Origin of the sequence: Bacillus cereus group sp. MYBK216-1 (assembly GCF_051916495.1) — a bacterium.
GTDB classification, from domain to species: Bacteria; Bacillota; Bacilli; order Bacillales; family Bacillaceae_G; genus Bacillus_A; species Bacillus_A thuringiensis_K.
Genome location: NZ_JBQAGT010000004.1, coordinates 457577 through 572919, shown reverse-complemented (window position 1 = coordinate 572919; position 115343 = coordinate 457577). Strand labels below are relative to the sequence as shown.

Here is a 115343-nt window from a genome sequence, read left to right as displayed (position 1 = left end):
AACTTGTTTTGCAGTTTGTGCTGCAATACGACCAAAGTCTTTTGGTGTTACTTCAATTTCTAGTACGTCACCATCTTGGTAGTTTGGATTAATTTGTCTTGCTTCCTCTACAGAAATTTCAAGACGTGGATCAAACACATTGTCTACTACGTCTTTACGTGCTAAAACTTGAATTGTTCCCACTTCTGGGTTAAAGCTCACACGAACGTTTTGTGCTTGATTAAAATTGCGCTTATAAGCAGAGATTAAAGCTGCTTCAATCGCATCAATAATAATGTCTTTGCTAATGCCTTTTTCAGATTCTAATACGAGCAAAGCATCTAATAACTCAGTGCTCATGAAGATCCCCCTTCTAACTAAAACGTAACAGCAAGTCGCGCATTTGCGACTTTATCCATCGAAATTTGGATTTCTTTTTTACGTGTTTTAATTGTTAATAATAATGTTATTGTTGTACCATCGTAAGAAAGCAGTTTTCCTTCAAACATCTTTTCACCATCAATCGGCTCATATGTTTTAATTGCCACTTGTTTTCCTACCGCTTGCTGGAAGTCTTTTTCTTTCTTTAATGGGCGTTCCGCTCCAGGAGATGATACATCCAAAAAGTAAAGATGAGGAATTGGATCCTCTTTATCTAAAGCTTCGCTTAAACGTTCACTTACCGCACCGCATTCTTCAATGTCGACTCCCTTTTCAGAATCGATGAATACGCGTAAGAACCAGTCTTGTCCTTCTTTCACATACTCTACATCTACAAGTTCAAGATTTAACTCTTCAACGATCGGCTGCGCAAATGCTTCTACAACTTCTGTGACTTTCTTATCCATAAACAGCCTCCTTCCTGCCGTCATGTACCATTTAAAAGAAGAAGACCCCGCCACTTTAAAAACGGTCTATCTTATTCTTTCTCGTTAGCTAACAAAAGCCCCTGCTGTTCAGCAGGGATTATCTGTCTTAGTATTACCAAATTTAAGAAGTAAAACTTGTAACAAAATATGTATATACGACAGAAATCTTTTACCTATCTACGTAGAGAAAACATAGATAGTAACACGAAAGAGTGGGTTTCCCCACTCTTTTCTTTACACAATATACATGACATGGTTATCTCGGTTAATAGTATATCATAGGAAATGTTGATTTGCAAAGACTTTTCCTACCTACTAGAACAGTGATAACTGGTTTTGATCCGGTAAATCTCCTAAACAACCTTGACTATCTAAATACTCAATAATTGTTTTCGAAACCTTACTACGCTGCTGCAAGTCCTCTTTTGATAAGAAGTCTCCATTTTTGCGTGCTTCTACAATACTTAAAGCTGCGTTTGTACCAAGACCAGGTACCGCATTAAATGGAGGGATTAATGAGTCTCCATCAATAATAAAGTCTGTTGCATGCGAACGATACAAATCAACCTTTTGGAATGAGTATCCACGCTCACACATTTCAAGTGTCATTTCTAATACCGTTAATAAACTCTTCTCTTTCGGCGCTGCATCTAAACCTTTTTGCGCAATTTCATCAATTCTTGCACGTATAGATGCTGAACCTTTCGCCATTGCTTCTACGTCAAAGTCATCTGCTCGAACTGTAAAATATGCCGCATAGAATAACAGTGCAAAATGTACTTTAAAGTATGCGATACGTACAGCCATAAGCACGTAAGCAGCCGCATGGGCTTTAGGGAACATATACTTGATTTTCTTACATGAATCAATATACCAACCTGGTACATTATTACTTTTCATGTCGTCTTCCCATTCTTCCGGTACACCTTTACCTTTACGTACCGACTCCATGATTTTGAAGGCTAATGATGGATCTAGACCTTGATAGATTAAATATACCATGATGTCATCACGACAACCGATAACTTCGCTCAGCGTACATGTACCGTTATAAATTAACTCGTTTGCATTACCAAGCCATACGTCCGTACCATGTGATAGTCCAGAAATTTGGACTAACTCTGAGAATGTCGTTGGTTTTGTCTCTTCTAACATCTGTCTTACGAATTTCGTACCGAATTCTGGTATACCAAGTGTACCTGTTTTACAGTTAATTTGTTCTTCCGTTACGCCTAGCGATTCTGGACCTGAGAAAATTTTCATTACTTCTGGATCATCCGTTGGGATTGTTTTCGGATCAATACCACTTAAATCTTGTAACATACGAATAACGGTCGGATCATCGTGTCCGAGTATATCAAGTTTCAATAAATTATCATGAATCGAGTGGAAATCAAAATGCGTTGTTCTCCATTCAGCACCAATTGAATCTGCTGGATACTGTATTGGTGAGAAATCAAAGATATCCATGTAATCTGGCACAACGATAATACCGCCTGGATGCTGTCCAGTTGTACGTTTTACACCGGTACATCCTGCTACTAAGCGATCAATCTCTGCATTTCGAATCGTTAAGTTATGATCATTTGCATAACCTTTTACATATCCGTAAGCAGTTTTTTCCGCAACTGTACCAATCGTTCCTGCACGATATACATAGTCTTCACCGAACAGTACTTTCGTATAGTTATGGGCACGTGGTTGGTACTCCCCGGAGAAGTTCAAATCGATATCGGGTACCTTATCTCCTTTAAATCCAAGGAACGTTTCGAACGGAATGTCATGTCCATCTTTTACATACGGAATATTACAAGCAGGACATTCTTTATCTGGTAAGTCAAAACCAGAACCTACAGAACCATCATTAAAGAATTCTGATTGCTTACACTTCGGACATACATAGTGTGGTGGTAATGGGTTTACTTCTGTAATTTCCATCATCGTTGCAACAAATGATGACCCTACCGATCCACGCGAACCTACTAGATATCCGTCTACTAACGATTTTTTCACAAGCTTATGTGAAATTAAATAAATTACGGCGAATCCATGCCCAATAATACTTTTTAATTCTTTTTCTAAACGTGCTTCTACAATTTCCGGTAGCTCTTCACCATAAATGCTACGCGCCATTTTATAACTCATATCACGCGTTTCATCATCAGCACCTTCAATTTTCGGTGTATATAGATCGTCTTTTACTGGATGCACATCACCAATTAATGACGCAATCTTTTGTGTATTTGTTACAACAACTTCTTTCGCTTTGTCTTCACCTAAGAATGAAAAACATTCTAACATTTCATCAGTTGTACGGAAATGTACTGGCGGTAATGAATGTCGATTTAACGGATTGGCTCCGCCCTGCGAACTGACTAAAATTTTACGATACATTGCATCCTCAGGGTCTAAATAATGCACGTTTCCTGTAGCAACAACTGGTTTATCTAACGTCTCACCTAGTTTTACTAAGTTAGAAATGATTGTTTTTAATTGACCTTCGTCTCGAACAAGCTCACGTTCTACTAAATGACGTAACACCTCTGGAGGCATTACTTCAATGTAGTCATAGAACTGGGCAATTTCTTCTACCTCTTCAGGTGCCTTTTGCATCATTGCCTCGAACACTTCACCTTTATCACAAGCCGTTCCTACTAAAATTCCTTCACGGTATTTTTTTAATAGTGACCTCGGCACACGTGGTACACGGTAAAAGTAATTAAGGTGAGAATATGAAACAAGTTTATATAAATTTTTCAATCCAACATCTGATGTGGCAAGTAACGTCATATGACTTGGACGGCCACGCTTATACGCATCCCCTTGTCCCATGCTATCATTTAATTGATCGTGATATTCAAATCCCTTTTCAATTACGTCTTTCAACATTTTCACAAGTAAATATCCCGTCGCTTCTGTATCATAAATCGCACGGTGATGTTGTGTTAATTCAATATCAAGTTTTTTACACATCGTATTTAATCGATGATTTTTCATTTCTGGGAATAAGAATCGTGCAAGTTCTAACGTATCAATAACGGGGTTATTCGTTTTTTCTAACCCAGCCTTTTTAAAACCTACGTTAATAAAGCCCATATCGAAGCTCGCGTTATGGGCAACAAGTGTATGATCGCCCATCCATTCCTCAAACTTTTTAAACACTTCGTCCACTTCAGGTGCATCAGTTAACATATCATCTGTAATACCTGTCAATTCAATAATCGTCGCTGATAATGGTTGATGTGGATTTGCGAAAGATTCAAAGCGATCAATAATTTCGCCACCCTTTACTTTTACGGCAGCCAACTCAATGACTGTATCGTATACAGCTGATAAACCTGTCGTCTCAACGTCGAAAACAACATACGTTTCCTCTGCAAGTAAACGATGCGCTTCATTATACGCTATCGGTACACCATCATTAACTAGATTTGCTTCTACACCATATATAACTTTAACTCCAGCCTTTTTCCCCGCAGAATACGCCTCTGGGAAAGACTGAGCCACGGCATGGTCTGTCACCGCAATAGCCTCATGTCCCCATTTACCAGCTTGAGCAACAAGCTTAGAAACTGGAGTAACAGCGTCCATTTGACTCATCGGAGTATGGAGATGCAGCTCTACTCGTTTTTCGCCTTCTGGCGCTTTATCTTTACGAGACGGTCCTGTTATTTCATTAATATCATTTGCAATCATTACTAAATCTCGAACAAATGTATCGTTTTGAACAGAACCACGCGCTTTCACCCACATTCCTTTTTTCAAGGATTGCAGCATTGGAATATCTTCTTTGTCACGCGAGAACATTTTGATCATAATAGAATCCGTATAATCCGTTATTTTTAAAGTTAATAACGTACGTCCACTACGAAGCTCTTTTGTTTCTACATGGAAGACATATCCTTGAACCGTTTTTCTTCTTTCTTCATCTTGAATTTCTCGCATTGGTGTAATCTCTTCATCTGGCTTAATAAGATACCCGAGTGTAATCGGTCCTTCATACACAACGCTGCTTTCTTCAGCTTGCTTCTTCGCCATTTCTTCCATAGCTTGTATAACACGCTCGCGGTCTTCTTGCTGCGTTTGTTCACGAAACTTTTGCATTTCTTCTGTATTTTGCTGTATATGTGTGTCTAACTGAAAACGCGGGAATCCAAAAACTTCGTATTGATCCCCTACTGGTTTCGCAACGTTTTTCTTTAAAGCAGTAGACTCCAGCTCGTTATTCACATTTATTAGCAACTTCACTCCATTCACCTGTGGAAGCTGCTTCTTTAAGTATGCGAACATAGGTGAAAATGTAATTCGTTCCGTACAAAGCGGCCAATACGCCCTCACTTCTTCTTCTGTAAATTGTTTATTCTCTGTTTCTAATGCAAATGTTGTTCTTGCAATATGAGAAAATGATTGCTTAAGCTTTGTTTCTAGCAATTCATATAATTCTGTAGGCAAAATACGTGGCACTTGTAAATCAAAATGCCAACTCTTATTCGCTTTATCAATAACGAGCCTTTCAATACCACCGCCTTGTAAATATTGATTTATAAGGTCGTCTGGTATTTGCAACTGCTGGAGCAAAATTTGAAATCGCTCTTGTTGTTCATTTGTTAAAGACATAAGCACTCTCCTTCCATTTGCTATTATAAATTGAAACGTACCACAAAGAAAGATTTCTCACTTCTTCTTTTACAAAATACGTTTACAAAGAAAGAGAAGGTACCCCATTACGAGGTACCTCTTCTTATTTTAAAATATTTGCAATATATGTTTGAAGTTCTTCTACTTTTACTTCTTCAGACTCACCTGTAGCACGTACTTTCACTTCTACAATACCTTCGTCTGCTTTTTTACCGACTGTAACACGAACTGGAAGACCGAATAAATCTGCATCTGCAAATTTAACACCTGCACGTTCTGCACGATCGTCTAATAACACTTCATAGCCTTGTTCTTGTAATGAGTTGTAGATATTTTCACCCATTTCACGTTGTGCATCAGATTTCATATTTACTGGAATTACATGCACATGGAACGGTGCTACAGCTTTTGGCCAAACTAAGCCGTTCTCATCGTTAAACTGCTCTGCAATTGCTGCAACTGTACGAGATACACCGATACCGTAACAACCCATAATAAGTGGTTGTGTTTTTCCGTTTTCATCTAGGAATGTTGCGTTCATTGCTTCACTATAACGAGTTCCTAATTTGAATACATGACCAACTTCAATTCCGCGTGCGAAAAGAATTGTTCCGTTTCCATCTGGAGATTGGTCTCCTTCTTGAATGAAGCGTAAATCTGTATATTGATTTACTTTAAAGTCACGTTCTGGATTTACATTTACATAATGGAATCCTTCTTCATTCGCTCCTGAACATCCGTTAACAATTGATGCTACAGCATGATCAGCAATAATTTCGATATCACCTGTTACATTAATCGGTCCTAATGAACCAACTTCACAATTTAATAATGCTTTTACTTCTTCATGAGAAGCAAGCTCAACAACTGAAGCGCCGTATACATTTTTCACTTTCACATCGTTTACTTCGTGATCACCACGAACAAGTACAACTACTAATTTCTCATCTACTTTAAATACCATAGACTTAATGCACTTGTCAGCTGCAATGTTTAAGAATGCAGATACTTCTTCAATTGCTTTTTGGTCTGGTGTTGCTACTTTTTTAAGTGCTTTTTCGGCTTCGTCACTCTTCGTATACGTAGCTACAACAGGAGCCATTTCGATGTTTGCTGCATAATCAGATGTGTCAGAGTATGCAATTGTATCTTCACCAACTTCAGATAATACCATAAATTCATGTGTATCTTTTCCGCCCATTGCTCCAGAATCAGCAATAACTGCACGGAAATTCAAGCCACAGCGAGCAAAAATGTTAGAGTATGCTTTATATAAGCGATCGTATACTTCATCTAAGCTCTCTTGTGTAGCATGGAAAGAGTATGCATCTTTCATTAGAAACTCTCTTCCACGTAATAAGCCGAAACGAGGTCTTTGCTCATCACGGAATTTTGTTTGAATTTGGTATAAGGTTAACGGTAATTTTTTATATGATTTCACTTCATCACGCACAAGGTCCGTAATTACTTCCTCATGTGTCGCTCCTAATGCGAATTCACGAGCGTTACGATCTTTCATACGCATTAATTCAGATCCGTAAGAATACCAGCGACCTGATTCTTGCCATAATTCTGCAGCTTGCATAGCTGGCATTAATAATTCTACAGCTCCTGCGCGCTCCATTTCTTCTCGAACGATACGTTCTACTTTGTGTAATACTTTTAATCCAAATGGTAGAAAGCTATAAATACCAGAAGCATTTTGACGCATAAAACCTGCACGAAGTAATAGCTGATGACTCTTAATTTCAGCATCAGCTGGAACTTCACGTAATGTAGGACTGAATATCATACTTTGTTTCATTTATTTGCACCTCTTCATTTTACTCTTACACGCAGTAAAACCCCTCACCTCGAGTTAGGTGAGGGATTTTATTCTACGAGCTCTATTTCATTATAAGTTTCACTTTATTTTACAAGAAAAACTTACGAATGTCATTCCAAGTTACAACTAACATAAGTAACATTAATAATGCAAAACCAATAAAGTGAACCATTCCTTCTTTTTGGCGGTCAATTGGTTTCCCTCGTAACGCTTCAATTAAGAAGAAGAATAAACGGCCACCATCTAAAGCAGGAACTGGTAATAAATTAAATAAACCAAGATTAATGCTTAGAACTGCAGCTAAGCTTAGTACACGCGTAAACCCATAATCTACAACTTGATCTGTTAGATTATAAATTCCTACTGGACCTGACAACTCATTAATAGAAAATTGACCAGTTACTAATTTAACAAGAGATTCAAAAATTAGTTTCGTCCATTGGTACGTTTGTTCAAATCCTGATTTAATAGAACCCATTACTGTTTTCTCTACAGGAGAATAAACACCGATTCTACCAACTTCGTCTTTTCCTTCTTTATCGAGTGTTGGCGTTACTTTCACATTAAACTGTTCATTATCACGCTTTACTTGTAACGTAATTTCTTTATTTGGGTTTTCACGTACAATAGTAACAACATCTTTCCATGTACTTGTGTTTTTCCCATCAATAGCTTGAATTGTATCATTCTCTTTCAATCCAGCTTGCTGTGCTGCACTGTTATCCATCACTTTTCCGACCATTGGTTTGTCAATAGGAACCCCTTGTACAAATCCAAGAATCACAAAAATAACAAATGCTAAAATGAAGTTCATTGCAGGACCCGCAAAGATTGTTAAAGCGCGTTGCCCTAGTTTTTTCGAGCCAAATTGTCTATTATACGGAGCAATTTGAATTTCTTCCCCCGCAGTAATAATACGAGCCTTTTCATTCACTCGGAACGTTTGAAGCTCTTCCTCGTACTCTTCATAGCCCGAAATTGTTAAATTATGCTCCAAATCAGCTTGTTCGACTTCAATAACACGAACATTTGGATACTTTTCATATCCATCAAAAACCAATTTCACAACTTCGTCTTTTTCATTTAATACAAGGCCAACCTTTTTCCCAGGCTTTAACTCAACTGTGTCCGCATCCTCGCCAGCCATTCTTACATAGCCACCAAGGGGCAGTAATCGAATCGTATACACCGTTTCATTCTTTTCAAATGAGAATATTTTCGGACCAAAACCAATCGCAAACTCGCGGCATAAAATACCTGCTCTTTTTGCGAAATATAGATGCCCTAGCTCATGGAAAAATACGAGTGCACCGAAAATTAATATAAAGGCAATCGCTGTATTCAATTCCATAACCACCTTTGCTAAATTTGTTCCATCACAAACCGTCTTGTGGCCGCATCAATTTCCAAAATTTCCTCTAAGCTCGGTCGTGCAATGACATTGTGATGGTTCATTGCTTTTTCAATGAGGTCTTCCACTGTTAAGAAACCAATTCTCTTTTGTAAAAAGGCTTCAACAGCTACTTCATTCGCTGCGTTCATTACAGCTGGCATACTTCCACCTGCTTTTCCAGCTTCATACGCAAAACGTAAACAACGGAATCGTTCTTGGTCCATTTTCTCAAAATGCAACGTCCCTATTTCCCATAAGTTTAACTGTTTTGTGTCTGAAAGAGGCAATCTATCAGGATATGTAAGTGCGTATTGAATTGGTACTCGCATATCAGGTGAACCAAGCTGCGCCATTACACTACGATCTTCAAATTCAACCATAGAATGGATAATACTTTCTTTATGTAAAACAACATCGATTTGCTCATAAGGGATACCAAAAAGCCAATGTGCTTCAATTACTTCTAGTCCCTTATTCATCATTGTAGCAGAATCAATTGTAATTTTCGAACCCATTGACCAGTTTGGATGTCGAAGCGCATCTTCTACGGTCACATGATGCAATTCATCCCTCGTTTTATCACGGAAACTTCCACCAGAAGCCGTTATAATAAGACGAGAAATTCTTTTTTCATTTTCACCATTCAAGCATTGAAAAATAGCCGAATGTTCACTATCTACTGGAAGTAACGAAACATTATGTTTTCGTGCTGCTTCCATTACAAGATGTCCTGCAGTTACTAACGTTTCTTTATTTGCAATTCCAATTGTTTTTTTCGCCTCGATTGCACGAAGTGTTGGTAACAACCCTACGCTACCTACAACAGCATTTACTACAATCTCCGCATCTGGATGTAATGCTACTTCTAAAAGTCCTTCACTACCATATACAATTTTTGTATTACCAGAAACAGATTGTAATTTTAAAACATCTTCCTCTCTTTGCACAGAGACGATTTGCGGAGAAAATTCTTGAATTACCTTTACTGCGTAGTCAATATTTTTCCCTACAGAAAAAGCAACGAGACGGAATTGGTCTGGGTGCGAGCGTAATACATCTAAAGTTTGTGTACCAATTGATCCGCTTGCACCTAATAAACTAATGTTTTTCATGACTCCAACCCCTCGTTCATTTATTAATTGTATTGTAATAAGAAGTAGAGAATTGGTAAAACGAATAACCAACTATCTGTTCGGTCTAATATACCACCATGCCCAGGTAAAATTGTACCTGAATCTTTTACGCCATAATGACGTTTAAATGCAGATTGTACCAAATCACCAATTTGTCCAAAAATAGAAATGATAATTGTCAGCACAATTAAAATTACTACATTCGATTCGACTGGGAAGAACACATTGTAAACAAGTGCCACAATAATTCCACAAACGATGCCACCTAATGAACCTTCAATCGTTTTATTTGGACTAATTTCTGGCCACAATTTTCTCTTGCCCAATGCTTTTCCTACGAAATATGCGCCTGAATCAGTAGCCCATATAACAAATAATGCGCAAAATACATATTTAATTCCTAATATTCTCGTTTCATTTAAATATAAGAATCCCATTGCCACATATGTCGTTGCCATCAGTAAAAATGAAGCATTATCAAAAGTAAATGTATTCTTAGAAAGGACTGTATATGATAAAAGTAATAAAACAATCACAAATGTGATTTCCAATTTACCTAATCCAATCCATGTAAACAGTTCTGATGCACTACTTGGAATTAAAAGAATCCACAATAATACTGCAGCTAAAACTGTCGGTACTGAAATAAGCGTAAGCTTATTCATACGAATTAATTCATATAAACCTATAGAAGCAAGTGCATACACTAAAACCGTAAAAGGCACGCCACCGTATATTACGATGGGAATGAATAGCGCGGCAGCAACCACTCCAGTAATAATTCTCTGTTTCACTACCAAACCCTCTCTTTCTACACGCCTCCGAATCTGCGCCCTCTATGTTGAAAGTCAGTAATCGCATTTAGCAAATGTTCTTCTTTGAAGTCTGGCCAATACACGTCTGTAAACCAAAACTCCGAATATGCAATTTGCCACAACATGAAATTACTAATACGTAGCTCTCCGCTTGTTCGGATTAACAACTCTGGATCAGGTAAAGAACTCGTCATTAAGTAGGAGGAAAGCATTTCTTCACTTACCTCTTCAGAACGAATTTTTCCTTCCTCATTATCTTTCATCATATGTTGCACAGCAGAAACGATTTCATCTCGACTCCCATAGTTTAACGCGAAATTAAGAATTAATCCCGTATTCTCTTTCGTATCTTCCATGGCTTTCTCCATCGCTCTGCGTGTATGCGTAGGAAGACGATCTTTTTGCCCTATTACTCGGACTTGTACGTTTTCTTCAATCAATTCTGGTAAAAATGTACCTAGAAATTCTTCTGGAAGCTTCATTAAATAATCAACTTCCTTTTTCGGTCTTTTCCAGTTCTCAGTTGAAAAAGCATAGAGAGTTAACACTTTCACATTAAGTTTACTTGCAAATTTTGTAATTTTCTTTACAACTTGCATACCTTCATGATGTCCCGCAATACGAGGCATTGCTCTCCTCTTTGCCCATCTTCCATTCCCATCCATAATGATGGCAATATGTTCTGGGATATATCCTTTTTTCACTTCTTCAACGAGATGATCAAACGATGTGTCCTTTTTACCTTTAAAAAAAGGAAAGTTTTTAAACATCATTCATACCCTCCAGCAAGCAGACGTATGCCTAAAAGTGTAAAAAGACCCCCTTAAGAAGAGGGTCATATTTGCGAAGTTATCGCTATTACACTTCCATGATTTCTTTTTCTTTGTTTTTTGCGATTTCGTCAACTTTTGCAATATATTTATCTGTTTCTTTTTGGATATCTTCAGTATATCCTCTTAAATCATCTTCTGTAATCTCGCCAGCTTTTTCAAGCTTCTTAAGATCATCATTTCCGTCACGACGTACGTTACGAACAGCAACTTTTGCTTCTTCAGCATATTTTTTCACAACTTTTACAAGATCACGACGACGCTCTTCTGTTAATGCAGGGAATGCAATACGAATTACAGTTCCATCATTAGAAGGGTTTAAGCCTAAATCTGCTTTTAAAATTGCTTTTTCAATATCACCGATAGAAGTTTTATCATAAGGTTGAATTACTAGTAAACGCGCTTCTGGAACTGTAATGTTCGCTAATTGCACAACTGGTGTTGGTGCACCATAGTAATCAACTTGTACCTTATCTAATACAGACGCGTTTGCACGGCCAGCACGAACTGTTGCTAATTCACGAGAATAAGCAGCAACTGCTTTTTCCATTTTTTCATTTGAAGACTTCAATACTTGTTGTCCCATATTTATTTCCCCCTTACCACTGTTCCGATATTTTCGCCTAAAACGGCACGTTTAATATTACCTTTTTCCATAACTGAGAATACAATTAATGGAATATCATTATCCATACATAGAGAAGAAGCTGTAGAATCCATTACACCTAAACCTTCTTTTAATACGTCTAAGTAAGTAAGCGTTTCGTATTTCGTAGCTGTTGGATCAATAGATGGATCCGCATTATATACACCATCCACATTGTTTTTCGCCATTAAAATTACATCTGCTTCAATTTCTGCCGCACGTAATGCTGCTGTTGTATCTGTAGAGAAGTATGGGTTACCTGTACCTGCTGCAAAGATAACAACACGTTTTTTCTCTAAGTGACGAACTGCTTTACGACGAATGTAAGGTTCTGCAACTTGACGCATCTCAATTGAAGTTTGTACACGAGTTTGAATTCCGATATTCTCCAAGCTATCTTGAAGAGCTAATGAATTCATAACTGTCGCTAACATGCCCATGTAATCTGCCCCTGCACGATCCATGCCCATTTCACTTCCAATTTTCCCACGCCAAATGTTACCGCCACCAACAACAACAGCAACCTCTACATCAAGTTCTGCAATTTCTTTTACTTGTTCCGCAACTGACTTAATAACAGTTGGGTTAATTCCAAATCCTTGCTCTCCAGCTAAAGCTTCTCCACTTAGCTTTAAAACGACACGATTATATTTCGGTTTACTCATAATGAACCTCCAATTGCTTACATCTTTATTTTAAAAAAGGGAACACAATGTGTTCCCTAATCTGTATTAGTTACTACCTTTTACTTGGTTCATTACTTCTTCAGCAAAGTTGTCTTCGCGTTTTTCGATACCTTCACCAACAGCGTAGCGAACGAATCCTTTTAATGTTCCGCCTTTAGACTCAACGAACTGACGAACTTTCATATCAGGGTTTTTAACGAATGCTTGGTCAAGTAAGCAAATCTCTTCGAAGAATTTGCCTAAACGGCCTTCAACCATTTTCGCAACGATTTTCTCAGGCTTGCCTTCGTTTAATGCTTGTTGTGTTAATACTTGACGCTCATGCTCAACTTCTTCAGCTGTTACAGCATCGCGGTCGATGTATTTAGGGTTAACTGCAGCGATGTGCATTGCAACATCTTTAGCAGCAGCTTCATCAGTAGAACCTTCAAGAACTGTTAATACACCAATACGTCCACCCATGTGTAGGTAAGCGCCGAATGCATCTGCATCAGTTTTTGATACGATTTCGAAACGACGTAGTGTAAGTTTTTCACCAATTTTAGCGATTGCTTCGTTGATGTGCTCTTCAACTTTTTTACCGTTTTCCATTGTTTGAGCCATAGCTTCTTCAACGTTAGCTGGTTTGTTAGTTAATAAGTGAGCAGCTAATTCTTTAATTAGTGTTTGGAAACCTTCGTTTTTCGCAACGAAATCAGTTTCAGAGTTTAATTCTAAGATTAAAGCGTCATTACCGTTTGTTTCGATGAAAGTTAAACCTTCAGCAGCAATGCGGTCTGCTTTTTTAGCAGCTTTCGCAATACCTTTTTCACGTAAGAAGTCAATTGCCTTCTCCATGTCGCCGTTAGTTTCTGTTAAAGCTTTTTTGCAGTCCATCATACCTGCGCCAGTTTTTTCACGTAATTCTTTTACCATTTGAGCAGTGATTGCCATACTTTTCATCCTCCTAAAATATGTATTTATACCTTTTATAAAGGTGTTTATACCTTAAAAAAGGTGATAAAAGGCCGAACCCCTTATCACCTTTCCAACTTTGTTACGCAGTAACAGTTTCTTCACCTTGTTTTGCTTCAAGGATCGCGTCTGCCATTTTAGATGTAAGAAGTTTTACAGCACGAATTGCATCATCGTTTGCTGGGATAACGTGATCGATTTCGTCTGGATCACAGTTTGTATCAACGATACCGATGATTGGAATGTGTAATTTGCGTGCTTCAGCAACTGCAATACGCTCTTTACGAGGGTCTACTACGAATAATGCACTTGGAAGACCTTTCATATCTTTAATACCGCCTAAGAATTTCTCAAGACGCTCTAACTCTTTTTTAAGTTGAACAACTTCTTTCTTAGGAAGTACTTCGAAAGTACCATCTTCTTGCATTCTTTCGATGTCTTTAAGACGCTTGATACGCTTTTGGATTGTTTGGAAGTTTGTTAAAGTTCCGCCTAACCAACGTTGGTTAACGAAGTACATACCAGCACGAGTTGCTTCTTCTTTAATAGCTTCTTGTGCTTGTTTTTTAGTACCTACGAATAAGATGTCTCCGCCTTCAGCAGCGATGTCGCGCATCGTTCTGTAAGCTTCCTCAACTTTTTTCACAGTTTTTTGTAAGTCGATGATGTAGATACCGTTACGCTCTGTGAAAATGTAACGCTTCATTTTTGGGTTCCAACGACGAGTTTGATGTCCGAAATGAACACCAGCTTCAAGCAATTGCTTCATAGAAATTACTGACATAATATAGTTCCTCCTAAATGGTTTTTGATATCCTCCGTTTACTTCATCTCTAAGCGAAACTACAAACGTAGCACCAACACTTAAATCAGTAAACGTGTGTACTTTGTACTGACACCACTGCTTACTATATCATACTGAAATATTTCAATCAAGTCGAAAATGCGAACAATGTAAAACTTTCTTTGTTCATACTCGAATTCTAGTATTACCAACCTTCATTTCTTTTAAGCAAAAAAGTAAATACAATTAATAGTTTTCCCAGAAAACACGCTTATGACACTTTTCACAAGCACCATCTATACATTGCACAAAAAAACTCTCCTCAATCGAGGAGAGTTTTTTATAAATTAGTTTGTTTTTAATTTAGCAAGTTCCTGTAGAAACTTGTCGTTTAGCACTTTAATGTATGTTCCTTTCATACCTAAAGAACGAGACTCAATAACACCAGCACTTTCTAATTTACGTAGTGCATTTACGATTACAGAACGAGTAATTCCTACGCGATCAGCAATTTTACTTGCAACAAGTAAACCTTCTGTTCCATTTAATTCTTCGAAGATGTGCTCAATTGCTTCTAACTCACTGTAAGATAATGAGCTGATCGCCATTTGAACAACAGCTTTACTACGTGCTTCCTCTTCAATTTCTTCTGCTTTTTCACGCAAGATTTCCATACCTACAACAGTTGAGCTGTACTCAGCAAGGATTAAATCATCATCTAAGAACTCTTGACCAAGACGAGCTAATACTAATGTACCTAGACGCTCACCGCCACCAACGATTGGTACGATTGTAGTTAAACCTTGACCAAATAATTCTCTGTTTTCTACTGGGAATGCTGTGTAAGCACTGTTCACATCTAAGTTTGAAGATGTTTCTGTAATGTTGAATAAGCTTTGTGTATATTCTTCTGGGAATTGACGTTCTGCAAGCATTTGCTTCATGCGTTCGTTTTCGATTTGTTGGTGAATTGCATAACCTAGTAATTTACCACGACGGCTAACTACGAATACGTTTGCTTCGATTACTTCACACATTGTGTCAGACATTTCTCTAAAGTTTACAGGCTTCCCTGCTGCGCTCTGTAATAACGCATTTAATTTTCTCGTTTTTGCTAATAATTCCATTTCAAAAGTTCCTCCTACATGTTACTCACATATTTTTTCATCACTTGGAAACTAGGGCGAGTCACCTGATGACACTATTACAAAATAAACTGGCTCACATCTTTATTTTTAGCAATTGTTGCTAATTTCTCCTCAACGTATTGAGGTGTTATCGTTATTTTCTCTAACGTAATTTCAGATGCTTCAAACGATAAATCTTCAAGGAGCTTCTCCATAATCGTATGAAGTCTTCTTGCTCCAATATTATCTGTATCCTGATTAACTTGATAAGCAATCTCAGCAATCTTACGAATAGCTTCGTCTGAAAATTCAATTTCTATACCTTCAGTCGCTAATAATGCCATATATTGTTTAATTAACGCATTGTCAGGCTCGATTAATATTTTAACAAAATCGTCTGTCGATAATTTTGTTAATTCTACTCGAATCGGAAATCTCCCTTGCAATTCCGGAATTAAATCCGACGGTTTAGACATATGGAACGCTCCAGCTGCAACGAATAAAATATAATCCGTTTTTACTGATCCGTATTTTGTCGCAACATTCGATCCTTCTACAATTGGCAAAATGTCACGTTGCACACCTTCACGTGATACATCTACGCTATTCGACTGCTTACCAGCAATTTTGTCAATTTCATCAATAAAAATAATCCCGAGCTGTTCAGCACGATAAACAGCCTCTTGTGTAACTTCATCCATATCAATTAAGCGCTGTGCCTCTTCATTTGTCAAGAGTTTTCTTGCTTCTTTTACAGAAAGTTTACGTTTTTTCGTTTTTTTCGGCATAAAACTTCCTAGCGCATCTTGGAAATTCATTCCCATTTGTTCCATGCCAGTTCCTTGTAACATATCAAACATGGAAGACTGTTGTTCAGTCACTTCAATCGATACAATTTCTTCTTCAAGAAGCCCTGCAGCAAGCTTTCTCTCCACATCTTGACGTTTCTTTTCGATTTCAACATCTTCTTGTGTATCAGACGTTTGATTCGAATTTTGAGCGCCTCCAAAAAGCATCTCTAATGGATTTTTAAATCCAGATTGCTTCTCCGGACTCGGCACTAAAATTTCAACAAGACGTTGATTCGCTTGCTCTTCTGCTTTATCTTGAACTTTCACTACCATTTCTTCTTTTACAATACGAACCGATGTTTCCACCAGGTCACGTACCATCGACTCTACATCTCTACCCACATATCCAACTTCTGTGAATTTTGTAGCCTCAACCTTAATAAAAGGTGCTCCAACGAGTTTCGCCATTCGTCGTGCTACCTCTGTTTTCCCAACACCTGTCGGTCCAATCATTAAGATGTTTTTAGGTGCAATTTCGTCACGTAAATTTTCAGCTAATTTACTGCGACGATATCGATTTCTCAACGCTACAGCAACCGCTTTCTTTGCGTCTTTTTGACCGATGATGTATTGATCTAATTTTTCCACAATTTGGCGCGGAGTAAAATGTAAATGCATATAAAATGCCTCCCTTACGATTCTACAATTCTTCAACAATTATGTTGTGATTCGTATAAACACAAATATCGCCAGCAATCTCTAAACTCGCTTTCGCAATTTGCTTCGCTGTTAAGTGTTCACTTGCATATTGCTTTAAAGCACGACCTGCAGAAAGTGCATAATTCCCACCAGATCCAATTGCTAAAATACCATCATCCGGTTCAATCACTTCTCCTGTACCTGAAACAAGGAGCATAGTTGTTTTATCCATGACAATGAGCATCGCTTCTAGCTGACGTAACATTTTATCGCCACGCCATTGTTTTGCCATTTCAACAGCAGCACGTTGCAAGTTGCCATTATACTCTTCTAATTTCCCTTCAAACATTTCAAAAAGAGTAAATGCGTCAGCAACTGATCCTGCGAAACCAGCTAAAACTTTACCTTGGAAAAGCTTACGAACTTTACGAGCTGTATGTTTCATTACAACAGCATTTCCCATCGTCACTTGGCCATCTCCAGCCATTGCACATTCTCCATTATGATGAACTGCAAATATCGTTGTAGCGTGGAAATTTCCCATAGAAAAAACTCCTTTATTTGTTTTTATAGCTTTTAAAGCAATTTATGCCCGCGGGTGATGCTTCATGTAAACAGAACGCAATCTTTCTTTAGAGACATGCGTATAAATTTGTGTCGTCGACAAATTCTCATGGCCTAATAGCTCCTGTACAGTACGTAAATCTGCCCCTTCATCTAGCATATGTGTAGCAAATGTATGCCTTAACATATGGGGACTTATCCGCATTGTCAGTGAAGCCTTTTTAATGATTTCATTTAAAACATAACGAACTCCACGACTTGTTAGCGGTGTACCTTTCGCATTTAAAAATACCATATGAGAGTCTTCGTCAGTCTTATTAACTAACTGTTTTCTCCCATTCTCTATATAAGTAATTAAAGAATCTTGCGCATAGCTTCCAAATGGAATATACCTTTGTTTTTTTCCTTTTCCCATTACTAAAATTGTTCCCACCGCAAAGTCAATATCGGTAAGTTGTAAATTGACACATTCACTCACACGGATCCCAGTCGCATACATCAACTCTAATAAAGCTTGATTCCTTTGACCTAATGGCGTTTCCGTGTCAGAAACTTCGAATAATTCCTCTAACTCTTCAGCATATAAAAACTTTGGGATTGACAATTCTTTTTTGGGGAGTGACGCAAGTGCAAACGGATTATCCTTTCGATAACCTTCACGTATCAAAAAACGATATAAACTTCGTAAGCTTGATACTTTTCTTGCGACAGATTTACGGGCTAACTTTTCATCGTGCAACGTCGTTAAGTACAAACGAACATCCGCGTATGTAACGTCTAAAAAAGAGGATATGCCTTCTCGTTCCATAAATTGCACAAAATGTTCTAAATCATTTTGATAACTTGCAATTGTATATTTTGAATAATTTCTTTCAATTTGTAAATATCCAACGAATAATTGTAACAATTTCTTCACATTCACACAACTCACCTCAATAAAGGCTACTAAATCGTATCACAACTTAGTAGCCTTTGCAAGAAATTTAACTAAATATTTACAAAATTTCGAATCGTTTCTAAAGCGCGTGCTGCGTACGCTTCATTTCGTTCTGCTTTCTTTTTAATCTTCTTCTCTAACGGTGCAAATAGACCGAAGTTCGCATTCATCGGTTGGAAGTTTTTAGCGTTCGTTGCCGTAATGTAATTTGCCATGCTACCCATTGCAGTTACTGGTGGTAATACAACTGGTTCTTCACCTTGCACAAGACGCGCAGCATTAATCCCTGCTAATAATCCTGATGCTGCTGATTCAACATATCCCTCTACTCCAGTCATTTGACCAGCGAAGAATAAATCATCACGTTGTTTATATTGATATGTTGGACGAAGCAAATTGGGTGAATTAATAAACGTATTACGATGCATTACACCATAACGTACAATCTCTGCATTTTCCAATCCCGGAATTAACTGTAGCACTTCTTTTTGTGGTCCCCACTTTAAATGTGTTTGGAAACCTACGATATTGTATAAAGTTCCCGCTGCATCATCTTGACGTAACTGAACAACAGCATATGGCGTTTTCCCTGTTTTTGGATCTTCCAATCCAACAGGTTTCATAGGTCCAAATACTAACGTCTGTCTCCCTCTACTTGCCATAACTTCTACTGGCATACAACCTTCAAAGAAAATTTCTTTTTCAAACTCCTTTAAAGGCACTGTCTCAGCAGCAATCAGAGCCTCATAAAAACGATCAAACTCTTCTTCTGTCATTGGGCAATTTAAATATGCAGCTTCCCCTTTGTCATAGCGCGATTTTAAATATACTTTATTCATGTCAATGCTGTCTTTTTCTACGATTGGGGCTGCAGCATCATAGAAGTAGAAATAATCTTCTCCTGTTAATTCTTTCAATTTTGCAGAAAGATCAGGAGATGTTAATGGACCTGTAGCAATAATTGTCGGTCCCTCTGGAATATCTGTAATTTCTTCATTCATTACAGTTACATTTGGATGGTTCTTTACGTATTCCGTTACTTTAGCTGCGAACTCATGACGGTCTACAGCTAAAGCACCTCCAGCTGGTACAGAGCACTCATCCGCCGCACGAATAATTACAGAATCCATTAAGCGCATTTCCTCTTTAATAACTCCAACTGCATTTGTTAAAGTGTTTGCACGAAGTGAGTTACTACATACTAATTCAGCGAATTTATCTGTGTGATGAGCTGGCGTTTGCCTTACCGGTCTCATTTCATATAATCTAACTTGGACACCACGTTTTGCAATTTGGTAAGCTGCTTCACTTCCTGCAAGACCTGCGCCAATGACGTTTACTACTTGTGTTGTCATTTATATCACCTTTCCTTTTCTTCCCGAAAAAAATGTGAGCAGTTACGCTCACATTTGTTGTTCTTCTTCATAATCGCACGAAATACATTGTACTTGCACGCCTTTTTTCAACTTTTTCTCTACAAGCATGCCTTCGCACTTCGGACACTTACGACCAATTGGCTTATCCCAAGATACAAAGTCGCATTCCGGATAAGTACCGCACCCATAGAAAAGACGTTTCTTTTTATTACTACGGCGTTCAATAATTTGACCCTTATCACACTTTGGACAAGTAACACCGATTTCTTTCACAATCGGCTTTGTATTACGACAATCTGGGAAATTCGAGCAAGCCATAAATTTCCCGTATTTACCCATTTTAAAGACCATTGGGTGATTACATAATTCACAATCTTCCCCAGCTGGTTCATCTTTAATTTCCACTTCACGCATTTCTTTTTCCGCTTTTTCTAAACGCGGTTCAAAACCTACGTAGAAATCATCAACAATTTTTACCCAATTCGCATTTCCTTCTTCTACTTCATCAAGGCTTTGCTCCATATTGGCAGTAAATTCAATGTTAATAATTTCTGGGAAAAACTCTAAAATAAGTTCAATTACTATTTCACCAAGTTCAGTCGGAACGAAGCGTTTATTATCTAAGCCTACATACCCACGCTTTTGAATCGTTTCAAGTGTAGGTACATATGTCGACGGTCTTCCAATTCCAAGTTCTTCAAGTGTTCTTACTAGACGAGCCTCTGTATAGCGCGGAGGAGGTTGTGTAAAATGTTGCTTTGGTTCTAAATCCTTTGAAAATACAGTTTCCCCTACTTCTAAAGGCGGCAACATCTTATCCTTTTCTTCAGCACCATCATCTTTTGACTCTACATACACTTTCATAAATCCTGGGAACTTTACAACCGATCCACTTGCACGGAACTGAACATTGTTATTAATGAGTCTCGCTGTCACAGTATCCATTATAGCAGACGCCATTTGACTTGCAACAAATCGCTCCCAAATCAATTTATATAATCGAAGTTGATCACGACCTAAGAAACTTTTTAGTTCCTCTGGCTTTCTCATTACCGAAGTAGGACGAATTGCCTCATGCGCATCTTGTGCATTTGACTTTTTCGTTTCTTTCTTCTTTTCTGTTCCTATGTATTCCGTACCATACGCTTCAGTGATATAAGTACGAGCCTCTGTTTGAGCTGTTTCTGAGATACGTGTTGAATCAGTTCTCATATACGTAATAAGACCTACAGTTCCTTGTTTTCCAAGATCTATCCCTTCATACAATTGCTGTGCAAGCATCATCGTTTTCTTTGCTCGCATGTTTAACTTACGTGCTGCTTCTTGTTGCAAGGAAGATGTTGTAAACGGTAATGCAGGATTACGTTTTCGCTCTTTGCGCGTTACATTTTCAACTGAAAACGCATTGTCTTTCATCTGTTCAATTATTTCATTCACTTGCGTTTCATTTGTTAATTGAACTTTTTCACCATCTACACCGTAAAAGCTTGCTTCAAATGTGTCTTTTCCTTTTACAAATTCTGTTTTAATTGTCCAGAATTCTTCAGGTTCAAAGTTTTGAATTTCCCTTTCACGCTCGATGATTAAACGAACTGCTACAGATTGTACACGTCCTGCACTTAATCCTTTTTTTACTTTCTTCCATAATAAAGGACTAATATTGTAACCAACAAGACGATCAAGTATACGTCTTGCTTGTTGTGCATCCACTAAATCCATATTAATTGCACGAGGATGTTTAAATGATTCTTTGATTGCATCTTTCGTAATCTCATTAAACACAACTCGACAATCTGATTCAACGTCCACATTTAACGTATTCGCTAAATGCCAAGCAATTGCTTCCCCTTCGCGGTCTGGATCGGCCGCGAGATAGACTTTCTTTGCTTTTTTGGCCGCTGATTTTAAATCTTTTAAGACGGGACCTTTACCACGAATGGTAATATACTTCGGGGTGAAGTTGTTCTTTACTTCTATCCCCATTTGACTTTTTGGCAAATCGCGAACATGTCCCATAGACGCGACAACTTTGTATTTTTTCCCTAAATATTTCTCAATGGTCTTCGCCTTAGAAGGCGACTCCACGATTACGAGGTAATCTGACATGCTAGTGCCTCCTTAAGAGGTGGATTCAAGTCTTCATTAATCTTATTGATTTCTCTTGTTTTTGTCAATCAAGAATGAATATACCATACAGTGCCAATCTACCATTTGTCAATAATTGTTTAATAAAAACATAAAAATATAAGGTTAATTTAAAATCTCTTCCAAGATATCTTCTGCATTTCTTACTAGTTTTGCTCCTTGTTGAATAAGATGATTCGTTCCCGATGCCCCCTCTATAAATATAGGTCCAGGAAGCGCAAACACCTCCCTATTTTGCTCTAACGCAAGGTCTGCAGTAATAAGTGTTCCACTTCTTGATTTCGCTTCTACAACTAAAACACCTTTACTTATGCCACTAATAATCCGGTTCCTTTTTGGAAAATACCATTTTTTCGGTGCATAGTGCGGCGGATACTCTGTCAATAACAATATATATTCCTTCCACATTTCATATAAATGTCTATTTTCTTTCGGATACATAAAAGACAATCCGTGCCCTAATACCGCAATAGTCGGGCAATGATGCCTTACTGTAATCTCATGAGACATTGTATCTATCCCTTTTGCAAACCCACTGACAATAAGCCACTCTCTTTCTAATAAAGGGTGTAAAATAAACTTCAAACTCTCATGACCATATAATGATGGTTCTCTCGTTCCAACAACCGCTAATTTATTTACTTTATTCAGGAGATTTTCCTCTCCTTTTCCATATAAAACGAAGGGGGGGTCTTGTATTTCATGTAATAATTGTGGATAATTTTCATCCCATATCGTTATATAAAAAATACGATTTTTCTCTAAATACGATATATATTGCGGAAGACTTGAACTTTGAAGAAATTTTACTAGTTCTGCAGATTTTTTCGAGGATATTCCAGTGTAGTATTCCATTTGTTTTTCGTTAAAATTATATATGTTCTCTAATTCTGGATCGACATATAGTAGCCTCTCCATCGCTTTCCAATAATCTGCTAGCAAGTAATGAAGATGTAATAATCTCTCTCTTTTCATCTTGATTCTCCTTACCCATAATTTTTATTATGTAAACAGAAAAAGTCTAAAAAGACACCCTCAAGTAAGAAGGTGTCTTTCAACAGATTAATAGTTTTTACAAGTCTCAAATAAACCTTTTTCTTTTAAAACAGAGATTAGCGTTTCTCCCATAACTGCTGGAGTTTCAGCTACTTTAATGCCACAAGCTTCCATTGTTTTAATCTTTTCAGCAGCAGTCCCTTTACCGCCAGAAATGATTGCACCAGCATGGCCCATACGTTTGCCAGCAGGCGCTGTTTGACCACCAATGAAGCCTACAACAGGTTTTGTCATATTAGCTTTTACCCATTCAGCTGCCTCTTCTTCTGCTGTACCGCCGATTTCACCAATCATAATTACAGCATGTGTTTCTTCATCTTCATTAAATGCTTTTAAAGCATCAATAAAGTCTGTACCGTTAACAGGGTCTCCGCCGATACCTACAGCAGTAGATTGGCCAATACCTTCTTGTGTTAACTGATGTACAGCTTCATACGTTAATGTACCAGAGCGAGATACGATACCAACATGACCTTTTTTATGAATATATCCTGGCATAATACCAATCTTACATTCATCCGGTGTGATTACACCTGGGCAGTTTGGTCCAAGTAAACGTGTATGTTTACCCGCCATATACCTCTTTACGTTTACCATATCTAATACAGGAATCCCTTCAGTAATACATACTACTAAATCAATTTCTGCATCAACAGCTTCCATAATTGCATCTGCCGCAAAAGCGGGTGGAACGTATACAACTGAAGCGTTTGCGCCTGTTGCTTTCACTGCATCTTCTACTGTATCAAATACTGGTACACCTTCAATATCAGTGCCGCCCTTACCTGGTGTTACACCACCGACAATTTTCGTACCGTATTCAATCATTTGTTTTGTATGGAATAAACCTTGAGAACCTGTAATACCTTGAACAATAACTTTTGTATCTTTATTAACTAATACGCTCATTTTTCTCCCCCGCTTTCTATTAGCCCACTAGTGAAACAATTTTTTGTGCACCGTCTGCCATAGATTCTGCTGCAACAATATTTAAGCCAGACTCATTTAAAATTTTCTTACCTAGTTCTACGTTTGTACCTTCAAGACGTACAACTAAAGGTAACTCAAGACCTACTTGTTTCGTTGCTTCAATAACACCTTCTGCAATAACATCACACTTCATAATGCCACCAAAAATGTTAACGAAGATACCTTTTACATTTTTGTCAGAAAGGATAATTTTGAATGCTTCTGTAACTTTTTCTGCAGTTGCACCGCCACCAACATCTAAGAAGTTAGCTGGGTCACCGTGGTAATGTTTAATGATATCCATTGTAGCCATCGCTAAACCTGCACCATTAACCATACAACCGATATTTCCATCTAAAGGAATGTAGTTTAAGTCGTATTTTGAAGCTTCAATTTCTTTTGAATCCTCTTCATCAAGATCACGAAGCTCTAAAATGTCTTTATGGCGATATAATGCATTAGAATCAAAGTTTAATTTTGCATCTAATGCCATAACTTTACCTTCACCTGTTGTAACAAGTGGGTTAATCTCAGCGATAGAGCAATCTTTTTCGATAAACGCACGATATAAGCCCATCATAAACTTCACAGCTTGTCCTACAAGCTCTTTTGGAATATTGATGTTAAATGCAATTCGGCGCGCTTGGAAACCTTGTAAGCCTACTGCTGGATCAATATATTCTTTAAAGATTTTTTCAGGTGTTTTTTCTGCTACTTCTTCAATTTCTGTTCCGCCTTCTTCAGACGCCATTAAAACAACTTGAGAAGTTGCACGATCTAAAACTAGACCTACATAATATTCTTTTTTAATATCGCAACCTTCTTCGATAAGTAAGCGTTTTACTTCCTTACCTTCAGGACCTGTTTGATGTGTCACAAGTGTAGTTCCTAAAATGCTTTCTGCATATGTACGAACTTCATCTAAATTTTTTGCAACTTTTACTCCGCCAGCTTTGCCGCGTCCACCAGCGTGAATTTGTGCTTTCACTACACATACATCTGTTCCTAATTCTTTCGCTGCTTCTACAGCTTCTTCTACTGTAAATGCAACCTTCCCGTTCGGAACGCTAACCCCATAGCTTCTAAGGACTGCCTTACCTTGGTACTCATGGATATTCATGGTCCCATCCTCCCCTGTTTTCCTGTTTTACTCGAAAAGTTTTTTAATGTTTAAAAAACATTACATTGCCATTGTATAAGATGATTGGCACGCTGTCTACAATAAAGTGTCAGAAAACTGAAATCGCTTTATTCTTTTTCGAAAATAGTAATGTTTATATGCCAAAATAAAAAAATAAGCTGTATATTTACAGCTTATTTTTGAATCATATCTTTAATTGGTGCGAATGACTTGCGGTGTTCATCTAGTACTCCATGCACTTCAATTGCCTCTAAATGTTGCTTTGTGCCATATCCCATATGTTGCTCAAATCCATATTCAGGATACTTCTCTCCCAGTTCTTTCATCATACGATCTCTCGTTACTTTTGCGATAATGGATGCTGCTGAAATCGAAACACTTTTCGCATCACCTTTAATAATTGATGTTTGCGGAATTGGTGTAGGAAGCTTCATCGCATCAATTAATAAATGTTGGGGTGTACAAGATAAATTTGCAACTGCATCTAACATCGCTTGTTTCGTTGCTTGGTAAATATTAATGTCATCAATAACTTGCGGTGATACAATTCCTACTCCAATTGCAATTGCTTGTACTTTTATTTCATCATAAAAACGCTCACGTTTCGCTTCACTCAACTTTTTCGAGTCATTTAACCCTGGAATATAAAAATCCTCAGGAAGAATGACAGCTGCCGTCACAACAGGCCCAGCCAATGGCCCGCGCCCTACTTCATCAATACCCGCAATATATGTGACCCCTTTTTCACGCAAAGCATTTTCATACTTGGACATTTCAAAAAACTTCTCTTTTTCTTTCTGTTCTAACTCTTTTTGTTTATACCACTTCAAAACGAGCTTTTGAACACCTTTTCGATCATCTTTCATTAACAGTTGAAAGCGATCATCTTCTTCATTCATAATTTCTTTCAATACATTTTCCGCTTCTTTTATCGTCATAGTTTGCATTTATACAAGCTCCTTTTTAAACATATCCAAAAAGAAAAGACGCACAAACGCACGTCTTATACTTCTTCTATTTTTTCCACACCTTCTACTTGCTCTGCAAACTCTTCCGGTGTTTCAAACGTCATTTTTCCAAGTTTGCCACCACGAAGCTCACGAAGCACAAGCTCAGATGTCTTATCATAATCAATCATTCCGCCGCCCATTAAGCAGCCTCTATTTTTTCCAATTGCATCGAATAATTCCACGATATCTTCTGGAATCTCATTTAAATTATAGCGTTCTTTCAAGCGTTCTGGATAATGTTTCTCCATAAAACGTAATGCGTAAACAGCTACATCTTGTAAATTTAAAATTGAATCTTTAATTGCACCCGTTGTCGCTAAACGAAGACCCACTAATTGATCTTCAAATTTAGGCCACAGAATACCTGGTGTATCTAACAATTCCATTTCCTTCCCAACTTTAATCCATTGTTGAGCTGTTGTCACACCTGGACGATCTCCTGTTTTAGCAATATTTTTCTTTGCCAATTTATTAATCAATGTAGATTTACCAACATTTGGTATACCTACAATTAATGCACGAATCGCTCTCGGTCTAATACCTTTTGCAACCATTTTATCAAATTTTTCTTTAACAAGCACTTTACAAGCTGCTGCAATTTCCTTCATACCTTGTCCAGCTTGCGCGTTAATCGAAATTGCCATATGGCCTTTTTCTTTAAAATATGCGATCCATTGTTTTGTTAAACGATCATCCGCCATATCCGCTTTATTTAAAACAACAAGCCTTGGCTTATGTGTAATGATTTCATCAATCATTGGGTTTCGAGATGATAATGGTAATCGAGCATCTACAAGTTCAATTACAACATCAATTAATTTTAATTTCTCCGTTACTTGGCGTCTAGCCTTCGCCATATGCCCTGGAAACCATTGAATTACCATGTTGCCACCTTCTTTTTCATTTATTTCACAATACGTGCGTCTTCTAACGGCCAATATAACATATTAGCTTTACCAATTACTTGATCCATTGAAATCGTACCGATTGAACGGCTATCTTTACTAAAACGACGATTATCACCTAAAACAAATAATTGATCTTTTGGAACGGTTTTCTTGCCTGTCATTTCTTCAAGATTAAAATCATATGTAAGCGGTCCGTCAGCAATTTGCTTTTTCTGCTTGTCTAAATACGGCTCCTCATAAGCCTTTCCGTTAACATACAGTTTATCATTACGATACTCTATTTCATCGCCTGGCAGGCCTATAATACGCTTAATGTAATCTTTATCTTCTGTTGCTCGAAATACGATAATATCAAAGCGTTTTGGATCTCCAATGTGATAACCAATTTTATTAACAATCATTCGATCACGATCATGTAAAGTAGGTGCCATCGATACCCCGTCTACGAGAATTGGCGCAAAGAAAAACTGTCTAATAACACCAGCTAATACAACAGCAATCAAAATTGCTTTAATCCATTCCCAAAGTGAACTCTTCTCTTTTTTCATGCATTTCCCCTCCACGGTTATGTAAACTGCTCGTATTATACCAAAATTTCATATAGATTGGAAAAAGGGAGCTTGTGCATTTACAAGCTCCCATACATGTCTTATCGAATTTCTTTAATACGTGCTTTTTTACCGCGAAGGTTACGTAAGTAGTATAACTTAGCACGACGTACTTTACCACGGCGAAGTACTTCGATTTTCGCGATTCTTGGCGTGTGAACTGGGAATGTACGCTCAACACCTACACCGTAAGAAATCTTACGAACTGTGAATGTTTCACTGATTCCGCCACCACGACGTTTAATTACAACACCTTCGAAAAGCTGAATTCTTTCACGAGTTCCCTCAACAACTTTTACGTGTACACGTAAAGTGTCACCAGGACGGAATGAAGGAAGGTCAGTTTTTAATTGGCCTTTTGTAATTTCTGCGATTAATTGTTGCATATTAAATTCTCTCCTTTAAACAGATGCTCTTATAAAGTCTTAATAAATTACAGCGGAACATCGTTAATACGGCTACTGATTTCAGTAGCACAAATGTTATAATAGCATATTACTAAGCCTGTTGCAATAGCAAATATATGAAGTTATTACTGCTCTCGCTTTATTTCCTCAAGCCATTTTTTCTCTTGTTTAGATAACTCTCTCTCATCTAATAAATCAGGTCTACGCGTATACGTTCGGCGCAAAGATTCCTTATGTCGCCATTCATCAATGTTTTTATGATTCCCTGACATTAATACATCCGGTACCTTCATACCACGAAAATCAGCTGGACGTGTATAATGAGGATGCTCTAATAAACCTGTACTAAACGAATCCTCTACTTGTGAAGCATGATTTCCTAGCACACCCGGCAAGAGACGTACCACACTATCAGTAATAACCATAGAGGCTAATTCTCCGCCCGTTAATACATAGTCACCAATAGAAATCTCATCCGTTACAAGATGCTCACGAATTCGTTCGTCATATCCTTCATAATGCCCACATACGAAGATTAAATGTTCTTCCCCTGCAAGCTCTTCCGCTTTCTTCTGCGTAAATCTTTCGCCCTGCGGACACATTAAGACAACTCTCGGCTTACGCTCTGTCTCTTTCGTCAAATCTTCTACAGCATCAAAAATAGGCTGAGGAGTAAGCACCATACCAGCTCCTCCGCCGTAAGGATAATCGTCTACGCTATTATGCTTACTTGTTGTATAATCACGAAAGTTAACAACACGAAGGTTTACCGCTTCTTTTTCTTGCGCCTTCTTTAATATAGAAGATCCAAATACACCGGTAAACATGTCTGGGAACAACGTTAAAATATCAATTTTCATTATAGCAGCCCTTCCATTACATGAATGGTTACTAATTTATTTTCAATATTAACTTGAAGTACAACGTCATCGATATAAGGAATTAAAAGATCTTGACCCTTCGGGCGTTTAATTACCCAAACATCATTTGCACCAGGAGATAGAATCTCTTTGATTGTCCCTAGCGCTTCTCCTTCTTCCGTTACAACACTGCAACCAATAATTTCATGATAGTAGTATTCACCTTCAGCAAGTTCGCCTAACTGCTCTTCTGGTACTTTTATTAAAGAACCTTTAAACTTCTCTACTTCATCTACATTGTTATATCCTTCAAATGTTAATAAATCGAACGTCTTATGTTGGCGATGAGAAGTTACCTTCACCGGAAGATAGTCTGTGCCTTTCTCATTCGATATGTATAGCGTATTTCCTACTTTATATCGCTCTTCTGGAAAATCAGTACGAGAAATAACACGGATTTCTCCTCTTACGCCATGAGTATTTACAATTTTCCCTACGTTAAACCATTTTGTCATAAATAGTATGTCACCCCTGGTTTCTATATAAATTAAGCATCTCCATTTCACAGATGGAACATGCAATCTCTATTTAAATGTTAAAAAAGGGAGAGGAATAACTCCTCGCCCTTTTTACGTTTATTGAATTTCCAGTGTTACTTTTTCATCATTATGATGTCCCACTGAATACAAGAGCATTCGAATCGCCTTCGCAACTCTCCCTTGCTTTCCAATGACTTTTCCAACATCCTCAGGATGTACAGTTAATCGATACTTTATCTCTCCGTTGCAAAGTTCCTGTGTAACTTTTACATCTTCAGGATAATCGACAAGAGGCTTGACAATCGTCTCGACTAACTTCTTCATAGTCATTGCCTCAATTACTTACCTTGTTTAGATAAGTGGAATTTCTCCATGATACCTTGGTTAGAGAATAAGTTACGAACTGTATCAGATGGTTTAGCACCATTTCCTAACCATTTTAATGCTGCTTCTTCGTTGATCTTAACTTCAGCTGGTTGAGCAACTGGATTGTAAGTTCCGATTTCCTCAATGAAACGTCCGTCACGAGGAGAACGAGAATCTGCAACAACTACACGATAGAAAGGAGTTTTTTTAGCTCCCATACGTTTTAAACGAATTTTAACTGCCATTTATAAAGCACCTCCGAATTTATTTCACACAGATAATTATATTAGCAAAAAGACTATTGCTTTGTAAAGTATTTTTTCTTAACAGAGCCATCTTTTTTTCCTTACATGAATGGAAACTTCAATCCACCTAGTCCTTTTTTCTTACCTTTTTGCATTCCCGTCATCGTCTTCATCATTTTTTTCATGTCATCGAATTGCTTAATTAGACGATTGATTTCTTGTACAGTTGTACCGCTACCTTTGGCAATGCGCTTTTTGCGACTAGCATTGATTATTTCCGGTTGTTCTCGTTCTAATTTAGTCATAGAACGAATAATTGCCTCAATATGCCCAATTTGTTTTTCATCAACTTGCGCATTTTTCAGCCCTTTAATTTTATTTGCACCAGGAAGCATTCCTAACAATTCATCAAGCGGCCCAAGTTGGCGCACTTGTCCAAGTTGTTCTAGGAAATCGTCAAGCGTAAACGAAAGCGTACGCATTTTTTGCTCAAGTTCTTTTGCTTTCTCTTCATCAACTGTAGCTTGCGCTTTTTCAATTAACGTTAAGACATCGCCCATCCCTAAAATACGGGATGCCATACGCTCTGGATGGAACGCTTCAATTGCATCTAGTTTTTCACCCATACCAGCAAATTTAATCGGCGTGTTTGTTACAGCCTTAATAGATAATGCAGCACCACCGCGCGTATCACCATCTAATTTCGTTAATACAACACCTGTTAAACCTAACTGTTCATGGAAACTTTGTGCAACATTTACCGCGTCTTGCCCGGTCATCGCATCGACAACAAGGAAAATTTCATCCGGTTTCGCAACTTCTTTCACTTTCGCTAATTCATCCATTAATTCTTCATCAATATGCAGGCGACCCGCTGTATCGATTAAAACATAATCGTGATGATCTTCTTTTGCTTTTGCAATCGCTTGTTTCGCAATTTCAACAGGACTTACTTGATCTCCTAAAGAAAATACAGGCATGTCCAATTGCTTCCCTAATGTTTCAAGCTGTTTAATCGCTGCTGGACGGTAAATATCCGCTGCAACAAGCATCGGTTTACGATTATGCTTTTTACGAAGCAAATTCGCAAGCTTACCTGTCGTCGTTGTTTTACCCGCACCTTGCAGACCAACCATCATAATAACAGTCGGTGGCTTATTAGCAACAGCAATTTTGCTTTGCTCTCCGCCCATAAGTTCTGTAAGTTCTTCCTGTACAACTTTAATTACTTGTTGTCCAGGTGTCAAACTTTTCATTACATCTTGTCCGACAGCACGTTCAGACACACGCTTCACAAAATCTTTTACTACTTTAAAGTTAACATCCGCTTCTAAAAGAGCTAGACGAACTTCTCTCATCATTTCTTTCACATCGGCTTCAGAAACTTTTCCTTTGCCGCGGATTTTTTGCATTGTCTGTTGAAGTCGGTCGGCTAATCCTTCAAATGCCATATTGCCGCCCTCCTAATCTAATTTTTCGATAGCTTCAACAACTTGTTTCATTTCTTCATTCACATGCTCTTCTTCGCTGATTAGCTGTTTTAGCTTTGCAACAAGTCGCTGTCGCTCTTGAAACTTTTGAAGTAATACTAATTTTTCTTCATATTCTTCAAGCATCGCTTCAGTCCGTTTAATGTTATCATACACGGCTTGGCGACTTACATCAAATTCTTCCGCAATTTCACCAAGAGATAAATCATCTAGATAATAAAGCGACATATAACTTCTTTGTTTTTGCGTTAACAACGATTGATAAAAATCAAATAAATAGTTCATTCTCGTTGTTTTTTCGAGCATGTTGGATCATCCTTTGTTAAGTGATTTCCCTTTACATGAATTAGTTTACATGTAGTCCAAAAGAGTGTCAAGTTTTTTTCTTAACATCATATATTTTTTGTAGAAAAAGAAGCGGAAATACCGCTTCTTTCGCTTATACTTCTTCTGTTTCTACTAAGTTCGCAAATAAACCATACACATATTGTTCTGGATCAAACTGCTGCAAGTCATCCATCTGCTCTCCTAATCCAACAAACTTCACCGGTACATCCATTTCGTTACGAATCGCTAATACAATACCACCTTTAGCAGTTCCATCTAACTTCGTTAAAACAATACCAGTTACATTCGTTGCTTCACGAAATGTTTTCGCTTGGCTTAAACCGTTTTGTCCTGTTGTTGCATCAATAACAAGCAATACTTCATGAGGAGCACCTGGTACTTCACGCTCAATTACACGCTTTACCTTCTCTAACTCTTTCATTAAGTTCACTTTATTTTGCAAGCGTCCTGCTGTGTCACATAGTAATACATCTACCTTACGTGCTTTCGCTGCTTGTACAGCGTCATACATAACCGCCGCTGGATCAGATCCAGATCCTTGTTTAATCACTTCTACACCAACGCGATCGCCCCATACTTCTAATTGTTCAATCGCTCCAGCACGGAATGTGTCTCCTGCCGCCAATAGGACTGACTTACCTTCTGATTTAAACTTATGCGCCAGTTTACCAATTGTCGTCGTTTTTCCTACACCATTAACACCAACAAATAAAACAACCGTTAATTGGTCCTCTTGCATATTAATTTCGTTACTAAAATCGCTGTCACCTTTGTAAATTCCTACTAGTTTTTCTGAAATAACAGCTTGTACTTCTTTTGGATCTTGAATGTTACGACGTTGTACTTCTTCTTTCAATTGGTCAATTAATTCCATTACCGTCGCAACGCCAACGTCTGCACCGATTAAGATTTCTTCTAACTCTTCGAAGAAATCTTCGTCCACTTTACGGTAACGATACACTAAATCATTCACTTTATCCGCAAATGAATTTCTCGTTTTTTCTAATCCTTGTTTAAATTTCTCTGTAACTGTATCCGTTTGTTTTGAAATTTTTTCTTTTAGTTTTTTAAAAAAACTCATACTTTCCCATCCTTCCTATTCACTTGCAATAAGTTCTTCTCCGGCGTCTAAACGAACCGAAACAAGTTTAGATACCCCCGATTCTTGCATTGTTACACCGTACAACACATCAGACTCTTCCATTGTACCTTTTCTATGTGTAATTACAATAAACTGCGTCTCATCACTGAATTTCTTTAAATACTGTGCAAAACGAGCTACATTCGCCTCATCAAGGGCTGCCTCTACCTCATCTAGTACACAGAACGGTACTGGGCGTACTTTTAAAATACCAAATAAAAGCGCAATTGCTGTTAAAGCACGCTCTCCACCTGAAAGTAAACCTAAGTTCTGCAGTTTCTTCCCTGGCGGTTGTGCTACAATATCAATACCCGTATTTAGTAAATCCTCTGGATTAGTCATTACTAAATCCGCTCTACCGCCTCCAAATAATTCAGAGAATACCGATTGAAACTCCATTCTAATGCCTTCAAACGTAGTAGAAAAGCGTTTTTTCATTTCTTCATCCATTTCGGTAATAAGCTGGTGCAATGTCGCTTTCGCTTCTTCTAGGTCGTCTCTCTGCTCTAGTAAGAATGTATGACGCTCCGCTACACGTTCATATTCATCAATTGCCCCTAGGTTCACTGTACCTAACTCTTCTATGGATAATTTGATTAATTTTACTTTCTTACGCGCATCTTCTGCAGGCATTGTCATTGTATATTTTAGTTTTGCCGCTTCAAATGAAATTGTATATGTTTCACGTAAATGTTGTAATCTATTTTCTAACTCTACATCAAGTCGGTTAATTTTCACCTCTTGATCTTTCAACATCTCAAGAATGTATTTATGTTTACCTGTGGTCTCTTTCAGATTACGCTCTAACTGTTCTACTCTCTCTTGTAACGATACACGTTGTTCACGACGAGAGCGAATTAACTCTGAAGTTTGATTACGATCGTATGCTTTCTTCTCAATCATATTCGTAATTTGCTCTTCACCACTTGAGTTCGATGTCATTTCTTGTTTTAAGAATGCTAAGTCCTCTTTCGTTTTAACAAGCGTTGCATCTGTTTCTTCTTTTTCCTTCGTCAATCGTTCAACTTTTTCTTTTTGGTTAGATAAGCGTTGTTGCTTTTCAGCTGCTAACACTTTTAACTCTGTCATTTCTTTTTGAACTTTTTCTTTCGAAGAATGCTGCTCACTTTTTTGTTTCGTTAAAGCTGCAATGTTACTATCTAATTCCGTAATCTCCACTTGAAGGGTCGCTAAAATCTTTTCTAGCTCTTCTTTACGCCCTTGCATTTTCACTTGATCTTGTAAGAACCCTTCAATCTCTAAATCATAAATTGATAAACGATCATTAATACGATGTTCTTCTAATTCTAAGCGACTAATTTCTTCTCTTAATTTCTGTTCTTCTACACGCTCTACCTCTACACTTTGTCTCAGTTCGCGTATTTGTACTTCTTTTTCTTGAATTTCTTGCTTTACTGCTTTAACAAAGTTTTCTAACTTCGTCGTTTTTTCTTCCATATCAGTTAACTTGTTCGTCCACTCTTCTAGCTCACGTTGACGTCCTAATAAAGAAGATTTCGCCTGTTTTACCGCTCCACCTGTCATAGAACCGCCAGGGTTCACTACATCACCTTCGATTGTTACAATGCGATAACGGTATTGTAGTTGTTTCGCCAACTCATTCGCCCCGCGTAAATCTTTTGCAACAATAACAGTACCTAATAAATTTGAAACTACATTTTCATATTTATTATTGTACTGCACAAGTTCTGCCGCCACACCTACAAACGATGGGTGTTGATTTGCAATGCGTAATTGCTCAAATGATAATGATCTGCTTTTAATAACAGCTTGCGGTAAAAACGTTGCACGTCCATGTTTATTTTGCTTTAAAAATGCAATCGCATTACGAGCATGCTCCTCTGTTTGTACAACAATATGCTGCATCGCTGCACCTAGAGCGATTTCCATTGCAACTTCGTATTCTTTCGGTACCGTTAACAGTTCCGCAACAGCCCCCTCGATACCTTGCAACCTATTTTCTCTAGCTTTCAATACTTCACGTACACCTTGATAGAATCCAGAATAATCTTCTTGCATTTCTTCAAGCATTTCTTTTCGAGAACGTGCCTGTTGCACAAATTGATATGCTTGATACAGTTTTGTTTCATTTTCACTATACTGCGTCTTACATTTCCCAAGCGCCGCCTCTGTCTTCTGTATGTTTGAGAGAATGCCAGCTACTTTTTCTTTCGCTTGTTCGTAACTTTCTACAAGTTTCGTCTTTTTCGCTGTAATTTCCATACGCATTTCTACATATTTCGCATTTTCTTCATCAAGGCGTTCATTTTTAGAGTTTTGTTGTTTAGATTGTTCTTCAATCATAGATAATTCATTACGATGACTAGCTTGTTGATTTAAAAGCTCAATATAGTCACCTTTTAAATTCTCAATCTGTTCCTCTAAATTGTCAGCAAAAGTAGCAAGTAATTGCTCATTATCATGCAATTTTTGCTCCAACTCTTTTACTTCATTCACAAATTGCATTAAAGCTTCTGTACTTGAATCAATCTCACCATCGTAACTTTTAGCTTTCTCTGTTAATTCAACAATTAACTGCTCAAGTTGCGCACAATGCGTCGTAGCATTTTGCTTTCTCTCTTTTAACAACTCGCGCTGTCCTTCAAGTTTTTCTAGCTCTTTACTAGAAAGAAGAAGTACTTCTTGTAACGAGTCTACAGACTCATCTACCGCTTGTAATTGTCCTCGTAATTCCTCAAGCTCTTCTTCACTTTTTTGTAAATTCGTTGACATTTTAGCTTCTTCGTTTTTATTATGCCCAAACTGATTTCGAAGCGCTTCCCATTTCTCATGCAATTCTTCAATTTCATGGACAATAAGCGCAGCTTCTACTTTCTCTAATTCTTCTTTATTCTCAAGATAATCTTTCGCAATAGAAGCTTGTCTTTCTAAAGGTTCTACTTGACTACTTAATTCATGAATTATATCTTGTACACGATTTAAGTTTTCTTGTGTCTCTGCTAATTTACCTTCAGCTTTCTTTTTGCGAAGTTTGTATTTTAGTACGCCTGCCGCTTCTTCAAATACACCTCGACGCTCTTCTGACTTACTACTTAAAATCTCTTCAACTTTCCCCTGGCTAATAATCGAAAAAGCTTCTCTTCCCATACCAGAGTCCATAAATAAATCAATAATATCTTTCAATCTACATGATTGTTTATTAATATAAAAATCACTATCACCTGAACGAGATACACGACGTGTTACACACACCTCATTGTATTCAATTGGTAAACGTTGATCTTCATTATTTAAAGTTATTGTTACTTCAGCAACATTAACCGCTCTCCTCGTATCACTGCCTGCAAAAATAATATCCTCCATCTTTGCACCACGTAATGATTTTGCAGATTGTTCACCAAGTACCCAGCGAATTGCATCAGTAATATTACTTTTCCCGCTTCCATTAGGTCCTACTACAGAAGTTACACCTGGGACAAAATCAACAGATACACGCTCAGCAAAAGACTTAAACCCTGCTATTTCTAATCTTTTTAAAAACACGAAAGGCCTTCCTCCTATTCTCCGTCTTTATAAATGTTCTCTATACAAAAACAAGTATTATACGGATTTACCTTCTTTTTCTTTACAAACAAAAAGAAAGTTTCATTCTATGCACAAGGAATCCCCCTCATTCAAAGGGGGATTCCTTATAGTTGTTCTTTTAATTTTTTCAATGCTTCTGCAGCAGCTTGTTGCTCTGCTTCTTTTTTTGACTTACCACTACCAAGACCTAAAGCTACGTTATTTAACGTAACACGTGACACAAATTCTCGATTGTGAGCTGGTCCTTTTTCTTGCAAAATTTGATACTCAACATTGCCACTGCCATCACGCTGAATCAATTCTTGCAACTGACTCTTATAATCCATCACATGAGAAAAAGCACCCTCATTAATTTTCGGATATACAATTTCTTTTAAGAATTCCCAAACTGTTTCTAGCCCTTGATCAAGATAAAGGGCACCAATAAACGCTTCAAAGACATCCGCTAATAAAGCTGGTCGTTCACGTCCACCTGTCATTTCTTCACCTTTTCCTAATAAAACAAGGCTACCAAATGACAATTCGTTCGCAAAACGAACAAGAGATGGCTCACATACAATAGCTGCACGTAGTTTTGTTAACTCTCCTTCGCTCATTGTCGGATATTTTTGAAACAGATACTGCGATACAGTCAGTTCCAATACTGCATCTCCAAGAAATTCAAGACGCTCATTATCTTCATGCGGTTTTTTTCGATGCTCATTCACATACGATGAATGCGTAAATGCTTGAATCAATAATTTTTCATCCGTAAACGTAATACCTATCTTTTCTTGAAACACTTTAAATGCTTCACGATATTTTGTTTCGTATTTTTTTTCTCTATATTTTCGGTACGGCATAGGTCCCTCCAGATATAAGCCGAGAAAGCCCCGCTAAAAAACGGGACTTCACTTAAGCATTATAGATGACTCTCTATGTAAGTCACAGCATCGCCAACAGTAGCAATCTTTTCAGCATCTTCATCAGAAATTTCCATTTCGAATTCATCTTCTAATTGCATTACAAGTTCTACTACATCTAGGGAGTCTGCTCCTAAATCTTCCTTGAAGCTTGCAGCTGGTACTACCTCAGTCTCTTCTACTCCTAAACGATCAACGATGATTTTTGTTACGCGCTCTAAAACATCTGCCATTCCATTCACCTCCCCTCAAATATTATATTAAATATTGACCAAAAAAACTAGGTGAAATCAATTCTTTTATTACATTACCATACCGCCATCAACATTTAACGTTTGACCTGTAACATATTTGCTTTGATCAGAAGCAAAAAACGTTACAGCATTCGCTATATCTTTCGCTTCACCAAATTGAGCAGCTGGAATAACTTTTAACATTTCGGCTTTAATATTCTCATCTAGTACATCCGTCATATCAGTCGCAATAAAGCCCGGCGCAATTGCATTCACTGTAATATTTCGACTTGCTAACTCTTTTGCAGATGTTTTTGTTAATCCAATAACACCCGCTTTAGCAGCAACATAGTTAGCTTGTCCTGGGTTTCCTATAACACCAACAACAGAAGCGATATTTATAATTCTACCATGACGTTGACGCATCATATAACGAGATACTGCTTTTGTACATAAGAATACACCTTTTAAGTTTGTATTAATAACTGTATCCCATTCTTCTTCTTTCATACGCATTAATAAATTATCTTTCGTTACACCAGCATTATTTACAAGAATATCAACTTGTCCAAATGTATCTACTGTTTGTTTCACCATATCTGTAACATCATCAGCATTTGCAACATCTGCTCTTACCGCAATTGCATCAGAACCTAATTTTTTAATTTCATCTACTACTTCATTTGCTTTTTGTTCATTACCAGCATAATTTACTACTACATTTGCCCCTTGTTTCGCTAAATCGATCGCAATCGCGCGACCAATTCCACGTGAAGCGCCAGTTACTAATGCTACCTTCCCTTTTAACATCAGTTTTCTCCTCTCAAATTTGAAATGGTATCTTTTAATGTCTCTTCATCGTATATCGCATATGCTTTTACTGATGAATCAATTGACTTCATAAGTCCAGCAAGTACTTTTCCAGGTCCAATTTCAATAAATATATCTACTCCCTGGTTCACCATATATTCAATAGACGGGTACCATAATACAGGCGAATAAAGCTGTTCGATTAACTTTTCTTGAATGTCTGCACCACGTGTAATAACTTCCGCCGTAACATTTGCAATAACAGGAATATTCGTGTCATGAATTGTAATTTCATTTAAAACACTTTGGAACTTCTCAGCTGCCGGCTTCATAAGTGAAGAATGGAATGGCCCACTTACTTTTAGTGGAATCGCTCTCTTTGCACCATTTTCTTTCGCTCTTTGAGAGGCAACCTCTACGCCTTGCTTCGTTCCAGAAATTACAATTTGCTTCGTACTATTCATATTAGCGATTTGCACTGCATATCCTTCACTTGTTACTTCTTCTGTAACTTGTTTCAGCATATGTGGATCAGCACCTAATATAGCTGCCATTGCGCCTTCCCCACCCGGAACAGCTTCTTCCATATATTCCCCGCGTTTCCTTACAGCATATACAGCATCTTCAAAAGTTAATGCACCAGCTGCTACAAGAGCGCTATATTCGCCTAAACTATGACCAGCGACAAAGTCAGGTGTAATGTCATACTCTTTCAAAGCTGTCAAAATAGCAAAACTCGTTGTTAATAATGCAGGCTGCGCATTTGTTGTTAATGTAAGCTTTTCCTGCGGTCCTTCAAAAATCACTTCTGAAAGTGAATCTTGCAACACCTCATCTGCTTTTGCAAACACTTTTGCAACCTCTTTATTATTCTCTGCTAATTGTTTACCCATTCCAACTGCCTGTGAACCTTGGCCCGGAAAAAGAAATGCTATTTTTCCCATTTCAAATCCTCCTCTTATTGGAGTGACTCTTTCTCCATTACGCTTGAAATCGTAGGAATTACTTCTTTCGCTACCATTTCTCTCGTTTGACGAATCGCACTAAATATCGACTGGTCATTAGAAGAACCGTGAGCCTTAATGACAGGTGCTTTCAATCCAAATAATGCAGCTCCTCCATACTCCGAATAATCCATTTTATCTTTTAATACCATAAGTTTTGGTTTTAATACCGCCGCTGCTAATTTACTCGTAAACGAACTCATTAGTTGTTCTTTCAACATAGAGAATAGCGCAAGTGCTGTTCCCTCTAATGATTTCAACGCTACATTCCCTGTAAAACCATCACATACAACAACATCTGCTACACCTTGCAATAAATCTCTTGATTCAACGTTCCCAACGAAATTAATTGGCGCATCTTTAAGCATTGCAAACACTTGCTTTGAAAGCTCGTTTCCTTTTCCATCCTCTGTTCCAACGTTTAATAGTCCAACGCGAGGATTTTCAATTCCTCTTACCTTCTCAGCATAAACAGATCCCATTACTGCATATTGATATAAATGAATTGGTTTTGCATCAACATTTGCTCCAACATCTAACATAACAAAACCTTTTCCATCTACAGTTGGCATTGTAGGCGATAAAGCTGGTCGCTCAATTCCTTCCATACGACCGACTACAAATAATCCAGCTGCCATTAAAGCTCCTGTACTACCTGCGGATATACAAGCGTCTGCTTCTCCATCCTTTACTTGTTGTGCCGCAAGCACCATTGAAGCTTGTTTTTTTCGACGAACCGCTCTTACCGGTTCCTCCGTTGATTCTATTTTTTCGTCTGTATGAAGAATAGTAATTCGTTCATCACTCGTTAAGTATTGACGAATTTCCTCTTCTTTCCCTACTAACGTAATATGTAAATCAGAATATTCCTTAATAGCTTTCATTGCCCCTAATACTACAGCCTTTGGAGCGTGATCTCCGCCCATTGCATCTATTGCGATTTTCATAAGTTGTTACCTTCCTCACTATAATTACTAGATCGATACATTTCAAAAGTGCCTGTAAAAACAAGTTCTTCTCCAACGAAGCTACGCACTTTGACAACCGTCCGTCCCTTATCATTCTCTACATCTTCAACGCGCGCTTTTGCAACAACACGCTCCCCTAATTTTACAGGGCGAATGTATCGAATGGTAGACTTTGCAGTTAAAGCTAATTCTTCATCAATAACCGCAACAGCTAGTGAGTTTGCTTGCGCAAACAGATGATGCCCACGGGCAATTTGATTTCTTTTAAATACATGTTCTACCTTTACTTCAAAGATAGAGATTGCATGTCTATCTAATTCAATATCAATAATTTCTCCAACAACCTCTTCTAACGGTAAAGATTTCACATCTTCTTCATGTTGCTTTGTAGCTACATGTTTAATTCTCTCTCTTAATTCAGGAATAGACAATTCCATACGATCAAGTCGTACTGTTTGTATACTCACTTGAAATTTTTCCGCTAAATCTTCATCCGTAATAAAAGGATTTGATTCGATTGTTTGTTGTAATAACTCTTGTCTTTCTTTTTTACTTCTTCTTTTTTTCATACCGCACCATCCATTTTTATGACTAGGTACTAACAGTAGTATATAATCATTAAAAGTAGAATGCAACAAAAACTTTTGTTGACTCCCTTTAATCGAGCTTCTCTCCTTGGAACACACCTGTCCCATCAAGATACGTACGCAAGGCAGCGTACTGATCATTGTGCCAAAACGCTTCTGAATCTACTAGTATCGCCGCATCTTGCCTTGCTGTTTCTAACGCTCGATAATCATGTACCATGTCAGCAACCTTAAATTCTGGTAAGCCACTTTGCTTACTCCCAAAGAAATCTCCAGGACCTCGTAATTCTAAATCTTTTTCTGACAATACAAATCCATCATTTGTTTCAGTCATTATGCGCATTCTTTCTTTCCCTGTTTCTGATTTAGGGTCTGCTATTAATAAACAATATGATTGTTCACTACCACGGCCGACACGCCCTCTAAGCTGATGAAGCTGCGATAAACCGAAACGTTCTGCATCATAAATAACCATTACAGTCGCATTCGGTACGTTCACACCTACTTCAACAACTGTTGTCGATACAAGAATTTGCACTTTATTTTCACTAAACTGTCCCATTATCTCTTCTTTTTCCTGAGACGATAATCTCCCATGCATCAATCCAACTTGGCATTTCCCTTGGTAATGATGCGTCAGCATACTATGTAAGTCGATAGCATTTTGCACATCAAGTTTCTCAGATTCTTCAATTAGAGGACAAATAACGTATGCCTGTCTTCCTTTTTTTATCTCCTTTTCAACAAAACCGAGAACGCGATCTAACATATCATGTTTTGCCCAATATGTTTCAATCACCTTTCTACCTGCTGGCATCTCATCGATTATCGAAACATCCATCTCTCCAAATGCAGTAATCGCAAGCGTACGCGGAATTGGTGTCGCTGTCATAAATAATACATCTGGACTTTCACCTTTCTCCCGTAAAACTCGGCGCTGCGCTACACCAAATCGATGCTGTTCATCTGTAATAACGAGACCCAACCTATGAAATATAACTTCATCTTGAATTAAGGCATGCGTTCCAACAAGAATATCTATTTCTCCTTGTTCTAACTTCGCTAAAATTTCTCGACGTCTCGCACCTTTAACAGAACTTGTTAACAGTTCCACCTTAATACCAAAATGCGAAAACGTTTCAGCAAGCGACTGATAATGTTGCTCAGCTAAAATTTCTGTAGGAACCATTAAAGCACCTTGATAATGAGCTAATTTCGATGCATAAAGGCCAATCGCAGCAACAACCGTTTTCCCAGAACCAACGTCACCTTGCAATAGTCGGTTCATCCGATAAGGAGATGTCATATCTTTCAAAATTTCATCTACAACTCGGCGCTGTGCACCCGTTAATGGAAACGGCAGTGCATCGATAAATTCTTGTAATTCTACTGACGGAATCTCTTTCTTGGTCCCTTTTGAATTTTCCCTCTCCATTTTCCGGAGCGTTTGCATTTTCAGCTGAAATAAGAAAAATTCTTCATATACAAAACGGCGACGCGCTTGCTTCAAATCTTCCTGTCCTACCGGAAAATGCAATGCCCTAAGCGCTTCATATCTTGGTAATAATTTATATCGCCCTAACAAACCATCCGGTAACACTTCGACTATAGAATCTCCATATTCCTTTAACGCTTGAGCAATAAAACGACGCATCTGTTTTACTGTAAGTTTCCCCTTTACTGAATAAACAGGTTCCACTTCTTGTTGACGTACAACCGGCCCAAAATGAAGTTCTGATACAGCAATTGTTTGACGATGTTGATCCCATTTACCAGTAATCGTTACCGTTTCATCTAACTTTAATTTTTGCTTATAGTAAGGCCTATTAAAACATACCGCCGTAATTAAATAACGACCGACGAGAACACGAACTGTTAAACGCGATTTCTTCTTACCATAATATTGCAGCAAAGGAGCACTATGAATCTTTCCTTCAACCGTTACACGTTCATCATGCTTTACTTCAGCAAGATCTTTCATCGCATAATCTTCATAACGGTACGGAAAATGTTCTAATAGATGAGAAACTGTATAAATACCCATCTCATGTAGTAACTCAGATGTTTCTCCTCCGATCCCCTTTACATCCGTAACAGGAACTTGTACAACATCATTCAAGATTCTCACACCCCGTCACATTATTTTCTTTATTGCATTTTATTTGAGTACCAATTAGCATCTGTAATCGCTCTCTTTCACCTTATATATTCTATCATAGGCATTCTAAGAGAAACTACTCAAATCCCTTATATAAAACAAGTAAAAAAGAGCCTCACTATTAGCAGCAAGGCTCTTTTCTCTCTTCAATATGCTAGCCTTTTGAATAAAAACTAGTAATAAACTTCATATTACTACTTCTTATCCATTAGCAAGTAAGTAATCCATTTATTTTCAAAACGAATCTTATCTTATTCTACAGAGAAGATGAAAGAATACACTGGTTGGTTTCCAGCATGCACTTCTACTTCTGCATCTTCAAATTTCTCTTCTACAAATTCAACTAACTCTGCTACTTCTTCGTCAGTTGCATCCTCACCTTGTAGAATCGTTACGATTTCAGAATCTTCATCAATAAGCGCTTCTAGTAATTGCTTCGCAGCTCCTACTTTTTCAGCATTTGTAGATACAATTTTCCCATCTGCAATACACATGAAGTCATCTTTTTGAATTGCTACACCATCAATTTCCGTATCACGTACAGCATATGTAATTTGACCTGTTTTCACATGAGATAAAGCTTCTTGCATATTTTCTTCATTCTCTTCTAACGTTCCAACTGGGTTAAATGCTAACATTGCTGCCATACCTTGAGGAACTGTTTTCGAACGAACAACAATAACTTCTTGATCTACAACTGATGCCGCTTGTTCTGCTGCCATTACAATATTTCCGTTATTCGGTAAAATAATGATTTTTTCAGCATTTGCTTCTTCAATTGCCTTCACGATATCCTCCGTACTTGGATTCATCGTTTGACCACCTTCGATAACTTTCGTTGCACCGATGCTCTCAAATAAAGTTTTAATACCAGACCCCATAGCTACAGTTACGATACCATATGGTTGTTTTTCTTTCGATTGAGCTGGTTGTTCAGGAACCATAGTAGGTTCATCTAATAAAGCAGTATGCTGTTCACGCATATTTTCTACTTTAATCTTAATTAAACTACCGTATTTTTGTCCGTAGTTCATAGCGTCTCCAGGATGTTCTGCATGGATATGAACTTTTACAATTTCATCATCAGACACAACTAGTAGAGAATCACCATATACACTAATATCTTCACGGAATTTTTGTTCAGAGAAATTATGCTCTTTCACCTTTTCAGCCTCTAATTTCACCATGAACTCCGTACAATATCCATACTTAATATCTTCTGTACTCAATTGGCTTTGTACACTACGGTGATGTTCTGCGCGTACCATTTCATTCATAGATGGTTGCGTCGGTGCATCAGAAGAAATCGTTTCTCCTTTTAAGTCAGCTAAAAATCCTTCGTATACCACTACAAGACCTTTACCACCGCTATCTACAACGCCAACTTGTTTTAATACAGGTAATAAATCTGGCGTACGATTTAACGATGCGTTTGCTTCTTTCACAACGTCTTCCATAAACAAAACAAAGTCGCGCTGTTTTTTCGCAACTGTTACTGCATATTTACCCGTTTCTCTTGCAACCGTTAAAATCGTTCCTTCAATCGGTTTCATAACCGCTTTATAAGCCGCCTCTACTCCAGCTTCTAGTGCTGCAGCAAAATCAACTGTTGTTAATTCTTCTTTTTGTTCAATGGATTTAGAGAAACCACGGAACAACTGAGATAAAATAACTCCAGAGTTACCACGAGCTCCCATTAATAATCCTTTGGCTAAACTTACGCCGACTTTACCAGCATGCTGTGAAGGGTTTGCTTTCACTTCACGCGCACCTGAAGTCATAGATAAGTTCATGTTTGTACCGGTATCGCCATCTGGAACTGGAAATACGTTTAATGCATCAACAAGCTGAACATTGTTTGTTAAATTATTCGCTCCTTGCATGATCATTTGTGATAAACGTTTTCCATCAATTTTTTGAATTGACACAGATTTTCCTCCTTAATGCACATTACAAGTTTATTACTTTAACTCCTTGTACGTAGATGTTTACAGAATCTACTGCTAGTCCTACAGTTTGATCTAATGTATATTTCACTTTCGTCTGCACATTATGTGCCACTTCTGAAATTTTCGTACCATAGCTCACAATAATATACATATCAATATGTACTTCATCTTCATCTTTACGAACAATAACACCTCTAGTAAAGTTTTCTTTTCGTAAAATGTCTGTTAATCCATCTTTTAACTGATTTTTTGATGCCATACCTACGATACCGTAGCAATCTACCGCGGCACCTCCAGCAATTGTTGCAATTACATCTGTACTAATATCAATTTGACCGTACTTCGTTTTAATTTCAATTGACATCTCGTTTCCCCCTTCATAAATGGTGAAAGTGAGCTAGACTACTTTAGTTACTATCATATAATCTTTTTAAAGAAAATTCCATCGTTCTTTCTTTTCACTCTCATATTTTATGTTTTAAATTACACTTTTTTATGATGAGCAAAATAGTCCATTGTTATTATACAACATGTACCACTATAATATGTCAAGCAATTTTTATGGATTTCAACTTTTCTTCATTGACATATAGTGTCAAGTAAATTTTCTTGATTTCTTTTTTCTACGGTGTTGCATTCTCTTTTTAGTTGTGTTAAATTATAGTAGTGTTTTTAGCATCGCATAAAAGACTAACATTGAAAAATTACGTATGGTAAGGTATCAAGGGAGGGAAATATAAATGGCTCGTGTTTGTGCTATTACTGGAAGAAAAGCTCGTTCTGGTAACTCTCGTTCTCACGCAATGAACGCTACAAAACGTAAGTGGGGCGCTAACCTTCAAAAAGTTCGCGTACGCATCGACGGAAAAGTTCAACGTGTTTACGTTTCTGCTAGAGCATTAAAATCTGGCAAAATCGAACGTGTTTAATAATAAAAAAAAGAGCCAATAGGCTCTTTTTTTACTATAACAATGGAAAAAGCACCGGTGATAGGTGCTTTTTTTAATCTTTTTTAAAGGTATTTAACATTGCACGAACTATTCCACCAAGAAATTTAGGTAACTTAATTGTATAAAATCTCATGGTTTCCCTCCTAATCCCCATTACTCCACTTGGTCACTATATGATGTAAGGAGCAAAATTGTTTCTTCAATCAGTGCTTCTTATCAACATTAATATGCCAGAAGTAAATGAAAAAGTACCTTTTTCCTCAACGAGTTCGTTACTAATACAAAGTGTTGATCCCCACTCTATTGTTTTATTAGTAAGAGGGTACTTAAAACCAAACAATGTAATCCCTTCCACTATTTCAGTAACTGGTACAAAAGATACATAAGGAAAATTTTTATTTTCTTCAATTATATGTGTACCCACTTTTTTAACTGTTATTTCATTTTTATTGTCCACAATACACATTTCTATCTCTACTTCTAATCCTTTTAAAAGCATCTGTATATTTGCCAAACCGTGATCAAGCCTTCCACCGGTAGCACCAAAAATACGAATTAGTGCCGGCTTCTGTTCTAATGCCCAGTTGATTGCAATTTCTAAATCCGTTTGATCTTTTTCTCGCGGAACAATATGTAATTCGTTCGTTTGCTGTCCCATCCATACTAATTCTTCTTCAGTAACTGAATCGTAATCTCCAAACGCAACAGCCGGTGTAATCCCTTTCTTTAATAGACGGTATACTCCCCTATCAACCGCTGCCCATACTACTTCCTCATTCTCATATCGAGCAAAATCTGCGCAATATTCCGAAGGTCCTCCTGCCAAAATATGAATAATCATTTTTTCTTCCCCTTCCATTGTAAAAAGGCAATCTGCCATTCGGTAGATTGCCTTTTTACGTATTTTTACCCTATCCTATAAATACCTTACTAGGATAAAAGTTCATCACTACCCACGAATTACGCGAATTGCTTCACCGCGGTCTTTTTGATTGTATACTGCTGACCCAGCTACAAGTACATTTGCTCCCGCTTCCACACAAAGTCTTGCTGTTTCAGCATTTACACCACCATCAACTTCAATTTCTACTTCTAGATTGCGCTCTTTCACCATGTCTGCAACTTGTTTAATTTTCGGTAATACAGAATGGATAAACTTCTGTCCACCAAATCCAGGGTTTACTGTCATAAGTAATACCATATCTATATCTTCTAATACATGCTCAATCACTGAAACTGGCGTATGTGGATTTAATACAACACCTGCTTTAATGCCATGAGATTTAATTAACTGAATTGTACGATGTAGATGCGGACACGCCTCTACGTGAACAGTAATAATATCCGCTCCCGCTTGTGCGAAAGTCGGGATATAGTTATCAGGATTTTCAATCATTAAATGTACATCTAATGGTAATGATGTAATCGGACGGATTGCTTCTACAATTAACGGTCCAATCGTAATATTTGGTACGAAATGTCCATCCATTACGTCAACGTGAATGTAATCCGCTCCGCCCTTTTCTACATCTTTAATCTCTTCCCCTAATTTTGAAAAATCTGCTGATAAAATCGATGGTGCAATTTTAATCATAACTAATACCTCGGCTTTCTCTCTCTAATTTCTTCTACGAATTGTTTATAGTTCTTATAGCGATATTCTGTAATCTTCCCTTCTTCAACCGCAGCTTTCACCGCACATTTCGGTTCAGAAAGATGTGTACACCCTCTAAATTTACAGTATTGGCTCGCTTCTTTCAACTCTGGAAAACAATATGTAAGATCTTCTACTTCTATATCAATGAAATCTAGTGAACTAAAACCCGGTGTATCTGCTACTAGCCCACTCCCAATTGCAATTAATTCTACGTGTCTTGTCGTATGCTTCCCGCGTCCTAAATGGGAGGAAATATCATTTGTTTTCAGCTCTAATTCTGGACGTAGCACATTAAGCATTGAAGATTTCCCGACACCAGATTGACCCGCAACGACAGAAACACAATTTTCTAAGTATGGTTTTAATATATCAATACTTTCTGACGTATTAATAGAAGTAAATAAAACATCATAACCCATCTCACGATAATCATTCGCATAAGCTTCAACAGTTGCTTTCATCTTTTCATCTACTAAATCCATCTTGCTAATACAAATAATTGGCTTAATGTTATGATATTCAATCAGCACTAAAAATCGATCTAACAGTCCAGGGTTAAAATCTGGTTCTACTGCAGAGAACACAAGGATCGCTTGATCGACATTAGCAATAGGAGGTCTAACAAGTTCATTTTTCCGATCAAACACTTCAAGCACATAACCTTCAGTTGGATTATCTGCCTGAAAAACAACTTGGTCTCCTACAAGTGGTGTAATTTTATTTTTTCTAAATACACCTCGCCCACGACATTGCGTAACCCCTTCTTCATGCTGCACGTAATAAAACCCACTTAAAGCTTTTATAATTTTTCCTTCTGGCATAGAATTCTCCTTTTTTTGTATAAGGTGATGCTGAATTTAAAAATGAATGGATTTAATTTTTCCAAATAAAGATTTCAAAACCTACCATATATACTTTCGCTAATATACATTAAATTTCCCATTAAATGCAAAAAAATATTTACAGCTGCATCACTTTACTAGCTTTTTGAATCATATATTTTTGCCTGCTATACCGTCCACTTTGTAGACAGCATAACAGGCAATAATAATAATAATAATAATAATAAGTAGACTTTCACTATTATTGAGTTGGATATGGTACTTCTTTATCAATAATCGTTATTCCATCTCGTACAATTTTATAGTGTCCCTTTGAACCTTCTTGAATTACAAATTCTAAAGAAATAGTCGCTGATTCAGTAATTGTTCTCGTTTCAACCGGTCTATCCATTTTTTGCTGCATGTCTTCTTTATAAATTTCTATTGTTTGCGGTTTTTTTTCACCAGTTACAGCAGGCTCATATAGGATAGAGATATTGTCCACTTTTACCGTTTTAGTCACTTTAGGTTTTTGACCATCAGAGATAATAATAGTTACTTTATCTCCCTCTTTTAATGGTGTACCTGGTTTTGGAAATTGCGAAATTACAAGTCCTTTTTCGATTGTATCTGAATACTCTCGTTTTATATCTGACGTTAGTTTTCTCTCATTCAAATAACCAGTTACACTATTTTCAGTCCACCCCGAAAAGTCACCTGGTCTAATTTGATAAGGACCTTTACTTACCCAGATTTTCAGTTCTTGCTCCGCTTCTATAACCATTTGATCAGGCGTCGGAATTTGCTCTACAATTTCACCTTTTGGCTTATCATTTTCAATATAATTTACTGTAACTTGTTTATATTTTTCTTCTAACTCAGCTTTTACACTCTCAAAGTTTTGCCCTGTGAAATTCGCCATCTTACTTTTCTTTTTTCCACCTGATTGATAGATAGTAATTTTAGCGTTTTCTTTTACGACTCTTCCTGCTACAGGGTCCGTTTTTATTACATCCCCAACTTCAACATCATCTGTATATACAATATTAGGCTCCGTCACCTCAAAGCCCTTTTCTACTAATGTATTTACAGCTGTCGTGTATTTCATACCAGCCACATCAGGAACTTTCACATCTTTCGGAATAAATAATCCTGGAATAACCGTAAGCGCTAATGTTATTCCTATTGCTAAAAATAAAAATGTTGAAATTAAAACTTTAAGCCACTTGTTACTCCGTTTTTTCTTCTTATCTAACTTAGCTGCTTCTGCTCTTACCGGTTCTTCCACCTTACTCCCTTTTAAAACAATTGTTTCATCACTTACATTTTCAAATAATTGTTCTTGTTGAATAATCGGAATCGCTTTCGTCGCTTCCATATCTTCTGGTATGTAAAATGGTTGCTCATTTATCCTCTCTGGATATAGCGCAGTTTCAATATCTCGCTTCATCGCATTGGCAGATTGATATCGATGGAACGGATCTTTTGCAGTTGCTTTTAATATAATATTTTCAACACTTTGCGGAATATTTTCATTCCATCTTTTTGGTGATGGGATTTCACTTTGTAAATGTTTTAAAGCTATAGCAACAGCAGATTCGCCAGAAAACGGTTGTCTTCCTGTTAACAATTCAAACATAACTATCCCCAGAGAATAGATATCTGATTGTTTATTTGCTATCCCGCCACGTGCCTGTTCTGGTGATAAATAATGGACTGAACCGAGCACTGAATTTGTATGTGTAATTGTTGTCGCACTTGTAGCTGTCGCAATTCCAAAATCTGTTACTTTTATTATTCCATCAGCTCGAATTAAAATATTGTGCGGCTTTATATCACGATGCACAATTTCAAAATGATGGGCATGTGCCATAGCGGATGTTAACTGCTCCATAATATCAAGAGCTTCTCCTATAGGTAACATCCCTCGCTCAATTATGTATTGCTTCAATGTTTGCCCTGGTACATATTCCATGACAAGATAGTATATACCATCTTCTTCTCCGACATCATACATATTCACAATATTTGGATGCGACAACGTTGTAACAGACTGCGCTTCTCGATGGAAACGTTTAATAAACTCTTCGTTATTTGAGTAGTCGAGTCTTAATATTTTTACCGCTACATCTCGGCCAAGTATATCATCATGAGCTAAATATACATTGGCCATTCCGCCACCACCAATCATTTTCAGCAGCTTATAACGGTCATTTAAGCGTTTTCCAATCAGCACGTTGCACTTCACCTACTTTCGTTTGTCGAACCCGCATAATCAATAAGAACAAGTGTGATATTATCTTCTCCACCGCGATCATTTGCCAATTGAATGAGTTGCTGCCCTTTACCTTCAAGCTGTTCATTTAACTGTAAAATTTGTCGCATATCATCAATAGAAACTTTGTTTGATAACCCATCAGAGCAAAGAAGTAATTGATCATCTTCCTCAATCACCAACGTTTTAACATCTAACCCAACTTTTTCTTCTGTTCCTAATGCTCTTAATAACACATTCTTTTTCGGATGATACTCTGCGTCTTCCTTCGAAATTTCACCATGTTTCACAAGCTCATTTACAAGTGAATGATCTTCCGTTACTAGAGTCATTTCTCCTTCTGATACCATATAGCAACGACTATCTCCTATATGCCCTATTGTCACAAAGCTTGGTGTACAAACAGCTATTATAAGCGTTGTTCCCATACCATTACATTCCGCATTTTGCTGAGCGTATTCATATATACGCTCATTAATAATCCCAACACTAGTATGTAACCATTGTTCTACTTTTTTCGGCTCATTCATATTATGTGTTTGCTTCCAATAATCATGGAATAATTGAATGGCCATCGAGCTAGCTACATCACCAGCTCGATGACCTCCCATTCCATCTGCTACTACCGCTAATACATTTCCATCTAAATTGTGAAAAACTCCTGCACTATCTTCATTATGTTGACGAACTTTTCCTTTATCCGATAGAAATACGGCTTTCATCTCGTCACCTCGTCTCTTCTTTGCGCTCCTTCGCACGCAACTGACCGCAGGCTGCATCAATATCATGACCTTGTTCACGGCGAATCGTTACATTCACTCCACGATCTTTTAACGTTTTCTCGAACAAGAAAATTTGTTCACGTGGCGTACGTACATAATCACGTTCAGGTACGTAGTTTACCGGAATCAAGTTCACATGACATTTTACACCTTTTAAGAGCGCAGCAAGCTCTTCAGCATGCTCTACTTGGTCATTTTCTCCTCCAAATAATCCATATTCAAAAGTAATACGACGCCCTGTTCTATTTACATAGTATTTAATAGCTTCCATTAAATCTGGTAATTTATAAGCACGGTTAATCGGCATTAATTTTGAACGTAATTCTGAGTTTGGAGCATGCAATGAAATCGCAAAATTAATTTGTAGATCTTCTTCAGCAAACTTATAAATTTTCGGGATAATTCCACTCGTCGAAACAGTCATATGTCTCGCACCAATATGAAGTCCTTTTTCATGGTTAATGATGCGTAAGAATCCCATTAAATTATCGTAGTTATCAAATGGTTCTCCAATTCCCATAACAACAAGAGAACTTACACGTTCTTCTGTTTCATCAAGCGCACGCTGAACTTCTACTACTTGCGCTACAATTTCTCCAGCTTCTAGGTTTCGCTTTAATCCACCAAGTGTCGAAGCACAGAACGTACACCCAATACGACAACCAACTTGCGTTGTTACACAAATGGAATTTCCATATTCGTGTCGCATTAATACCGTTTCAATAGAATATCCGTCATATAATTGGAATAAGAATTTAATTGTTCCATCCGAAGACGTTTGTTTTACTAACGTGTTTAAAGTAGTAATATCAAAGGAATTCGACAATTTATCACGCAATCCTTTAGAAAGGTTTGACATATCCTCATAATTTTTTACACGTTTTTTATATAACCAGTCAAAAATTTGTCCAGCACGGAACTTCGGTTCTCCTTGTTCCTTTAACCAATCTTGCATTTCATGAAGTTGTAAAGAGTAAATTGATGGTTTCTTCGTTTCTAAATTTTTCTTTTGTTTTCTTACAGTCGTTTCCATGATGCTACACCTTCTTCCTTAAACAAGCAATATAAAAGCCATCCGTTGCAAAATAATGCGGCAAAATTTGTACTTGACCTTCATCAATATACGGAGTTAATTTTTCTGGCATACGCTCTTTTAGCGTAGTATCCCATTCAAATTCAGGATGTTCTTGTAAAAACTTCTCTATTACTTGTTCATTTTCTATTTTCTCAATTGTACACGTACTATAAACAAGACGACCGCCTTGCTTTAATAATGGTGCTATTTTTTCTAGTATTGCAATTTGAATCGTCGATAATCTTTCACTATCGCCTTTATCTTTTCCTAACTTAATATCAGGTTTACGTCTAATTACACCAAATCCAGAACACGGTGCATCTACCAATATTTTATCAAACGTTTCATTTGCAAAGTGCTCTTGCACTTTTCTAGCATCTAGCGCTTTAGTTTCGACATTTTCTAGACCCAGTCGCTCTGCTTGCTGTTTAATTAAACGTACTTTGTGTGCATGTAAATCAAGGGACATGACCTTACCAGTGCCCTTTAATCGTTCGGCGATATGCGTTGTTTTTCCGCCTGGAGCAGCACAACTATCAAGAACTGCATCTCCCGTATTCGGTTCTAAAGCACGTGCTACAAGCATAGAACTTTCATCTTGAATAGAAAGAAATCCTTTTTTAAATGCTTCTGTATGTGCTACATTACCTCTTTCAATCTGAATTGCATCATCTGACAAGTCACCACGTTTTGCTTCTATACCTTCACTTGCCAACAACTCAATCGCTTCTTCTACCGTTACCTTATCAACATTCACACGTGCTGTTGGTACAGGTGGTAACATGTTTACTTCGCACATTTTTTCTGCAGTTTCTAAACCATATTCTGAAGTCCACTCTTGGACAAGCCAAACTGGATGACTTGTTGTAATTGCAAGACGTTCTACTGGATCCTTGATTTCATCTACAGAAGGTACACCTTCTCTCTGAATCGAACGTAATACACCGTTCACCATACCAGCAATCCCCTTATGCCCGCGACGCTTTGCAATCTCAACCGCTTCATGAATAGCCGCTCTTTCTGGCACTCGGTCTAAATAAATCATTTGATATAAAGATAAGCGAAGCAATACTCTTACCCACGCCTCAACCTTCTTTTTTAAAAAAGGCTGTAAATAATAATCTAATGTGTCACGACGTTGAATCGTTCCATATACAATTTCAGTTAATAAACCAATATCTTTTCTATCAATTGTACTCTTTTCAATTAGATTATTTAAAAGTAAGTTACTGTATGCACCACTTTTTTCTACTTGAATTAAACCATCAAGAGCTAATTCACGAACATTTTGTCTCATGCATTTTCTCCTAACTTCGTTCCAATTTCAGGTTTTGTTCCACGTAAAAATTGTGAACAACTCATACGCTTTTTACCAGAAGGTTGCAATTCGGTAATTTTAACACCTGTTTCATTACCTGTTGCTACAACAAAACCATCTTCTTCGATTACAACAATCGTACCTGCTTCAGCTGATTTCGTTACAGGTACTTTTTCTCCCCACCATACTTTAACAACTTGTCCTGCTAAAGTTGTATAAGCAACTGGCCATGGATTCAATCCGCGAATGTGATTGTATACTTCTTCACCTGTTTTTGTCCAATCAATTTTCTCTTGCTCACGTTTTATATTGTACGCAAACGTTACTTCTTCTTCGTTTTGTTTAATCGGTTCTAACTTACCTTGAATTAATAAAGGCACTGTTTTAGATAGAAGGTGTGCTCCTGCTTCACTTAATTTATCAAATAATGAGCCTGTCGTTTCACGCTCTTCAATTTCCACTTCCACTTGCGTTAAGATATCACCAGCATCCAATTTTTCTACCATATACATAATTGTAATACCTGTTTTTTCTTTACCTTCCATAATTGCATAATGAATTGGTGCACCACCACGAAGTTCAGGAAGTAAAGAAGCGTGGACATTAATACATCCATACTTCGGTGCTTCTAAAATTTCATTTGGTACAATCTGACCAAATGCAGCTGTTACAATTAAATCTGGCTCTAACGCCAATACTTTTTCATATTCATCTTTTTCACGAATTTTTAACGGCTGTAACACAGGGATACCATGTTTTTCCGCTTCAACTTTAACAGGTGTAGGGGTTAATACTTTTTTTCTACCTACTGGACGATCAGGTTGCGTCACAACACCTACTACCTCATAGCCATCTTCAATAAGACGACGAAGCACCGGCACTGAAAAGTCCGGTGTTCCCATAAACACTACTTTTATCATTTAAAAACCGCTCCTTTTAACACCTATTCTAGTTCGTTTTCTTCATAATATCTTGTCACTTTCGATGTAAATAAAACACCGTGTAAATGATCGATTTCATGTTGAATTGCACGCGCTAAAAATCCTTCCGCTTCTAATAAGAATACTTTCCCACGGCGATTTTGCGCTCTTACTTTAATATAATCGGCACGTTCTACTTCACCATAAAGTCCCGGGAAGCTTAAACAGCCTTCGGGACCTACTTGTTCACCACGTTTTTCTAATATTGATGGATTGATTAACTCGATTTTCCCAGTATCATCATCGACATCAACAATCGCTACTTGCAAGCTTACACCTACTTGAGGCGCAGCTAAACCGACTCCGTCCGCAATTAACATTGTTTCATGCATATCTTTCAACAATTTCACTAACTTTTTATCAAAGTTAATTACTCTTTCGCATGGTGTTTCTAACACTTCATTTGGATGCTTTACTATTTCTAAAACTGCCATATTTCCCTCCGCTACATTAACATTGTTGGATTAAAATCAATTGAGATTTGTAGCTCTTTTTGCATTTCTGCTTGATAATGTTCATTTACCATTTTGAGCACGTTCTTTAAGTTTGGTTCCCGTTTGTATTTTATCATGCATTGATAACGATATCTATCTTTTATCCTTGGAATTGCTGAAGCAACTGGTCCTAGCACCATTGTTTGCTGTGAGCAATGCGTTCGTAAATACGAGGCAATTTTTTCCGTCACTTGTACCGCTTTTAATAATTCAGGATGAGATACAGTTACGAGTACAACATAGTAATATGGGGGATATTGTCTTGTTCGTCTCATTTGCATTTCTTGATCAAAAAACACATCATATTGTTGGTTCTTCGCTAACTCTATACTGTAATGTTCTGGCGTATACGTTTGAATCACAACTTCCCCTGGCAATTCATGTCTACCCGCTCGTCCACTTACTTGAGTCAATAACTGGTATGTCTTTTCACTCGCCCGAAAATCAGGTAAGTGAAGCATCGTATCTGCAGTTAAAACCCCAACGAGCGTTACTTTCGGAAAATCTAATCCTTTAGCAATCATTTGTGTTCCGAGTAATATATCTGCTTTTTCTTCCCCGAACGCCTTTAATAATTTTTCATGCATTCCTTTTCGACTTGTCGTATCTACATCCATTCGAATGACTCGTGCCTCTGGAAATAGTTTTGTAATTTCTTCTTCTACCTTTTGTGTACCTGTACCAAAGAAACGAATGTATGTACTTTGACAAGCTGGACACTCAGTTGGCATATTCTCTTCGTAACTACAGTAATGACATTTTAAACGATGATTCATTTTATGATATGTCAATGAAATATCACAATGCGGACATTGGACAACATATCCACAATCACGGCACATTACAAATGTTGAATGACCTCTTCTATTTAAAAAGAGTACCATTTGTTCTTTCTTTTCTAATCGATCTGCTATTTTTTCATGCAGCGCCTTAGAAAACATTGATCGATTCCCGTCACGAAGTTCTTCTCGCATGTCAACAATCTCTACCGTTGGTAAAGCTTGTTCATTCATACGTTTTTCCATTGTTAATAGTTCATAAACACCCTTTTTCGCCCTTGCAAACGATTCAAGTGTTGGTGTCGCACTACCGAGAACGATAGGACATTTATGATATTGCCCTCTCCAGACAGCTACATCTCTTGCATGATACCTCGGATTATCTTCTTGTTTGTAGCTTGATTCATGCTCTTCATCAATAATAATAATCCCTAAATTCTCAAAAGGCGCAAAAACAGCTGAACGCGCACCAACTACAACTTTCACTTCTTTTCTTAAAATCTTACGCCACTCGTCATACTTTTCTCCAACAGACAACGCACTATGAAGAACTGCAACTTGCGAGCCAAACCTACCTTTAAAACGATCCACCATTTGGGGCGTTAGTGCAATTTCAGGAACAAGAACGATAGCTTCTTTTCCTTTCTCTAGCACTGCTGCTATAGATTGTAAATATACTTCTGTCTTTCCACTTCCTGTAACACCATATAGTAAAAATGGATTATAAGTTTCATTTGTAATTGATGATAAAATCGGTGTAATAACTTGTTTTTGTTCCTCCGTAAGTGGAAATGGTTTCGTTTGTTCAAAATCATCATCGTCATACGGATTTCGGTATACTTCCACATACTTTTCTGAAATGAATCCCTTTTTAACAAGTGCTTTTATTGGAGCATCTGTTATTTGTAACTCTTCTGTAATTACTTTCAACGGTGCACTTTTATAATTTTCCACAAAATAATAAAGTACATCTTGTTGTTTTTTACTTTTTAGTTCAAATGCTGCTAATTCTAATTTATCTTCTGGCAACTCCGGTTGTACGACTCTTTGCTTCTTCTTTTGTACCTTATCTTTCACTTGATAAACGACTTCAACCGTACCATTTTTAATTTCTTGTTGAATAGTCCGGTATAAATGTGGCTGTTGCTCGATTACTTCAAAATCAATTGCTTCTTTATCCTGAAATAAATATAGTATTTCAGGTGCTAGTTCTGCCTGTTTACAAAGTTGTAGACGTTTTTTATATGTTGCTTTTATCGCAGTTGGAAGCATCACTTGAAAAGCTGAAATCATGTAGCATAACGTTTCACTTGTAAGCCAATATCCAAGCTTTAATAATTCATCATTTAAAACCGGTGTTACATCTAATATTTCATGGATTGTCTTTAACTTCTTACTTTCTACATCCACCGAATCTTTAATCCCAATAATAAAACCTTGCAATTTCCTTGGCCCAAACGGAACTACTACACGCATTCCTGTCTGTACAATATCTTCCCATTTTTTAGGGATAATGTAATCAAATGGTCGATCTGTCTGACGGGCAGGTACATCAACAATTACACTTGCAAATTTCATAAACGATCATCTTCTAACATCATTTCAATTTGCTTCAATATTTCACGAGCTACCTCTTTTTTCATTAAAAGTGGCAACTCAATAACTTTTCCATCTTTTCTATACATTGTTACAATATTCGTATCCGTGCCAAATCCTGCTCCTTGTGCTTTTACATCATTCGCGACAATCATATCTGCATTCTTCTCACGTAATTTTTTCGTTGCATATTCCTCTACATTTGTCGTTTCAGCAGCAAAACCGATAAGTAACTGTTTATTCTTTTTCTGACCTAACGTTTTTAAAATATCCACCGTTCTTTCGAGTTCAATGACAGCATCACCATTTTGCTTTTTCATTTTATTATCATGAACATATTTCGGCCGATAATCTGCAACTGCTGCTGTTTTAATGACAACGTCTACGTTTTGATAATGTTGAAGAACTGCTTCTAACATATCTTGTGCAGATTCCACTTGCACTGTCGTTACATGTAACGGTGGATTTAATGCTGTCGGTCCTGAAATGAGTATAACATCAGCGCCTAAATTCGCTGCCACTTCCGCAATCGCATACCCCATTTTTCCAGAAGAAAAATTCGTCATAAAGCGAACTGGATCAACCTTTTCACGTGTCGGGCCAGCAGTTATTAATATTCTTTTTCCCTGCAATGGTTTGTGTTCTGAGAAAGCTTCCTCTAAACGTGCAATAATTGCTTCAGGTTCTTCTAGTCGTCCCTTCGCTACATATCCACATGCTAAAAAGCCTTCCCCAGGCTCAATAAATGTATATCCTAGCTTTTTCAATGTCATCATATTTTTTTGAACAATTTTATTTTCATACATATGCACATTCATAGCAGGCGCAATCCATACCGGAGCTGTAGTAGCTAACAAAGTAGTTGTAATCATATCATCTGCAATACCACTAGCTAACTTTCCAATACAATTGGCAGTAGCAGGTGCGACAAGTACAACATCCGCCCAATCTGCTAAATCAATATGAGCGATAACAGCTGAGTCTTTCTCATCAAATGTATCCGTATATACATCATGGCGAGAAAGCGCTTGGAATGTAAGAGGCGTAACAAACTTCATTGCCGACTCACTCATCATTACTTTTACAATCGCGCCAGATTGTGTCAATTTACTTGTTAACGCAGCTGCTTTAAAAACCGCAATGCCTCCTGTTACACATAGAAGTATCTTTTTCCCTTTTAGCATATGACTCGTCCTCTTTCTTTTTCAAACTTATAATACTGAAATAGAATTCTCAGCTCGTCAGTACCAATATTTCATTCCTTTCGTAAAAAAATAACAACCTACTTGTAAATAGGTTGTTACCGTTACATAGAAAATTATAAAGTCTATGTTTTATTTTGTCGAAGGCAAAGGCTTATTCAGCTACTTTATCTTCACTTGGTACGTAGCTTAATGCTTCTGCATCGATTTCTTCTAATGCTTTACCTACACATTTATGAGAAACAGGTTTTTCTACAACACAGTTATTAGCAAGTTGCATTTCACGTGCGCGTTTTGCAGCTACTGTTACTAATGTGTACTTAGAATCGATTTTTTGTAGTAATGAGTCAATTGATGGATTTAACATAATTATAGACCCTCCGTCATTTCTTTATAATATTTTGCTACCCTTTCGCGGCGGCAATGTTCGCCAACCACAATGGCTTTAATTCTATCACAAGCTAATTCAACTTGATCGTTTTCTACTACATAGTCGTAAGCGTCCATCATCTCGATTTCTTCTTTCGCTACAGTTAAACGATTTTCAATAACATCTTCAGTCTCTGTACCACGTCCGACAATACGGCTCTTTAGTTCAGATAAACTTGGAGGTGCTAAGAAAATAAATACACCTTCTGGGAAAGCTTTCTTAACTTGAATTGCTCCTTGCACTTCAATTTCTAAGAATACATCTTTTCCTTCTTGTAATGTTTTTTCAACATAGTCAATCGGTGTTCCGTAATAATTACCTACGAACTCAGCCCACTCAAGTAATTTTTCATTACGAATCATTTCCTCGAATTCTTCTCTTTCTTTAAAGAAATAATCCACACCATCTACTTCACCTTCACGCGGCTTACGTGTCGTTACTGAAATAGAGTACTGAAAACGTGTATCCTCATGGCTAAACAGCTCTTTACGAACCGTCCCTTTTCCAACCCCAGAAGGCCCTGAAAGAACGATGAGCAATCCTCTTCTACTTCTCATAAATATGTAAAACCTACCCTTCCTCACTTAAATCTTCTTTATTATTCAAACGATGTGCAATCGTCTCTGGTTGAATTGGACTTAATACAACATGCCCATCATCCATAACAATAACCGCCCTTGTTTTTCTCCCATACGTAGCATCAAGCAAAGCATTATGTTCGCGTGCTTCCTGTACTGTTCGTTTAATAGGAGCTGACTCCGGACTTACAATAGCAATAATTCGATGAGCAGATACAATATTTCCGTATCCAATATTTAAAAACCGCATGGCCATAGTTTGCGCCTCCTAGTAAGTCTATCCGATTTCTCCACCACGTATAACTTTACATATTTTTTGAAAGCTACTCAATATTTTGTACTTGTTCACGAATTTTTTCAAGGTTATTTTTCATTTCTACAACATATTTTGAAATTGTTAAGTCATTTGCCTTAGAACCAATCGTATTAATTTCTCTATGCATCTCTTGCACGATGAAATCCATTTTCCTTCCAACAGGCTCTTCAATCTGCAGTGTTTCACGAAATTGCTCTAAATGACTTTGCAAACGAACTAACTCTTCATGAATATCACAACGCTCTGCAAAGATTGCGACTTCTGTTAGCAATCTTTGTTCATCTAGATCTTGATTATGTAATTCTTTTAAGCGATTTTCTAATCGTTCACGATATTTTTGTGTAACAATTGGTGCATGTGGAATAATTGCATTTACACAATTGCTAATCTCTTGTAAACGATACGCTATATCTTTATGTAATCGTTCTCCTTCGCCATCTCTCATCGTTTTCAACATATGAGCAGCTTGACGAACAGCCTCATATAAACTGTTCTCAAAATGTTCATTTACATTTTCTATTTCTTCAATTGCTGTTACTTCTGGCATTGCCATTAATTGCTGAAGTGTAATAGAATCTTGTAATTGAAATTTCCCTTTTATATCTTCCATCATCGATTGGTACTGCTCAAGAAGTGACCAATTCACACTTAATTTTCTTTCAACAAGTCCTTCACCCGCTATACTAATAGACACTTCAATGCGTCCACGTCGAACTTGCTGTGCAATTATTTTACGAATTTTGTCCTCAAATACCATCATTTGCTTAGGAAGTCGAATACTCATCTCTAAAAAACGGTGGTTCACCGATTTCATTTCTACTGTAATTTGAAAAGTATCACTTTCTACTTTCGATCTTCCAAACCCTGTCATACTAGAAATCATTTTTATCACATCCAAGCCATAAAATAACTCAATGAAAAAGGTAATAGAGACAAGGCTCTACTACCTTCTGTAAATTATATCACATTTTCATAACATTGACTATTTCAAGTTTAATCCCTTCTTATATAACATCGACTTTTTCTTCTTAGCCTTTTTCCCTGTTAATAAAGAGCCTACTAGTAAGAAAGTCGGAATTGATGACAAACCTCCAATTAATAACCAATCTCTTGCTTGTATCGGCATTGTGCTAAAGATCGGTTGTAACGGTGGATAATATATAACCACTAGCATGAGTAGTAACGAAATAATAACCGCCCCTACTAAATACACGTTCCCAAATGGATTACGGTGAAAGACAGAATGCTCACTGCGACAATCAAATACATGAATAAGCTGAGCAAGTACCAACGTCGCAAACGCTACAGTTTGTGCATATTTCAGTTCATTTGGATGTTGGTTATACGCAATAATGAACGCTACTAACGTCACTGCCCCAATTAAAAAACCTCGACTTATTATTTTCCACGCAAGCCCTCTAGCAAATACCCCTTCTTTCGGGTGGCGCGGTGTTCTCTTCATCACATCTCCTTCAGCCTTATCCAAACCTAATGCCATCGCTGGTAAACCATCAGTAACTAAGTTCACCCATAAAATTTGAATAGGAACCATCGGCAGTGGTAATGCAAGTAACATCGCAAATAACATAACTAAAATTTCTCCAACATTTGACGCCAATAAGTAGCGAATGAACTTACGTATGTTCTCATATATATTTCTTCCTTCTTTAATTGCTGATTTAATTGTAGCAAAATTATCGTCTAGTAAAACAAGTGAAGAGGCTTCTTTCGCAACATCTGTCCCTGTAATTCCCATCGCTATCCCAATATCCGCTGTTTTTATCGCTGGAGCATCGTTCACTCCATCACCTGTCATCGCTACTATATGTCCTTGATTTTGCAGTGCCTTAACAATTTTTAATTTATGTTCAGGTGATACACGAGCGAATACATACGTATCTTCTACAACATTTTCTAATTCCTCCACATCCATATTCGCGAGTTCTACGCCTTCAACAACGCGTCCATCTGGTGGTAAAACTCCTAATTGTTCAGCAATCGCCATTGCTGTCACTTTATGATCACCTGTAATCATTACTGTTCGAATACCAGCTTCTTTACACTCTTTTACCGCCTGCGCCACTTCTGGCCTTGGCGGGTCAATCATACCTTGTATCCCAACCAACATAAAATCTTTTTCAACGTCTCTTTCATGTTCAATAGAATCCGTGACTTTTAAAGGCTTAAACGCAACTGCAATTGTTCGAAGCGCTTGACTACCTAAGCTATGAATAGCCGCCTGTACTTCTTTTCTATATAGCTCACTTAACGGCTGCTGCTTATCCCCCCATAAGATTGTTTGACTCATTTGCAAAAGAACATCAGGTGCTCCTTTCGTAACAATAAACTTTTTCCCCTCTCGATCTCGTACAATAACACTCATCATTTTTCGAGTTGAATCAAAGGGAAATTCACGAATAATTTCAAATTTCCCTTTCAACGCCTCACGTGTTATCCCAGCTTTCATTGCTGCAGCTACAAGCGCTCCCTCTGTTGGATCTCCATCTAATACGTACGCCTTTTTCTTTTGAATAATATTTGCATTGTTACATAGTGAACCAAATGTAAGTAGCTGATAAAGTGATTTTGTCTTAGCTGGATTCACTTCTTTTTCACCTTTCATAAAAGAGCCATTAGGTTCATATCCTTGCCCTGTCACTTTCCACAATTCTCCGCCTGACCACATATGTGTTACCATCATTTTGTTTTGCGTCATTGTTCCCGTTTTATCAGAGCATATAACAGAAGCGCAGCCTAACGTTTCTACGGCCGGTAACTTCCTTACAATTGCTCTCTTTTTTATCATACGCTGTACACCAAGTGATAAAGCTACTGTAACAATTGCTGGCAATCCTTCTGGAATAGCCGCAACAGCTAGCGATACGCCAGCTAAAAACATATGATATACTTCATTCCCTTGATATACACCAGCCAATACAACGAGCGCTGTCAAAATAAGAGCTACAATAATTAATATTTTTCCGAGCTGTTCTAACCTTCTTTGCAGTGGCGTTTCCATTTGCTCTGCATTTTGCAACATATTTGCAATTTGCCCCATCGCTGTATTCATACCAGTTGCTACAACAACTCCTGTACCAGATCCTCGCGTAATCATTGTCCCCATAAAAGCCATATTTTTTTGATCCCCAATTGCAACATCTTGCCCTTGCAATGCTTCTACCTTCTTTTGTACAGGTACGGACTCCCCTGTCAAAGCAGACTCTTCAATATATAAACTTGATGCCTCAACAAGACGCACATCAGCCCCAATACGATCACCACTGGAAAACTTAATAATATCCCCTAAAACAAGTGCTTTAGATGGTGCTTTTACCCACTTTCCATTCCGCATTACAGTAACTTGCGGAGCGGCTAGTTCCTTTAAAGCTTCCAATGATTTTTCAGCTTTTCTTTCTTGAAAAAAGCCGAGAATACCATTGATAATAACAATGGCAACAATAGCAATAGAATCAATGTATTCACCTAAAAACGCAGAAACAATTGTTGCTCCAAACAAAACGAGTACCATGAAATCTTTAAACTGTGCTAAAAATACCATTAGTACAGAAGGCCTTTTTGCTTCTTCTAATTCATTAGTACCAAATTTCTTTACTCGCCCTTCTGCTTCTTTCTCTGTAAGTCCAACCTTTACATTCGTATTCGTTCTTTCTTCCACTTCGTGTGCTCGCATTCCATACCAGTTCATCCTGCTATCGACCTCCTGATTCCAGACATACTCTATTGAAAGCTTATTCAGCCTCGTCCAAAAAAATGCTATAATTAACATTTAGTTAGAAAGGAGTGTTCATTTATGGCATTCGATGGATTATTTACAAGAGCGATTACACATGAAATTGAAAATTCTCTTTACACAGGAAGAATTTCCAAAATATATCAACCTTCAAAATACGAGATTTTATTACATATTCGAGCGAATGGAAAGAACCAAAAACTAATTCTTTCATCTCATCCTACATATGCGCGTATGCACTTAACGAATCAAAACTACGATTCGCCAGCAATACCGCCGATGTTCTGTATGCTTCTTCGCAAACATTTAGAAGGTGGATTTATTGAAAAAATTGAACAAATCGACTTAGAACGCATTATTCAAATTACAGTTCGCAGTCGTAATGAAATCGGAGACGAATCATTAAAAACATTAGTAATTGAAATAATGGGACGACATAGTAACATTATCTTATTAGATACGAAAACAAACGTGATTTTAGATAGCTTAAAACACGTTTCATTAGCCGTAAACCGTCACCGAACTGTATATGCTGGTGCTGAGTACGTCGCGCCACCAGCCCAACATAAAATCAATCCTCTGCAAATTGAAACCGCAGATGGTTTTATTAGACCGCTAGACTTTCTATCTGGAAATATGGATAAACAACTCGTCGGTGCTTTCATGGGAATATCCCCATTATTTGCAAAAGAAATAGTAAAGAAAGCCGGTATGGTAAACGAGAAAGCATTATCAGAAGCATTTTTCTCTATACAAACACCATTACTATCTCATGCATATACACCTACAATGATTACTGCAAATGGAAAAGAATTCTTTTATCTTTTCCCTCTTACACACTTGCAAGGAGAAGAAAAAACATTCTCATCAGTGAGCGAATTGTTAGATCGTTTCTTCTTTGGCAAAGCAGAACGTGATCGTGTAAAACAACAAGCTCATGATTTAGAACGCTTTATGCAAAACGAAAAAAACAAAAACGAGAAAAAACTCATTAAACTCGAAAAAACACTGCAAGATGCCGGAAAAGCAGATAAATATCAACTATTTGGAGAGCTACTTACAGCCAATATGTACGCTTTAAAAAAGGGCGATAAAGATATTGAGGTCGTTAATTATTACGATGAGAATGGTGGAACTGTAAAAATCACATTAGATCCTTTAAAAACACCATCTGAAAATGCACAACGCTATTTCCAAAAGTATCAAAAAGCAAAAAATTCAGTTGTTGTTGTAGAAGAACAAATCGAAAAAACAAATGAAGAAATTCTTTATTTTGATAGCTTACTTCAACAAATGGAAGCTGCTTCTTCAAAAGATATTGAAGAAATTCGTGAGGAATTAGCTGAAGAAGGTTATGTGCGCAATCGTAAAACGAAAAACGCAAAGAAAAAGCCTACTAAACCAGTATTAGATAAATATGTAGCAAGTGATGGCACAGAGATTTTCGTTGGTAAAAACAATAAACAAAATGATTATTTAACAACGAAGTTTGCCCGCCGTGATGAAATTTGGTTACATACGAAAGACATACCTGGCTCTCACGTTGTCATTCGTTCTTTAGAGCCTGCTGAAGAAACTTTGCTAGAAGCTGCCAAAATTGCTGCCTATTACAGTAAAGCGAAAGAGTCTAGCTCTGTACCTGTTGATTTCACCAAAATACGCCATGTCAAAAAACCGAGTGGTGCAAAACTTGGTTTTGTTACGTACGACAATCAGCAAACCGTATATGTAACACCAGATGCTGATATTGTAATGAAATTAAAAGCGTAAATAAAAAAATGCGTTGCTTATAAGCAACGCATTTTTTATATTCATTCACACTAATTCATATACCCATTTACTAATTCATAACACCTTGCTTTTGTCATCTTATATTTCTCTTCTGAGGCTTCGATACGCCTCATCGTTCCGTTATTTGTATCAGTACCAATTGCTTTAACTTTACTTTCTTTTTCTTTAACCCACGCAATTTGTTTCGTTTTTAACGACTGGAACGCATCAGCTGACATCATACTTTTTAATGTACTGTAAATTTCATTTAGTTTATTATCCCACAGTTCATAATTTCCTTCTATTTCATTTACTATATCATTGGTTGACATAGCATTCGTATGTTTTTCTTGTTTATCTATAGCAGCTAATTCGCTTAAAACATTTGCTCTATCTATCTTTGAAGAAGATTCTTTTTGCGATTGTTTCTCGTCTTTTGAGCCTGTATACGCACTGGAATCCTTTCTCTGTACTTGTTCTGTTTCTTGAATATTTCTTTCTTTCGTTAACTTTTCATACTTATTTTCATCTACATTGTATGAAATAAGAGATGTTTTCGCATTTACAGTAATTAATCCGTTACTATCTTTGAATATATATTTCTTATCGCCACTATTTTCTTCACTTACAAATGACACATTCTTATCGTCTGGCGTTTGTAAAATTCTATTTGCTTCTTCTTTTGTAAGTTTTAAATCTTCAGGAAAAACGAATGACCATTTATCCATTAACCATTCCCCTTCTTTATACACCAAATGAAATTCCCATTCTTGGGCCGCATGACCTATTTCATCTTCTAAACTTAATGTATGTACCGTTAAATTTTCTTTATCTTGTGAAGAAGAAAATCTTATTTCAGATTGAAAATAATTTGGGAATGGTAACATATCAGTCTCTCTCGATCTATTAAAGTTATTAAGCAATTCAGGAAGCTGATTCTCTACAAACTTTTTTGAAACTAATCCCTTAACTCCTTTTTTAACTGTCTCTAAATCCCCAGGATTATTTCGGCTCCATCCATTTTCTTTTTCCATCTCACTAAACGCGTTTGCTATTCCATCTACACTCTTTCTTACAATCTTTTTTGCTTCTTTTTCTGTCACTTCTGGCGCTTCATCAAGCTGTTCAATCATTTTATTCACTTGAACTTTGTTTTCACTTGTTTCACACCCCGTTATAACAAGCATACTAGCGGCCAAACAAAATGACATTACTTTACTTAATTTCTTCATACATTCACATTCCTTAACCCAATTTTTTCGTTACATCTCTTTACCTACAAAAAAACGTAACAATCCCTTATTATACCAATTTTTTAATTTATTTATACAAAAAATATAATATTTAAATTAAAAAGATTTTGTTTGCAAGTTTACATTATTGTTCATTCACATAAAAACTTACTGTAAAAATTATATATATATTTATTTTACATCCGTCTAGTTTTTTTGACACACAGCTACCCTCTTCTCTTTTATTCTAAATAAATATATTGGCACAATTCTTGCTTTATTAATGTAAAAAGGAGGAATTAAAATGAATATAAGAATAACTAACATCCAAAAACAACTACATAATTACGGAATCGACGGGTTACTTATTACAAAGAAAGAAAACCGTCAATATGCAACAGGCTTTACAGGTAGCGCTGGCGGCGTCTTAATCTCTGCCGATCAAGCTGTTTTTATCACTGATTTCCGCTATGTAGATCAAGCGAAATCACAAATAAAAGATGCTGAAATTATTATGCATAAAGGAAATTTAGAAAAAGAAATTGCACATCAAGTATCGAAATTAAACATTCAAAAACTTGGAATTGAAGAAAACAACATGATATTGCAACAATATAAAAACTTGCAAAAATACGTACAGGCGGAAATGATTCAAGTGTGCGAAATTATCGAAAATATTCGTATCATTAAAGACACGCCTGAAATAGAAACAATGAAAATTGCAGCTAATATCGCGGACGAAGCATTTCACCACATTCTTACGTTTCTAAAACCAGGAATAAGTGAAAATGCTGTACGAGATGAATTAGAATTTTTCATGCGAAAAAAAGGGGCTACATCTTCTTCATTCCAAATCATTGTAGCCTCAGGCGTTCGTTCTTCACTTCCCCATGGAGTTGCATCAAATAAAATAATCGAACGAGGGGATATCGTTACATTAGACTTCGGTGCACTTTACGACGGATATTGTTCCGATATAACACGTACTGTAGCAATAGGGGAACCATCGGAAGAATTCAAAAAAATATACAATGTTGTACGAGAAGCGTTAAAACGTGGGACTGAAGCGATTAAGCCTGGAGAAACTGCGAAAAGTATCGATGATGTAACAAGAAAATACATTACAGATTGTGGATATGGTCAATATTTTGGACACTCTACTGGTCATGGTCTTGGGTTAGAAATACATGAACCTCTTCGCTTATCTCAAGAAAGTACGGCTACTTTAGAAGAAGGTATGGTTGTTACCGTTGAACCTGGTATTTACATTCCGAACTGGGGCGGTTGTAGAATTGAAGACGATATCGTCATTACAAAAGAAGGCTATGAAGTTATTACAAAATCAAATAGAGAACTAATTGTTATTCCTTGTTGAAATCACGACCTTTTTTAAAGGAGTTTTTCGTTGCACATAGAATTCTTTCTCTGGAGTCATCGTTTAAGAGGGGGAATTTAAATTGAATTTTGTAATTGATAAGATAGATGGGTTACAGTCTGAATTTTCAAATCTTGTTTCCATGATGAATTACGCTCGCTATACAACAATGCAAGCGGTGGAAGGTTTAACAATTGAGGAACTTGATTATTTATATGATAAGGACACAAATTCAATTGGCATGTTATTGTACCATATGGCCGCTATTGAATTTTACTACCAGATTCATACTTTTGAAGACCGTGAACCAACGGAGGCTGAATTAGAACGCTGGTTACCTGGCATTGAATTAGGCGATCTTGGACGTGAGAAAATAAAAGGAAACGCTATAGAATTTTACATCAATACATTACAAGAAGTACGTTCCAAAACAATCGAGACTTTTCAATCGTTACCTGATGAATGGTTATTTAAAACGACAGACTTTTGGTATGACAAACCAGCAAATAACTATTTTAAGTGGTTTCACGTTTTTGAAGATGAAATCAATCATCGTGGACAAATTCGTTTAATTAAAAAGATGCAAAAAGCTCATGCAGTAAAATGAGGAAATGCCACCGAATAAGGTGGCATTTTCTTTTATTCATTAACGAATAGCTTTTCGTTTACTATTTTAGTGACTACCACTACCACTACCAACATTAAAATGCATATTAAATATAGCATTTTCGCAATAAACAACCACCCTTGAAACATTACAATTCCATCTATTATCTCATTTCCTTTCCATAACAAAAACGGAATTGTGCTGATTATAATGACAAATTCGATGCTGAAAACCATTTTCTTTTTTCGACTATATGCTTTCCATTCATTCCAGCGATACATAGGAGCAAAAATCAATACGCCTATACATAATATAACTGGTACCCATTCACTGTTAAGAAATTGTCCTGAAATAACTGATAATAGTAAACAAACTAGCACACCATAATATCCTATTTTTTCTCTCATTCGTACTCCCCCATTCCCCTTCTCCTCAAATCCCATTTTTAGGATTAATTGTATTGTATCATCCATTTTTTATTCTTATCATTACAGTACATGAAATTTCACTTTTTTCTTTTTCCTATACTCACATACTTTCACCGCTTTCATACAATACACTACACGAATGCCTAAAGGATGTGAATGTTATGGGAGTTGAATTAACGCTATTACACGCTCTCTACATTATTTGTTTACTCACTATTATTACCTTTTTTATTCTCCGAAAAGATACGACTATCATTTGTATCGTTTTTATCTTTTTATTAGCATTAACTGCAACAAGTTCTATCCCTCTTGCCATTAGCGGAATTTTTCAAAGTTTCATTTACGCCATTACTGAGCTATTACCAACTATATTAATCATCTCCATTATCGTATCAATGAGCAATTTACTCGTTCATACTGGCATAAATGATACGATGATTTCACCATTTACAAAAATGATTCGTACACCTACACTCGCCTACTGGATTATCGGCCTTTTAATGATGACCATTTCTTTCTTCTTTTGGCCTTCTCCAGCTGTCGCCTTAATGGGAGCTATTTTATTACCGGTTGCTGTACGTGTCGGCCTTCCTCCAATTGGGGTTGCAATTGCTATGAACTTATTCGGTCATGGGATTGCTTTATCCGGCGACTTCGTTATACAAGGCGCACCAAAATTAACCGCAGACGCTGCTGGTCTCCCTGTTTCCAGCGTCGTATCTGCAAGTGTTCCACTCGTTATCGTTATGGGCGTTGTGACAACTTCCGTCGCTTTTTTCTTCTTACGAAAAGAGTTTCATACAGCCTTAGCTATACAAGAATCTATTCTATCAACTGAGTCTTCTAAAACGCTCACTTCATTATCTCCTCGCACAAAGAAATGGCTCGCTATTTGTATCCCTATCGTATATATCATTGATATCCTTTGCATGATTCAATTTCAACTACAAGGAAGCGACGCAACTGCACTTATCGGTGGAACAACTGTTATTATGATTATCATCATTTCTCTCATCGCCTACAAAGGTAATGGACTGAATAAAACGACCGATTATTTCATAGAAGGGCTCCAATTTGGCTTTAAAATTTTCGGACCAGTTATTCCTATCGCTGCACTCTTTTATTTAGGAGATAGTGGCTTTGTGAAAATTATCGGGGACTATTTACCGAAAGGTTCACACGGAATCATTAACGACTTAGGCATCGCTTTATCTCAAACTGTTCCTTTAAATCAATATGTATCGGCAGGGACATTAACCATCGTTGGTGTCATTACCGGCTTAGATGGATCAGGTTTTTCAGGTATATCACTTGCTGGTTCCATTGCCAATCTTTTTGGAACAGCACTTGGCCATGGAACAGCTACATTAACAGCACTCGGGCAAATTGCAGCTATATGGACCGGGGGCGGGACGTTAATTCCTTGGGCACTTATTCCTGCTGCTGCGATTTGTAAAGTCGATCCATTTGAACTTGCACGCCGAAACTTTTTACCGGTTGTTATCGGTTTAATTGTCACCACGATCGTTGCGATGTTTATCCTATAACGTAAGCAAGTGTTCTCTTGCTTACGTTTTTTGCTTGTAAAATTCATCATGAATTATCAGTTTTCAAGAGGGATTCGTTATTACTTAGCGAAATTATATTAGGAGAGTAATTATTTCAAAACGTTTACGAGAAACAGATTACTGCAATTAGAAAAGGGGACATACCTATGAATGAATTGATTTTCGTCTTATTAATTTGTCCATTATTTATCTTTATCGTATCTGTTATTGGAACACGCAAAACGAAAACGTATTACGTAATGCCGATTGTAACGTTTGCTAGTTTTTTAATAATAGGTGTTATCGCCTTTACTCCAAAATTTTTCTTTTGGGTCGGCATGTATAGCATTTTCTCATTTATTGTTTCTTATGTGACTCTATTGTTTGTAAGAGGATATAAGCTTGCAGAAAGCACTAAGTAGTTAAGGAGATTGTAATATGATTTTCTTTAATATTGATGGAACTTTACTTGAATTTTTAACAATAATATAAAAAACGACCGCGTTCCCCCGCGGTCGTTTTTTTGTATTACGCTGTGATCCAAGCTTCGTTAGCTGGATTTTTACGCCACTCTTGTAATTTTTTCGTTTCAGCTTGTCCGATCATACCTTTTTCTGCTGCAACTTCAGTTAATGCACTGTAATCACTTAAAGAATATGATGCTACGTTAGCTGCTTCTAGCTTTTCTTTTCCTGCTTCTAGCTCGTATGTGAAGATTGATACGATTCCTAATACTTCACATCCAGCTTCGCGAAGTGCTTCTACACATGTAATTGCACTACCGCCAGTTGAAATTAAGTCTTCTACTACTACGACTTTTTGACCTTTTTCAGCTTTTCCTTCGATTTGGTTCCCTTTACCGTGCCCTTTTGCTTTACTACGTACGTAGCACATTGGTAAATCCATACGATCGCTTACCCATGCAGCGTGCGCAATACCAGCAGTTGCTGTTCCTGCAATAACTTCTACAGTTGGGAAGTGCTCTTTAATTAACTCTTCTAATCCAGCTGCAATCGCTTGACGTACTTTTGGATAAGATAAAGTTAAACGGTTATCACAATAAATTGGTGATTTCATACCTGAAGACCAAGTGAATGGATCATTCGGTTGTAAAAATACTGCTCCAATTTCTAATAAATGCGATGCGATTTCTTTTTTCATACTGTTACACCTTCCCACTGTTGTTTTACTGTTTTATACGCTTCAAGCGGATTTTCTGCTTTTGTAATACTACGTCCGACTACGATGTAACTTGAACCAAGTTCCCTCGCACGTTTCGGTGTTGCTACGCGCACTTGGTCATTTACATCATCGCTTGCAAGACGAATCCCCGGTGTTACTGTTACAAATTCATTTCCGCATACTTCACGTAATTTTGGAACTTCAAGTGTTGAACAAACAACGCCATCAAGTCCACTTTCTTTCGTTAGTTTTGCATAATGAGCAACCGCTTCTTCTAACGTTTTCTCAATGCCAATCTCTTTTTTCATCATAGCTTCCGAAGTGCTTGTTAGTTGTGTAACTGCAATACAAATCGGTCTCTCTTTTCCTTCTTGCTTACCTTCCTCTAATCCCTCAATCGCAGCTTTCATCATGCTGCTTCCCCCAGCAGCATGAACATTTACCATATCGACATCTAGACTAGCTAAGCTACGCATAGCGCTTTTTACTGTATTCGGAATATCATGAAGTTTTAAATCTAAGAAGATCTTATGTCCCTTTTCTTTTAAGTACGTAATAATCGCAGGGCCTTCTTTGTAAAATAACTCCATACCTACTTTGACAAATAACTCTTCCCCTTCAAAGTGTTGTAAGAATTGTTCTACTTCTTGTTTCCCTGGAAAATCTAGTGCAACGATTAACGACTGTGACATGTTTGCTTCCAGCTCCTTCCTTGACATTCCGAAATGTGATCAAATCCTAACTCATCTAATAATGCTGGTAACTCTTCAATAATTGTCGGACATACGAACGGATCGATAAAGTTCGCTGTACCTACTGCAACTGCGCTTGCGCCAGCATAGAAGAATTCAATTACATCTTCAGCTGTTTCAATACCACCCATTCCGATAATTGGAATGTTAACCGCTTGGCTTACTTCATGGACCATGCGAATTGCTACTGGCTTAATCGCAGGACCTGATAATCCGCCTGTACGGTTTGCTAAAATTGGTTTAGCTGTTTTTAAATCTAGACGCATACCAAGCAATGTATTAATCATCGTTAAACCATCTGCACCTGCATTTTCAATCGCTTTTGCAATTTCCACTATGTTTGCCACGTTCGGTGACAATTTCACGTATACAGGCACTTCAGAAACCTCTTTTACTCGCTTCGTTAAATCAGCAGCAATTTCAGGATTTGTACCAAAGGCGATACCACCTGTTTTTACGTTCGGACAAGAAATGTTTAATTCTAGTGCATGGACATTAGGCGCTTTAGAAATTTCCTTCGCAACCGCTACGTAATCCTCAGCTTGTGAGCCTGCAACGTTCGCAATAATTGGAAGGTCAAATTGTTCTAACCATGGTAATTCCGAATTCATTACTTTGTCTAATCCCGGGTTTTGAAGTCCAATTGCATTTAGCATGCCGCCTGGTGTTTCAGCAACACGAGGCGTTGGATTTCCATAACGTGGTTGTTCTGTCGTCGCTTTAATCATGATTGATCCTAGTACACTTAAATCGTAAAACTGTGCATATTCACGACCAAACCCAAAGCATCCAGATGCCGGTATAATTGGATTTTTTAATGATAATCCTGGTAATTCAACTTGCAATCTGTTCATAGTACAACCTCCCCGATTGGAAATACTGGTCCGTCGCTACACACCTTCTTGTAAGAATGTCCACTTGGATCTTCTTGTAAGTGGCATACACATGCGAAACAAGCTCCAATACCACAACCCATACGCTCTTCTAATGAAATATAGGCTTTTTTCTCTTTGTAACGTCCTTCTAATGCACGAAGCATCGCTAACGGGCCACATGAGTAAAGAATATCAAAGTCGATTCCGTAATTATCAATTACATCTGTGACAAATCCTTTTGTACCGTGTGTACCGTCTACTGTCGCAACGTACGTATCACCAAGTTCTGCAAATTTTTCTTCATAGAAAACAACATCTTTCGTTTGAAAACCTAAGATGTGAATAACACGTACACCCCTTGCAACGAGGCGCTGTGATAATTCATAAAGTGGTGGTACACCAATTCCCCCGCCTACTAATAAAGCTGTTTGGCCAGCTTCTGCTTCTTCTACAGGAAAACCGTTTCCTAATGGTCCCAGTACATCTACCATTTCACCTTGTTTTCTAGTTGCTAATGTTTTTGTCCCTTGTCCTTCGGCACGATATAGCATTGTAAATTCGTTCTTCTCTTGATCTACATTACAAATACTAATTGGGCGGCGCAGAAGGGGCGCAATGCCCTCTGCTACCTTAATGTGTACAAACTGCCCTGGTTCGTTCATTTGCTGTACTAACGTTCCTTGAAGCACTAATTCGTAAATATTTTTTGCGATTTCTTTTTGGTTAACGACGATCATATTTTGCTTTTGCATCATGCATGTACCACCTCGTGACGCTTTGTTTGCGTAATTTCTTTCATTGAATGAGCTGAGAATGTCATAGATTCTAATACTCGTAAGATTGCTCTCGTTGTATCAAGTGATGTTAAGCAAGCTACACCATTTTCTACTGATTCACGGCGAATGCGGAAACCATCACGCGCTGGTTGTTTTCCTTTTGTTAATGTATTGATTACAAACTGCGCTTTTCCTTGACGGATAATATCAAGTAAGTTGTAGTCTTCAGAATCAATTTTGTTTACAACTTGCACTGGAATATTTTGCTCCGCTAACGATTTTGCTGTTCCAGCTGTTGCTAATAAGTTATAACCGATTTCGTGGAAACGTTTTGCAATTTCCATTGCCTCTTCTTTATCTTTATCCGCTACTGTGATAATTACTGATCCGTGCGTTGGGATGTTAATTCCAGAAGCAACTAATCCTTTGTATAATGCTTTTTCAAGTGTTAAGTCTTTACCCATTACTTCCCCTGTTGATTTCATTTCAGGTCCTAATGTTGTATCAACTGAGCGTAGTTTCGCAAACGAGAATACCGGTGCTTTTACATATACTTCTTTCTCTTCTGGGTGATAACCAGTTCCGTATCCTTGCTCAACTAAGTCTTGACCTAAAATAACTTTCGTTGCAACATTCGCCATAGGTACGCCCGTAATTTTACTTAAGAACGGTACTGTACGACTCGCACGTGGGTTTACTTCAATTACGTACACTTGATCTTTGAATACTACAAACTGGATATTTAGTAATCCAACAATGTTTAAACCTTTTCCAAGTGCAATTGTATGTTCAATAATTTGTTCTTTTAGTTTTTCAGATAAGCTTTGTGGTGGGTATACTCCAATTGAGTCACCAGAGTGAACTCCAGCGCGTTCAATATGTTCCATAATACCTGGAATGAATACATTCTCGCCGTCTGAAATTGCATCTACTTCAATTTCTTTACCAACCATGTAACGGTCAATTAATACCGGATGCTCCGCATGAACTTTAACTGCATTTTTCATGTAGTGCAGTAGTTCTTCTTGACGATATACGATTTCCATCGCACGTCCACCTAATACGTAAGATGGTCTTACTAATACTGGGTAACCAATTTCTTCAGCGATTGCTACCGCCTGTTCTACAGTTGTTGCTGTTTTACCAACTGGTTGTGGGATACCTAATTGTGTTAGTGCAGCTTCGAATTTATCACGATCTTCTGCACGGTCTAGATCTTCAAGTGATGTTCCTAAAATTTTCACACCGTGTTCTTCTAGTTTCGCTGCTAAGTTAATTGCCGTTTGTCCACCGAACTGAACGATAACACCTTCTGGTTTTTCTAAATCGATAATGTGCATTACATCTTCAATCGTTAATGGTTCAAAGTATAATTTGTCAGAAATACTGAAGTCTGTTGAAACTGTTTCTGGGTTGTTGTTAATAATAATTGCTTCATATCCAGCTTCTTTAATTGCCCATACTGAGTGAACTGTTGCGTAGTCAAACTCAACACCTTGACCAATGCGGATCGGACCAGATCCTAGAACTACTACACTCTTACGATCTGTTACAATCGATTCATTTTCGTCTGCATATGTGCTGTAGTAATATGGCGTTGCAGATTCAAACTCTGCCGCGCAAGTATCTACCATTTTGAATACTGGCATCATATTATTTTCTTTACGCATATCATAAATTTCGCGCTCCGTTTTGTTCCAAGCTGCTGCAATGTAGTGATCGCTGAAGCCCATTTCTTTTGCAGTTTGTAGTACTTCCATATTTCCTACATTCGCTTTTACTTCACGTTCCATATTTACGATGTTTTCAACTTTTTGTAAGAAGAAGAAGTCCATTTCACACCATTCATTGATTTCTTCTTTCGTTACACCTTGGCGAATTGCTTCTGCTACAATAAACAGTCGTTCATCATCCGCTTTAATGATACGTTTTTTCATCGTTTCTTTATCAAGTTCTTTTAAGTGGTCTAATTCTAAGTGATAAATGCCAAGCTCTAAAGAACGAACTGCTTTTAGTAATGATTCTTCTAAGTTACGTCCGATTGACATAACTTCACCAGTTGCTTTCATTTGTGTTCCAAGCGTTCTGTTCGCTGATTCAAACTTATCAAACGGCCAACGTGGAATTTTTGAAACAACATAGTCTAACGCTGGCTCGAAGCAAGCGTAAGTTTTTTGTGTTACTGGGTTTACGATTTCATCTAACGTTAAACCGACTGCAATTTTTGCTGCTAATTTCGCAATTGGATATCCAGTTGCTTTAGATGCTAGTGCAGATGAACGACTTACACGTGGATTTACTTCGATTACATAGTATTGGAAGCTATATGGATCAAGCGCAAGCTGAACGTTACATCCGCCTTCAATTCCTAGTGCACGAATAATTCGTAATGAAGTGTTACGTAACATTTGATATTCACGGTCGCTTAGCGTTTGGCTCGGTGCTACTACAATCGAATCACCTGTGTGAACACCAACTGGATCGATGTTTTCCATGTTACATACTACAATCGCGTTATCATTTGAATCACGCATTACTTCATATTCAATTTCCTTACAGCCAGCAATACTTTTCTCTAATAAACATTGTGTTACTGGACTATGTTTTAAACCGCTTGTTACGATTTCAATTAGCTCTTCTTCGTTATGGCAAATTCCGCCGCCCGTTCCTCCTAATGTGAACGCTGGTCGAACGATTACTGGATAACCAATTTCATTTACAAATCCATATGCTTCATCAAGGTTATGAATAATTTCACTTGGTGGTGTTGGTTCATTTAAATCTTGCATTAATGTACGGAATAAATCACGATCTTCCGCTTGCTCGATTGCTGATAATTTTGTTCCTAAAATTTCAACTCCGCACTCGTCAAGTACGCCTGATTTTGCAAGTTCAACAGCCATGTTTAAACCTGTTTGACCACCTAATGTTGGTAGGATTGCATCAGGACGTTCTTTACGAATAATACGGCTTACGAATTCTAATGTTAATGGCTCAATGTATACTTTATCTGCTGTTGCAGTATCCGTCATAATTGTTGCTGGGTTAGAGTTAACAAGGATTACTTTGTAACCTTCCTCTTTAAGAGATTGACAAGCTTGTGTGCCAGAGTAGTCAAACTCCGCTGCTTGCCCAATTACAATTGGTCCTGATCCGATTACTAAAATTGTGTTAATGTCTAGGCGTTTTGGCATAACTCTTCCCCTTCTTTCTTGAAGTTTTCAATCATTGTTAAGAAATCTTCGAATAAATCATTTGCATCTTCTGGTCCCGCTGAAGCTTCTGGATGGTATTGTACTGTAAATGCTGGGAACTTCTTATGACGAAGACCTTCTACCGTTCCATCGTTTAAAGCAACATGTGTAATTTCAAGATCTGTATTTTCAACTGATTCTTCTTCTACTGCGTATCCGTGGTTTTGAGATGTAATTGCTACTTTTCCAGTTGCAAGATTTTTTACTGGATGGTTTAAACCACGGTGACCAAATTTCAACTTACTTGTATTTGCACCTGATGCTAGAGCGAACAATTGATGTCCTAGGCAAATTCCGAATAAAGGAACTTTACCGATAATGTCTTTTAACATTTCAATTGCTTCTGGTACATCTTTCGGATCTCCAGGTCCATTACTTAACATAATTCCATCTGGGCTAAGGCGTAAAATTTCTTCTGCTGTTGTGTTGTAAGGAACTACAATTACATCACAGTCACGCTTATTTAATTCTCGTAAAATACCATGTTTCATACCGAAGTCTACTAGTACAACTCGGTGACCACGACCTGGGCTTGGGTATGGATCTTTCGTTGATACGCGTTTTACATGATCTGTAAATACTGTCGCTTTTAATTGGCTTACAATGTACTCTACATCTGCATCCATGTTACAAAGGCGTCCGCGTAATGTACCGTATTGACGAATTTTTCTCGTTAATTTTCTCGTATCAATCCCTGCTAATCCTGGAATATCTCTTTCTTTCAAGTAATCATTTAACGAAATTTCATTACGGAAGTTTGATGGGTGATCACAAATTTCGTTTACGATTAAACCATTTACAGATGGGTGAATGGATTCAAAATCGTCACGGTTAATGCCGTAATTTCCGATTAATGGGTACGTGAATGTTACGATTTGACCGCAATATGATGGATCAGATAATGTTTCTTGATATCCAGTCATTCCTGTTGTAAATACAACCTCACCTGACTTTTCGATTTCGCCTCCGAAACCTGTTCCAATTAATACTGTTCCATCTTCTAAGATAAGTTGTCTTTTCATACTAATGCACTCTCCTTTTGCCATGCGATCTTACCACCAACGATTGTCATTACCGGCCATCCTTGGCATTTCCAACCTGCGAATGGTGTATTTTTTCCTTTTGATAAGAATGTTGTTGGGTCAATCTCTTCTTCTTGTTCTAAATCAATGATTGTAATATCAGCTGCTCTACCTTCTTTTAGGCGACCTGCTTCTAAGCCGAATGTATCAGCTGGCTTTTCTGTTAAGAATTGAATTAACTGTTCTAGCGTAATGACTCCCTTTTTCACAAGGTTTGTGTATAGAAGCGGGAATGCTGTTTCAAAACCAGTAATTCCAAACGGTGCTCTTTCAATTCCTTGTGCTTTCTCTTCCGCTGTATGCGGTGCATGGTCAGTTGCGATCATATCGATCGTTCCATCTAATAAACCTTCAATTAATGCTGCATGGTCTTCTTTTCCACGAAGTGGTGGGTTCATTTTAAAGTTAGGATCAGCTGATGGGATATCATCTTCACATAACACTAGGTGATGCGGTGTTACTTCTGCTGTTACTTTAATTCCAGCGCGTTTCGCATCACGGATTACACGTACAGAACCTTTCGTACTTACGTGACATACGTGATAGTGGCAATCTGCTGCTTCAGCAAGCAGTATATCCCTTGCAATATGTACAGATTCACATACTGATGGGATACCGTTTAATCCGTGTTTCTCAGAAAACTTCCCTTCATGTACACAACCTTTATTAATAAGCGTATTCTCTTCACAGTGCGCAACTACTGCCATATCTAATTTTGCTGCACGTTTCATAGCCGCTAACATCATGCTCGCATCTTGTACGCCTACGCCGTCATCTGTGAAAGCAAATGCTCCAAGTTCTTTTAATGTTTCGAAATCTGTCATTTCAGAACCAGCTTGACGTACTGTAATTGCTCCGTATGGTAGTACGTTAACATGAGCTTTTTCTTCAATACGTTTTTGCAAGTCTTCCATATGTTCTCTGCAATCTGGTACCGGGCGTGTATTTGGCATTGCGCAAATTGTAGTGAATCCACCTTTTGCCGCTGCTAGTGTACCTGTTTCAATTGTTTCTTTATGTTCACCACCTGGTTCACGAAGATGTACGTGTACATCTACTAATCCAGGTGCGATTAACTTTCCGTTCACATCGATTACTTCAGCATTATCTGCCGTAATATTTTCTGCTACCTTAGCGATTTTACCGTCTTGTACGAGAAGATCCGTTGCTACGATTTTTCCTTCTTCATTCATATAACGACCATTTTTAAACAAATAATTCATGTTTCATTCCTCCTAATACATTTGGTAAGGCGCGTTTTAGTACAGCCATTCTTACGTAAACTCCATTTTCCATTTGTTTAAATATGCGTGAACGCTCACACTCAACAAGTTCACTTGCAATTTCAACATCACGGTTTACAGGAGCTGGATGCATAATAATGCTTCCTTCTTTCATACGCTTTTCTCTTTCTACTGTTAATCCGTGTTTCTCATGATATTCTTTCATAATGTCTGTTTCATAATGATCATGACGCTCATGTTGTACACGGAGTAACATCATTACATCAACTTCTGGAACAAGTTCATCTAATGGTTTGTATGTTCCAAATGTGTTGTCTTCATCTTTCCACTCTTCTGGACTTGCAAAGTAAATCGTTGCACCAAGCTTCGTTAATGCTTCTGCATTAGAACGTGCTACTCGGCTATGACGAACATCTCCTACTATTGCAATCTTCAAACCTTCAAATCTTCCAAACTCTTGTTTAATTGTAAGAAGGTCCAGTAGGCACTGTGTTGGGTGGTTTCCGCATCCATCTCCAGCGTTTAAGATTGGAATATTCACCTGATCTTTTAGTTCATCGAAGTAGCGATCTTGCTCGTGGCGGATGACCACTGCTTTTGTTCCGATTGATTCTAGTGTTCTTATCGTATCGTATAGAGTTTCTCCTTTTTGTACGCTAGATGCATCAGCTGAAAAGTTTAAAACATCAAGTCCTAATCTCTTCTCAGCAACTTCAAAGCTAAATCTCGTTCTCGTACTATTCTCAAAGAACAAGTTCGCAACAAAAGTTTGCTCTGTCGTTTTGCTCTCTTTTCCATTCGCAAAATCTTCTGCATCTTTTAGGATTTCTGAAATTTCTACTTCCGATAATTCACTCATCGTTAACAAATGGCTCATCGTCATCCCTCATCTTTCTGATTTTTATGTTACCACTTTTGAATTTTTATAACAACCTTTGCATAAAAATACCCTAGTCATGTGAGACTAGGGTGCAAGAAAGAAGCCACCCTTTTCGGTCTCACAGGACTGAATTAAAAGGTTATTATTATGAAGCAATCTGCTTAGATTGTTTTATTTGTTTCGTTTCCGGTAGTAGTAGATTTAACAGTACACCTACAATTGCTGCTAGTGCCATTCCTTCTACTTGGAATGATTCTCCTACGTGAAGTACCGCTCCACCAATACCGATTACTAATATTACTGATGCAATCATTAGGTTTCGTTTGTCACTTAAATCTGTTTTATCATCTACCATCATGCGTAATCCGCTTGATGCGATTACACCGAATAGTAAGATTGATACACCACCCATAACTGGTGTTGGGATCGAATGAATCAGTGCAGAAATCTTACCGATAAATCCGAACATGATTGCGAATACTGCTGAACCGATGAATAAGTATACACTGTATGCTCTCGTAATTGCTAGCACACCGATGTTTTCACCATACGTTGTATTTGGTGGCCCACCGATTAGTGACGCGATTAATGTTGCTACTCCGTCACCGAAGATTGAACGGTGTAAACCTGGTTTTTCAATTAAATCTCTTTTAATAACATTTCCAAGAACAATTTGATGTCCGATATGTTCTGATATTGTTACTAGTGCAACTGGTACCATCAAGAGTACAATCTTCCATGAAAACTCTGGTGTGTATGTTACAAATGGTACTGTGAAATCTGGTACAACAAACCATTTTGCCTCAGCTACCGGCTTTAAGTCTACTAGCCCTTGGAAGTAAGCGAAGATATATCCGCCGATAATGCCAAGTAACACTGGTATTATACTGAAAAATCCTCTTCCAAATATCGAGCATATAATTGTAATTGCTAATGTTACTAACGCTACTGAAAAATGTGTAAAGCTATATTTGCCATCCGCATCGTTCATCGCCATGTTAACTGCTGTATGTGCTAAAGCTAGACCGATTACCATTACTACTGGACCAACTACGATTGGTGGTAGTAATTTCATAATCCACTCTGATCCTGATTTCTTAATTCCGAGTGAGATTAAAATGTACACAAGTCCTGCTAGCAAACCACCAAGCATTGCCGCTCCCGGTCCACCTGCCGTTTTGGCTGTTATAATCGGTGCGATAAAGGCGAATGATGATCCTAGATAAGCAGGTACTTGGCCTTTCGTTATAAGAAGGAACGCTAACGTTCCTAATCCACTTGATATTAATGCTACTGATGGATTCAATCCTGTTAAAAATGGAACAAGCACTGTTGATCCAAACATCGCGAACAAATGTTGTATACTTAAAAATAACCATTTTCCCGGTTTCGGTACTTCATTAACGTCTAACACTGGCTTTTGTTCCATTGTTACATCCTCCTTCAGTTTAAATCTTTGCAATAAAAAAACTCTTTGTGCCTGTGCACAAAGAGTCCTACACTTTCGTATGCCAAATTTGACATATGAAAGCCAAGACCCTTTGGCAGCCTCACAGGACTACATTTAAAAGGGCTTTACTTATCGTATATGCTTACTCGATCTTGTTGATCTGTCTCTTGCAAATCAACTTCGATACGCTCTTCACTTGATGTTGGAATGTTCTTCCCTACATAATCAGCGCGAATTGGTAATTCGCGATGACCTCTATCAACAAGAACCGCCAATTGGATTTGAGATGGTCTACCTAAATCCATAAGAGCATCCATTGCTGCTCGAACTGTTCTTCCTGTATATAATACGTCATCCACAAGGATAACTTTTTTCTTCGTAATATCTACAGGGATATCAGAACCTTTTACAAGTGGTTCTTTATTTTTCGATTGTAGTGTTAAATCATCACGATATAACGTAATGTCTAACTCTCCAACTTCCATTTCTTTTCCTTCAATTTGACCAATTCGTTCTGCCAAACGTTGTGCAATAAAAATTCCACGAGTTTTAATTCCGACAAGAACACAATTATCGACACCTTTATTTCGTTCCACGATTTCATGACTAATTCGTGTTAAAGCGCGGCGAATCATTTGGTCATCTAAAACGACAGCTTTCTCTTGCATGCTCTACACCTCCAAGCTTTTTTCTTGCGTGAGAGTAATGGTATAAAAAAAGTCCTCTCAGCGTGTGCGAGAGGACTTTTGAAAAAAGGGTACAACATACCCTAAGTATTTCAAACCGTTACCTTCTCAACCTCACGGGGCTGTGTTAAAGGATCATTATTTAACTGTTGTCAGTATCTCAGTTTTCTTATGATTTGTCAATACTATTTTCGTAAAATATTTAATGCGTCTTCAAACACTTCTGGAATTGGTGCCTCAAACTGAATATATTCACCAGTACGAGGATGATCAAAGCCTAAAATACCCGCATGAAGTGCTTGTCCATTCATATCTAACGTTTTCTTCGGACCATACTTCGGATCTCCTGCAAGTGGATAGCCAATATATTTCATATGAACACGAATTTGGTGCGTACGTCCCGTTTCTAAGCGACATTCTACAAGTGTAAAGTCTTTAAAGCGTTCTAACACTTGGAAGTGCGTAACAGCGTTCTTACCATTTTCATCAACTGTCATACTTTGACGCTCTTTCTTATCACGAGCAATCGGAGCATCAATCGTTCCCTTATCATGCGGAATCACACCGTGTACAATCGCTTTGTAACGTCTCGTTACTGTTTTTGCTACAAGCTGATTTACAAGCGATTCATGTGCCATATCATTTTTAGCAACCATTAATAGTCCAGATGTATCTTTATCAATACGATGCACGATACCTGGACGCATTATACCGTTAATGCCTGATAAGTCTGTACAATGGTGCATGAGGCCGTTTACAAGTGTACCACTTGTATGCCCTGGTGCTGGATGTACAACCATACCACGTGGCTTATTTACAACAAGCACATCTGCATCTTCATAATAAATTTCTAAATTTAAATCTTCTGGTTGAATATCTAACTCTTCTGGTTCAGGAATTGTTACTGTAATTTCATCTTCTTCTTTTACTTTATAATTTCCTTTTACAGCTTTCCCGTTTACTGTCACAACGTCATCTTTAATCCATTGCTGCACTTGCGTACGTGACCATTCGTTATTTATCCCTGCAACGAATTTATCAATTCGCTCGTTTTTTTGCTCTGCTGCAACTGTTACTTGTACTACTTCACTCATTCAATTACTCCTTCGCTTTCTTGCCTTCTAATAATGTTTGAATAATAATTAATACAACACCAATACATAATGCTGAATCAGCTATATTGAATACTGGATAGTTGTACGAGAAAATATACACGTGAATGAAATCCACTACTTCTTGTCTAAATACACGATCAATAAAGTTACCAATTGCCCCGCCCAAAATTAGGCCTAACGAAATACCTAGAAGCTTGTCTGTTTTCGCATACTTTTTCATATAAAATACAATAAATACTACAAAAACAACTGTAATAATGTAGAAGAACCACATTTTATTTTCTAAAATACCCCAAGCAGCACCTCTATTTCGATGTGATGTTATGTATAATACATTGTCGATAATCGGAATACTCGTACCCAATTCCATGTTCTTTACAATTAACCACTTCGATATTTGATCGATAGCAATGACGAATAACGCTATTACATAATATATCATTTTCATTTCCCCCACAAAGACAGTGTACCTCAAAATTTTAGCATAGCTGCTACCTTTTCACAATGAACCTTTATAGAAGAATAAAATAAATTAAAAAAAGGTAATATAATATCGTTGTGCGTATTCATACATTTACCTTTTCATAGAAGAATTCATGAATCGTACGGGCAGTCGGCATTGTCTTCATTTGCTTTGTCGAAATTAATCTCCCCGTCTCTTCACAAATACCATACATGTCTATTTCCATCTTAAATAATGCGCGTTCTACATCCTTTAAATCCTCTTTTATATCATGTAATAGCAATTTTTTCTTTATCTCTTCCTTAATTTCATATCCAAGTTCTTGGCTGAACTCGACATCATATTTGTGCATTACTTCTTTAGCTAGTCTCTCTTGCAACTCTTTTCTCATCAATTGCAATTCTTCTTTTATTTCCATGTAAATTTCATTCACGTGTACATTCCTCCTAGCTGTAATGTACAGTTAGTGTGTCCGAAATTTATTTGCTTACCTCACACACATTTTTCCTTCACAGGAAAGAGTCTGAAAGTGATTTTGATATACCATCAACAAAAAAACTGACTGCATCAATAGCAGTCAGCTTTTTTATTATTTTACATAGTTTTCTTTAACAACTGTTGCACAACGCTCACATAATGTTTCATGTTCAGTATCTTTACCAATTGTTTCTGAAACTACCCAACAACGTTCACATATTTCACCAGTTGCTTGGGCAACAACAACCGCTGTATGTTCATACTTCGGTGCATCTGCTGGCGCTTCATCCATCATACCACCAAGTTTATACTCAGAAACGATGAATAATTGCTTTAAGTCTTCGCTAATAGACTCCAACATAACTTTCATTTCTGCAGTTGGATATAGTGTAATGCTTGCATTTAATGACTTACCGATTACTTTTTCATTACGAGCTACTTCTAGTGCTTTTAACACGTCATCACGTAATGTCATAAATGCATCCCATTTTGTTTTTAACGCTTCCGCGTCATCTAATTGTACAGCTTCTGGCATATCAGTTAATTGTACACTTTCTTCTGTTACGCCTGGAATATATGGCCATACTTCATCAGCTGTATGCGGTAAGATTGGTGTTACAAGTTTCGTTAACGCAACAAGAACATCATATAATACAGTTTGAATTGCACGACGATCTTCGTGGTTTGCACCTTCAATGTATAAAATGTCTTTTGCAAAGTCTAAATAGAATGAACTTAAATCAATTGTACAGAAGTTATGAATTGCATGATACACAGCAGCGAAGTCGTATGTCTCATATGCTTCTTTAACTTTTGTAATTAAGTCATTTAATTTCACTAACATGTAACGATCTACTTCACGAAGTTCAGCTACAGCTACTGCATTTTCACTTGGATTAAAGTCGTCTAAGTTTCCTAATAAGAAACGGAATGTGTTACGGATTTTACGATACACTTCTGCTACTTGTTTTAAAATATCATCTGAAATACGTACGTCAGATTGATAGTCAACAGAAGATACCCATAAGCGTAAAATGTCTCCACCTAATTGATCCATAATTTTCTTCGGTACGACGATGTTTCCAATCGACTTACTCATTTTACGTCCTTCACCGTCTAGTACGAAACCGTGGCTTAATACGCCTTTATATGGTGCTTTACCTGTTACAGCAACTGCTGTTGATAATGAAGAGTTAAACCAACCACGATACTGGTCAGATCCTTCTAAATATAAATCAGCTGGACGCTGTAAATCTTCGCGCTCTTCTAATACCGCTTGGTGAGAAGAACCTGAATCGAACCATACATCCATGATGTCTGTTTCTTTACGGAATTCGCCATTTGGGCTACCCGGATGTGTAAACCCTTCTGGTAATAGATCTTTCGCTTCACGCTCGAACCATACGTTAGAACCGTGTTCACGGAATAAATCTGCTACATGGTTAATTGTTTCATCCGTAATAATTGGATCACCATTCTCAGCATAGAATACCGGAATTGGCACACCCCATGCACGCTGACGAGAAATACACCAGTCACCACGGTCACGAACCATATTATGAAGACGAGTTTCTCCCCATGCTGGTACCCATTTTGTTTCCGCTACAGCTTCTATTAATTCTTTACGGAATGCTTCAATAGACGCAAACCACTGTGCTGTCGCACGGAAAATAATTGGTTTTTTCGTTCTCCAATCATGTGGGTATGAATGTGTAATGAATGTTAGTTTCAGTAACGCGCCTACTTCTTCTAATTTTTCTGTAATTGGTTTGTTAGCTTTATCATAGAATAAGCCTTCAAATCCAGGTGCTTCATTTGTTAACACACCTTTATCATCGACTGGGCAAAGTACTTCTAATCCATACTTTTTACCAACAACGAAGTCATCTTCCCCGTGTCCTGGTGCTGTATGAACACAACCTGTACCTGCATCTGTTGTTACGTGATCTCCTAGCATAACTAATGAATCACGATCGTAGAATGGGTGTTTTGCAACTGTGTACTCAAGTTCGCTACCTTTTACTGTTTTCACAACTTCAGCATTTTCCCACTCTAACGTTTTTGCAACTGTCTCAAACAGCTCAGAAGCAATGATATATTTCTCATCATTTACTTTTACAATGCTATATTCAAGCTCTGGGTGAACAGAAATACCTAAGTTTGCAGGTAATGTCCAAGGTGTTGTTGTCCAAATGATGTACTTTTCATCACCTTCTAATACGTTCTTTCCATCTTTTACAGGGAATGCTACGTAAATAGATGCTGATTTTTTATCTTGATATTCAATTTCAGCTTCCGCTAAAGCAGATTCACTCGTTGGAGACCAGTAAACTGGTTTTTGACCTTTATAGATATAACCTTTTTTCGCCATGTCACCAAACACTTTAATTTGTTGTGCTTCATAAGCTGGCTCTAAAGTAATATATGGATTATCCCAATCTGCACGTACACCTAGACGCTTAAATTGTTCACGTTGACGTTCTACTTGTTCATATGCATACTCTGCACATAACTTACGGAACTCAGCAACTGTCATTTCTTTACGTTTTACACCTTTATTTGTTAAAGCTTGTTCAATTGGTAAACCGTGCGTATCCCATCCTGGAACATATGGTGCACTAAAACCAGTCATTGATTTATAACGAACAATAAAGTCTTTTAATACTTTATTTAATGCATGTCCCATATGAATGTCACCATTCGCATATGGAGGTCCATCATGCAATACAAATAAAGGACGACCTTTTGTATGTTCTTGTACTTTTTCGTAAATATTCATTTCAGCCCATTTTTCTTGCATTGCAGGCTCACGTTTTGGTAAATTCCCACGCATTGGGAACTCAGTTTTTGGCATCAGTAATGTATTTTTGTACTCCATGCTCAATTCCTCCTTACATGTATAAAAGAAATACTTAAAAAACGGAATAAAAAAGAGACCTTCTCATCCCAAAAAGGGACGAGAAAGTCTCCCGCGGTACCACCCTAGTAGATCATATACATATGTATAGAATCCTCTTTATATTCTTAACGCGAATACACGCCTACGCTTACTCTATTTGTTCAGCGCGGAACTCCAGGGTGATATTCCCACTATCTCCTTATCCTGAGCTTACACCATCCTCAGTTCGCTATATAAGGTTTGAAAAGGTACTTATCCCTATCTTCGTTTTTCTTAATAAATATGTTGTTTAAAATTATATGTAATAATGAGAAAAACGTCAAGCTTACACTGTTTCTTCTTTTTTCAACAGTTCATCTACTTCGTCTTCTAATTCAATTAGTTTATCCCAATCATCGTTGTTTAACATCTCAAGCTGTGTTTCTAATAACATACGGAAACGAGTTCGGAATACTTTCGCTTGTTTCTTTAGCTCTTCAATATCAAAAGCAACTTTTCTTGATTTTACTAATGCTTCGTTAATAATACGATCAGCATTCTTTTCAGCTTCACGCACAATTAATTTCGCTTCTTTTTGCGCATTACGTTTTACTTCTTCCGCTGCTTCTTGTGCAACAACGATAGATTTGTTTAACGTATCTTCAATATTAGAGAAATGATCTAACTTCCCTTCTAACTGCGCAACTTTTTCTTCTAAAGCTTTTTTCTCACGAATGACCAATTCATAATCTTTGATAATTTGATCAAGAAACTCATTTACTTGATCTTCATCATAGCCACGGAATCCGCGACCAAATTCTTTGTTATGAATATCTAATGGTGTTAACGGCACAACGCCACCTCCAAGTAGTTATCTAAATTTCCTCTTTCAATTATATCTTTTCTTCGACAAAATAGGAGGATTTCCTTCTAAAAAACCAATCATTTTAGTATACCATACAAAATTCTCCATTTGTCGCGTTTTGTTCTACCTTCTACAGAAAATAATTTACTTCGGCCATATCCTCTAACAGAAAAAACATCTCCTGGATAACATTCATACGAAGTTTGCTCCACTGTTTTCCAATTGACTTTTACTAAACCATTTTTTATGAAAGGTTGTACTTTCTGTCTAGATAAATGTAACATTTCAGCTAACATAACATCTAAACGAAGTGAAGAAACCGTTCCAGATTTCTCTCCCCACGTTTCATGTATCTGTAGAATTTTTTCTCCTTGCACTGACGCTAAAGAGACTTTTACTTTCCCTATTGATTGTAAGTTCATCTCAATATACGATACAATTTCTTTCGCAACTACAATTTGGGCACGATTTTCTTGCAGCAAAATATCACCACATTTTTCTCTTGTTAAACCAAGAGACATAAATGTACCTAATATTTGCCTATGTTCTAGCGTATAAAACTTGGAAGGATAGTCAATTTCTAATACTTCTACTTGAAATTCTTCTTCATTTAATTCTAGATAGTCTGGATAAATAAGTGCTCTTTTACGCTCTGCATTAGGCGTTGCACCACCAAATTGCACAGCAACATCACCTTGTCCTATTACCATAGAAACAATTTGTTGTTGCCTAGGATCAAGAAAATCCGTTAACTTCACTTGATGGTACTCCGCCGCTCGCTTCCACTCTAGCACTTTATCCACAAAGACCTCCTCATCAGGCCTAAAATGTTCGTAGATGCTCATGTATTTACCTTCTTACTATAAGAAATAGCTTAATAAACTGAACAAACCAGTTTTAGCAAGTTTCAACGCAAAGATTGCAACGATTGGAGAAATATCAATCATTCCAAGCGGCGGAATAAAGCGGCGGAATGGTTCTAAATACGGTTCACAAATACGTGCCAGGAACTCTCCAAAAGATGATTCCTTTGCACCAGGAAACCATGATAGGAGAATGTAAATAATAAGTGCCCACGAGTAAATCTCGATAGCATAACTTAACACTATAAAAACTGTTGTCATGGCGTATTACCACCTCTTTATATTTGTTTCTTCTTCTTCACCGAATAACTCTGAAATTGCACCAACAATATCTACATTTTCAGGTGTACACATAAATGTTTTCGGTCCTATTTTTTGAATGTCCCCGCCTATAGCGTATACAGTACCACTTAAAAAGTCAACGATACGCACCGCTTGATCAGTAGACATTCTCTGCAAATTAATTACAACAGCTCGTCTACCTTTTAAGTGGTCCGCAATCCCTTGCGCTTCCGAATATGTGCGTGGTTCTAATAAAACAACTTTTGAAGATTGTTTTGCTGTTTCAATACTAACAACATTTTGCTTCGGTTGTGCTTTCGGAAACGTAACGTCTTGTTGTTCTGGTGGATCTTGCTGCTTTTTCATGTCTGTTTGCTCCTTTTCATAACCATATTGAGCTGCTTCTTTTTCTTCCGGTGTATCAAAAAAGAAGTATTTTACTTTTGACCAACTCATAATAAGATTCTCCTTCCTTTTACGCTTTTCCTACTAAAATCGTTCCCAAACGAATATATGTAGCCCCTTCTTCAATTGCAATCGTGTAATCGTTGGACATTCCCATTGATAATTCTTTACATGGCGCATGTAATAACTCTAGCTCCTGCACCTCTGTTTGCAGCATACGTAATTCCTTAAAACAGCGTCTGATTTCTTCCTCTTCTTCTGTAAATGGAGCCATCGTCATTAGTCCAACCACTTCAATTTTATCGAATTCTTGCAAACTTTGAATAAAAGAAACAACCTCTTCTATTGCCAATCCTTGCTTCGATTCTTCAGATGAGGTTTTCACTTGAATAAAGCATTTTACTTTCTTATCAGCACGTTTCTGAATTTCTTTCGCCAGGGAAAGACGATCTAACGAATGTAAATAATCAATTTCATTAATAATTTCTTTTACTTTTCTCGTTTGTAATGAGCCAATAAAGTGCCAATTAACTTTTGAACCGAAATGCTCGTATTTCTGTAAGAAACCTTCATTTCTATTTTCACCTAAATCGATAATTCCAGCTTCAATTACTTCGTTTGTTTTTTCAATCCCTACAGTTTTTGTAACTGCAACAAGTTTAATATCTTGCAACGAACGTCCAGCTCGAGCGCAAGATTCTTTAATAGCTTCGTTTACAATTACTAAATTTTCTTGTACTGTCACTTGCTTCCTTCCTCCTTAAAACCTATGAAACTCAACATTCTTCCTGTCTTACCTTGATCACGACGATGAGAGAAAAATAGTTGCTCTTCACAGCTTGTACAAAGAGATGACATTACAATATGCTCTTCTTTTATGCCTGCTTGTACACATAATATACGATTAATTTCTTTTAAATTAATTGCGTACTGCCCGTCAGAAATTTTTTGATGAGGAACAGCACCGCTAACTACTTCCTGTGCTGCTGTTAATACACGATCATCCACAACATAACAACAAGATCCGATCGACGGCCCAATTGCAACATGAATTTCATCACTTGAAATACCTTCTGCATCCCACTTTTGAATCATTTCCTTTGCAATCTCTTGTACAGTGCCTTTCCATCCAGCATGCGCAAGTCCTATCATACCATGTGATGGTGCATAAAAATAGAGCGGAACACAATCCGCGTAACAAGACGTTAACAGAACATCTTCATTACTCGTATAAATGCCATCTGTTTTTGAAATGCCGTCCTCATATGAATAGACGCCACTTCCCTTTTCCTGTTGCCCTACTTTTTCAACATGATGAGCATGAACTTGTTCAGAGCAAATCCAGTTTTCTAATGGTTTTTGTAACTTATTTGCTAAAATGCGTCTGTTTTCATGAACGTTCTCCACGATATCATTCACATGTAATCCTAAATTCATCGTATGAAAGGAGCCCGTACTTATCCCACCATCTTTTGTCGTAAATCCAGCAGTAATGTTTCCAAGTTCTTTCCACGCTTGTAAATACAGTATACCGTCCACATATTTAAATGGTTCTCTCATAATAAAGCGGCTCCTTTTAATTAAAATAACAGAAAAAAGCATGGTACTTCCTGTCTATTTTACCATACTTTTATTTTTTCATAATCCTAACAGAAAAAAAAGAGGAATTTGTAATATTCTTTATGAAATTGTCGGTGTTTGTATTGATTCTGTTACAGTATTAACAGGATTTACTCTTACAAGTATGACATCCTCTCCAATCTTCACAATTTCCTTCCAAGGAATTACAATCTCAACATCTTTTCCAAAAATACCTAGCATACGTGTCTGTTTGGAAATAATAACAGAACAAACTTTCCCTGTGTTCATATCAATTTCAATATCTCCAATATTCCCAATCCTTTTTCCATCTGAAATATTTATAACATCCTTCATCTGTAACTCTGAAATTCGTATCACCATTTTTATCCTCTCCCTTATATGACGAATTGGAAACTGTTTCTCATATTTACAGGAAGCCACCTATACGAAACACCATACTAGTTTCATTATATGAACACTAATCCCCTACTATGAGCACAAACTATATTACATATAAAAAGGTCTCACCATAATTGGTGAGACCTTATCCTTGAATCGTTTTATTCATTTGTTTAATGGCTGACTTCTCTAAACGTGATACTTGCGCTTGCGAAATCCCAATTTCTTCTGCAACTTCCATCTGTGTCTTTCCTTGGAAGAAACGTTTTCTAATAATCATTTTCTCTCTATCATTTAAACGCTTCATTCCTTCTTTCAATGCTAATTCTTCAACCCACTGCTCGTCCTTTTGTTTTTCATCACTTAACTGATCCATAACAAAGATAGGATCTCCTCCATCATTATAAATCGGTTCAAATAATGAAACTGGGTCTTGAATCGCATCTAAAGCAAATACTATCTCTTCATGAGTTACTTCTAGCACTTTTGCAATATCCATTGCTGTTGGTTCTTTTGAATTTTCTGCAATCAACTTTTCTCTTACTTGCAAAGCTTTATACGCAATATCTCGCAATGAGCGCGATACGCGAATCGGATTATTATCACGCAAATATCTGCGTATTTCCCCAATAATCATCGGCACAGCATACGTTGAAAATTTTACATTTTGGCCTAAATCAAAATTATCAATTGATTTCATAAGTCCGATGCAACCAACTTGAAATAAATCGTCAACATATTCTCCTCTGTTATTAAATCTTTGGATGACGCTCAGTACAAGACGTAAGTTTCCATTCACTAATTTTTCTCTTGCGCTTATCTCTCCACTTTGCATTTCACGAAATAATTTACGCATCTCTTCATTTTTTAATACTGGAAGTTTAGCTGTATCAACACCGCAAATTTCTACTTTGTTTCTCGTCAAAGTGTTCCCTCCTATCGGGAGTTGCTGTACAGTGTAAAGTATTTCCTTTGAAGGGGATTTTATGCATGTGGTTTTTTCATGATTTGTTATTTAAATTATCTTTCCTAATACAACTAAATAGAATAAGACCAGCCTACATAACGGCTGGTCTTATTCTTTACACCATTTTATTAAATTCTTTTCGTAATCTTTTTATAATTCTTTTTTCTAAACGCGAAATGTATGACTGTGAAATCCCAAGCATATCAGCCACATCTTTTTGCGTCTTTTCCTCTCCTCCAGCAAGCCCAAACCGAAGTTCCATAATTTGTTTTTCACGATCATTTAATTGGTGTAATGCTTTCATTAAAAGGTGACGATCTACAGTAGCTTCTAAATCTTTTGTAATAATATCATCATCTGTACCTAACACGTCAGACAATAACAGTTCATTCCCATCCCAATCAATGTTTAGCGGTTCATCAAAAGAAACTTCCGAACGATTTTTGTTATTTCGACGTAAATGCATTAAAATTTCATTTTCTATACAACGAGATGCATATGTTGCTAATTTTATTTTCTTTTCCGGATTAAATGTATTTACAGCTTTAATAAGGCCGATTGTTCCTATACTAATCAAATCTTCAATATTTATCCCTGTATTTTCAAACTTTCTTGCTATATATACAACGAGCCTTAAGTTACGTTCAATGAGTAATGACCTTGCTGCCTGATCTCCTTTTGGCAATTTATTCAAAAGAACTTCCTCTTCTTCTTTTGTTAACGGTGGTGGCAACGCTTCGCTTCCACCAATATAATAAATTTCATCGGTCTTAATTCCTAATTTCAGCAATACTTTATACCAAAGGTATACTAAATAAAATTTTAATTTCATCATATTATCCCGCCTCTCATTATTAAGCGATCACCATTTTTTGTGAAATCAACATTTTTGGATGCACAATACATTGATACTCCCCATTAGTAGACAGCTGTTGTGTATTTAATCCAATTAATACTTTGTTTACAACAATAGAACTACCTTCATGGTCAACTTGCACACTGTCAGGCTTAATTGCCCACAAAAATTGACTCTCTACTCCTACTGCACGGAAAGGAATTAAGCGTAATTTGGTCGCCCAACCAGAATCATTTTCTGGTATTTGAGGAATTTCTGTTTTGGAATAAATTTGCTCTGTTAACCAAGATGGTAAGCAATGTTCTAATGATGAAACATGCATAATCATAACGGGTGTTTTGGTTAATGGGTCGTAAAGTTGGTTCCCACTGTCAATAAGGCCTGCCAGTTCTAGTTCTTCTTCGGCTAATTGAATTTTTACTTTCACAATTTGATCATAGTGTATTTTCGTGACCTCTACGCTTTCAATACGCTTTTTAGAAAAATAATAAATTACTGGAAAACCAAAAATAACAAATAACCAACTAATTGGATCACCGTAAGAAATTGACTGAGATTGAACCAATCCATTTACCATTTCATTCGTTTGCAAAAAGAAATGAGTTCCAATTAATCCTCCGCCAACCATAAAGGTTACAAAGTAAAAAGTAAAAACAGTTTGTGCATAATTTCTAAATGTTGTAAACCCAAATGCTGTATACACAATAAGTAACGAGTACAGTAGTTTCATAATTGGATGTGTCATCATAGAAGCAAAAGGAGTAAAGGCAAAAATAACAATAGTTGAACCTATAAATGCCCCTAGCACAAGCCTCCATCTTTTGATTTTCTTTTTTAACACGGTAGCTGTTAATAAAAGCAAAAGAAAATCAATGCAGGCGTTTAACAACCAAACAACGTCGGCGTAAACAACCAAACAATTCACCTCTTTTTTCAAGTTGAGACTAGTATAATGCATATCCAATAGGAAAGTGTGTCAATTTGCGGAGGTGTTTTTTTGTTATTTTGTGATTTCTAGACATAATCTGTCGGTAAAAAATAAAAGTACAAATTCATAGAATGATATACTCTTATTTTCACCAACAAAATATATTGAAATATACGAAATAAAAAAAGACCTGCTTAGCAGGTCTTTTCCATTTAAAAAACAAAAAAGGAGCATGAAAGCTCCTTTTTTTATCGTCTACGACGGTTACGTAAAAATGCTGGAATATCGATATCATCTGAATCTGAATGACGCTCATGTACAACTGGCTCTTCACGCTTCATTTCGCGTTTTACTTCACGCTGTTTTGAAGGTTGAGCTACTGGTTGTTGCTGTTGTTGCGTGTGGTTCGCATTCGGACGGATAATTGGTTTTGGTGGTTGAGTTGCAATGCTATCATCAAAACCAGTTGCAATTACAGTTACAACGATATCATCTTTTAATCCTTCGTTAATAACAGAACCGAAGATCATATTTACTTCTGGATCTGAAGCTGAAGCTACGATATCTGCCGCTTCTTGTACTTCATATAAGCTTAAGTTAGCGCCACCCGTAATGTTCATGATAACACCTTGAGCTCCATCAATAGATGTTTCTAGTAATGGACTTGAAATCGCTTTTTTCGCAGCTTCTGCAGCACGATTTTCCCCGTTACCAGAACCAATACCCATTAAAGCAGAACCTCTATTAGACATAATTGTCTTTACGTCTGCAAAGTCTAAGTTAATTAAACCTGGCGTTGCAATTAAATCCGAAATACCTTGAACACCTTGACGTAATACGTTATCAGCTTCACGGAATGCTTCTAACATTGGCGTATTTTTATCAACAATCTCTAATAAGCGATCATTTGGAATTACAATAAGAGTATCTACATTTTCTTTAAATGCTGCAATACCAGATGCTGCTTGCGTCGCACGCTTACGTCCTTCAAAAGTAAATGGACGTGTTACAACACCAACTGTTAAAGCACCTAATTCTTTTGCAACTTGAGCAACAACTGGAGCAGCACCAGTTCCAGTTCCACCGCCCATACCAGCAGTTACGAAGACCATATCCGCACCACGAAGTGCTTCTTGGATCTGTTCTTTACTTTCTTCTGCAGCTTTTTTCCCTACTTCAGGGTTTGCACCTGCACCAAGTCCACGCGTTAATTTTCCACCAATTTGCATTTTTGTTTCAGCTTTTGATAGATTTAATGCTTGTGCATCAGTGTTCACAGCGATAAAGTCTACACCTTGTACACCGTGTTCAATCATACGGTTTACAGCATTGTTTCCGCCACCGCCGACACCGATAACTTTTATATTCGCTAATTGATCTTGAGTAGTATCAAACTCTAACATGTCGAAATCCCCCTAGAACCTCATTTTTCGTGTCCAATTTTAATCCCATAAATAACGGAATACACGTTTTACTTTTGACATCATGCGGTCATCATTTTGATTATTATTGTTTTGATTACGAGTTTTTTGTTTCGCGGGTTGCTGTTGTACCGGCGTTGGTGCTGGTGCTGGTACTGGTTCAAAATGCTCTTGCTTTTCCTGCACATTTTTCCCACGTAATTTAGCTTTTTGATAAGAATGTTTAATTAATCCAACTCCACTTGTATATTGGGGCTCACGCACACCAATATAATCAGGAGTTGCTACACGAACATTTTCATGTAAAATATCATATGCAAGATCAAGAACACCTGGCATAGAAGCAATTCCGCCAGTTAGTACATAACCAGAAGCCACTTGCTTTACTCCTAACTTACGCACTTCATCTTGAACAAACATTAAAATTTCCTCTACACGAGCCTCTATTATATCCGATAATTCCAACTGAGAATATTGTTCTGTTTGGTCGCTTCCCATAATAGGAACCGTAAACATCTCTTCTTCAGATGCTGTATCATAAAAAGCATGTCCATATTTCAACTTAATTTGATCTGCATTTTCTGTTGAAGTTTTCAACCCAATCGCAATATCTTTCGTTATATGGTCTCCACCTAATGGTAATACGCTCGTCGCTTGTAACTCTCCATCTTTAAAAATAGATAAAGTTGTAGATCCTCCCCCCATATCAACAAGGGCTACTCCTCTATTTTTTTCATCTGAAGATATAGCAACTGTTGCAGCCGCTAAAGGTTGAAGACAAATATCAACAATTTCAAGACCTGCTTTTTCTACACAACGAAGTAGGTTATGTAGTAAAGTTCTCGAGCCTGTAATAAGTGTACCTTCCATTTCTAATCTTACACCGATCATCCCGCGTGGATCGTTAATCTCGTCAAGACCGTCTACGATGAACTGTCGAGGTACCACATCAATAAACTCACGTTCTGGAGCAATTGACACAACTTGTGCTGCATCTAGAACGCGTAAGACATCTTCATTCCCGATTTCACGATCTTCATTTGAAACAGCGACTACTCCGTGACAAGGAAGTAGCTGTACCTGGTTTGCATTGACACCTACTACAACTTGCTCAATGTGGATTCCCACCATGCGCTCAGCTTGTTCAATTGCTTTTTTAATTGATCGAACAGTCTCATCTATATCAACTATCGATCCCTTCTTTAAACCATTTGATTTTACATTTCCAACACCAATAATGTTTAAGCTGTCATTAACCATTTCACCAATGATGACTTTAACATTGGATGTACCGATGTCAAGACTAACATATATTTCATTGCTGTTCATTCTTTGGCACCTCCTTCTTTATTTATACCATACAACTCAATATATGGAACAACAATCGCAACTTTACTATTTATAAGAAAAATATTCAACGTCTTTATACGTTTCCCTTTTTTAACCCTATATTTTTCTTATTTTTATTTAGCATTCAATTAAGAATATCGCAGTAAACTATGAATAACTGCTTATCTTGAAATAATTCTATTTCGAGTGTAAAGTTTACCGCCAAGTATAAGTCTACACTAAGATGTACTCATAGAAAAGTGAAACTTGTACCAATACTAGTATGAATCTAAGAATTTTTACATATTTTTCATCAAATGAACCATTCTTCTAAATTCATATACATATAACAGAACATTCGTTCTGTTTTTTCTGCTATAACCAGCGAAAACTACCATTCTATTCTTTTTTTTCTTCCACACCTAATTCTTTCGTATATGCACCTACTTCTAAGTCAATTAATACCTTCTTACCTGGCTCAATTGTTTTTAAAATAAGCGGATAGGTTTCCATACGTTTTGCGAAATTTCGAATCGTAGTGCTCACTTCATAACCCTCATTCATATATAAAGTAAGATGATCTTCATTCGCATTCGTTGGTGAATAGCGAATTTCCGAAATAGATTTTAAAATAGCTGGTGTTAATTTTTCTAGTTCAGTGATTAACTCCTTCATTTTCTCTTCTTTAAAAGGTTCAAAAATCGGTGCTGCAACAGGAAGTTTTCCATTAGGTAGTACATCAAGCGTTTTTCCATTCTCTAATAACGGTTGTAATTTTCCCTCTTTATTTATATAACCAATCGTTAAATATTCTTCGATATGAATATCAATCTTGTTTGGAAAACGTTTTTTTACATTTACTGCTTTAATTTCTTTTCGCTTCGTTAAGTTTTCTTCAGCTTTATGTGCTGTCACTCGGAAATAACTTGTATCATATGTCACGCCCGAATCCTTCATTACTTGTTCATCCGTCATATAGTGATTTCCAAACACACTAATCTTTTTTATATTACTAAGCGGAGACCGAAAATAAATTAAAAAGAGCACTAATAAAAATAAAATTGATATGTATAAAATCAATCGATGATTAACATTTTTTTTGTTTTTTTTCTTTTGATTTTTCAATTTTGGTACACGATCTTGTAGTTTAATCACTTTACTATTATTCATGTACGATCCCCCTATGTAACATAAAGAACGGCATGTTCCTCATGCCGTTCTTATCTTCTTATTATAACATAAATGATAATGAGCGGAATGAATAACCGTTATCTTCCAATGATTTCTACTTCTGTGTGCATATCTACATCAAATTTATCCTTAATTGTATGTTTTATTAATTCAATTAAGGACAATACATCTTGCGCTGAAGCTCCCCCGGTATTAACAATAAAATTGCCATGCATTTCAGAAATTTGAGCTCCACCAATCCTATAACCACGAAGCCCTGCTTTTTCTACTAAATCTCCTGCAAAATGTGGGATTGGATTCCGAAATACACTTCCTGCACACGGATAATTCCATGGTTGCGTTTCACGGCGGTAATCTTTATTATTTTGCATGCTACGTACAATTTCTTCACGTTTTCCCGCCTGTAATTGAAACTCTGCCTCTAAAACAATACCAGGACGTTTCGTTTGCAATACAGATGCCCGATAAGAAAACTCCAGTTCTCTATTCGTTAACCAGTCAATTGTACCGTCTTCAAACAGAATGAGAGCCTTCGATAATACACTCGATATATCTGATTTATGTGCACCTGCATTCATATATACTGCACCACCGACACTTCCTGGAATACCGCTTGCAAACTCCAATCCAGCTAACCCTTGACGACTAAGTAAAGTTGACAATTTAATAAGAGGATATCCACTACCAACTCTTACCTTATGTTTTTCGACCTCTAAGTGATCTAATCCTTCTCCTAAACGAATAACAACACCTTCTATGCCTTGATCAGATACAAGAAGGTTTGAACCGCGCCCAATTACAGTCCACTTCGTTTTGTATTGCTTTACTAACTGTAATGTTTTTTCAATACCGGCTACATGCTTTGGCACAATTAAAATATCCGCTGGTCCACCTATTTTCATAGTTGTATAACGTGCTAACGACTCGTTAACTAAAACACGACCAACGTCTGCTTCTATAAGCTCATTTACTAATTGTTCCATAGACAATCTCCCCCATATTAAGTCTCCTTATGACAATAATATGCAGGGCGTTCACCTAACGTTATCCCTCTATTTACGGGCAGTACGACTCCTAAATCAAAATTCGGTAGAAACAAAGAAAGTAGGCGGAATCGGGATGCCCGTAAATATCCGATTAGTGAAGGGTAATAATCAATGAGAGAGAATCACTCCCCACTGATTAAAGCCTCACTTTATTTTTTTACAAGCTTATTCATTACTTCATACAGCTTATTTGCTGCATCTGGAATACCTAGTTGCTTAGCAGCTAGCTTCATATTTTGTAATGTTTGTGCATCTAATAAAATCTCATCAATATCACGAATAAGTGTTTCAGCTGTTAAATCTTTTTCAAGTAACATTTTTGCCGCTCCTTTATCAACAACTGAACGTGCATTCTTTTCCTGATGATTATTGGTTACATACGGACTCGGTATTAACACACTTGGTTTTCCTAACGCTGTTAATTCTGCAAGTGTTGTTGCCCCAGCCCTTGAAACAACAAGGTCTACACCAGTTAGTACCTCTGGCATATTATGAATGAACGGCTTAATAATAACATTGCTTGGGTTCCCTTTTTGCTTAACGGCTTCCATCACTTTGTCATAATGTACTTCACCTGTTACATATAGTATTTCGTAGCTTTTGTTCCCAAACTGTTCAATTGCTTCAACGAAGGCATCGTTAATCGGTCTAGCCCCACGACTTCCACCAAATATAAGTACAGACTTTTTAGGAAGAGAAAGCCCAACTGAACGTTTCCCTTTCATTCCATTTTGATCCATTACCTCTGATGCCCGCGGATTACCTGTCATTACCACTTTTGACTCTGGAAAATGCTCTATAGCTGCTTCAAAACAAACAGCAACTTTATTTACATAACGGCTTAAAAATTTATTCGTTACACCTGGTACACTATTTTGTTCGTGTACAATAGTTGGAATACCTAATTTGGCTGCAGCGTATACAACTGGCCCACATACATAGCCACCCGTTCCAATTACGATATCAGGATTAAAACGACGAATATATCGTTTACTATCCTGTACACCTTTTAGAAAACGCATTACTGTTTTCACATTATCTAATGATATTTTTCGTTTAAATCCACTTATAACAATAGATTGAAATGGTACACCTGCTTTTGGAACGATTGTACTCTCTAGTCCATTTTCCGTACCAATATATAAAAATCTTGCTTCTGGATTTAACTTTTTTATTTCTCTAATTAAAGCAAGAGCTGGATAAATATGACCACCAGTACCCCCACCACTCACTAATACACGCACTACTAACTCCTCCGCTTCTTATTTCCATTATATTTATTTCTATATACATATTGCATTTTTACACACATACGAAAAACCCTGTCTTATAAACAGGGTTTAGTAGCGAGAATGGCGACTTATATTTAATAATACACCTACTGCCATTAACATTAATGTCAAACTTGATCCACCATAACTTAAAAACGGCAAGGTAATACCCGTAACAGGCATCAGTCCTGTTACAACACCAACATTAATCATTACTTGAATCGCAATCATCGCCACAATACCTACTGCTAAAAACGTACCATATAAATCTGGCGCTCCTAATGCGATACGAATCCCGCGCCATAATAATAGACTAAATAATAATAACACAAATGAACCGCCAATAAAACCTAATTCCTCGGATAAGATTGCAAATATAAAGTCAGTTTGTGGTTCAGGTAAATAAAGGAATTTTTGTCTACTTTGTCCAAGTCCAAGCCCAAATAATCCACCAGGTCCAATTGCGAGTAATGATTGGATAATTTGAAATCCACTTCCGAGCGGATCTGACCACGGATCTAAATATGATGTAATGCGTTTCATTCGATACGGTGCTGATGCAATTAACCCTATAAATCCTGCTACACCAATCAAACCAAACATTGCAAAGTGAAAGACCCTCGCTCCCGAAATAAATATCATAATGATACATGTCCCAACCATTACCGTTCCTGTCCCAAGGTCTGGTTGTAACATAATCATCCCAAAAGCAAGAAACACAAAAGTAAGTGCCGGTAATAAACCACGTTTAAAAGATGTAATCAATTTTTGCCGTTCTGCTAAAAACTTTGCCAAGAAAATAATCATCGCAAACTTCATAAATTCTGACGGTTGAATCGAAAATGCACCGATTCCAATCCAACTTCGTGCTCCTCCTCGAACAAGACCTACTCCAGGAATAAGAACGAGAATAAGAAGAATGAAGCAAACTAGCAAAATCACTTTTGAATACGTACGCCACACCCAATAATCAATTTTCATAATAAAAAACATAGCTACTACACCAAGACCCGCAAACAGTAATTGTCTTTTTGCAAAAAAGAATGAGTCCCCCATTTTATAAGAGGCCCAAACTGCACTCGCACTATAAACCATAATCATTCCGATTGTCAACAATGAAAGTGTTACGATGATGAGAATAAAATCAGGCGTTTTCTTCATTACCCACAAACACCACCTCTTTAGGCAGAACCTTTTGCCCTATGTAACAAAACATCAGTAGGTGTTAGCCTACTGATGTTTTGATTTACTTTATATAAGTTTATGCACAGCTTGTATAAAAATGTCTCCTCTTTCTTCAAATGTTTTAAATTGATCCCAGCTTGCACACGCTGGAGAAAGAAGAACGACATCACCATCTTTAGAATGAACATAAGCTTTCACCACTGCTTCATCTAAAGTATCGACACTTTCAATTATATCTAATCCCGCTTTTTCTGCCGCTCTTACTAGTTTAGGAGCTGTTTGTCCAAATGTTACAATCGCTTTTACATTTTTGAAATACGGAATTAAATCATCGAATTCATTTCCTCGATCAAGCCCACCTGCTAGTAACACAATCGGTTGTGTAAACGCAGATAGTGCTTTCTCAGTCGCTAACATATTCGTTGCTTTTGAATCATTATAAAACTTACGGTTGTTAATCGTTGTTACATATTCCAAACGATGTTTTACACCCGTAAAACGTTTTAACACGACCGTAATTGCTTCATTAGAAGTACCTAATAATTTCGCAATACTCATCGCAGCTAAAATATTTTCTAGATTATGTTGACCAGGTAAAACGATATCGCTTACTTCAACAACTTTTTCACCTTTGAAATAAAGAGCGTTATCTTTTATACACGCGCCATCTTCAATTTCTTTCGTTGTCGAAAACAGGATTTTTTGACCTTTAGAATACGCAGACAAAGCCATCACATCTGCATCATCCGCATTTATTACACTATAATCATTTTCTGTTTGATTTTTAAAAATATTTGCTTTCGCTAAACCATATTCTTTCTTCGTCCCATGATAATCTAAGTGGGCCTCAAATAAATTTAAAAACGCAGCAATTTTAGGTTGGAACAATTCTACTCCCATCAATTGAAACGATGAAAGTTCTGTAACTACAACTTCATTTTCTTTTGCATCCTGTGCTACTTCACACGCTACAGTTCCAATGTTCCCTGCAATTACAGGATGCTTTTGTCCTTCTTTTAGCATTTCAAATGTCAGCATTGTCGTCGTCGTTTTACCGTTAGACCCCGTAATCCCAACAAATGGTGCTTCTGAAATACGATATGCTAATTCAACTTCCGTAACAATCGGAATTTGCTTTTCTTTCGCAGCAACTAGTATTTGATTAGAATACGGGATTCCTGGATTTTTTACTACAAGAGAAATATTTCTCTCTAATAATTCTAAAGGATGGCCACCACATACAACGTCCATTCCTTTTGCTTGTAATTCTGCAGCAAGTACATTCTCTGCTAAAGGCTTTCCGTCATTTACAATAACATTTGCCCCTAACTTTTGTAACAATGTAGCTGCTGCATAACCACTTTTTGCAATGCCTAATACAAGAATATTCTTATTTTGAAATTCAGTTACAGTTTTCAATTACATCCACACCCCGATATAAATTCCTAACACAGCTAATAAAAATCCTGCAGACCAAAACGTCACAACAACACGCCACTCTGACCAACCACATAATTCATAATGATGGTGTAATGGACTCATTTTAAAGACACGTTTTCCTGTTGTTTTAAATGAAATGACCTGAATGATAACCGATAAAGTTTCCATTACGAATACTCCGCCAATAATTACAAGTAGCAATTCTTGTTTTAATAAAATCGCTACAGCTGCAATGGCTCCACCTAAAGCTAATGAACCTGTATCTCCCATAAACACTTTTGCTGGATTCGCATTGAATACTAAAAATCCAAGTACAGCTCCTACAACTGCCATACAGAATATCGCTACTCCAAATTGCTCTTGTGCCACAGCAATAATACTAAATGCTCCAAATGCAATAGCAGCTGTTCCTGATAATAAACCATCTAAACCGTCAGTTAAGTTAACTGCATTCGATCCACCAATAAGCATAAATAGTACAAGTACAAAATACGCCCAACCTAATTCAAACTTAACATCCGTTCCTGGAATCATGATGTATGTGTGGAACGCTTGCCCTTTTCCAATTAAAAAGAATGCAATAGCAATAACAAGCTGACCTACTAATTTTTGTTTTGATGTTAAACCAAGATTTCTCTTCTTAACTACCTTTATGTAGTCATCTAAAAATCCGATCAATCCGTAACCAAATGTCACTAATAGTAATAACGAAACCTCTGCACCTAAATGATTAAACTTAATCGCCATAATAAGTGAAGTTACCATCATAGATACGTATATGACGATACCACCCATTGTCGGTGTCCCTGATTTTTTTTGATGTGACTTCGGTCCCTCATCACGAATACTCTGTCCGAACTTTAATTTTCTTAAAAATGGAATAAACAATGGCGAAAGGGCAACAGAAATTAAGAATGCTACCCCAGCCGTTACTAATAAACCTTGCTCAAGCACATGTAGTCCTCCTCTCACGTTGTTACTCTTCGTTGTTTAAACGCCCTGTAATTGCTTCTTTTGCAACTTCACGATCATCAAAATGATGAACTTCTTTACCAATAATTTGATACGTTTCATGACCCTTACCAGCAATAATAATGATATCATCTGCTTTCGCTTTAGCGATTGCATGGTGTATCGCTTCTTTTCTATCAATAATCACTTCATAATTATTTCCACGTGCACCATGTACCATATCATCTAAAATAACCGCTGGATCTTCACTTCTTGGATTATCTGATGTGTAAATTGCATGAGTTGCATATTTTGTTGCAACACTTGCCATTATCGGTCTCTTCGTCCGGTCCCTATCGCCGCCACAACCAACGATACAATACACATCACCTTTTGCAAATTGTTTTGCAGTTTTTAATACATTTTCTAAACTATCCGGCGTATGTGCGTAATCAACAATAACTGTATAATTTTGCCCTCCATCAACAACTTCAAAACGCCCTGGAACCCCAGCTAGTTCCTTTATAACAGCAATGATTGTTTCTAATTTCACACCCGAAACAAGTCCTGCTGCTGTTGCTGCAAGTACGTTATATACATTAAATTTACCTATTAATTTCATCGTAACATTTACACTTTCATATGGTGTGACAAGCGTAAATGTAGTCCCGCCACTCGTCATAACGATATTTTTTGCCATAATGTCACTTGTTGTATCAATACCATATGTTACAACTGTTGCTGCAGTACTTCTCATATACTCTTCTGTTACATTATCATCGCTATTCAGCACAGCGTACTTTTCACGATTATGATTATAACTATTGCCAAGCTGTGCAAATAGTAACCCTTTTGCATGTTTATATTCTTCCATCGTTTTATGATAGTCTAAATGATCTTGTGTTAAATTCGTAAACACCGCTACATCGTAATCACATCCGTGTACACGACCAAGATCTAACGCATGTGACGAGACCTCCATTACCGTGCTGTCCACACCTTGTTCAACCATTTTTGAAAACGTCTGTTGAAGTGTTAGTGCATCTGGTGTTGTATTTTTCACCTCAAATGTTTCATCACCGATTTTCATATTAATCGTTCCAATTAGCCCTGTTTTATGACCATGTGCTCGCATAATCTCATCCATAATATGCGATGTTGTTGTCTTTCCATTTGTACCTGTAATTCCGATTAAATGTAACTTGTGTGTCGGTTGACCATAAAAATAATCAGCTAAAACCGCTAACGAACGAAAAGTATTTTTCACAAGTACAACTGGAACGTCAACATCAATTGGTCTTTCCGCAACAATAGCAGCCGCTCCTTGTGCCGCTGCTTGCTTAGCAAAATCATGGCTATCAACCGTATATCCTTTCATACATACAAATAAGCTTCCCTCTTTCACTTTACGTGAATCAGCTTCTATAGATGTGATTTCTGGATTTTCTTTTGGAACAACTGGAAAATCATGCAAACATGATACAAGTGTATGCAACTTCATTTCACTAAACCCTCTCTACATTGTTTATTTATCTTTTTTCAGTAAGCAACACATTACCTCCTATATAAGGAGGTAAGTGCTACTGACCTATTTATGAATGAGACACTTACTGTCTCAAATTAAGTAACTGTTCTATAAAGAACTCACTTCCACCAATTGTACCATAAAACGTACTATGTTACCTTTAATTCCCGAAGTAAATTCTAATTTTTGAGCCTTCTTTTACTTTAGCTCCCGCTTCTGGTGATTGTTTAATTACTTTCTCTCCATCTCCACTTATATCAAGCTTCAAATCGACGAGTTGTGTTTGTAAGTCTTTCTTTTTCATTCCAATTAAATTCGGAACTTCTACAGTTGGTGTATCGCCCCATTTATATTCTTTCTCAACTTGTTCTTTTCTCGGTTTCACTCCCATAACAGGAAGCGCATCTCGAAGGATATTCCCGACAATTGGAGCTGCTACCACTCCACCAAACTGTGTAACCCCTTTTGGATTATCAACAGCTACATACACAACAATCTCTGGATCATCCGCTGGAGCAAATCCGATAAAAGATACTATATAATTATTCTCTAAATATTTACCATCTTTCACCTTTTGAGCAGTACCCGTTTTTCCACCTACACGATACCCATCAATATAAGCACCTTTACCAGAACCTTTCGCTACAACATTCTCTAATGCATAACGAACTTTTTCTGAAGTTTCCTTGGAAATAACTTTTCTTTTCTCAACAGGTGTCTTTTTACTAACAACTTGATTATTTTTCGGATCAATAAACTCCTTAGCTATATACGGCTGATACAATGTTCCACCATTTACAGCCGCCGCTACAGCTGCTACTTGTTGAATCGGTGTAACAGAAACCCCTTGGCCGAATGAAGTTGTTGCTTGCTCTACTGGACCAACTTTATCTAAATTAAATAAAATCCCACTGCCTTCACCTTGCAAGTCAATTCCAGTCTTCTGCCCAAAACCAAAATTACGAATGTATTTAAATAATCGGTCTTTACCAAGGCGATCACCAAGTTCAATAAATCCCGGGTTACATGAGTTTTGAACGACTTCTAAAAACGTTTGACTGCCATGACCTCCTGCTTTCCAGCATTTCAATCTAGCTCCACCTACTTCAGCTGCTCCATCATCATAAAACGTATCCTTCTCTAAGTCTACTAAATTTTCATTCAATGCTGCAGCTAATGTAATGATCTTAAATGTTGAACCAGGCTCATACGTACTCCATACAGGTAGATTTCTGTTATACACTTCTGGAGAGACACTTTGAAAATCCGCTGGGTCAAAACTCGGTCGACTAGACATGCCTAAAATTTCACCATTTTTAGGATTCATTGCAATCGCAATCATACCGTCAGGATTATAAGTTGACTCCGCAATATTCATTTCTCTTTCCATAATCCTTGTAATACGCGCATCGATTGTTAATCCTAAATTTAAACCAGCTTCTGGTTTTTTGAAATCATCACCAACATTAGGCATCCTTTGTCCTTTCGCATCTGCAAAAAAACGCACATGACCTTTGTCCCCATTTAGCTCTTTATCATAATATTTCTCTAGTCCCATAAGACCTTGGTTATCGCTACCTGCAAAACCTAATACATGTGATAAAAAGTTTCCAAATGGATAGTACCGGATAGAATCCTCTGCGATATACACGCCCTTCAAACTTAATCCTCGTACTTCTTTCGCTTTGTCATGTGATATTTTCCTTCCGCCTTTATCTAACCTTACAATTGATTCTTTTTTTGTAATCCTTTTATAAATCTCATCTTTTTCCACACCTAATACTGCAGCTAACTTCTCTGCAGTCTCTGCTGGTTTTTCAATTTGCCTCGGTACAACAAAGACAGTTGGAGCACTTTTATTCGTGGCAAGTTCCACACCATTTCGGTCTAAAATTTTCCCACGTTCGGGTTCAAAAGTAATATTACGACTCCATGAATCTTTCGCACGATCCGTTAACATATTCCCAAGAAAAAATTGCACATATCCAAGACGAATATCGATAATAGTGAAAATAAGTATACCTGATATAAGTATAAAAATAAGTCGTTTTCTAACTGTTACATTTGATACACGCATATCGGAACAAGCCTCCCTTACGCCTAGCTTGTTCCAATATATGCTTGTACTTATTTAATTAGAACTTATTCTCTTTTACCATTACGGCTTTTCTGCTTCTTGCTGTGGTTCGAGTGGCGGTACGAGTGTGACACCTAATTCTGTACCAGGTTGTAATAATGTTCCTTCCGCCACACTTTGTTCTGTTACGTATCCTGTACCAGAAGGTTTCAAGTTAAGCTGTAATGTCTTCGCTAAATTCATAACATCACGCAGTGCCCATCCTTGTATATTTGGCATTGTAGGCTTATCTCCTACCAAGAAGACTCGGTCGCCTTTTAATGTTTGTTCAGTCGCTTTTGGTACTTGTTGCTGTACTTTCCCTTCACCTAGTACGATTGGACGAAGTTTTGCTTTATCAATCGCTTTCCCCGCTTCAGCCATCGTTTTACCAGTTACATCTGGAACAGTAGTTTGTTGTTCTTTCAGATGTTTTTTCGGAGCTTTCACTTCATTTGGCTTAATCTTTAAATACTCTAAACTATTTTTTGTTACATATTTAAAAATATCAGCTAAAGGTTGTGCACCGTTCTCATCATCTTTTAATTTCGGCTGTTTAACAGCTACATACACAACAAGTTGTGGATCGTCCATTGGTGCCATACCTAAGAATGAGAATATATAATTCTGTCTTCCTGTCATATAGCCCCCTTTTCCATCCGGAATTTGCGCTGTACCTGTTTTACCACCAACTGAATATCCATCAATTTTATAAGCTGTCCCTGTACCTTTCGGAGATGTAACAACACGTTCTAATAACTGTCTTACTTGCGCTGCTGTTTCCTTTGTAACAGGTTTTCCTACTTCTTCTGGCTTATGTTCTAATTTTACTTTGTCTGTTATTGGGTCTACAATTTTATCAATTGCATAAGGTTTCATCATTTTTCCATCATTTGCAATGGCCGTTGCAGCTTGTACAAGCTGAATTGGTGTTACAGTGGAACCTTGTCCAAAAGCTGTTGTCACTTGCTGTATTTGCTGATCAAATAAAATTGTATTCGATCCTTCATCTGATAAATCAATGTTCGTTTTTTCATCTAATCCAAAACTATGAATATATTTTCGGAAACGTTCTGGACCAAGTTTTTGATCTCCTAAAATTGCAAACGCTACGTTTGAAGAACGCTCTACCCCTTCATCAAACGTGATAGAGCCCCAACCAGCACCGCCGTTATGATCTTTTATTTTCCTATTTCCGACTTGATATGTCCCAGATTGATAATAATCTTGTCCTTTGTACACACCTTCATTAATAGCTGCCGCTAACGTGAAAATTTTCATTGTTGATCCAGGTTCAAATGCATTGGCAATTGCGTCATTGAAGAAATATTTAATTTGGCGATCATTAGGGTCATAACTAGGTTTAGTAGACATCGCTAATATTTTTCCGGTTTTCGGATCTGCAACAATCCCTATTAAACTTTCTGGCTCATATTGCTTACTTGCTGCTTTCATCGCATCTTCTAAATAACTTTGGACACGTTGATCAATTGTCAAATACGCGTTATCTCCATTTTTAGGTGCCTTTACATTAACTTTTCCACCATCAAGGGACACACCTTTACGATCACCTGTATATGCTACTTCTCCATTGGAAGCACTTAAGTATTTATCCAAGCTTTTCTCTATGCCAAATTGACCTACCGAGGTTCCATTCTCATTTGGTTTTGCATGACCTATAACGTAAGATGCAAAATCACCGTTTGGATACACCCTTGCATTTTCTGTAATAAAAGATATTCCCGGCAACTTCAACGCTTCTATTTGTTCCTTCTTTTCTTTCGTCAAATCCTTACCTAACGTTCCAAATTCGACTTGACTTCTACCTTCCTTATTTAAAGAAGCTAAAATATCCTCTTCGCCTTTTCCAAGTACTCCTGCAATTTTCTTTGCAGTATCTTCTTTATTCTCAACAGAGTTAGCTCCTTTTAGCGCAGCTACTATTTTATAAGAGTTTGCGTCTTGCGCTAACACATGACCGTTTTGATCATAAATAGTTCCTCGGTTCGCTTCAAGAACTCCTTTTTTACTATGCTTTTGTTTAGCAAGTGCATCTAAATCCTGATTATGAACTGTTCCTGTTGATTGTATGTAAAAAAATCGGGCTAATAACAGCAAAAAGAGCAGGAGGAAAAATATCATAAAATAACCTGCTCCCTTATTGGTATGAAATTTAGTCATATTCTTCTTCATCGTTCCTTCACACCTATTGCCTTATTTGAGGCCTTTCACATTATTCGCATTAATTTCTAGCCCGTGTTTTTTTGCAACTTCAGCGATTCGTTCATAGCGACTTAACTTCTCTACTTCAGCTTGTAATTCTTGATTTTCTTTTTGCTGCTGTACAATTTTTTCTTCTATCGTCGCTGCTTCTACATTAACTTGATAAAGGCCTGCTTTATTTCCAATAAACGCGACACAGGCATACAATAAAAAGCCAATAAACGCTACATACAACAGTTTTTCGATTCTTGTAATTTTCGCTTTAACCTTCGGCTTAGCCATCTGCTGTGGGGGCGTTTGAATTTGCACCTCTTCTTGCGCTTGTTGTTTGTACTTTACAGCTAAATTAGTCATACCTCTCTCTCCCTTTTATCGTTTTTCAGCGATTCTCAACTTCGCAGAACGCGCACGATTATTTTCTTCTAGCTCTATATCAGAAGGTAAAATCGGTTTTCTTGTAATAAGCTTTAATTTCGGCTTAAATTCATCAGGAATAATCGGTAATCCTGGCGGCAATTGTGGCGTTGTACTATTTCGCTTAAACGTTGTTTTACAAATACGATCTTCTAATGAATGGAATGTTATAACACTAACCCTTCCACCTGGCTTAACCATCTCAATAGCAGATTCCAATGCTTCTTCAAATACTTTTAATTCATCATTTACAGCTATACGAATTGCCTGAAACACTCGCTTAGCAGGATGCCCACCCGTTCTACGAGCTGGAGCCGGAATACCTTCTTTAATTAGCTCTACTAATTCTCCTGTCGTTTCAATAGCTTTATTCTCACGATAAGCTTCAATTTTTCTTGCAATTTGTTTTGAAAATTTTTCTTCACCGTATTGGAAGAAAATCCTTACAAGTTGTTCATATGACCAGCTATTTACAACATCATACGCTGTTAATGGGGCATCTTGATCCATCCGCATATCTAGCGGTGCATCATGATGATAACTAAAGCCTCGTTCTGGTGTATCTAATTGTGGGGATGAAACACCTAAATCAAATAAAATACCGTCTACTTCTGTTATACCTATTTCCTGCAGTTTTTCAGCTAAATAACGGAAGTTACTCTTTACTGTTATAAACTGTTCACCGTATGAAGAGAACTTTTCTTTCGCGTTTTGAATCGCTATCTCATCTTGATCAAACGCTATTAATTTTCCACCTTCAGTTAATTGGGATAATAAATAAGAACTATGTCCTCCTCCCCCCAGTGTACAATCTACATATGTACCATCTGGCTTTATATCTAAGCCGTCTACTGTTTCCTTTAAAAGCACTGTTACGTGTTTAAACATTGTTGCACCTACTCTTTTTCCAATTAATTATGTTGAATGTATCCCTTCCTCTAAACACATATTTCACGCTTAGAGAATGAAATAATACGAAAGAACGACTCATTTAACTTACCAACAAAGGCAACATACTATACAAATCGCTATTTTCTTTTATTATATACTAAATTTTATCATCTTTTGCGGGAATTTAAATAAAAAACTGTCGAAAAAACGAATAATACGTTTACATTTTGTGCTATTTTGTCATATATTTAAGTATCCAGCACAATTACCATATCCAACATTTTTTGATTGATAATTCAGAAAAGAATCACTTCACAGTAAATTCAACGGAATAAAAATAAAATCCTGCTCCAAAGAGCAAGATTTTATAGTTTTATAACATGATGTTTTCCGTCCCAAGAAAAAGGGTTTTCCATTACACGATCAACGAAATCCAAACCAAACTGATTTAAATAATAACATACATTCCACACACGTTCTTGTGGTGCACCTAATGGACGAAGTGCGAATTGTATACGACGGAATTTATTTAGCTGAACCTCATACTTTTTCTCAACATTTCTTTTCAACATTCTTTCCAGCAATTCAATTTGTTCATTAATTTTCAATTCGTTTTTCCCTGCAAACGCACCTAACCCTGGCTCTATTTTCTTTACAAATTGCTGTAAAGATGTATGAATATCAGCAATTTCTTTTTTCGCCTTTTCAAAATGATCATCAATCGGTTCCTCTATTTGATTGGACAACCAGTTTTCACGCAATTTATCGACATCATTTAAAAATGGATCACTTTCTCTCAATTGCAAATCAAATAAATCTGTCGCTATATCTCTCTCCATATAAGTAATTGTAAGACGAGGAACGACAGGTGGCATTTGAAAACCGACAGTATGGAATACTTGTTGTAATTCACTCCAATAAGCTAATTCTCCTGGACCTCCAATAAATGCGAGCGTAGGAAATACATACTCTTGCATAAGAGGACGTGTTACAACGTTATTACTAAAACGCGCCGGATTTCTCTCCATCTCTTCAATCAACTCTTCGTATGAAAAGGAATGCGCCCCATCCTTTCCAACAAACTTACCTTGATGCTCTTCAAGCAATACTCGTTCATTATTTATTTCCATGAATATATGCACTGCATGAGACTTCGTTTCAATAATCGGTTTGTATCCTAGTTCTTTAATTACTTCCTGCTGATTTCGAAGGCCCTCTTGTACCTCTTTATACTTACTTATAACTCGCTTAAAAAATGGAATTTCTAACTTTCTTAATTCAGGATGATGTGAATCAACAAGGATTAAACCAGAATTAGCAAAGATTTTCGTAATAAGATGAGCAAAGAAATCTACATACGTATTCGATTTTTTCAAAGCATCATCAACAAATTTTAATACATCCTTCGTAAAATTTGTTTCTGGGTATGTTTTAAAAATCTCTTCAATCCAATTTCTACAATCTTCAACAGAAAGTTCAGACTCAGAAGCACTCGCCTTTTTCGGATTACGGTCATAAAAAATTGTTTTTTTCAACTTTTTATTTTTCGCTACAAAAGTATGGTTAATCTCATCCATATCATGGTCTTCACCCGCAATCCAGAAGACAGGGACAACTTTAACTCCTAAACTTACTTCCTTTTCCTTTGCAAGCTGTAAAATTGAAATAACTTTATGAATTGTATAAAGCGGTCCAGTTAATAACCCCGCTTGTTGTCCAGCTATAACAACATATGTATTTTCATCTCCAAGCGCTTTTACATTTTGAATTGTAGATTCTCCCGCTTGTAATTTTGTATTATATTCTAATAAATGCGCTACTAAATCTTGGCGGAAAAACTCCCTTTCACGCAAATCATGTAAACGTTGTTTAAAAGCATCTTCTGTTAACACATAATCAAAACATGACTGTATCTCTTTTTTACCGTTCATATAGTCCGCTACAACACCTTGTTGCGGAACAGAGATTTCTTTTATCTCCATATAATTCTTCCTTTCGTATCCAGTTCTCTCACCAATCCACATTGTAGTCAATGTTTCACGTAAAAGCAAAGAATAACACTTATACTCTTGTTTCTAAACCTTTTATTGCATCGAACAAAAATTGAAGTGTCGGAGCTGTTCGTTGCTGTTTCTTAGCTTCTTCTAATACATATCCAACAATCGCATTAATTTCCGTCTGTCTATTCGCTCTTACATCCGCTAACATAGAGGATGTATTACGAGACGTTCCTTCACACACATTTCGTACCATTTGCCATATCATTTCTTTTTCTCCTCTAATAAGAAATGCGACCTCCTGGAACACTTGCTCCATCATTTGATAAAAAAAACGATTCGTGATTAATTCACCATTCTTAACTCCCAATAATGCTGTCAACGGATTGATACATACATTTACTACTAATTTTTTGTGCATAATCTCTTCCCAATCCGTTTCTATTTGAACTGGAAAATAAGCAACAGGAAAATAATTGAATATTTTTTTAAAATGTATAGATTGACCACAAACCACTCCAAATTTTGTTACCCCTATCCCAGTATGATGAACGATATGCCCTCCCTCTTTTTTCGCACCATGTTCTACAATACCAACAGCTATATTTTCACTCCCTATGTTCAGCATCTTTTGAAGATGCGACATTCCGTTTTGCAAAAAGA

The 115343-nt window shown here is 37.2% G+C and carries 106 protein-coding genes and 1 other annotated feature (2 of these 107 running past the window's edge); of the genes, 6 read left to right on the top strand and 100 right to left on the bottom strand.

Annotation, left to right across the window (positions count from 1 at the left end):
- The 42 genes from nusA to ACTFRH_RS17285 form a co-directional block, all read right to left on the bottom strand.
- On the bottom strand, window positions 1–339 hold the 5' end (the start) of the coding sequence (nusA, locus tag ACTFRH_RS17490; RefSeq protein ID WP_000102604.1) for a transcription termination factor NusA. The gene continues 768 nt to the left of window position 1, outside the view; the window shows 339 of its 1107 coding nt (coding positions 1–339); the start codon lies at window positions 337–339; the stop codon falls past the left edge of the window.
- 17 nt (window positions 340–356) lie between these two features.
- On the bottom strand, window positions 357–827 hold the full coding sequence (gene rimP / locus ACTFRH_RS17485; RefSeq protein WP_000359096.1) for a ribosome maturation factor RimP: 471 nt from the start codon (window positions 825–827) through the stop codon (window positions 357–359).
- Between the two features lie 336 nt (window positions 828–1163).
- Window positions 1164–5465 (bottom strand): PolC-type DNA polymerase III, encoded by a 4302-nt coding sequence (locus tag ACTFRH_RS17480; RefSeq protein WP_000060003.1) that lies wholly within the window; start codon window positions 5463–5465, stop codon window positions 1164–1166.
- Window positions 5466–5589: 124 nt separating this feature from the next.
- Window positions 5590–7290, bottom strand: coding sequence for a proline--tRNA ligase (locus tag ACTFRH_RS17475; RefSeq protein WP_000814290.1), 1701 nt, complete (start codon window positions 7288–7290; stop codon window positions 5590–5592).
- A gap of 109 nt (window positions 7291–7399) precedes the next feature.
- On the bottom strand, window positions 7400–8656 hold the full coding sequence (gene rseP, locus ACTFRH_RS17470; protein WP_001090243.1) for an RIP metalloprotease RseP: 1257 nt from the start codon (window positions 8654–8656) through the stop codon (window positions 7400–7402).
- A 17-nt stretch (window positions 8657–8673) separates the two neighbouring features.
- Window positions 8674–9816, bottom strand: coding sequence for a 1-deoxy-D-xylulose-5-phosphate reductoisomerase (gene dxr / locus ACTFRH_RS17465; RefSeq protein WP_000790373.1), 1143 nt, complete (start codon window positions 9814–9816; stop codon window positions 8674–8676).
- Between the two features lie 23 nt (window positions 9817–9839).
- Window positions 9840–10631: a phosphatidate cytidylyltransferase gene (cdsA, locus tag ACTFRH_RS17460; RefSeq protein ID WP_000813592.1), complete on the bottom strand. Its 792-nt coding sequence runs from the start codon at window positions 10629–10631 to the stop codon at window positions 9840–9842.
- Between the two features lie 17 nt (window positions 10632–10648).
- Complete coding sequence (gene uppS / locus ACTFRH_RS17455; protein WP_000971296.1) at window positions 10649–11425, bottom strand: isoprenyl transferase; 777 nt, start codon at window positions 11423–11425, stop codon at window positions 10649–10651.
- Window positions 11426–11510: 85 nt separating this feature from the next.
- Complete coding sequence (gene frr, locus ACTFRH_RS17450; RefSeq protein ID WP_000531501.1) at window positions 11511–12068, bottom strand: ribosome recycling factor; 558 nt, start codon at window positions 12066–12068, stop codon at window positions 11511–11513.
- Window positions 12069–12070: 2 nt separating this feature from the next.
- Window positions 12071–12793, bottom strand: a complete 723-nt coding sequence (gene pyrH / locus ACTFRH_RS17445) for a UMP kinase (RefSeq protein ID WP_000042668.1) — start codon at window positions 12791–12793, stop codon at window positions 12071–12073.
- A 66-nt stretch (window positions 12794–12859) separates the two neighbouring features.
- Window positions 12860–13747 carry a translation elongation factor Ts gene (gene tsf, locus ACTFRH_RS17440; RefSeq protein ID WP_001018578.1) on the bottom strand — a complete coding sequence of 296 codons (888 nt, stop codon included), beginning with the start codon at window positions 13745–13747 and terminating at the stop codon, window positions 12860–12862.
- A 103-nt stretch (window positions 13748–13850) separates the two neighbouring features.
- Window positions 13851–14552 carry a 30S ribosomal protein S2 gene (gene rpsB, locus ACTFRH_RS17435; protein WP_000111485.1) on the bottom strand — a complete coding sequence of 234 codons (702 nt, stop codon included), beginning with the start codon at window positions 14550–14552 and terminating at the stop codon, window positions 13851–13853.
- Window positions 14553–14899: 347 nt separating this feature from the next.
- Window positions 14900–15679: a GTP-sensing pleiotropic transcriptional regulator CodY gene (gene codY / locus ACTFRH_RS17430; protein WP_000421290.1), complete on the bottom strand. Its 780-nt coding sequence runs from the start codon at window positions 15677–15679 to the stop codon at window positions 14900–14902.
- Between the two features lie 77 nt (window positions 15680–15756).
- Complete coding sequence (gene hslU, locus ACTFRH_RS17425; RefSeq protein WP_000550078.1) at window positions 15757–17148, bottom strand: ATP-dependent protease ATPase subunit HslU; 1392 nt, start codon at window positions 17146–17148, stop codon at window positions 15757–15759.
- A gap of 22 nt (window positions 17149–17170) precedes the next feature.
- Window positions 17171–17713 carry an ATP-dependent protease proteolytic subunit HslV gene (gene hslV / locus ACTFRH_RS17420; protein ID WP_000526272.1) on the bottom strand — a complete coding sequence of 181 codons (543 nt, stop codon included), beginning with the start codon at window positions 17711–17713 and terminating at the stop codon, window positions 17171–17173.
- 42 nt (window positions 17714–17755) lie between these two features.
- Complete coding sequence (gene xerC / locus ACTFRH_RS17415; RefSeq protein WP_001101231.1) at window positions 17756–18655, bottom strand: tyrosine recombinase XerC; 900 nt, start codon at window positions 18653–18655, stop codon at window positions 17756–17758.
- Between the two features lie 65 nt (window positions 18656–18720).
- The gene (trmFO, locus tag ACTFRH_RS17410; RefSeq protein ID WP_000213002.1) at window positions 18721–20025 is read right to left on the bottom strand and encodes an FADH(2)-oxidizing methylenetetrahydrofolate--tRNA-(uracil(54)-C(5))-methyltransferase TrmFO; all 1305 of its coding nucleotides are present in this window, start codon (window positions 20023–20025) and stop codon (window positions 18721–18723) included.
- A gap of 48 nt (window positions 20026–20073) precedes the next feature.
- Window positions 20074–22152, bottom strand: a complete 2079-nt coding sequence (gene topA, locus ACTFRH_RS17405; RefSeq protein ID WP_001286963.1) for a type I DNA topoisomerase — start codon at window positions 22150–22152, stop codon at window positions 20074–20076.
- Between the two features lie 144 nt (window positions 22153–22296).
- Window positions 22297–23166: a DNA-processing protein DprA gene (dprA, locus tag ACTFRH_RS17400; RefSeq protein WP_000818042.1), complete on the bottom strand. Its 870-nt coding sequence runs from the start codon at window positions 23164–23166 to the stop codon at window positions 22297–22299.
- An 87-nt stretch (window positions 23167–23253) separates the two neighbouring features.
- Window positions 23254–24156, bottom strand: coding sequence for a succinate--CoA ligase subunit alpha (gene sucD / locus ACTFRH_RS17395; protein WP_000115178.1), 903 nt, complete (start codon window positions 24154–24156; stop codon window positions 23254–23256).
- 19 nt (window positions 24157–24175) lie between these two features.
- Window positions 24176–25336: an ADP-forming succinate--CoA ligase subunit beta gene (gene sucC / locus ACTFRH_RS17390; protein WP_001020791.1), complete on the bottom strand. Its 1161-nt coding sequence runs from the start codon at window positions 25334–25336 to the stop codon at window positions 24176–24178.
- A gap of 194 nt (window positions 25337–25530) precedes the next feature.
- A complete protein-coding gene (locus ACTFRH_RS17385) occupies window positions 25531–26304 on the bottom strand; it encodes a ribonuclease HII (RefSeq protein WP_001194261.1) in 774 nt (257 codons plus the stop codon).
- Window positions 26305–26360: 56 nt separating this feature from the next.
- Window positions 26361–27251, bottom strand: a complete 891-nt coding sequence (gene ylqF / locus ACTFRH_RS17380; protein ID WP_000236703.1) for a ribosome biogenesis GTPase YlqF — start codon at window positions 27249–27251, stop codon at window positions 26361–26363.
- A gap of 20 nt (window positions 27252–27271) precedes the next feature.
- Window positions 27272–27823, bottom strand: a complete 552-nt coding sequence (gene lepB, locus ACTFRH_RS17375) for a signal peptidase I (protein WP_000711853.1) — start codon at window positions 27821–27823, stop codon at window positions 27272–27274.
- Between the two features lie 101 nt (window positions 27824–27924).
- Entirely contained in the window at window positions 27925–28269 is a 345-nt protein-coding gene (rplS, locus tag ACTFRH_RS17370; protein ID WP_001186516.1) for a 50S ribosomal protein L19, read from the bottom strand.
- Between the two features lie 146 nt (window positions 28270–28415).
- A complete protein-coding gene (gene trmD / locus ACTFRH_RS17365; protein WP_000686903.1) occupies window positions 28416–29150 on the bottom strand; it encodes a tRNA (guanosine(37)-N1)-methyltransferase TrmD in 735 nt (244 codons plus the stop codon).
- Window positions 29150–29665 (bottom strand): ribosome maturation factor RimM, encoded by a 516-nt coding sequence (rimM, locus tag ACTFRH_RS17360; protein ID WP_000170278.1) that lies wholly within the window; start codon window positions 29663–29665, stop codon window positions 29150–29152. The genes trmD and rimM overlap by 1 nt, the downstream gene beginning before the upstream one ends.
- Before the next feature lie 120 nt (window positions 29666–29785).
- A complete protein-coding gene (locus ACTFRH_RS17355; protein ID WP_000737401.1) occupies window positions 29786–30013 on the bottom strand; it encodes a KH domain-containing protein in 228 nt (75 codons plus the stop codon).
- Between the two features lie 14 nt (window positions 30014–30027).
- A complete protein-coding gene (gene rpsP, locus ACTFRH_RS17350) occupies window positions 30028–30300 on the bottom strand; it encodes a 30S ribosomal protein S16 (protein ID WP_000268750.1) in 273 nt (90 codons plus the stop codon).
- A 101-nt stretch (window positions 30301–30401) separates the two neighbouring features.
- Complete coding sequence (ffh, locus tag ACTFRH_RS17345; protein WP_000863460.1) at window positions 30402–31751, bottom strand: signal recognition particle protein; 1350 nt, start codon at window positions 31749–31751, stop codon at window positions 30402–30404.
- A gap of 12 nt (window positions 31752–31763) precedes the next feature.
- Window positions 31764–32096, bottom strand: coding sequence for a putative DNA-binding protein (locus tag ACTFRH_RS17340; protein ID WP_000891062.1), 333 nt, complete (start codon window positions 32094–32096; stop codon window positions 31764–31766).
- A gap of 133 nt (window positions 32097–32229) precedes the next feature.
- The gene (gene ftsY, locus ACTFRH_RS17335) at window positions 32230–33219 is read right to left on the bottom strand and encodes a signal recognition particle-docking protein FtsY (protein ID WP_000007655.1); all 990 of its coding nucleotides are present in this window, start codon (window positions 33217–33219) and stop codon (window positions 32230–32232) included.
- 15 nt (window positions 33220–33234) lie between these two features.
- A complete protein-coding gene (gene smc, locus ACTFRH_RS17330) occupies window positions 33235–36804 on the bottom strand; it encodes a chromosome segregation protein SMC (RefSeq protein ID WP_000478969.1) in 3570 nt (1189 codons plus the stop codon).
- 146 nt (window positions 36805–36950) lie between these two features.
- Window positions 36951–37688, bottom strand: coding sequence for a ribonuclease III (gene rncS / locus ACTFRH_RS17325; protein WP_001146875.1), 738 nt, complete (start codon window positions 37686–37688; stop codon window positions 36951–36953).
- Between the two features lie 59 nt (window positions 37689–37747).
- A complete protein-coding gene (acpP, locus tag ACTFRH_RS17320) occupies window positions 37748–37981 on the bottom strand; it encodes an acyl carrier protein (protein WP_000786062.1) in 234 nt (77 codons plus the stop codon).
- 69 nt (window positions 37982–38050) lie between these two features.
- The gene (fabG, locus tag ACTFRH_RS17315) at window positions 38051–38791 is read right to left on the bottom strand and encodes a 3-oxoacyl-[acyl-carrier-protein] reductase (protein ID WP_000911771.1); all 741 of its coding nucleotides are present in this window, start codon (window positions 38789–38791) and stop codon (window positions 38051–38053) included.
- The gene (gene fabD, locus ACTFRH_RS17310; RefSeq protein WP_000515904.1) at window positions 38791–39735 is read right to left on the bottom strand and encodes an ACP S-malonyltransferase; all 945 of its coding nucleotides are present in this window, start codon (window positions 39733–39735) and stop codon (window positions 38791–38793) included. Before fabD ends, fabG begins: the two co-directional genes overlap by 1 nt.
- A gap of 14 nt (window positions 39736–39749) precedes the next feature.
- Window positions 39750–40742 (bottom strand): phosphate acyltransferase PlsX, encoded by a 993-nt coding sequence (gene plsX, locus ACTFRH_RS17305; RefSeq protein ID WP_000684100.1) that lies wholly within the window; start codon window positions 40740–40742, stop codon window positions 39750–39752.
- Window positions 40739–41332: a transcription factor FapR gene (gene fapR, locus ACTFRH_RS17300; protein WP_000747349.1), complete on the bottom strand. Its 594-nt coding sequence runs from the start codon at window positions 41330–41332 to the stop codon at window positions 40739–40741. Before fapR ends, plsX begins: the two co-directional genes overlap by 4 nt.
- An 88-nt stretch (window positions 41333–41420) precedes the next feature.
- Entirely contained in the window at window positions 41421–43469 is a 2049-nt protein-coding gene (gene recG, locus ACTFRH_RS17295; protein ID WP_001000812.1) for an ATP-dependent DNA helicase RecG, read from the bottom strand.
- Window positions 43470–43759: 290 nt separating this feature from the next.
- Window positions 43760–45436 (bottom strand): DAK2 domain-containing protein, encoded by a 1677-nt coding sequence (locus ACTFRH_RS17290; protein WP_000027129.1) that lies wholly within the window; start codon window positions 45434–45436, stop codon window positions 43760–43762.
- A 22-nt stretch (window positions 45437–45458) separates the two neighbouring features.
- Window positions 45459–45821 (bottom strand): Asp23/Gls24 family envelope stress response protein, encoded by a 363-nt coding sequence (locus ACTFRH_RS17285; protein WP_000021109.1) that lies wholly within the window; start codon window positions 45819–45821, stop codon window positions 45459–45461.
- Between the two features lie 376 nt (window positions 45822–46197).
- Between ACTFRH_RS17285 and rpmB the strand changes: the two genes are divergently transcribed.
- Window positions 46198–46386 (top strand): 50S ribosomal protein L28, encoded by a 189-nt coding sequence (rpmB, locus tag ACTFRH_RS17280; RefSeq protein ID WP_000124776.1) that lies wholly within the window; start codon window positions 46198–46200, stop codon window positions 46384–46386.
- A 73-nt stretch (window positions 46387–46459) separates the two neighbouring features.
- Here the strand turns inward: rpmB and spoVM are convergent, their stop codons facing one another.
- The 17 genes from spoVM to ACTFRH_RS17195 all read right to left on the bottom strand — a co-directional run bounded on the left by spoVM (window position 46460) and on the right by ACTFRH_RS17195 (window position 64416).
- Window positions 46460–46540 (bottom strand): stage V sporulation protein SpoVM, encoded by an 81-nt coding sequence (gene spoVM / locus ACTFRH_RS17275; RefSeq protein WP_001213599.1) that lies wholly within the window; start codon window positions 46538–46540, stop codon window positions 46460–46462.
- A 66-nt stretch (window positions 46541–46606) separates the two neighbouring features.
- A complete protein-coding gene (locus tag ACTFRH_RS17270) occupies window positions 46607–47287 on the bottom strand; it encodes a thiamine diphosphokinase (RefSeq protein WP_000752664.1) in 681 nt (226 codons plus the stop codon).
- Between the two features lie 69 nt (window positions 47288–47356).
- Window positions 47357–48001, bottom strand: a complete 645-nt coding sequence (gene rpe, locus ACTFRH_RS17265; RefSeq protein WP_000589974.1) for a ribulose-phosphate 3-epimerase — start codon at window positions 47999–48001, stop codon at window positions 47357–47359.
- A 2-nt stretch (window positions 48002–48003) separates the two neighbouring features.
- Window positions 48004–48885, bottom strand: coding sequence for a ribosome small subunit-dependent GTPase A (rsgA, locus tag ACTFRH_RS17260; RefSeq protein WP_001113932.1), 882 nt, complete (start codon window positions 48883–48885; stop codon window positions 48004–48006).
- A 262-nt stretch (window positions 48886–49147) separates the two neighbouring features.
- Window positions 49148–51121: a Stk1 family PASTA domain-containing Ser/Thr kinase gene (gene pknB / locus ACTFRH_RS17255; RefSeq protein ID WP_000904753.1), complete on the bottom strand. Its 1974-nt coding sequence runs from the start codon at window positions 51119–51121 to the stop codon at window positions 49148–49150.
- Between the two features lie 8 nt (window positions 51122–51129).
- Entirely contained in the window at window positions 51130–51882 is a 753-nt protein-coding gene (locus tag ACTFRH_RS17250; protein WP_000648704.1) for a Stp1/IreP family PP2C-type Ser/Thr phosphatase, read from the bottom strand.
- A 4-nt stretch (window positions 51883–51886) separates the two neighbouring features.
- A complete protein-coding gene (gene rlmN, locus ACTFRH_RS17245) occupies window positions 51887–52975 on the bottom strand; it encodes a 23S rRNA (adenine(2503)-C(2))-methyltransferase RlmN (RefSeq protein ID WP_000450541.1) in 1089 nt (362 codons plus the stop codon).
- A 4-nt stretch (window positions 52976–52979) separates the two neighbouring features.
- Window positions 52980–54314: a 16S rRNA (cytosine(967)-C(5))-methyltransferase RsmB gene (rsmB, locus tag ACTFRH_RS17240; protein WP_001249684.1), complete on the bottom strand. Its 1335-nt coding sequence runs from the start codon at window positions 54312–54314 to the stop codon at window positions 52980–52982.
- The gene (gene fmt / locus ACTFRH_RS17235; RefSeq protein ID WP_000598808.1) at window positions 54311–55255 is read right to left on the bottom strand and encodes a methionyl-tRNA formyltransferase; all 945 of its coding nucleotides are present in this window, start codon (window positions 55253–55255) and stop codon (window positions 54311–54313) included. The genes rsmB and fmt overlap by 4 nt, the downstream gene beginning before the upstream one ends.
- A gap of 23 nt (window positions 55256–55278) precedes the next feature.
- A complete protein-coding gene (def, locus tag ACTFRH_RS17230) occupies window positions 55279–55749 on the bottom strand; it encodes a peptide deformylase (RefSeq protein ID WP_000279463.1) in 471 nt (156 codons plus the stop codon).
- A gap of 11 nt (window positions 55750–55760) precedes the next feature.
- A complete protein-coding gene (priA, locus tag ACTFRH_RS17225; protein WP_000666710.1) occupies window positions 55761–58166 on the bottom strand; it encodes a primosomal protein N' in 2406 nt (801 codons plus the stop codon).
- Window positions 58163–59368: a bifunctional phosphopantothenoylcysteine decarboxylase/phosphopantothenate--cysteine ligase CoaBC gene (gene coaBC, locus ACTFRH_RS17220; RefSeq protein WP_000911759.1), complete on the bottom strand. Its 1206-nt coding sequence runs from the start codon at window positions 59366–59368 to the stop codon at window positions 58163–58165. Before coaBC ends, priA begins: the two co-directional genes overlap by 4 nt.
- Before the next feature lie 172 nt (window positions 59369–59540).
- Window positions 59541–59753: a DNA-directed RNA polymerase subunit omega gene (gene rpoZ / locus ACTFRH_RS17215; RefSeq protein WP_000933960.1), complete on the bottom strand. Its 213-nt coding sequence runs from the start codon at window positions 59751–59753 to the stop codon at window positions 59541–59543.
- A 2-nt stretch (window positions 59754–59755) separates the two neighbouring features.
- The gene (gene gmk, locus ACTFRH_RS17210) at window positions 59756–60373 is read right to left on the bottom strand and encodes a guanylate kinase (protein ID WP_001257741.1); all 618 of its coding nucleotides are present in this window, start codon (window positions 60371–60373) and stop codon (window positions 59756–59758) included.
- A gap of 13 nt (window positions 60374–60386) precedes the next feature.
- Window positions 60387–60650: an extracellular matrix/biofilm regulator RemA gene (gene remA, locus ACTFRH_RS17205; protein WP_001251456.1), complete on the bottom strand. Its 264-nt coding sequence runs from the start codon at window positions 60648–60650 to the stop codon at window positions 60387–60389.
- 67 nt (window positions 60651–60717) lie between these two features.
- Complete coding sequence (locus ACTFRH_RS17200; protein WP_000625869.1) at window positions 60718–61593, bottom strand: YicC/YloC family endoribonuclease; 876 nt, start codon at window positions 61591–61593, stop codon at window positions 60718–60720.
- Window positions 61594–61692: 99 nt separating this feature from the next.
- Window positions 61693–64416, bottom strand: coding sequence for a calcium-translocating P-type ATPase, SERCA-type (locus ACTFRH_RS17195; protein WP_001104782.1), 2724 nt, complete (start codon window positions 64414–64416; stop codon window positions 61693–61695).
- Between the two features lie 105 nt (window positions 64417–64521).
- On the opposite strand from ACTFRH_RS17195, the gene ACTFRH_RS17190 reads away from it, so the two are divergent.
- Window positions 64522–66231, top strand: coding sequence for an Rqc2 family fibronectin-binding protein (locus ACTFRH_RS17190; RefSeq protein ID WP_000863289.1), 1710 nt, complete (start codon window positions 64522–64524; stop codon window positions 66229–66231).
- 50 nt (window positions 66232–66281) lie between these two features.
- Here the strand turns inward: ACTFRH_RS17190 and ACTFRH_RS17185 are convergent, their stop codons facing one another.
- The gene (locus ACTFRH_RS17185) at window positions 66282–67463 is read right to left on the bottom strand and encodes a lysozyme inhibitor LprI family protein (protein WP_000736529.1); all 1182 of its coding nucleotides are present in this window, start codon (window positions 67461–67463) and stop codon (window positions 66282–66284) included.
- 304 nt (window positions 67464–67767) lie between these two features.
- On the opposite strand from ACTFRH_RS17185, the gene ACTFRH_RS17180 reads away from it, so the two are divergent.
- Together ACTFRH_RS17180 and ACTFRH_RS17175 are read left to right on the top strand one after the other, a co-directional pair.
- Complete coding sequence (locus ACTFRH_RS17180; protein ID WP_001026207.1) at window positions 67768–68838, top strand: M24 family metallopeptidase; 1071 nt, start codon at window positions 67768–67770, stop codon at window positions 68836–68838.
- Between the two features lie 82 nt (window positions 68839–68920).
- The gene (locus ACTFRH_RS17175; protein ID WP_001012046.1) at window positions 68921–69445 is read left to right on the top strand and encodes a DinB family protein; all 525 of its coding nucleotides are present in this window, start codon (window positions 68921–68923) and stop codon (window positions 69443–69445) included.
- Between the two features lie 32 nt (window positions 69446–69477).
- Here ACTFRH_RS17175 and ACTFRH_RS17170 read toward each other — a convergent pair whose 3' ends face one another.
- Window positions 69478–69852 carry a YoqO family protein gene (locus tag ACTFRH_RS17170; protein WP_163051401.1) on the bottom strand — a complete coding sequence of 125 codons (375 nt, stop codon included), beginning with the start codon at window positions 69850–69852 and terminating at the stop codon, window positions 69478–69480.
- 182 nt (window positions 69853–70034) lie between these two features.
- Between ACTFRH_RS17170 and ACTFRH_RS17165 the strand changes: the two genes are divergently transcribed.
- Together ACTFRH_RS17165 and ACTFRH_RS17160 are read left to right on the top strand one after the other, a co-directional pair.
- Window positions 70035–71420, top strand: a complete 1386-nt coding sequence (locus tag ACTFRH_RS17165) for a hypothetical protein (protein WP_000537874.1) — start codon at window positions 70035–70037, stop codon at window positions 71418–71420.
- 167 nt (window positions 71421–71587) lie between these two features.
- A complete protein-coding gene (locus tag ACTFRH_RS17160; protein ID WP_001003920.1) occupies window positions 71588–71842 on the top strand; it encodes a YbeF family protein in 255 nt (84 codons plus the stop codon).
- A gap of 106 nt (window positions 71843–71948) precedes the next feature.
- Here ACTFRH_RS17160 and pyrE read toward each other — a convergent pair whose 3' ends face one another.
- The 39 genes from pyrE to panE all read right to left on the bottom strand — a co-directional run.
- Entirely contained in the window at window positions 71949–72581 is a 633-nt protein-coding gene (gene pyrE, locus ACTFRH_RS17155) for an orotate phosphoribosyltransferase (protein ID WP_000711449.1), read from the bottom strand.
- Window positions 72578–73294 (bottom strand): orotidine-5'-phosphate decarboxylase, encoded by a 717-nt coding sequence (gene pyrF / locus ACTFRH_RS17150; protein WP_000083512.1) that lies wholly within the window; start codon window positions 73292–73294, stop codon window positions 72578–72580. The genes pyrE and pyrF overlap by 4 nt, the downstream gene beginning before the upstream one ends.
- Window positions 73279–74208 (bottom strand): dihydroorotate oxidase B catalytic subunit, encoded by a 930-nt coding sequence (gene pyrD, locus ACTFRH_RS17145; RefSeq protein WP_001081049.1) that lies wholly within the window; start codon window positions 74206–74208, stop codon window positions 73279–73281. The genes pyrF and pyrD overlap by 16 nt, the downstream gene beginning before the upstream one ends.
- Complete coding sequence (gene pyrK, locus ACTFRH_RS17140) at window positions 74205–74984, bottom strand: dihydroorotate oxidase B electron transfer subunit (RefSeq protein ID WP_000983365.1); 780 nt, start codon at window positions 74982–74984, stop codon at window positions 74205–74207. The genes pyrD and pyrK overlap by 4 nt, the downstream gene beginning before the upstream one ends.
- Window positions 74981–78199: a carbamoyl-phosphate synthase large subunit gene (gene carB / locus ACTFRH_RS17135; RefSeq protein WP_001126102.1), complete on the bottom strand. Its 3219-nt coding sequence runs from the start codon at window positions 78197–78199 to the stop codon at window positions 74981–74983. The genes pyrK and carB overlap by 4 nt, the downstream gene beginning before the upstream one ends.
- A complete protein-coding gene (locus ACTFRH_RS17130) occupies window positions 78184–79281 on the bottom strand; it encodes a carbamoyl phosphate synthase small subunit (protein WP_000828675.1) in 1098 nt (365 codons plus the stop codon). The genes carB and ACTFRH_RS17130 overlap by 16 nt, the downstream gene beginning before the upstream one ends.
- Window positions 79278–80564 (bottom strand): dihydroorotase, encoded by a 1287-nt coding sequence (pyrC, locus tag ACTFRH_RS17125; protein WP_001108367.1) that lies wholly within the window; start codon window positions 80562–80564, stop codon window positions 79278–79280. Before pyrC ends, ACTFRH_RS17130 begins: the two co-directional genes overlap by 4 nt.
- Entirely contained in the window at window positions 80548–81462 is a 915-nt protein-coding gene (pyrB, locus tag ACTFRH_RS17120) for an aspartate carbamoyltransferase (protein WP_000018849.1), read from the bottom strand. The genes pyrC and pyrB overlap by 17 nt, the downstream gene beginning before the upstream one ends.
- A gap of 148 nt (window positions 81463–81610) precedes the next feature.
- A complete protein-coding gene (uraA, locus tag ACTFRH_RS17115) occupies window positions 81611–82894 on the bottom strand; it encodes a uracil permease (protein ID WP_000435923.1) in 1284 nt (427 codons plus the stop codon).
- 146 nt (window positions 82895–83040) lie between these two features.
- Window positions 83041–83583 (bottom strand): bifunctional pyrimidine operon transcriptional regulator/uracil phosphoribosyltransferase, encoded by a 543-nt coding sequence (pyrR, locus tag ACTFRH_RS17110; protein ID WP_001156491.1) that lies wholly within the window; start codon window positions 83581–83583, stop codon window positions 83041–83043.
- A gap of 203 nt (window positions 83584–83786) precedes the next feature.
- Complete coding sequence (locus ACTFRH_RS17105) at window positions 83787–84695, bottom strand: RluA family pseudouridine synthase (RefSeq protein ID WP_000005828.1); 909 nt, start codon at window positions 84693–84695, stop codon at window positions 83787–83789.
- A 4-nt stretch (window positions 84696–84699) separates the two neighbouring features.
- Window positions 84700–85158: a lipoprotein signal peptidase LspA gene (gene lspA, locus ACTFRH_RS17100; RefSeq protein WP_000642180.1), complete on the bottom strand. Its 459-nt coding sequence runs from the start codon at window positions 85156–85158 to the stop codon at window positions 84700–84702.
- Window positions 85159–85282: 124 nt separating this feature from the next.
- Window positions 85283–85612 (bottom strand): molecular chaperone DnaK, encoded by a 330-nt coding sequence (locus ACTFRH_RS17095; RefSeq protein WP_001002956.1) that lies wholly within the window; start codon window positions 85610–85612, stop codon window positions 85283–85285.
- A 156-nt stretch (window positions 85613–85768) separates the two neighbouring features.
- Complete coding sequence (gene ileS2 / locus ACTFRH_RS17090; RefSeq protein ID WP_000455955.1) at window positions 85769–88534, bottom strand: isoleucine--tRNA ligase; 2766 nt, start codon at window positions 88532–88534, stop codon at window positions 85769–85771.
- A 71-nt stretch (window positions 88535–88605) separates the two neighbouring features.
- Window positions 88606–88829: a binding site (T-box leader), on the bottom strand.
- A 51-nt stretch (window positions 88830–88880) separates the two neighbouring features.
- The gene (divIVA, locus tag ACTFRH_RS17085) at window positions 88881–89387 is read right to left on the bottom strand and encodes a septum site-determining protein DivIVA (RefSeq protein WP_001131611.1); all 507 of its coding nucleotides are present in this window, start codon (window positions 89385–89387) and stop codon (window positions 88881–88883) included.
- Window positions 89388–89476: 89 nt separating this feature from the next.
- The gene (locus ACTFRH_RS17080) at window positions 89477–90244 is read right to left on the bottom strand and encodes an RNA-binding protein (protein WP_002164155.1); all 768 of its coding nucleotides are present in this window, start codon (window positions 90242–90244) and stop codon (window positions 89477–89479) included.
- A 15-nt stretch (window positions 90245–90259) separates the two neighbouring features.
- Window positions 90260–90523 carry a YggT family protein gene (locus tag ACTFRH_RS17075; RefSeq protein ID WP_000214233.1) on the bottom strand — a complete coding sequence of 88 codons (264 nt, stop codon included), beginning with the start codon at window positions 90521–90523 and terminating at the stop codon, window positions 90260–90262.
- 6 nt (window positions 90524–90529) lie between these two features.
- Window positions 90530–91000 (bottom strand): cell division protein SepF, encoded by a 471-nt coding sequence (locus ACTFRH_RS17070; RefSeq protein ID WP_000119129.1) that lies wholly within the window; start codon window positions 90998–91000, stop codon window positions 90530–90532.
- 19 nt (window positions 91001–91019) lie between these two features.
- Window positions 91020–91694 carry a YggS family pyridoxal phosphate-dependent enzyme gene (locus tag ACTFRH_RS17065; protein ID WP_000218005.1) on the bottom strand — a complete coding sequence of 225 codons (675 nt, stop codon included), beginning with the start codon at window positions 91692–91694 and terminating at the stop codon, window positions 91020–91022.
- A complete protein-coding gene (gene pgeF / locus ACTFRH_RS17060; protein WP_001209016.1) occupies window positions 91691–92509 on the bottom strand; it encodes a peptidoglycan editing factor PgeF in 819 nt (272 codons plus the stop codon). Before pgeF ends, ACTFRH_RS17065 begins: the two co-directional genes overlap by 4 nt.
- Before the next feature lie 120 nt (window positions 92510–92629).
- On the bottom strand, window positions 92630–92911 hold the full coding sequence (locus tag ACTFRH_RS17055; RefSeq protein ID WP_000236748.1) for a YlmC/YmxH family sporulation protein: 282 nt from the start codon (window positions 92909–92911) through the stop codon (window positions 92630–92632).
- A gap of 163 nt (window positions 92912–93074) precedes the next feature.
- Window positions 93075–93854: an RNA polymerase sporulation sigma factor SigG gene (sigG, locus tag ACTFRH_RS17050; protein WP_000197755.1), complete on the bottom strand. Its 780-nt coding sequence runs from the start codon at window positions 93852–93854 to the stop codon at window positions 93075–93077.
- Between the two features lie 157 nt (window positions 93855–94011).
- Window positions 94012–94731, bottom strand: coding sequence for an RNA polymerase sporulation sigma factor SigE (gene sigE, locus ACTFRH_RS17045; protein ID WP_000976948.1), 720 nt, complete (start codon window positions 94729–94731; stop codon window positions 94012–94014).
- 19 nt (window positions 94732–94750) lie between these two features.
- Window positions 94751–95668, bottom strand: coding sequence for a sigma-E processing peptidase SpoIIGA (gene spoIIGA, locus ACTFRH_RS17040; protein WP_000261975.1), 918 nt, complete (start codon window positions 95666–95668; stop codon window positions 94751–94753).
- Between the two features lie 260 nt (window positions 95669–95928).
- Window positions 95929–97083 (bottom strand): cell division protein FtsZ, encoded by a 1155-nt coding sequence (gene ftsZ, locus ACTFRH_RS17035; protein WP_000888984.1) that lies wholly within the window; start codon window positions 97081–97083, stop codon window positions 95929–95931.
- A gap of 39 nt (window positions 97084–97122) precedes the next feature.
- Window positions 97123–98430 (bottom strand): cell division protein FtsA, encoded by a 1308-nt coding sequence (gene ftsA / locus ACTFRH_RS17030; protein WP_001087557.1) that lies wholly within the window; start codon window positions 98428–98430, stop codon window positions 97123–97125.
- Between the two features lie 399 nt (window positions 98431–98829).
- Window positions 98830–99600, bottom strand: a complete 771-nt coding sequence (gene divIB, locus ACTFRH_RS17025) for a cell division protein DivIB (RefSeq protein WP_001065790.1) — start codon at window positions 99598–99600, stop codon at window positions 98830–98832.
- 98 nt (window positions 99601–99698) lie between these two features.
- Complete coding sequence (murB, locus tag ACTFRH_RS17020) at window positions 99699–100604, bottom strand: UDP-N-acetylmuramate dehydrogenase (RefSeq protein WP_000437029.1); 906 nt, start codon at window positions 100602–100604, stop codon at window positions 99699–99701.
- A 212-nt stretch (window positions 100605–100816) separates the two neighbouring features.
- Window positions 100817–101911 (bottom strand): undecaprenyldiphospho-muramoylpentapeptide beta-N-acetylglucosaminyltransferase, encoded by a 1095-nt coding sequence (murG, locus tag ACTFRH_RS17015; RefSeq protein WP_001265422.1) that lies wholly within the window; start codon window positions 101909–101911, stop codon window positions 100817–100819.
- Window positions 101912–102007: 96 nt separating this feature from the next.
- The gene (gene spoVE, locus ACTFRH_RS17010) at window positions 102008–103099 is read right to left on the bottom strand and encodes a stage V sporulation protein E (RefSeq protein WP_003302429.1); all 1092 of its coding nucleotides are present in this window, start codon (window positions 103097–103099) and stop codon (window positions 102008–102010) included.
- Between the two features lie 90 nt (window positions 103100–103189).
- Entirely contained in the window at window positions 103190–104542 is a 1353-nt protein-coding gene (gene murD / locus ACTFRH_RS17005) for a UDP-N-acetylmuramoyl-L-alanine--D-glutamate ligase (protein WP_000860131.1), read from the bottom strand.
- Window positions 104543–105517: a phospho-N-acetylmuramoyl-pentapeptide-transferase gene (mraY, locus tag ACTFRH_RS17000; RefSeq protein WP_000893057.1), complete on the bottom strand. Its 975-nt coding sequence runs from the start codon at window positions 105515–105517 to the stop codon at window positions 104543–104545.
- A gap of 22 nt (window positions 105518–105539) precedes the next feature.
- Window positions 105540–107015 (bottom strand): UDP-N-acetylmuramoyl-L-alanyl-D-glutamate--2,6-diaminopimelate ligase, encoded by a 1476-nt coding sequence (murE, locus tag ACTFRH_RS16995; RefSeq protein ID WP_000766317.1) that lies wholly within the window; start codon window positions 107013–107015, stop codon window positions 105540–105542.
- Window positions 107016–107199: 184 nt separating this feature from the next.
- Window positions 107200–109116: a stage V sporulation protein D gene (locus ACTFRH_RS16990; RefSeq protein ID WP_001266234.1), complete on the bottom strand. Its 1917-nt coding sequence runs from the start codon at window positions 109114–109116 to the stop codon at window positions 107200–107202.
- A gap of 81 nt (window positions 109117–109197) precedes the next feature.
- A complete protein-coding gene (locus ACTFRH_RS16985; protein ID WP_000739954.1) occupies window positions 109198–111348 on the bottom strand; it encodes a penicillin-binding transpeptidase domain-containing protein in 2151 nt (716 codons plus the stop codon).
- A 21-nt stretch (window positions 111349–111369) separates the two neighbouring features.
- On the bottom strand, window positions 111370–111732 hold the full coding sequence (gene ftsL, locus ACTFRH_RS16980) for a cell division protein FtsL (RefSeq protein ID WP_000182804.1): 363 nt from the start codon (window positions 111730–111732) through the stop codon (window positions 111370–111372).
- A 15-nt stretch (window positions 111733–111747) separates the two neighbouring features.
- Window positions 111748–112680 carry a 16S rRNA (cytosine(1402)-N(4))-methyltransferase RsmH gene (rsmH, locus tag ACTFRH_RS16975; protein ID WP_000472508.1) on the bottom strand — a complete coding sequence of 311 codons (933 nt, stop codon included), beginning with the start codon at window positions 112678–112680 and terminating at the stop codon, window positions 111748–111750.
- A 368-nt stretch (window positions 112681–113048) separates the two neighbouring features.
- Entirely contained in the window at window positions 113049–114665 is a 1617-nt protein-coding gene (bshC, locus tag ACTFRH_RS16970; protein WP_000403070.1) for a bacillithiol biosynthesis cysteine-adding enzyme BshC, read from the bottom strand.
- A gap of 79 nt (window positions 114666–114744) precedes the next feature.
- Window positions 114745–115343 carry the 3' portion of a 2-dehydropantoate 2-reductase gene (gene panE, locus ACTFRH_RS16965; RefSeq protein ID WP_002164156.1) on the bottom strand. Its footprint extends 286 nt past the window's final position, so the window shows 599 of its 885 coding nt (coding positions 287–885); its start codon lies off the right edge, out of view — the gene reads right to left on this strand; its stop codon occupies window positions 114745–114747.

Coding starts and splice junctions, on each gene's coding strand:
- rimP (WP_000359096.1), bottom strand. CDS start 827: ATGGATAAGAAAGTCACAGAAGTTGTAGAAGCATTTGCGCAGCCGATC.
- ACTFRH_RS17480 (WP_000060003.1), bottom strand. CDS start 5,465: ATGTCTTTAACAAATGAACAACAAGAGCGATTTCAAATTTTGCTCCAG.
- ACTFRH_RS17475 (WP_000814290.1), bottom strand. CDS start 7,290: ATGAAACAAAGTATGATATTCAGTCCTACATTACGTGAAGTTCCAGCT.
- dxr (WP_000790373.1), bottom strand. CDS start 9,816: ATGAAAAACATTAGTTTATTAGGTGCAAGCGGATCAATTGGTACACAA.
- uppS (WP_000971296.1), bottom strand. CDS start 11,425: ATGATGTTTAAAAACTTTCCTTTTTTTAAAGGTAAAAAGGACACATCG.
- frr (WP_000531501.1), bottom strand. CDS start 12,068: ATGGGACAACAAGTATTGAAGTCTTCAAATGAAAAAATGGAAAAAGCA.
- pyrH (WP_000042668.1), bottom strand. CDS start 12,793: ATGAGTAAACCGAAATATAATCGTGTCGTTTTAAAGCTAAGTGGAGAA.
- tsf (WP_001018578.1), bottom strand. CDS start 13,747: ATGGCAATCACTGCTCAAATGGTAAAAGAATTACGTGAAAAAACTGGC.
- rpsB (WP_000111485.1), bottom strand. CDS start 14,552: ATGTCAGTAATTTCTATGAAGCAATTGCTTGAAGCTGGTGTTCATTTC.
- codY (WP_000421290.1), bottom strand. CDS start 15,679: ATGGAATTATTAGCAAAAACGAGAAAATTAAATGCGTTATTACAGAGC.
- hslU (WP_000550078.1), bottom strand. CDS start 17,148: ATGCATTTACATTTTACTCCGCGCCAAATTGTGGAAAAATTAGATCAA.
- hslV (WP_000526272.1), bottom strand. CDS start 17,713: ATGGGAAATTTCCACGCTACAACGATATTTGCAGTTCATCATAATGGA.
- trmFO (WP_000213002.1), bottom strand. CDS start 20,025: ATGACAACACAAGTAGTAAACGTCATTGGCGCAGGTCTTGCAGGAAGT.
- topA (WP_001286963.1), bottom strand. CDS start 22,152: ATGTCAGATTACCTCGTAATCGTGGAGTCGCCTTCTAAGGCGAAGACC.
- dprA (WP_000818042.1), bottom strand. CDS start 23,166: ATGAAAAGAGAGAGATTATTACATCTTCATTACTTGCTAGCAGATTAT.
- sucD (WP_000115178.1), bottom strand. CDS start 24,156: ATGAGCGTATTAGTTAATAAAGATACAAAAGTTATTGTTCAAGGTATT.
- sucC (WP_001020791.1), bottom strand. CDS start 25,336: ATGAATATCCATGAGTACCAAGGTAAGGCAGTCCTTAGAAGCTATGGG.
- ACTFRH_RS17385 (WP_001194261.1), bottom strand. CDS start 26,304: ATGCAAACTATGACGATAAAAGAAGCGGAAAATGTATTGAAAGAAATT.
- ylqF (WP_000236703.1), bottom strand. CDS start 27,251: ATGGTAATTCAATGGTTTCCAGGGCATATGGCGAAGGCTAGACGCCAA.
- lepB (WP_000711853.1), bottom strand. CDS start 27,823: ATGAAAAAAGAGAAGAGTTCACTTTGGGAATGGATTAAAGCAATTTTG.
- rplS (WP_001186516.1), bottom strand. CDS start 28,269: ATGCAACAATTAATCGCAGAAATTACAAAAGGCCAATTAAAAACTGAC.
- trmD (WP_000686903.1), bottom strand. CDS start 29,150: ATGAAAATTGATATTTTAACGTTGTTCCCAGACATGTTTACCGGTGTA.
- rimM (WP_000170278.1), bottom strand. CDS start 29,665: ATGACAAAATGGTTTAACGTAGGGAAAATTGTAAATACTCATGGCGTA.
- ACTFRH_RS17355 (WP_000737401.1), bottom strand. CDS start 30,013: ATGAAGAAGTTAGTCGAGACGATTGTCAAGCCTCTTGTCGATTATCCT.
- rpsP (WP_000268750.1), bottom strand. CDS start 30,300: ATGGCAGTTAAAATTCGTTTAAAACGTATGGGAGCTAAAAAAACTCCT.
- ffh (WP_000863460.1), bottom strand. CDS start 31,751: ATGGCATTTGAAGGATTAGCCGACCGACTTCAACAGACAATGCAAAAA.
- ACTFRH_RS17340 (WP_000891062.1), bottom strand. CDS start 32,096: ATGCTCGAAAAAACAACGAGAATGAACTATTTATTTGATTTTTATCAA.
- ftsY (WP_000007655.1), bottom strand. CDS start 33,219: ATGAGTTTTTTTAAAAAACTAAAAGAAAAAATTTCAAAACAAACGGAT.
- rncS (WP_001146875.1), bottom strand. CDS start 37,688: ATGCCGTACCGAAAATATAGAGAAAAAAAATACGAAACAAAATATCGT.
- acpP (WP_000786062.1), bottom strand. CDS start 37,981: ATGGCAGATGTTTTAGAGCGCGTAACAAAAATCATCGTTGATCGTTTA.
- fabG (WP_000911771.1), bottom strand. CDS start 38,791: ATGTTAAAAGGGAAGGTAGCATTAGTAACTGGCGCTTCACGTGGAATT.
- fabD (WP_000515904.1), bottom strand. CDS start 39,735: ATGGGAAAAATAGCATTTCTTTTTCCGGGCCAAGGTTCACAGGCAGTT.
- plsX (WP_000684100.1), bottom strand. CDS start 40,742: ATGAAAATCGCAATAGATGCAATGGGCGGAGATCACGCTCCAAAGGCT.
- fapR (WP_000747349.1), bottom strand. CDS start 41,332: ATGAAAAAAAGAAGAAGTAAAAAAGAAAGACAAGAGTTATTACAACAA.
- ACTFRH_RS17285 (WP_000021109.1), bottom strand. CDS start 45,821: ATGTCAATTGAAATTAAAACGAAGTACGGTCAAATTGATATTAGTACA.
- rpmB (WP_000124776.1), top strand. CDS start 46,198: ATGGCTCGTGTTTGTGCTATTACTGGAAGAAAAGCTCGTTCTGGTAAC.
- spoVM (WP_001213599.1), bottom strand. CDS start 46,540: ATGAGATTTTATACAATTAAGTTACCTAAATTTCTTGGTGGAATAGTT.
- ACTFRH_RS17270 (WP_000752664.1), bottom strand. CDS start 47,287: ATGGCAGATTGCCTTTTTACAATGGAAGGGGAAGAAAAAATGATTATT.
- rpe (WP_000589974.1), bottom strand. CDS start 48,001: ATGATTAAAATTGCACCATCGATTTTATCAGCAGATTTTTCAAAATTA.
- rsgA (WP_001113932.1), bottom strand. CDS start 48,885: ATGCCAGAAGGAAAAATTATAAAAGCTTTAAGTGGGTTTTATTACGTG.
- ACTFRH_RS17250 (WP_000648704.1), bottom strand. CDS start 51,882: ATGAAAGCCGTATTTCTATCGGATAAAGGAAAAGTTCGTCAACATAAT.
- rlmN (WP_000450541.1), bottom strand. CDS start 52,975: ATGGAAACGACTGTAAGAAAACAAAAGAAAAATTTAGAAACGAAGAAA.
- rsmB (WP_001249684.1), bottom strand. CDS start 54,314: ATGAGACAAAATGTTCGTGAATTAGCTCTTGATGGTTTAATTCAAGTA.
- fmt (WP_000598808.1), bottom strand. CDS start 55,255: ATGATAAAAGTAGTGTTTATGGGAACACCGGACTTTTCAGTGCCGGTG.
- def (WP_000279463.1), bottom strand. CDS start 55,749: ATGGCAGTTTTAGAAATAGTAAAGCATCCAAATGAAGTGTTAGAAACA.
- priA (WP_000666710.1), bottom strand. CDS start 58,166: ATGAAATTTGCAAGTGTAATTGTTGATGTACCTGCCCGTCAGACAGAT.
- coaBC (WP_000911759.1), bottom strand. CDS start 59,368: ATGCTAAAAGGGAAAAAGATACTTCTATGTGTAACAGGAGGCATTGCG.
- rpoZ (WP_000933960.1), bottom strand. CDS start 59,753: ATGTTAAATCCATCAATTGACTCATTACTACAAAAAATCGATTCTAAG.
- gmk (WP_001257741.1), bottom strand. CDS start 60,373: ATGAGAAGTAGAAGAGGATTGCTCATCGTTCTTTCAGGGCCTTCTGGG.
- remA (WP_001251456.1), bottom strand. CDS start 60,650: ATGGCCATGCGGTTTTTAAATATTGGATACGGAAATATTGTATCTGCT.
- ACTFRH_RS17200 (WP_000625869.1), bottom strand. CDS start 61,593: ATGATTTCTAGTATGACAGGGTTTGGAAGATCGAAAGTAGAAAGTGAT.
- ACTFRH_RS17195 (WP_001104782.1), bottom strand. CDS start 64,416: ATGAACTGGTATGGAATGCGAGCACACGAAGTGGAAGAAAGAACGAAT.
- ACTFRH_RS17190 (WP_000863289.1), top strand. CDS start 64,522: ATGGCATTCGATGGATTATTTACAAGAGCGATTACACATGAAATTGAA.
- ACTFRH_RS17185 (WP_000736529.1), bottom strand. CDS start 67,463: ATGAAGAAATTAAGTAAAGTAATGTCATTTTGTTTGGCCGCTAGTATG.
- ACTFRH_RS17180 (WP_001026207.1), top strand. CDS start 67,768: ATGAATATAAGAATAACTAACATCCAAAAACAACTACATAATTACGGA.
- ACTFRH_RS17170 (WP_163051401.1), bottom strand. CDS start 69,852: ATGAGAGAAAAAATAGGATATTATGGTGTGCTAGTTTGTTTACTATTA.
- ACTFRH_RS17165 (WP_000537874.1), top strand. CDS start 70,035: ATGGGAGTTGAATTAACGCTATTACACGCTCTCTACATTATTTGTTTA.
- ACTFRH_RS17160 (WP_001003920.1), top strand. CDS start 71,588: ATGAATGAATTGATTTTCGTCTTATTAATTTGTCCATTATTTATCTTT.
- pyrE (WP_000711449.1), bottom strand. CDS start 72,581: ATGAAAAAAGAAATCGCATCGCATTTATTAGAAATTGGAGCAGTATTT.
- pyrF (WP_000083512.1), bottom strand. CDS start 73,294: ATGTCACAGTCGTTAATCGTTGCACTAGATTTTCCAGGGAAACAAGAA.
- pyrD (WP_001081049.1), bottom strand. CDS start 74,208: ATGAACAGATTGCAAGTTGAATTACCAGGATTATCATTAAAAAATCCA.
- pyrK (WP_000983365.1), bottom strand. CDS start 74,984: ATGATGCAAAAGCAAAATATGATCGTCGTTAACCAAAAAGAAATCGCA.
- carB (WP_001126102.1), bottom strand. CDS start 78,199: ATGCCAAAACGCCTAGACATTAACACAATTTTAGTAATCGGATCAGGA.
- ACTFRH_RS17130 (WP_000828675.1), bottom strand. CDS start 79,281: ATGAAAAGACAACTTATCTTAGAAGATGGAACAGTATTAATTGGAACA.
- pyrC (WP_001108367.1), bottom strand. CDS start 80,564: ATGAATTATTTGTTTAAAAATGGTCGTTATATGAATGAAGAAGGAAAA.
- pyrB (WP_000018849.1), bottom strand. CDS start 81,462: ATGAGCCATTTGTTAACGATGAGTGAATTATCGGAAGTAGAAATTTCA.
- uraA (WP_000435923.1), bottom strand. CDS start 82,894: ATGGAACAAAAGCCAGTGTTAGACGTTAATGAAGTACCGAAACCGGGA.
- pyrR (WP_001156491.1), bottom strand. CDS start 83,583: ATGCAAGAGAAAGCTGTCGTTTTAGATGACCAAATGATTCGCCGCGCT.
- ACTFRH_RS17105 (WP_000005828.1), bottom strand. CDS start 84,695: ATGAGTGAAGTAGTACAAGTAACAGTTGCAGCAGAGCAAAAAAACGAG.
- lspA (WP_000642180.1), bottom strand. CDS start 85,158: ATGATATATTATGTAATAGCGTTATTCGTCATTGCTATCGATCAAATA.
- ileS2 (WP_000455955.1), bottom strand. CDS start 88,534: ATGGAGTACAAAAATACATTACTGATGCCAAAAACTGAGTTCCCAATG.
- ACTFRH_RS17080 (WP_002164155.1), bottom strand. CDS start 90,244: ATGAGCATCTACGAACATTTTAGGCCTGATGAGGAGGTCTTTGTGGAT.
- ACTFRH_RS17075 (WP_000214233.1), bottom strand. CDS start 90,523: ATGACAACAGTTTTTATAGTGTTAAGTTATGCTATCGAGATTTACTCG.
- ACTFRH_RS17070 (WP_000119129.1), bottom strand. CDS start 91,000: ATGAGTTGGTCAAAAGTAAAATACTTCTTTTTTGATACACCGGAAGAA.
- pgeF (WP_001209016.1), bottom strand. CDS start 92,509: ATGAGAGAACCATTTAAATATGTGGACGGTATACTGTATTTACAAGCG.
- ACTFRH_RS17055 (WP_000236748.1), bottom strand. CDS start 92,911: ATGGTGATACGAATTTCAGAGTTACAGATGAAGGATGTTATAAATATT.
- sigE (WP_000976948.1), bottom strand. CDS start 94,731: ATGATGAAATTAAAATTTTATTTAGTATACCTTTGGTATAAAGTATTG.
- ftsZ (WP_000888984.1), bottom strand. CDS start 97,083: ATGTTAGAGTTTGATACTACTCAAGATCAATTAGCGAATATAAAAGTT.
- ftsA (WP_001087557.1), bottom strand. CDS start 98,430: ATGAACAGCAATGAAATATATGTTAGTCTTGACATCGGTACATCCAAT.
- divIB (WP_001065790.1), bottom strand. CDS start 99,600: ATGAATAATAGTAAAGTGATTAAACTACAAGATCGTGTACCAAAATTG.
- murB (WP_000437029.1), bottom strand. CDS start 100,604: ATGGAACAATTAGTAAATGAGCTTATAGAAGCAGACGTTGGTCGTGTT.
- spoVE (WP_003302429.1), bottom strand. CDS start 103,099: ATGAAGAAAACGCCTGATTTTATTCTCATCATCGTAACACTTTCATTG.
- murE (WP_000766317.1), bottom strand. CDS start 107,015: ATGAAGTTGCATACACTTGTATCATGTTTGCATGATTTTCCAGTTGTT.
- ACTFRH_RS16990 (WP_001266234.1), bottom strand. CDS start 109,116: ATGCGTGTATCAAATGTAACAGTTAGAAAACGACTTATTTTTATACTT.
- ACTFRH_RS16985 (WP_000739954.1), bottom strand. CDS start 111,348: ATGAAGAAGAATATGACTAAATTTCATACCAATAAGGGAGCAGGTTAT.
- ftsL (WP_000182804.1), bottom strand. CDS start 111,732: ATGACTAATTTAGCTGTAAAGTACAAACAACAAGCGCAAGAAGAGGTG.
- rsmH (WP_000472508.1), bottom strand. CDS start 112,680: ATGTTTAAACACGTAACAGTGCTTTTAAAGGAAACAGTAGACGGCTTA.
- bshC (WP_000403070.1), bottom strand. CDS start 114,665: ATGGAGATAAAAGAAATCTCTGTTCCGCAACAAGGTGTTGTAGCGGAC.